The following is a 115,343-nucleotide window of genomic DNA, read 5'->3' as shown; positions in this document are numbered from 1 at the left end:
ACACGCCGTATAGCCAATTCCGCACCGGAACGTGGCGAAGCCAAATGGCTGCCCGGCTGGCGCAATCGTTTGAATACGTATCGCGCCCAATCCCTGTTAAGCGGCTACTGATAAGACGCGTAACAAGTCGAGCGTGACGTAGGTATGAGTGCCTGCGTCACCGCTCAACACCTTGAATGGCGCATCCGCCTCGCCAAACTGATCAACAACTAACACGGCTTTGCTGAAATCGTGGTCACGCGTGTAATCGTTTACTGTAACGATTGTTTTCAGATTGGCGGCGGTGGACGAACGAATACCGTTATCGGAATCTTCAAACGCCAAACATTCGTCTGGCTGCACCCCCATCATTTCCATCGCATACAGGTAAATATCCGGTGCAGGCTTTTTCTTCGGCACAATATCCCCCGCCGCAATGCACTCGAACCAAGCAATGGATTCTTCACCCAATGTGGATCTCAACAAATACGTCACGTTTTCGGGCGTGGTCGTGGTCGCAATCCCCAAACGCAATCCAGCAGCACGCGCCTCGCGAATCAAACGCTCCGCCCCCACCCGCAACGGAATTTCACCCGCTTGTAGCATCTCCAGATAAAAATGCGTTTTGCGCTTGTGCATCCGAGCCGCAAATTCAGCTAAACCTTCAGTCGGAGCAAAATCAGGCAGGTATTTTTCGACAAAGTAACGAATACGCTCCTTACCCCCCGTGACCGTGAGCAAATCGGCGTAAAGTTCAACCGTCCAATCCCAATCCAAGCCCGCTTCTTGGAAGGCTTTGTTGAAGGCGGGGCGGTGTCCGTCGCGTTCGGTGTCAGCCAGTGTGCCGTCTACGTCGAAAAGCAGTGTGGTAAGCTGTGGCATGTGAAACTCCTCATTTTTGATTGAGGGCAGATTCTAACTGTCCAACAACGTCAACTGCAATTTCTCCACATCCATGCTCTGAATATCCACCAAACTGGGCAAATCATCTAAAGATTTCAGGTTGAAATAATCCAAAAAGTGCCGCGTAGTGCCGAGCATTTCGGGGCGACCGGGCAATTCTTTATGCCCAAGCACGCGCACCCAATCGCGCTCCAGCAAGGTTTTAATGACGTTGGCATTGACCGCGACACCACGCACTTCTTCGATTTCCGCTCGCGTGATGGGTTGCCGCCACGCAATCAGCGCCAGCGTTTCCAAAAACGCCCGGGAATATTTTTGCGGACGAATGTCTTCGTGACGCTGCACCCACGCTTGGAACTCGGCACGGGTTTGCAAGCGGAAACCACTCGCAGTTTCTTTCAACTCGAAACTTTGGGATTCGCAAGCAACCGACAATGACTGTAATGCACTGCGGATGGCGGAACGGGGGATGCCTTCTTCGGGGGGAAAATAGCCTTCGAGTTGGTCGAGGGACAAGGGTTTGTCTGCTGTCAGCAGGATGGCTTGTAGGATAGTTTCAAGCTGCATTATTTTTCCTTATAAACACTCCGAATCCGAGCAAATTCGTGATCATCTCGCACGATAGGTAAGTCTGTCACTTACCTAACCGCTTCAATGCATCTTTTGCATAATCATTACCCTGTGCCGCAGCCTTCTTGTACCACTTTAGGGCAGATGTAGCGGATTTCTTAACCCCTTTGCCTGTCTCATACATCACACCCAGATTAAATTGCCCCTGCGCATTGCCTTGGTCGGCGGCTTTCTGATACCACTTCACCGCTTCGGCACTGTCCTGCTTCACCCCGTTGCCAGTCTCATACATATAGCCCAGCTTAACTTGACCATTAGCATTGCCTTGGTCGGCAGATTTCTGGAACCACTTCACCGCTTCGACGTTGTCCTGCTTCATCCCTTTACCGCTCTTATACAACATATAGCCCAGATTGACTTGACCCTGTGCATTGCCTTGGTCAGCAGCTTTCTGATACCACTTCACCGCTTCGGCGTTGTCCTGCTTGACCCCTTTGCCATTCTCATACATCACACCCAGATTAAATTGCCCCTGCGCATTGCCTTGGTCGGCGGCTTTCTGATACCACTTCACCGCTTCGGCACTGTCCTGCTTCACCCCGTTGCCAGTCTCATACATATAGCCCAGCTTAACTTGACCATTAGCATTGCCTTGGTCGGCAGATTTCTGGAACCACTTCACCGCTTCGACGTTGTCCTGCTTCATCCCTTTACCGCTCTTATACAACATATAGCCCAGATTGACTTGACCCTGTGCATTGCCTTGGTCAGCAGCTTTCTGATACCACTTCACCGCTTCGGCGTTGTCCTGCTTGACCCCTTTGCCATTCTCGTACATCACACCCAGATTTTTTTGCCCCTGCGCATCGCCTTGGTCGGCAGCTTTCTGATACCACTTCACCGCTTCGGCGTTGTCCTGCTTCACCCCTTTGCCATTCTCATACATCGTACCCAGATTGGTTTGCCCCAGTGCATCGCCTTGGTCGGCAGCTTTCTGATACCACTTCACCGCTTCGGTACTGTCTTGCTTCACCCCTTTGCCTGCCTCGTACATCCAGCCCAGCTCGACTTGCCCATCCGCATTGCCTTGATCAGCGGCTTTCTGATACCACTTCACCGCTTCGGCACTGTCCTGTTTCACTCCTTTCCCATCCCGATACATCACACCCAGATTAAATTGCCCCAGTGCATTGCTTTGGTCGGCAGCTTTCTGATACCACTTCACCGCTTCGGTACTATCTTGCGTCACCCCTTTGCCTGCCTCGTACATCCAGCCCAGATTGGCTTGCCCGTCCGCATCACCTTGATCGGCGGCTTTCTGAAACCATTTCACCGCTTCGGCACTGTCCTGTTTCACCCCTTTCCCATCCCGATACATCACACCCAGATTAAATTGCCCCAGTGCATTGCTTTGGTCGGCAGCTTTCTGATACCACTTCACCGCTTCGGCATTGTCCTGCTTCACCCCGTTGCCAGTCTCATACATATAACCCAGACTGACTTGCCCCTTCGCATTGCCTTGGTCGGCAGCTTTCTGATACCACTTAACCGCTTCGGCACTGTCCTGCTTCACCCCGTTGCCAGTCTCATACATATAACCCAGACTGACTTGCCCCTTCGCATTGCCTTGGTCGGCAGCTTTCTGATACCACTTAACCGCTTCGGCACTGTCCTGCTTGACTCCTTTGCCACCCTTATACATCGCCCCCAGACTGAATTGCCCCAGCGCATTACCTTGATCGGCAGCTTTCTGAAACCATATCACCGCTTCGGCACTGTCCTGCTTCACCCCTTTGCCTATCTCGTACATCCAGCCAAGATCGTATTGGGCTTCTGATATTCCGCGTTCTGCATCTGCTTGGAGTAACGGAGCGGCTTTGTTGAACCAATCCATCGCGGTGGTTTCGTTTTTCTCTACGCCTTTACCGATTAAATACATGCGGGCAAGATAAAACTGTGCCGTACCATTATTTTGTTCTGCCAACGGGCGAATTTGCTGTACAGCAAGCGCGAAATCATTTTTATAGGCAGCGGAAATACCAGCCATCAAGGAATCGTTCTCTTGGGCTTCTTGTTGTATTTGCGCTTGCAGCTTTTCTTCTATGGTTTCACTATAAGCCGAGAGACTCAGCAGTAGCCCTCCAGTAAGCAGCCAGCCCACAAATCCGGCAGAGAAACCTTGGCGTTTAATGACATTTTGGTAAGTTTTCATACGTTTCCTTGGCTTTAGTGTCACCGGCATCAGCGGCTTGTTTATACAACTGGCACCCCTTTTGTTGATCTTTATCAACCCCCTGACCCACGTAATAGCTAGCCCCCAATACTTGCATGGCAGCAGTATCACCGGATGCTATTAAGGTGGTCAAACGGGCAACAGCATCAGACCATGCGGTTTTATCGTCTGATTCTAACGCAGCTTTGGCTTGTGCCAGATCTCCAGTTTGTTGCCAATAATAACCACCACCACCAAAGGCTGCGGCAGACATTAAGAGGGCTGGAATCAAGGGAAATTTCTTAACAGGAGGCTTTTGGTTCTGAGAACTCATTTTATCAGCTTCGGCTTGCCGTTCTGCTTCTTTGCGAGCGTGTTCCTCAGCGGCTGCTTTCTCTTTTCTTAGCTGTTCTTGTTGGGCTTTTTTCTGACGCTCAATCTCTTCATGCTCTTCACGAACTTTTTGTTCTTCAGCACGTTCTTGCTCCCGCTTTTTTTGCTTGGCTGCCTCCTCTGCCACAAGACGAGCTTGAGCCTCATCTAGCCACCGCTGATGTGATGCTGCTTCATGTTCAGCCAATGCTTTTTCTTTTGCCAATCTTTTCTGTTCAGCCGCTTCTTCTGCTAAACGCTGCTGTTGTTCCGCATCCTCGCGAGCCTGTTGCTCAGCGGCTGCTTTTTCCCGTACAAGCCGCTCTTGCTCTGCGGCTTCTTCTGCTAAACGACGTTGTTGTTCCGCTTGATCGCGTGCTTGTTGCTCTACGGCTGCTTTTTCCTGCGCAAGCCGCTCTTGCTCAGCGGTTTCTGCTGCTTCACGCTTGGCTTGTTCAGCATCATGCTGCTCCACCAATTCCCCGATTTTTTCAGCCAGCCGGATAAACTGCGGATCGTTGACATCAGCCTTCCAACTAACGAAATCCCCCGTCTGACGCATGGTAAAACCTACCGGAATATCCACTGAGTCAATTTGAATAGGCAGCAACACATTGCGCTGTTTAGCGACATTTGCCTCTTCCAACACCCACTCAGAATCAACAGATGCCGTTGACCACACTACCACCACACACTTGCTGGTACGGATGGCATGGTTAATCTTTTTGCTCCAATGATCCCCAATATTAATAGTGCGGTGATCCCAAAACACTGACCAGCCTTGCCGTTCCAATGCTTGAAACAGCGGCTGCAAACGCTCGCGGTCTTTTGTCGAATAACTGAGAAAAATGTCGTGCATACTGATAACTGATAGTGAAGCCCCGATAAACGGATAGTAACCGATATTTTGTGGGATTTCTGCCTTATCAGTAACACCTGCTAGACAAATTCCTACTCAGGTGGATGCCAACCCACTTCAACCCATAAAGCACGGGTACAGACACGAAATTCAGTGTTCAGGGACAAAGCCGAAACGGTTGCCCTGCCCGTCGGAGTCAATCCAGTAACATTCGTGCCATCATCAGACCAGATAAAATGTTCTCCCCAATGTTGCCGACGGGGATTAAACAGCGGGGCAGGCTCGCCAGTTTCAGGATCAACGGCATCAGTCAAAATCCCTTTGGCTTCATTGCAAAGGCGGCAGGATAACCAAAGATTTTCCTCTTCATTACCACCACCCTTAGCGCGTGGTAACAAGTGTTCGATGGTAAGCGGTACACCGCTGACCAGTTCCTGCGTCAAGCAATACCCGCAACGGAATAGCGCCTGTTGCGCAAGGCGTTTGCGCGTTGCCTGAGAAATAGCACTCATGCGCTTTGCAGCTCCCCACGAGGCGGGGTGAGTCGATAGCCACGCCGCTTCAAAAGCACGGCGGCATAACTACGCCGGAACGTCAACACATCTGCCTCGCGTCTCAACGCTTGTAATGCCTGCTCGTCATCAGAAAGAAGTTGCCCTAGTTTTTTCTGTTCCAGTAGGGATTCGTAGCTCTGCCAATGCTCTGACGGAAAAACCCGGCGAGATTCCTGAAGCAATTCTTGATCATTCATTGCCAATAAAGGAAAAACATCATTTTGATACCCAACGGGAATATCCTCAAAAATAGGCGGGAGGGTATGCCGCAGGCTATCAAGGATAATGGCTTCCGTCGGCTGCTGGAACAAGGAAGCCGCTTGATACAACTGCTGGTAGAGTGCATCCGATACATTGATAGTAATAGCGTGCGTCATATTTCACCTTCTGGCATTTACCAACCTAACTCACAACAAGATTACACCATACAATTTATCCGTGACCATGAGAAGGGATATGCTATGTTTACGACTAGTGCAATGAAAAATCAGGAGCATGAACAATGGGTGCAGCAGAACAGTTACAGCAATATTTCACCTACGCCGACTACGCCAAGTGGCCGGAAGATGAGCGTTGGGAACTGATTGAGGGTATCGCGTATGCAATGGCTGCTCCATCACGGCAACATCAACGGGTCAGTTTCGAGGTAGGTTTCCAGATACGCTCGCATTTAACGGACAAGCGTTGCAGCATCTATTCCGCACCGTTCGATATACGTCTGCCCAACCACGACGAAGCCGACGATGATATAGACACCACCGTCCAACCCGATCTTGCCGTCATCTGCGATAAAAACAAGTTGGACGACAAAGGCTGTCGGGGTGCGCCTGACTGGGCTATCGAAGTGCTTTCGCCGTCTACTGCCCTCAAGGACATGGACAAAAAACGCTGGTTATACGAACGCCACGGCGTGAAAGAATATTGGATTATTCACCCAACCGATCGCTGGGTAATGGTGTATACGCTCAAAGACGACGGGCAATACGGCTTGCCACAAATGTTTGGCATGGATGAGCCGACCGCTGGCAATTTGTTCAGTGACTTACACATCGACTGGACATTCATGCAGGAAACCTGAAGAGGCAGCGCGAATATACAACGGCGCATACGCCTCATCGCCTTGCACGACATCAATCAAATGCGCTTTGAGCAATTCCAACACCGCCATCAACGACACCACCACGCCGCGCCGCCCTTCTTCCACCCGAAACAGGTTTTCAAACGGTACAAACGGGTGTGCTTGCAACAGGGCTAATACATGCGTCATGCGCTCGCGAATCGACAAATGTTCGCGCCGAATCTGATGAGAAGTGAACATATCGGCACGTTTCAACACATCCTGAAACGCTAGCAGCAATTCGCGCAGCCCGACTTCCGGTTGTGGACGCGGTGCTTTGGGGAAATCCGCAGTCGTTTGCACCGCCCAATGCTCGCGCTCCAAACGCGGCAAGGTATCCAAATCAGCAGCCGCTTGCCTGCACTGCTCGTATTCCTGCAACTGACGCATTAATTGCGCACGCGGATCGTCTTCTTCGACCACTTCAATATAACGCGGCAACAACATTCGCGATTTGATTTCCGCCAGCATCGCCGCCATCAACAAGTATTCCGCTGCCAAATCCAGCTTGAAATCTTTCATCAGCTCGACATAAGCCACGTATTGCTCGGTAATCTGTGCAATCGGAATGTCGCAAATATCGAAATTTTGCCGCCGGATCAGGTATAACAACAAATCCAGCGGCCCTTCAAAGGCTTCCAAAAAGACTTCCAGCGCATCGGGCGGGATGTACAAATCCTCCGGCATGGCGATGACTTGCTCACCCCGCACCACTGCCCACGGCATCCCCTTCAGGGAAACACTCATCGCTGATGATGAGTAAAGCGCATCGCTTCCATCACATCCGCCAGCGTTTCGCGTGCCACTTGCCGTGCGGCTTCCGCACCTTCACGCAAAATAGCCCGTACCCGCCCACGGTCTTCCTCAAACTCCGCCGCACGGTGTTGGATCGGCGCAAGTTCAGCCTGTACCGCCGCAATCACTGGCTGCTTGCATTCGAGGCAACCAATTCCCGCGCTGCGACAACCTTCCTGCACCCACTGCTTAGTGGTGTCGTTAGAATAGATTTCGTGGAATTGCCATACCGGACACTTTGCCGGATCACCGGGATCAGTGCGCCGTCCACGCGCTGGATCCGTCGGCATGGTGCGGATTTTCTTGTCCACACTCTCCGGTGCTTCCCGTAAGGCGATGGTATTGTTGTAGGACTTGGACATCTTTTGCCCATCCAACCCCGGCATTTTCGAGGCTTTGGTCAGTGCCGCTTGCGGCTCTGGCAGAATAATCTTACCCGACCCTTCCAAATAACCAAACAAGCGTTCACGATCGCCAATCGACAGGTTTTGCTGTGATTCCAGCAAGGCACGCCCCACGCTCAAGGCTTCGGCATCACCTTGCTCTTGGTATTGACGGCGCAAATCACGGTACATTTTCGCCTGTTTCTTGCCCATCTTAGTCGCGGCTTGTTCGGCTTTTTGCTCGAAATCTGGCTCACGCCCGTACAAATGGTTGAAACGTCGCGCCACTTCACGGGTTAACTCAATATGCGCCACTTGATCTTCACCGACAGGCACACGATCCGCTTTGTAGATCAAAATATCTGCCGATTGCAGCAACGGGTAGCCGAGAAAACCGTAAGTCGCAAGGTCACGCTCTTTGAGTTTTTCCTGCTGATCTTTATAGGTCGGCACGCGCTCCAACCACCCCAGCGGCGTAATCATTGACAGCAATAGGTGCAATTCAGCGTGTTCCGGTACATGCGACTGCGTAAAAATCGTCGCGGAACTGGGGCTAATCCCCGCAGCCAGCCAGTCAATTGCCATGTCTTCGACGTGCTGGGAAATGCCACCCGGCGTTTCGTAATGCGTCGTCAAGGCGTGCCAGTCGGCAACAAAGAAAAAGCACTCGTAATTGAGCTGCATTTCTACCCAGTTTTTCAACACACCGTGATAATGACCGAGGTGTAACAATCCGGTTGGGCGCATCCCTGAAACGACACGCTGATTATGCGAAGGCGTAGTACTCACGCGGCAAATACCTTTATTCGTTATGAATGTCATGCAAAAGCTAGAGGAACAGGCTGGCTAACATATCCGCCAAGATGTTCACGATGGGGGCAACAATCTGATTTAGCACACCAAAATACAGTAAACCGAACACAATAAACATCCCATACGGCTCGATCACGTCAAGATAACGCGAGAGCGAGACGGGCAATAAGCCAGAGAGCACCCGCCCGCCGTCCAAGGGTGGAATCGGTAACAGGTTGAAAACCAACAGCACCAGATTAATCATAATCCCATTTTGGCTCATATCCATAAACCCACGGGCGATATTTTCATCGGGAATCGTCTGGGCAAACAACACCAATAAGATAATCCACAGCACCGCCATGAACAGGTTTGCAGCAGGCCCCGCAGCGGCGACCATCACCATATCGCTGCGGTAATTTTTCAGGTTGCGGAAATTCACCGGAACAGGTTTCGCCCACCCAAACAAAAAAGGTGAACCAATCAGCAATAACACGGCAGGCACAGCGATTGTGCCCATCGGATCAACGTGCTTGATCGGATTCAACGACAAACGCCCCAGCATTTTCGCGGTGCTATCGCCCAGTTTGTTGGCTACCCAACCGTGTGCTACTTCATGCAGGGTAATCGCAAACAACACCGGAATTGCCCACGTTGCCAGCCCGTACAAAAAGGTATTAAGGTCAAAATCCATCGAGATCAATGCTCCACTAGCCAGTCAGTATTGCCTTTGCCTTCGCGCAAAATGACCGGACGTGCTTCCATTAAATCCACCACTGTGGTGGGTTCATGCCCGCAAAAACCGCCATCAATAATCAGATCGACCTGATGTTCCAACGACAAACGAATTTGGTAAGGGTCAACCATCGGCAGATCTTCCCCCGGTAAAATCAGCGTGCTGGACATCAACGGCTCACCCAACTCTTGTAGCAAGGCTTGCGTGACCACATGATCCGGCAAACGCACCCCAATGGTTTTGCGCTTAGGGTTTTGCAAGCGGCGCGGCACTTCACGGGTCGCCTGTAGAATGAAGGTGTATGGCCCCGGTGTCAAAGATTTGATCAAGCGGTAATTCATATTATCCACTTGCCCGTAGAGAGAAATCTCCGACAAATCACGGCACACAAGCGTGAAATTATGCTTAGTATCGACTTTACGGATACGCTGGATACGCTCCATCGCCGCCTTGTCGCCCACATGGCAACCAATCGCATAACTGGAATCGGTCGGAAAAACGACCACACCGCCCTCACGAATAATCGTGACCGCCTGACGAATCAAGCGAATCTGGGGGTTTTCTGGGTGAATTTGAAAATACTGACTCATTGCACAATTATCGTTTAGAATGTTTAACTTTAACCAATTATACCCATACGTATGAAGTTCCTGTTTGACTTTTTCCCGGTTGCACTGTTCTTTATGGTGTACAAATTTTTCGGGGCGCTGCCACCTGAATGGATTGCAGCCGCCAACCAGTTTCCATTAATGGCACTTAACCAGAATGAACCGAAAGATGCCATCCTGATGGCGACATTGGTCATCATTTTAGCGACTATCGTGCAAAATGCGCTGTATTTCGCGCTACACCGCCGGTTTGAGAAGATGCACTTAATCACACTCGCCATTTTGATCGTGTTCGGCACACTCACCCTGTTCTTGAAAGACCCGATTTTCATCAAATGGAAAGTCAGCATCATCAACTGGGGATTTGCGCTCGCCTTCATTATCAGCCAATACGTTGGAGCGCGTAAGACCCTAACAGAACGCATGATGTCGAACGCGGTTCAAGTGCCAGCGGCTATCTGGTTGCAAGTCAATTGGCTGTGGGCAGGCTTTTTCGTCTTCATCGGCGTGCTGAATCTGGTGATTGCGTACAACTTCAGTGAAGAAGTGTGGGTAGACTTTAAACTGTTCGGTGTATTGGGCTTGACCTTTGCCTTTATCATTGCGCAAGTGTTCTACCTGCAAAAACATGCGCTCGACACCCCCGACACCCCCACTAAATAGTTACAAAACGTTAAGGACACTATCTCTATGTTATATGTCATTATTGGCGAAGATGTTGAAAACAGTCTGGCACAACGGCTTGCTACCCGCCCCGCTCACGTAGAGCGTCTGCTGGCATTACGCGATGCAGGTCGTTTGTTTGTTGCAGGCCCTAACCCATTGATTGATAGCGAAGATCCGGGTGAAGCAGGCTTCAGCGGCAGTGTCATCATTGCTGAATTCGACTCCTTGGAAGCGGCGCAACGCTGGGCAGAAGCTGACCCCTACAAAGCAGCCGGTGTTTACCAGCGTGTGACCGTCAAACCGTTCAAAAAAGTTTTACCATAATCATTACAGAGGAAAAAGCTAACCATGCGTTTCAACACTAACAATATTATCGCAACCGGGCTGGTTGGGTTAACGCTGATGGCAACTAGCCTGTACGCTGAAGATAAAGTCGTTGTCGCCACCGTCAATGGCACAGAAATCACTCAGGAAACCCTGAACAATGTCATGGGCATGGTCGGCGGAATGCCGGGTGCGCAAGTGGATAAAAAATCTGTTCTCGACGACCTGATCATTACTGAGTTGGCACGCCAAGAAGCCAACAAAGCGGGCTTGACCGAACGTCAAGAAATCAAAGACAAGATTAAAGATGCGACTGACCGTCTGGTATTGAATACATGGACGCAAGAAAAAGCCGCTGCCTTCAAACCGACTGACGAAGAGCTGAAAAAAGCCTACGAAGAACGCACCAGCGGCGAAAAAGTTGAATACAAAGCGCGTCATATCCTGATGAAAACCAAAGCCGAAGCCGAAGGTATCATCAAAGAACTGGACAATAAGGTAGATTTCGCTGACTTGGCTAAGAAATCTTCCGATGGCCCATCCGCTGGTCAAGGTGGCGATTTGGGTTGGTTCAAACCCAGCACAATGGTTAAGCCTTTCGCGGAAGCCGTCGCTAAAATGGAAGCTGGCACGTATACCAAAGAACCCGTTCAAACCGAATTCGGTTTCCACGTCATCAAGCTGGAAGAACGCCGTGACGTCAAACCACCGGAAATGGAAACGCTCAAGCCACAACTGGAACGTGAATACCAGCAGAAAAAAATGCTGGCGTACATGGATGAGCTGAAAACCAAAGCAGACATTAAAGTCACCTTGCCAGCAGAAGCAGCCAAACCCGCCGCCGAAGCAGCACCAGCGGCGGCAGCGCCTGCTCCAGCAGCAGTACCTGCGCCAGCCGCGACGGAAGAAAAGAAATAAGTGCTTTTCAGGGGCGAACACTGTTTCGCCCCCTTTCCACCCACTCAGGAAGTCATGATGAAAACAGAATGGAAAACCTTCCTCATTGATCACGGCGCAGAATTCAGCGGTGACTCACTCGTTTCTTTTGGCAACCCCGAACGCGAACGCCGCATTCCCCCACAAGGTGCGATCCTCTGCGACTTAGCCCATTTTGGTCTGATCAGCGTCAGTGGTGCAGATGCCACGACTTTCTTGCAAGGTCAGCTAACCAACGATATTAACCAAGTTTCCGACACGCAATCGCAACTCAGCGCGTATTGCACCCCCAAAGGTCGCACGCTCGCCACCTTCTTCATCACCAAGCGCCAAGGCGTTTACTACCTGAGCGTGGCTCGCGATTTACTTGAGCCTATATTGAAACGCTTACGCATGTACGTCATGCGCTCCAAAGTTGCGCTAGAAGATGCCAGTGCCAGCCTCGTGCATTTCGGTTATGCCGCACCGGATGGCGATGTACGTCTGCAAGCCATTCTCGGCAAAGCACCCGCGAATGCCTACGACACCCTGCAAAGCGGTGGTTTGACGATTATGCGTCAGCCTGCGCCAATTCCGCGTTTCAAGATTCTGGGTGAACTCGATGAAGCCCGCAAACTGTGGGAACGCCTTAACGTCAATGCCGCGTGTGTCGGGCGCAGCAGTTGGGAATATTTCAACGTCCTGTCCGGCGTACCGATGGTCACGCAAGCCAGCTCGGAAGCATGGGTACCACAAATGCTGAACATGCACCTGATCAACGGTGTGAGTTTCACCAAAGGCTGCTTCCCTGGTCAGGAAATCGTGGCTCGCTTGAAATATTTGGGCAAGAGCAAACGCCAGATGTACCGCGTTGGCATTCCCCATTGTGTGGCTGTGCCTGCGGTCGGCACGAACATCGCCAGCACAAATGACGCTGAAGCAGGTACGATTCTCAACGCCACCTTGAACCCCGATGGCTACGTGGAAGCGCTGGCGGTCATGAAAATTGCCGAAGTCACTCAACCGCTGCGCTTCGGTGAATATGCCGTGAAGGTATTGGAGCTGCCTTACGTGCTGGAAGCGGAGTAAAGTTCATCCTGCAATAAGTGGCGATAGGTGTTGACCACAGCATCCAAACTGTAACGCGCTGCCACCCGTTGTTTAGCCTGTTCGCCCAATGCCTGCCGTTGGGCAACGCTTTGTTGCAGCAGATTCGACCACGCTTGCGCTAGAGCGGGCGCATCACCTGCTGGCACAATCAAACCCGTTTCTGCCACGAATTCCGCAATATCGCCCACATCCGTTGCCACACACGGCACACCTTCCGCCATCGCTTCCGCCAAAAATAACGGGAACGCCTCGCGTTGCGACGACAGCGTGGCTATATCCAACGCCGCAATCAGTCGCGCCGCATCGGTACGCACACCCAACAAATGTACATTGGACTGATCAAGAAGTGTCGAGAGCAAAGGTTGCAACGCAGGATTGCTAGCCTCCATCCCCTCGCCTGCCAGCAAGAAATGTACCGCTTGCCCGCCCTCCTGCATCAAGCGAATCGCCGTTAGCAGGTTGGGAATATCTTTTTCTGGCACGTAACGGGTAAGGCTGCCGATCAGCAGCGCGTGCGCTGGTATACCCAATTCTTCGCGCACACTGACGTAATATTCCGCACGACGACTGGTTTTACCCAGCGGAATACCGTTTGCCACCACTTGCGCGTGTTGGGTGGCGTAACCCAATTCAGCATGACGCTGCATACTGCGCCGCGACACATACACAATGCGCTGCGGAAACCGTGACAACCACCGCCCTGCTTTCAATACAAAGGCATGTTGCGCACGTTCCAACGTCGCTTTTTCCGGCGTGTGATGCATTCCCCACAACAATAGTGGGCGACGACTGGCAAACAACCATGCCAGTGTTGCAAACAAATTGCCGTGGTGCATCCAGCCGTGAATCACGGTCGGCTGAATCTCGCGTACCAAACGCCATAAACGCGGCAATAACCACGGTAATGCTTTCACCCGATTCAAACCGAGGACATGCACAGGAATGCCAGTTTCGGCAAACTGCTGCTGCACGCCATTCACCTCTACTAATGAGATGACATAAGGTTTGTAATCATCACTGAATGCAGACGTGGCTAGATTTAACAGGGCTTTTTGTGCGCCGCCAACACTTAGCGAGGTAATGATATAGAGAATGTTGCCCATTTTAACTCCAAGTATTTGTTTATATTAAATAAGCCTTGGCGGTATAATTACTGATACCGTAACAAGTACCGAAAACACCCCAAAAACCACCGTTAGTTGCGTATTTTCAACGCACTCGGCCAATGTTGATGTTAGGTCTAATGTGATAGCCATCACAGCGTTTTTCGGATATACGGCGGAACACTTCAGAATTGCCACACCGAATTGGAGACACAATGAATTACCTGTCAATAATCGCCAGCCATCTTGAGCAACACATGCAGTCAGGCATTGAACCCCGCCTGTGGAACTGGGGACGCTGGTGGTTTAAGTACAACACCGTGGAGATCGGGAGAGCCACCGGGCAAATCACCCGTTCACCATCCGCATCACTCATGCAGTTCGCGCCGAAGCCTGCCAAGGGTGGATACACAGAACATGACGACCCTGTTGATGAGGATGATGCAGAGGCAATGCACGGGGAAATCATGGAACGCTGTACCTACAGACAGCAGGAAGCGTTGAAAGCGTATTACGCCTACCGCAGCCATTCCATCACCAACACTGAGAAGAAGGCTAGGAAACGCGCAAGGCAGGCATTGGTGGGCATCAAAGTTCAAGTGAAATCTAGTACAGAGTCTATACAGTGTTGTTTTTAATAGATAAATTTTTTGCGATAGATTGACTGATGTACCCCTAATCAGTACACTTATCGCTAATCTCAAAATAATCCCTGAACTTAGTTTTCCTGCAAATTGATAAGACACTTCAAAGGCCAGCCGTAACAAGCTGGCCTTTTGCGTTTCTGGTGGAACCAATGATTGACCGCAAAGCCTTTTACAATGCCTTACGGTATAAGCGCCTGTTCCTGCGTGGAATTCCTCAAGCGGCTGTTGATGGGGTGAATGCCATTCTGAATGAGTGGGAGACTGGCGAATACGGGGATGACCTACAACACCTTTCCTATGCTCTTGCCGTCACGTACCACGAGACTGACGGCAGGATGGAACCCATTGAGGAGTATGGCAGGGGCGCGGGAAAGCCTTATGGTAACGCCTACGGTCGTGCGTTCGTACAGATTACGTGGCATACCAACTACGCGAAGTTCGGGCGCATCCTAAACATCCCGCTCGCCACCAATTACAGCCTTGCGCTGAACCCCGTGTACGCCGCCAAGATACTCCTGATCGGTATGCGCGATGGCCTGTTTCGCAAGCACAAACTGTCTGACTTCGATTTCACCAGCGCCAAGGGTGTATTCGATGCCCGCAACATCATCAATGGTGACAAGACCTACAGTGACAAGAAAACCACGGCGGCTGGCGTTGCCAATCGCGGTGAACTGGTGGCCGGGTACTACGCCACCTTCTTTGATGCACTGACCAACGCCTATGTGAGTGAGCCAATCATGCCAAACCATCCTCCCCTGCAAGGCGCTTCTGATGAACCCGTGGTTATCACTGAGCCTGACTTCTCAAATCACCCCAAGTACAGCGTCAATGACGACCTGCCAGAACTCCCGGCTGAATACTATGCGTGGGTAGCAGAGAAGCGTAAAGAGCGCCAAGCAGAAGCCTACAAGGAGCTTAACCAGAAGCCGCTGGTGAAATCGTCCGTAACGGGCTTTGTCGCCGCTGGGTTCGTGTCTGTGATCGCCACCTCAGTATCACAGCACTTCGGCATTGAAATCCCCTCAGAGGCAAAGGACTGGCTATACGGCGGCATCATCGCGGTGATGGGCGGGGGTGCATTGTGGGGACGCGCCAAGGCAACAACATTCATCAATGGCTTCATCAGGTAGGGACACTCAATGACACTTTTACAAGAATTCGCGGGTCAGCAGGCAGGACTGTTGAAGTCAGAAATTGATACCCGCTTTGCTGGACTCATGAAGGAAGCTGAAGACCAGTTCACCCAAATCCAAGACCTGCACCAGCAGAGGATGGATGCTTACGCTGCTGAACGCGATGCGCTGAAGGCGGTTATTGATGATGCTTTTGGTGTCTCAGGGGACACCGGGTAAGGAGGCATCGTTGTGAATACAAAGAAGATAAACACGATGGATAACGATGAAAGAAGTCTTTACACCCTTATTGGTATTGCCTTCATGGGGACGGTTATTGGTTTTCTACTGGAGCTATCAGCTAAGGAATCAACCCGCAGCCTGAGACAGATCGCAGCCGCTGCGCTGTTGAATGGTGCATTCACCGTTGGTGCGTTCTCTGCATTGCGCTGGTTTGTGCCGGATATAACCTTAGAGATCGCAGTCGGTATATCAGCCCTGCTGTCCAGTATCGGTCGTGGCGCTATTATCCACCTCGTTAGCAAGTGGATGGATCGGTAATGTTAAGAGCTGTGATGAGCTTGCTGACAGTTGCCTTGCTGTCAGTAGGATGCACAACCCAAGGCAAGCCATTCATTCAAGCAGATGGGAATTTGCAGCATGGCATTGCGGAGGCATCTGATTGGGTTTTCCGTGCTGGTAGCAAGACGTACCAAGATGTGGGTCAGGTGACTGTATCTGCCGGGTACGATTGGAAGCCTTGCTATGCCTACGCTGGTGTCTCGCACTTGAGCCTTGCTCGTTACGGCCATGATATTGGGCTTAACTCCGTGATGGCCGGAGTGGGATGCCGTTACTATTTTCATTGACCCCTTCATTGAATAAAGGGGAGGTGTTTCATGTCTGGATTCACAGACAAACAGGCCGCATTCGTCCGTGAATATCTGGTAGACCTTAACGCAACACAGGCCGCAATCCGTGCCGGGTACAGCGCAAGGACTGCAAATAAGACAGCTTCGCGTTTACTGGTAAATGTAGATATTCAGGCCGCTGTTTCAGCAGCCAAGCAGAAACGCGCTGAGCAGGTTGGATATACAGCCCAACGTGTGCTGCAACGTCACGCTGAAATTGATGAAATGGACGTTGCTGACATCCTTAATGACTCTGGTGATCTGCTGCCTATCAAGTCATGGCCCAAAGTCTGGCGGAAGACTATCTCTGGCATTGAGATCACAACAGTCGGCAGTGGTGACAACATTGCCATCCTGAAGAAGGTTAAGTGGCCTGACAAACTTAGAAACCTTGAACTGCTTGGGCGACATGTTGATGTACAGGCTTATGGTGAACCGAAAGGCTCCACCAGTGATCTGGCTGATGTGCTTGGGCAACTGATCGGGGGGATGCCTGATTGAGCCTGCCAGCAAACATCCCGATGAAGTTGCGCCGTGAGCGGGAACGCTGGTATGACCTAATCCCACTTCCCGTGCAATTGCGTCTTATCCGTGCTGTTCATAGTGGTATCCGGTTTCCCGTTGTTCCTGCTGGTCGTCGCTCTGGTAAAACCGAACGGTTCAAACGGTTTCTGGTGAAAGAATCAATGCGTGTGCCGGGAATGTACTTCGCTGGCGCTCCTACCTATCAGCAAGCCAAGAAAATATTCTGGTCAGACCTCAAGTTGATGTCGTTTTCCAGTACCCATGCCCGCAAGCCGTCCGAGTCGGAACTGCAAATCTACCTACCCAATGGGTCAGAGATTCATGTGCTGGGTTTGGACAAGCCAGAACGTATTGAAGGTATCCCGTGGAAGGGTGGCGGCATTGATGAGTTTGCTGACATCAAGGCAGATGCGTGGAAGCTGAATATCCTTCCTGCGCTCAACACAGTAGACCCGCGTGATCCTGATTACCGGGCATGGTGTTGGCTGCTGGGTGTACCGGAAGGGCTAAACCATTACTACGACATTGCCCAGTACGCCAAGTCCGGGCAAGACCCTGATTATGGCTTGTACCACTGGAAATCAGCCGAGATTCTGCCAGATGACGTGATTGCCGCCGCCAAGCGCACCATGTCATCCAAGGAGTTCCGGCAGGAATACGAGGCCAGCTTTGAAACCACATCGGGTCGCATCTACGAGGACTACGGTTCTGCCAACCACACCGGGGAATACTTCCTGCCCCATGAGCAACTGCATTGGTCACACGACCAAAACTTTACACCGTTGTCATCCTGCGTATCCATTGTCCGTGACGAGAAGATGTACATCGTTGATGAGATCGTGCTGACCAGTGCTGTATCCAAACAGTCGGCACAGGAGTTCGTGGAGAAATTCAAAACCCACCAGAACAAGCATGTATTCCTATACGGCGACCCAGCAGGACGGGCGGGTGAAAAGCATGGTCACGCCTCCGACTATGACCAAATTGAACAAGTGCTGCGGGCGAACCATTGGAAGGTGGAGCGTCGTGTAGCACTGGCGCACCCCAGCATCAAGAACAGGCAGAACGCTGTACGTGCCAAGATTCTTGCCGCTGACGGGGCGGTTAGCCTGTTTGTGAATCCTGCTACAGCGCCTTGGTGTGACAAGGGGCTTTCAACAGTGCAGGTGAAGGAAGGTTCCACATTTCAGGAAGACCAGAGCAACAAGTACCAGCACATCACCACAGCCATTGGTTATCAGGTTTCTAGGTTGTGGCCCCGTATCGAAAACAATGCTGAGGAGATGAACATGCCACTCAAATATGAGAATTCCGCGTATGCCTAAGACCATGAAGACAGATGCCCAGATCAAGGCCATCATCGACCGGGAGCTGGAACATGCTATCGGGGTGGATGGCAGTGAGCTAACCACCAACCGCGCTGAGGCGATGAAATACTACCTGTGCGAACCCCGTGGTGACGAACTCAAGGGTCGGTCGCAGGTCATTTCTGCTGACGTGGCGGATGTTATTGAGTGGCTGAAACCACAGGTTATTCAGACCTTCCTGACATCAGACAAGATCGTGCGCTTCGACCCTGTAGGGGAGGAGGACGTAGCTCAAGCTGAGCAAGAGTCTGATTACTGCAATCACGCTGTCATGAAGGACAATGATTCGTTTGTTGTCTTCACCAGCCTGATCTCTGACTGCCTCCTACAGAAGAACGGCTACGTGAAGGTGTACTGGCAGGATGCAAAGCCAGAGCGGGAAGAGTATGAAGGGCTAACCACAGATGACTTGGTGAAGCTGCTGGATGACCCTGCCGTTGAAATCACCGAACTGACTGAACGCCTTGATGTGAACCTCGGCATCACGGTGGCGGATGTCGTGGTCATGCGGGAAGCTGTACCCGGTAAAGTCCAGATCGACCCTGTACCACCTGAAGAATTGCGTATTGCCCGTGGGCATAAATCTGTCAGCTTGGCAGACTGCCGGTTCGTTGCCCATGTCCGTGATGTGCCTGCCAGCGACCTGATCGCGCAAGGCTACGACAAGGCCATTGTTGATGGGCTACCGACAACCGAAGTAGTCGCCACCACTGAACAGAATTCACGGGAACCTCTTGACCCTTGGCTGGATTCGGCTGATATGGGCGATGCGTCCATGCGCCTTATCCGGGTACATGAGTGCTACATCTTGATGGATTGCGATGGTGACGGCATTGCTGAACTTCGTCAGATCATCTACGCAGGTGACGCTATCCTGTCCAACGATGCAGTAGACAGTATCCCGTTCGCAGCAGCCACGGCTATCTTCCAACCTCACGTCCACAACGGGCTGTCATTCTTCGACCGTATCAGACAGATTCAGGACGAAAAGACTGCCCTGAAACGTCAGTTGCTGGATAACCTCTACCTGCTGAACAACCAGCGTACCTACGTTAACACAGCAGCCGGTGTCAACCTCCGTGACCTGATGACGAATAGACCGGGCGGTATTGTACGCGGGCAAACTACCTACGGGGAGGCGATGTCACCCATCCCTACCTCAGCCCTTCCACCACAGTCCTTCCAGATGCTGTCGTACCTTGACCAAGAGCGTGAAGAGCGGTCTGGTGTTGGCCCCGGTACAGCCTCGCAGATGATGAACGTCGCTAATGATACGGCTCATGCGATGGAGCGGGTAATGTCCGCCAAGGAACTGCTGGTTGGCATGGTCATCCGCACGATTGCTGAAACCGGGGTGAAAGAGATGATCCTGCTGGTGCGTGAGCTGCTGATGAAGCATCAGGACAAGCAGAAGGTCGTGAAACTCCGGGGTAAGTGGGTTCCTGTAAACCCGTCAGACTGGAAGACCCGCATTAACACCACCGTTAAAGTCGGGTTGGGTGCAGGCGACCGGATGCGCAAGCAAGTCAGCATCCAACAAGTCATGGCGTTGCAAGAGAAGCTGTTGGCTGGTGGCAAAGCAAACATCTTGGTGGATGACAAAACCCTGTACAAAACCATCGAAGACTTTGCCCGGTACAGCGACGTGTCAGCCGACAAATACTTCCTGAACCCTGAATCACCACAGGTCGTTGCATACCAGCAGAAGCTGGCAGAGCAACCGCCGCAGCCCGATCCACAGATGGAAGCGATCAAGGCGCAACGGCAAATTGAGCAGATGCGTACCCAGCTACAGATGCAGAAGAACGCAGCAGACAACCAGCTTAAACAGGCTGAATTGAAGCTACGGGCGCAGGAGCTGCAACTGAAGCTACGAGAGCAGGCCATTGATGACCGTCAGATCAGCAGCCGTGAGGCTATTGAGATTGCCAAAATGGAAGTCGATGCACTCACCAAAGGATTCGTTATCGACCTCGGACAACCGGGTATGGGTAGTGAGTTGAATAACAATATGCAGGAGTTCTATCAATGAGTGACACATCCGCGTTGTACGAAGAGGCAGCGCAAGGCAGCTACGCGCAAAGCATCCTGACCAACCCAGCGTGGAAAGCTGCCTGTGCGCAATGGGAAGATGACCTCACCCGCCAGTTACGGACACTGGCCTCAGACCCCACTGCCTGCCAGCAAATTGCATTCCTACTGCTGGCTGGTGACAAGTTCCGCCAATACCTTGAAACCGTTGCCCAGACCGGGCAAATGGCGACCATTCAACTTGACCAACTATCTGGAAATGTATAAGTTATGACTATCGACGCTACCCCATCAGCGGGCGCTGAAAGTATCGAATCCCGTATCGAATCCCGACTTTCAGGTGATGCCCAATCAACCAGTTCCACGCCGCCAGCAGAGGCCACGCCGCCAGAAGCTGACCAAGCAAGCCCACTGGACACACAAGACCCACCTGAACCCGACCAACCAGACGAATCCACCGATGCCGATGCTGAACAGGTCGAGCTTGATGCCGAAACCCTAGCCTCTATGTTTGGCCTTGATTCTTCCAGTGTGCTGATCAGCGATGACGGCAAGCTGGCATTCAAGACCAAGATCGACGGGCAGGAAGGCCAAACAAGCCTCGCAGACCTGCTTAAAAGCTACCAGCTAGAAGGCCACGTCAACAAACGGTCAATGGAACTGGCAGAGCAGCGCAAAGCCTTTGAACAAGAGGCAGCAGCAGCCAAACAGTTACTGACGGAACGCACCCAACAAGCTGAGGCTGTGGTAGGTCTACTGAGTAAGCAACTCAATGACGAATACCAAAGCATCAACTGGAACGCGCTACGGCAGGGCAACCCGGCTGAGTACGCAGCTCTCCAGTACGATTTTCAACAACGCGGACAAGCGATTGATGGAATTACTGCCAACCTGCAAGTAATGGTTCAGCAACAGCAAGCCCAAGCAAAGGCTGAGTCTGATGCGAACTACGGTAAGCGATTGGTTGGTGAGTTTCAGGCGCTTGTTGACAAGATTCCTACATGGAAAGACCCAAAAGTTGCCCAAGCTGAATCCTCGGAACTTATGGGTTTCCTGAAGGAATCCGGGTTCAACGATGCAGAGGTGAATGACCTCATCGACCACCGGCATATCCTGCTAGTCCGTGACGCGATGGCCTACCGCAAATCTTCTGCGGCGGCTTCCACTGTTACGGACAAGATCAAGAAAAAGCTGACAACCCCCGTATTGAAACCCGGCAGCCGCCAGACGAACGCTGACAAACAACGCCTAACGACCCTCGCAGCTAAGAAAGCATTGCGTGCTTCAGGCGGAAGTGTGGATGCCGCCGCATCCCTGTTATTTGACCGAATGTAAGGAACCAAGACAATGGCACAAGCAGTTGGTGCATTGAGCACATACGACACCGTGAATCGCGAAGACCTCTCTGACCTGATCTTTGACGTTTCACCCACCGAAACCCTTTTCCTGAATGCTATCCGCAAGGACATCAAGGCGAAGGCGGTAAATCACGAATGGACGGTTGATGCGCTGGCAGCAGCCGTCGCAGACAACGCCGCTATCGAGGGTGCAGATGCCTCTCCCGTAGCGGGCAGTGGCTTGACCCGTATGGGCAACTACACCCAAATCCTGACCAAACACGCGGTTGTCACTGGTACACAGGAAAACGGTGTGCAGACTGTCAGCGGCAAGAAGGAACTGGCACGCCAAGTAGCCAAGAAAATGGCTGAGATCAAGCGTGACCTTGAGGAATCCTGCATTGGTGGTGCAGCGGTGGGTATCGCGAAAGTGGGTGGTGATGATTCCACTGCACGGCGCTTCGGCAGCATCTACACCTACCTGACCAGCAACGTGTCAGTCGGTGCAGGCGGTGCTGTGGCGGCTGGTAATGGTGCTGGCCTGATGACTGCGGGTACAGACCGTGACCTGACAGAAGCCCTCGTTAAGACTGTTGCTCAGTCCTGCTATGACAACGGCGGCGACCCATCCCTGATGTTCGTGTCCTCTACCAACAAGATTGCTGTCTCTGGGTTCGCTGGCGCTGGAACGCGCTTCACCACCGTGGACAAGGGCAAGTTGGATGAGTCTGTTGACGTGTACAAGCACGACTTCGGGACTCTGGCAGTAACAATGTCCCGCAACATCGTGGGGGACAACGTGCTGTTGATTGACCCGGAATACGTTGGCCTCGCTGAGCTGCGCCCACTGTTTGCCGAAGACCTGGGTAAAACAGGTGACAGCTTCAAGAAGCAGTTGATCTGGGAAGCCACACTGCAAGTCTCCAACGAAAAGGCGCATGGGCTGATTGCCGATACAAATGGGTAAACCCTCCATGCCCTTTATTCAGTAAAGGGTTCACCACGCCCCTCCCAGCGAGGGGCAACTGAGATACCAAGATGACCGACATGACTGAAACCAACCCTGCCGATGAAACCAACCCACCGAAACCTGCTAAGGCGAAACGCATTGATGTGATCGTCCTGCGCGGCATTGGCGGTGAAGATGGCAACATGATCTTCCCCAGTAATCCACCTGTTCCGGTATCCCTGCCCATCGCAATGGCGAAACGCTTGCAGGACGCGGGAGCTGTCAAAGTCCATATCGAGGATTAATTATGCAACGGCAATTCCTGTATGACGAGGGGTCAGAGAAGTGGGGCATCCGTGCGGTACAGGATGTACAGCCGATCCTTGACGCAAACAAAGCGGCATTCGACCACGACAACCGTGGCTGGAAGGGCGATGGGATGCACCATGTAGCCCGCATTCCACTGGTGGTTATTGAGAAGTTCAAAGTAGAGCAAGGTATTGACCTGCTGACTGACCAAGCAGCAATGCGCCAGTTCCTGAATGACCCAGATAACCGCTACTTCCGTACCAAACCGGGGCAAATCTGATGGCACTATCTACCAGCGCACAACTCAAAGCGGCAATTGCTGATTGGCTCCACCGGGATGACCTTACCTCTACTATCCCTACGTTTATCGCGCTGGCAGAAGCGGACATTCAGGCGACACTGTGCAACAGCCCATCCCTATATCAGTGGGGTGACGCTACTTGTGCAGTAGGCTCCCAAACCATTGCTGTAACGGGTATGTACAAGCTGGTGAGTGTGTCTTACCAAGGTACACCATTACGAATTGTACAATCCGGTTCAATTCGCCCGAATAACGGCACTTCTGGTTGCCCAAAATTCGTGGCGCTGGAAGGCTATGGCTCACTGCGCCTCTACCCTACCCCGGACGCCACGTATGCGTTGGATGTGCAGTACGTCCCGGTTATCAGCCCATCGCTTGCTGGTGGTGAGCCTGATGATGATGCAGACAACTGGTTGCTGCAACTGTCTCCGGGGCTGTACCTGTTCGGTTCACTGATCGCGGCTGAAGGCTATCTTCAAGATGATGCCCGTATCCAGACATGGGTGAGCTTGTACACAAAAGCATTGAATTCCCTGATTAACTCCAAGCGTGAAGGCGATCTGGTAGACAGTCCAGACCCGCTGTACATCGGTATGTTCCCCGACACAGGAGTATTGGTATGAGTGGTTTGTGGTCTTCCGGCGCATCCGCCCCTGCGGACACCGGGGATACCTTATGGGAGTCTGGCAGCACAGCCCCGGCTGATGCCAGCGATACGGTGTGGGGTGAGAACCCGCACAAAGGGGAGAAAGGTGAGCAAGGTGCAACCGGAGCTACTGGTGCTACCGGCGCGAAAGGCGATAAACCTGAACATGACTGGGATTCCACACAGCTACGCTTTCAAAATCCAGATGGTACTTGGGGCGAATACACTGATCTGAAAGGTGCAACCGGCGCAACTGGGGCTACCGGAGCAACCGGCGCTACTGGCGCAACTGGGGCTACTGGTGGGGTTGGGGCAACTGGCGCAACTGGCGCAACTGGCGCAACTGGTGGGGTTGGGGCAACTGGTGCTACAGGAGCTACAGGAGCTACAGGAGCGACTGGTGCTAAGGGCGATATGCCTGCCCACGGGTGGAATACCACACAGTTACGTTTTCAAAACCCGGATGGGAGCTGGGGAACGTACACTGATCTGAAGGGTGCTACAGGAGCTACAGGAGCTACAGGAGCTACAGGAGCAACTGGTGCAACTGGTGCAACTGGGTCAATGCCCACCTTATACGCCTTCTCAGTTCTAAGAACAGGGGATGCTGTCAACCCAGTGACAGGCACTGTTGCCAATTACAACAGTACGTATATGAACGATGGGCAGCTTAATGTCACGACGGGCATCTACACCGTGCCAGTCGCAGGGTTATACAGGTTCGACTTCAGCGGCATCAAGCACAACAACAACACAGCTACTGAGGTTCGGTTCTACCTGAACGGGTCAGCCACATCTTCGCGTTGCTACGCGAATTCAACTAACAGTACCGAGTATGTCCCAGTGGCGATGATGCTACAGGCACAGTTCAACGCTGGCGACCAAGTGAAAGTGGTGGTCACAGCAGGTGGTGTCCACGGTAACGAAAGCTGCTACTTCAGCGGCTACAGAATGCGGTAATAGATCATGCCAAAACTACTTGGATTCGCCCCAGACCTTGATGCCGCCACACCGGGGGCTATCACCGCAGCGACAAACATCCTGCCTACTCTTCGTGGCGTGGTAGGCAGCCCATCTGCTGTTGACATGGGGCAGCCCCCGATTGACTACACCAGCAAAGGCTGTGCGACGGTAGCCCTGTTGGATGGCAGCGCACGCACGTTCGTAGGCGGGTACTCCTACCTGCTGGAACTGACCTCTGAAGGGTTTGACTTGATAGGTACTGGCTTCACTACGGACGTAGGGGCGCGTTTCATGTTCACCAGTTTCGGTAATGCAGTTCTGGCGAGCAACGGGGTTAACAGGATTGTGCAGTCAACGGGAGACAATTTCACCAGTATCGCCTCAGCCCCGGCTGCGAAGATTATTGAATCGGTTGGTCTGTTCGTGATGGCGTTCAACTGCAATGATGGCACAGATTCCCTTCCCGATCAGTGGTGGAGTTCTGCGTTAGGCGACCACACAGACTGGACACCTTCTATCACCACACAGTCCGCCAACGGACGCTTCCTTGATACTCCGGGCGGTGTTACCGCTGCCAAACGTATTGGTGACGGCATCATCGCTTACAAGCGTCGTGGTGTGTACTACGGGCAGTACGTAGGCGGTGAGATCATCTGGTCGTGGTCGCAGGTATCCAGTACAGCAGGGTGCGTCGGGCAAGATGCTGTGGTTGATGCAGCCGGGGTGCATGTGCTGATCGGCAGTGATGACATCTGGATGTTTGATGGTACTCGCCCGCAGAGTATTGGCAGCAGCATCAAGCAATGGTTCTTCGCTGATGCAGACGCAGCAAACCTCTACAAGACCCAAGGACGCTACGACCGCAAGAACAGCCATGTCTGGTTCTTCTACCCGTCTCGCCGCAGTAATGGCGCGTTGGATAGTGCCATCGTTTTCAACCTAACCACCGGGCAATGGGGTCGTGTTCTTCAAACTGTAACCGATACGATGGCGTATGTCTCAGTCGGCACACCCTACAGCGCAGACACCGGCACATTCGACAGCGATCCCGGAACAGCTTACGACTCCCCCGGTCTGCGGGGTGCGAGTGAGTACATTGTGGTCGTTGGTACAGACACAAAGCTGTATTCCATGACTGGCATCTGCCAAGCGTCCTCGCTGACTGCATGGAGCATGGGTGAAGATGACCGCTACAGCACACTGAAGATGGTTCGCCCTCGCTTCAACAAAGCCCCGGCTACTGCGACCATGACCCATGCACACAAATCAGGGAGTGGTATTGACTGGACAGAGGGGCGCACGGCTACCCTGTATGACCACAAGTGCGACTTCCTGCAATCCGCTCGTTATCATCGGATTACGCTCAATACTACAGGTGATTTTGAGCTTACAGACCTGACAGTGGAGGTCGCTCCGAATGGCAGACGTTAAGCAAATCCCTCTACCTACTGACCCGCTGCTCCCGATGGTAGGAAGCCAAAATTATGACCAGCAACTGAACCGCAGGCTGTATGACCTCCTACGGGTACTGATTGCCAAGGTCAACCAACTCGAACAACGCATCCGCACATTGGAGACACCATAATGCCTGTACCTTCCAGCTTATCCTCAGTATCCATCACCGCAGGAAGCAACAGCCCCGGCGGATCAGAAGACCGCACCACCGCAGACGATTATCTGCGTGCTTATGCTGCGCTGTTGAAGCAGGGTGTCACTCAAGGGGCTGACATCGCAGCGGGGGCTTCGTTAGTCATCCCGTCCGATGGGTTGCTGCACCACATCACTGGGGGCAGTACAGCTATCACAGGGGCTATTGGCGGGTACGTTGGGCGGTTAGTTATCCTGACTACCGCCAATCGGCAAACCCTCACCCACAGTGGCGCAATAGTATGCCCCGGTGGGGTTAGCACTTACCTAGATGCGGGGGATGTAGCGATCTGCACTATGGGCGAATCCTCTGTGTTGACGGTACGGGCGATCACCAGACGCTCCGCTCTCGCGTTCAAGTCCACGATGCTGACCATGCCATACACGGACACCTCGCTGGTGGTGACACACAATCTGGGCTATAGCCCGTCGCCTGCTGAGATCAACATTACAATGGTACTGCTGTCTGCCAATGCGCTGTACAACCAGTTGTACGTTCATGCCGTCACCAGTACCACAATCGACATTCGCCGCGTTGCAACAGCATCAGGGGCAGAAATCCGTTTCTATGTAGGAGTAACTGCACCATGACTGATACACGCCTGCAACGTATTCCCCCTGCGATGGTAGATAAAGCATGGGCTGAGGGGGCTATGCGTCTGGAAGATGCTATGCACCGTGCGGCTAGCGAATGCACAGGGTCGCAATTGAAGCTGCTACTGATGCGTGGCGAGATGATTCTGGTGCAATCAGGGGCTTTGTGGGCAGCTATACACCCTATTGACCACCCGAACAAACGGGTACTGCATGTCTACGCTGTTGCAGGTTCTGGCATCAATGATGATGTTGTGCTGGAACTGTGGCAGTTCGCCCAAGCCATCGGCTGTACAGCCATCACCGCAGCCGCTGACGATGCTACCGGGCGGCTATACCAGCGAATGGCGTTCCGCCCCGTCTATCAAATGATGGAATTCACCCCAATCAATAAGGAGCCAATGCCATGAGCGGTGGATCAAAAACACAGACCACATCAACTAAAGTGGATTTACCGCCTGAAGTGCAGGCGATGATGGATAAATACTTCGGGGAAGTCGGGAATCTGTATGACAGCGGCTACACCCCGACAGCAGGTATTAACACCCAACAGAACTACGCGCTGGATAGTGCCATGTCAGGGCAACAGAACCTTGCATCGGACGTTAACCAGTCCCGTGGACTGTTGACGAAGACCGTGGCAGGCGACTTCCTGAATGCCAACCCGTACTTCGACCAGACGGTGAGTAGGGCACTTGGCGGTATTACCGACGCATATCAAACAGCCACAGCTCCTCAGACAGACGCGAACTTCGCACGAGCTAATGCTTTCGGCGGCTCTGCATGGCGCGGAGCAGTTGACCGTAACGAGCGCAACTTAGCAGAGGCACTGGGTTCCACTGAGAACCAGATGCGCTCTGGCAACTTCCAACAAGAGCGAGCAGCGCAGATGCAAGCGGCTGGAATGCTCCCAAGTCTCGACACTACCCAGTTGCAAGGTGCGCAGGGCTTGTTGGGTATGGGAACAGCAATGCAAGACTTAACCACCAAACAGAACAACGCTCCGCTTGACCGTATCGGACTACTACAACAAGCATTGGCAGCAGGGATGGGGACTGCTGGGCAGTCACAGACAGGCGCTAACCCTAATTACCGCAGCCCATTGCAGACTGCTTTGAGCCTTGGTGCTCTGTTCGTGTAAGGAGAATTTATTATGGGATTGTTAGACCTACTGAACAAGAAAGTCTCTACCATTGGCACGAACCCGTTAGCGATGGGGCTGCTCACCTACGGGATGACCGGACAGGGCAGTGATCCGTTGGGTTCTGGGATGCAAGCAATGGTTGCGACCGCACAGAACAAAGCCAAGGCTGATGAGATGGCAAAGCTGAAAGCCCAACAGCAAGCCTTGCAGCAAGCGGTAATCGGTGGGTTCAGCCGTGGCTCTGTAGACCCTGCACTACTGGCACAGTACGCCACAATGGGCGGTGAAGGCGCAAGCAACTTGATCGACATGAACAAGTTCAACAACACCCCGCAACAGATCACACCGGGGAGTATGGTACGTGACCCCACCACGGGCAAGCTGTCTATGCCTGCACCGAAGCTGGGTGAAGGTATGTTGTACGGGGCGAATGGCGTGGTGAACGCGGCTGGGTACACGGATGCACTCAACGCAACAGAATCAGCCAAAGCGTGGGCTGGCGTTGATCCTGCTATTGCGAAGTATGGCGCTGAACAAGGCATTGGATTTCAGTACGACCTTGGTCGGATGGGACAGCAGAACCAGTACGATGTTGGCAAAATGCAAACGCAATCTGATCTGGGGCGCGGCGACTTTTCCTACCAGCAAGGTGTTAAGGATTCTAGCGACTACATGCAGGTCTATAACCCGCAGACTGGCAACATGGATTACGTCAGCAAGGCAGGTGTTAAAGCAGGCGCTGAAGCAGGTCTGGGAAATGCCATTGCGTCACGCTCTGCAACAGATTCGGCGATGTCTATGGAGCAAGCCAAGTACAACGAAACCCAACGTCAAGCGATTGTCACGGGCGGCGCTACTGCTGCGAAACAACTTGCGAAGCTGAACCAGCTTGATGGGATGGCGCAGGAAGGGTTGAAAGTTGGTGGGCTTGCTCCAGTGTACCAACAAGTGGGTAGTATTGCTGCTGACCTTGGCATCAAGGTTGAAGGGCTTTCAGGGCTGGAACAGGCACAAAAAACAATCCTGCAATTGGCACAGGACATCCCACTCCCACCGGGGGCTGCGTCTAATAAAGACGTAGAGCAGCGGCTGCAACAGCTTCCACAACTAACCGACACGCCAGAAGCCTTCGCTAGTAGCGTGAAAGCGATGCAAGACCTAGCTGAACTTAACATCACCGTGGGTGACTACGTGCAGCAGTACGGTTACACACCAGAAGTTCAGCAGCAAGTCAACGCGATGTACGCCCAATGGGGCAAGGGGAACTAAATGAACAATGGTATCGCACGCGGCATTGTGGACACAGCACAGTCTTTGGGTATGCGTCCACTGGACTTGGCAACAATCGTGTCCTACGAAACAGCCGGAACATTCGACCCACGAAAGAAAGGCCCGACTACCCAGTGGGGGCAACACGAAGGGTTGATCCAGTTCGGGAAGCCACAAGCCAAGCAATTCGGTGTGAACTGGAACGACCCGGTGAACAGCCAATTGGGTGCGAATGGTGCGGTTGCCAAGTATTTCCGCGCCAGTGGTTGGAAGCCCGGTATGGATTTGCTGAATGCGTATTCCATCGTGAATGCAGGTGCGCCCGGAAAGTTCAACGCCTCCGATGCAGGCAACGGGGGTGCTCCCGGTACTGTCCGTGACAAAGTGCAGAACCAGATGGGCGACCACATGCGCAAGGCAAGCAAGCTACTCAGTGCAGCGTTCCCATCGAGTGGTGTGCAGTACGCCAGCAACCAATATGCTGGTACACAGGCTGATATTCCCCCACAAGATACACCGCCATCACTGGCAGAATTCGCAGCAAAGCGTAGGCAGCCAGCCAATACGAGCCAAACCCCTTCAATGGCAGACTTCGCGGCAAGCCGTAAGCAACCGGGAACACAAGAGGGTGATGCACCGCCATCACTGGCGGAATTCGCTGCACAACGGCGCAATCCTTCCACTACACAATCTGAATCAGTGGGTTACAACATGAACCCCACTACTAAGCGCCCTACCTTGACTCCTGCTGATGCGCCAAAAGTGGATGCCGCCACCGCTTTAGGTGCTGGGGTTGTGCGTGGGCTGAAAGACTTACCCGGTGGATTAGCTGAGATCGCTGGTAAGGTGCATGAGTCTGGAGGTATTCGTGGGATGTTCGATTTCATCCCCACGCCTGACTTCGTTAAGGACATCAAGGATCGGAATCGCCAATGGGAGGGTGAGATTATCCAGTCTGTGAAGGATTGGAATGCAGCGGATGAAGCTGATTATCAGGCTAAGTTCGGTGACTCAGGTACTGCGCAACTGGGGCGGGTTGGTGGTAACGTGGCTACCGCATTTATCCCCGGTACAGGCCAAGTGAAGGCTATGCAAGGCATTGGTAATATGGTCAAAGCTGGGAAGACCGCACAGGCTATGGGTGCTGGCGCAGGATTAGGGATGGCTCAGTCTGCTGCGCTATCCGGTGGCGAACCCGCTGACATGGTACTAGGGGCAACCCTTGGTGGATTGCTTCCGGGCATTGCCAGAATGTCACCCATGATGCCGGATGCTCAAGCAGGACGTTACATCAGCCAAGGTGTTACTAAAGTTCCAAATGGTCTTTAGGGGCTTCCACGGGCAGCGTTGGCTACCGTTACCCACGGCGCTAGCGAAGGTAAACGCTTGATTGACGATTTGATAAAGGCGCGTGTGCAATCCAAGCTGGATGCCGCCGAGACCGATCCGCAAGTGATGTGGGACTTACTATCAGCCTACAGCAAGTCGTCGACGAAACGCGGGAATGCAGTCAGGAACGGCTTGGCTTTAGCGCCTGCCCTTCAGGGGGTTCGGGAGTGAACGCGTCGGTGACGTGGTTTGGGGTACTCCTCGCGGTAGTGATCGTCTTGATGGCATTGCTTCAGGGATGCGCCATGCAGGGATGCGAGTATCGTGACGCTCCCGGCGAATGGATTGGCTCCTGCAAACCCTGATCAGTTTGCCGGGGTTGGCAAGATGAAAACCTGACCATACCGAGGAATCCACCGATATGGTCAGTTGTAAACCAGTGCTTTACTGCTGGGATGCCAGCTTTAGTTCCAGTTGGTCGATGTAGTTGGTGAGCTGCTGATTAATGTCGCTCTCGGCATTGATGGCATCCTGACCAATCAGATTGAAGTCCCGCGTCAGCCGCTCCATGCTCTCATTCAGCAGCGAGATTCTGCGCTCCTGTGAGCTTGCTAACGTGTACAGGGCATTCGTCTGCCTTAGTAGACCATCATAGGTGGGCGATGGGTTGAAGGGCTTCATGGTGTTTTCTCCCGTGTGTTGATAATCAATGGTCGCTCTGCCTCTAGAACTGACCCGGAATCTGACAAGCGCGTTGGATTTCATTTCACAACCTCCAAGGCTGGCGGTGTCAACTCGATACGCTCAACAGTTCCCCGCTTACCGGCAAATACCGCCGCTTGCCCCTCACTCCCGAAGTGACAGGACTCATCACCACGAAACGCCTTCCAGACGATGATCGGGAGTTCATCAACCATGAGCGCCCGCGCCTGAGCCGCCTCACGTTCCATGCGAGTCAGTTCGACCTCACTGGGAGTGCGCCGTTTCCAAGCCCATTCACCAATCAGTTCGTCGGTGTTTTCAATCAGGGATTCCAGCAGATCACTGGGAATCAGTATGTGTTTCTGGTTCATCGTGTTTTCCTCAAGACCTTTATTCAATAAAGGGGGTCGATTTGAAATCTGACTCCTGACGTTCACTCCCTGCATGGCGCTCTTAAAACAGACTTGCCTGAACTCCCTCCACCAGCATCCGTGCGCTTCCAGTAGTCGCCTGACCGAATTGGATGTCATCCATCCTGCCCTGCAACATCACCAGTCCCTTTGCCGTCACACAGGTTTTGGATGCTGTACGTGTGTAACCATTGGCATCCTGAAACTCGTACAACACGACTTCAAACATGCCACGGTCAAGCCAGCGCTGGCGTGGGCTATTGCCGTACATCAGGTAATCGTTATCACGCAACCACTTGAACAACCTGTTACGACCAGTCCCAAGGATTTTCGCCGCTTCCTCAATGCTCAACAAATCGTCTGACTGAGCCACGCGGTTAGCGAACTCGACCTTCGGCATGTCCTGAACCCGCTGATGCTCCAATCGGGCGATGGTTTCAGCCTGATCTGCTGCCAACCTCAATGCCTCCGCGAAGTTGGTGGGCAATGCTGGCTGACTGCCATAGCTGCCATGCTTGCGGATAGTTGGCAACAAATCCCGCGTCACCCAGCCTTTGAACTTTTTTGCCTCACTTTTCCGCGATGTCATCGTCAGGCTGTACAAACCTGATTCTGAAATCACGTTGAACTCAACACGTCCCGACAAGTACGTTCCGGTTTCATCTGAATCCAGCCGCTTTAATGCGTTTGTTGTGTTGCCAATATCCAATGCAGAACACACGTCAGCCGCAAAAAACCAGATTTCACCGTCGTCAGTATTCACGCAGCGAATATCAATATCCAACCAACGATGCGTTGATAATGCACCAGTGATTTCAGTTTCTGTCTGCCACGCATTATCAGTGACCATTGCTAATTGATTGTTCATACTGTCAACTCCTCAATCTCAGATACCAACCCGCGAATAAAATCCGCGCTCCAATAACTGCTCAATCCGATTTTAGTGGGTGATGGTAATTCACCATCCCTGACCATCAAATACAGTTTGGATTTTGACACGCCCAGAAATGCGCCAACCTGTTTTGCCGTAACTCGCCCGTCAATTGGGAATGTGCTGGCTAATAACTGGCGCTCAATTAATTTCCGGCGGGTTTGAATTAACTTACTCATGCGAATTCCTCCACAAAACATTCCTGAATCAGTTCTGATGCTGGGATTTTATAATCACCATCCAGAATCAAGCGGAATTGCTGCTCAGGTGTCATCTGAGCAATATCCAGCATCACAGCCCGTTTGCGGTGTTCAGCCAGACCAATCAGGAACTCAACGTCATCCCGTGTTTTACCCGGCTGGCAGGCAGCAAGGACGGAATTCAGGTTATCAACAACGGAATCCCAAGAGCGTGTGGTATCCCATTCAATTGCGCGTTTCCAGATAATCTCTGCCAAATACTCTGTTGAATAACAATTCAGTTTCATTTCAAAATCTCCGTAAGTTGTTTTGCCCTATGTGGAGATTTTCTCAGGTTATTTTGAGGCGCGTATCAAAACCCAACAATTGCAAGGCACTTTTTAATCACTGAGTAAAAGACGCGCTAGGCAGGAAGGAAATAATTTGAAACCCGCCGCTGAATCCAACACTTTCCAATATGGAAACAATCAATCCGAGTTGGTCACTCATTTGTTACCGAGGGCTTTATTCAATGAAGGGCTACAAAGAAAACCCCGGACTTGCCGGGGCTTCAATGGTTAGCTATTAACTATCGCACAACTGCAAGCTGCGGACGACCTGCCGGTACTGGAGGGCTTGGCGTTGCTACTGGGACAGATTCAGCAGCAATATTCGCCACGTCACCACCAACCGCCTTCCTTGCCGTCAGCGCATCTACCCACATTTTGCGTGAGGTACTGGATGCCTCAATCAAGCCAATGGCAATCAATGCCGGGATCAGGGAATCACGGCAGAAGTCCTCTGTGACGTATGGGCTGACATCACCAATCTCCCTCTCCTGCCAAGCCCCATGTGTACTGGCGGTTGGCAGATTGAATGCTGCATTGATCCTTGCTGGCAAGCCACGGACGGACACCTTGCCGCCAGCCTCGTACAAGCTCAATGCGCGTTGCAGGTTCATGGCTGTGCCTGCTATGCAAGGAGCGATGTGGAATGAGGGCGCTGGTCGTGGTGCTGGTGCTTGGGGGTTGTGCTGCCCCTCAGTATCACGATTCACCCGGAGAGTGGCTTGGGCAGTCCCCAAAAAATCTACACTTGCCAAAGGATACCCATCACCATGTAAGCGATGAACAACATATTTGACGAAATATATAAATTGCTATAAATTCGCACGCTTTACTTAACTTAGGGGGGGCTAACATAATGGATCCTGTTCTCGACTTCCGTCTTTCACTAGATGCACTAATTGATGAAGAAGTCAAAGCTGCGTATGAAGATGTAATCCAAACATGTAATAAAATAATATATCATTCAAACACATACGGATTTCAATTCATGCACATGCCTGACCCCAATGTCCATCAGATGTCAAGAACGCTTGACGAGATGGTTGTGCCGATTATTGATATGTTAGTAGCACGTGGGAACTTCTCTCCTGAAAGCGGTCTAAAAATGGTCAACATCAAACAGTATGTGTTACACATCAGAGAACTAACATTAGCTTTAGACAATCAAGATAAAGCAGCCTTTGATCGTGTAGTCTCTGTACTAAAGCAAGAAGCTATGCTAATTTAGTACCATCTAATCTAGGGAAAACATCTTAATTAGATACTGCATCAACCAAACAAGGAGCTACATCAATGATGACTAAACAAGATACGCTGCGGGAAGTGCGTGCTCTCAGAGATGCTCTAAAGCAATACAATAAGTCGCTAGACAAGTTGATTGCGCAGAGTACAGAAAAGAAGGCCGCATGAATCTTAGCGTGAGCAGCTATATAAAAGCCTGCCAAAGTGCAGGCTTTTTTTGTGCGTATGATACGCAAAACCTAGCAGATGTCGCGTCCCGCATGGTTATATCCCATCAAGGATTTTCACCATTTTTGAGTTGCCCCTCAGCCCGTAGTTGTAGCTCCCACATCCGCTGATATTGCCCATGCAATGCCAGCAATTCCGCATGAGTCCCCAGCTCCATTCTCCGTCTCGCTCAAACACCACACAGTCTTTCAAATCGCCGCTTAGTGCTGATTTCCAATTCCCAGCTTTCGATACCCACCAGTCCAGTGCCGTTGGCGTTTCAAGCTGCCGGGTATACTCCACTGCGATTTCAGACTTCTTGAGTGCATCTGCTACCGCACGGGCGGCAGTTCTACTGCGGCGGCTGCTTTATGTAATGGCATGTGCAATCCCCTGTTTAAGTTAATTTAATTATTAACGAGTTTGTCAAGTTATTAGGCTGCTAAAAGCCCCACCATTAGGCAGGGCTTCCAGTTCAAACAACCATCGTTTCCATCATGGATTTAGTGATCAGCGCACCGTGTACACGCACCTTCTCACCACCAAGCAACTTCACGTATGAATCACCCTTACTCAGCAGCAATTCGCAGCCCTCCTCATCCATGATGACCTTTGACTGTGCAGCGGTTTTGGCTGTCAGACCAATCACGCTAGGTACGGTTGCCCGAAACGCCTGACCAAAGATTTCACTGTTCGGAGACTGAGTAGCGAGAATCATGATGATGCTCACTGCCCGTGCGCGTTGGCTGATACGAGCAAGCATGGCGTTGAAGGCTTTCACTGCACCTTTCTCACCGCTCAACTCCAATGCAGCAATGATGTCAGCAACTTCGTCAACGACCCAGATGATAGGTGTCAGGTCGAGTTCAACACCGTCATAACGGGCATCCATTTCATCAACCAGCCATTTCAACTGGGTCAGCATGTCATCGTACTTGGTAGCAATTCCCTCCACACCAGCTACATTCAGCAGGTGTTTGCTGTTGCCATAGTACGGGGCGAAGTCACCACGAACGCTCTTACCATCCGCAATTGCCAACCGGAAATCAGCACCAGATGCCATCAATGACAGCAACATGGCGTTGACGTAGACGGATTTACCAGCGCCAGTCGTGCCAGCGGTGAACAAATGCACCGCTTCTTTCAGACTGAACGGGTATGCCTTGCCATCCACGCCTACACCCGGACATACCGGAAGCTCCATGCCACTGCTTAGCGCCTTCTTCCATTCAGGGGACTTCAGGCAGGCATCAAAGCTCACAGCCAAACGGGTCTTCTGTGGCACATCCAGTGCAATCAAGCCACCGCTTACGTTGGTGATGGCGATTGACGCTACATGCAGGTCACGCGCAAGGTCAGCAGCAGGGATTTTGTTTACCCGTGTACCGTTTGGCAGCTTAACCAGATGACGGGCGATAACAGGGCCGGGTAAAACACCCTTCTCAACAGCGCCAACGATACCAAAGGCTTCCAGTGCAGCGACAAGGCCAGTAGCGGCTTGTGGTGCGTCAGCAGGTGCTTCAGTTACTGGAACATGGCGGCGGCTGGTGATGGATGGCTCGAATCCCTGCGCGTAGTTCATGGCACGGACGGCGTTAATTACCCATGCCAGACCCCTGACGATTGGTAGCTGTGCCAGCACAGCCAAAGCAGCCACTGCGGATGCCATGATGCTCATTGCGATGAACAGTCCCCACTGCAATCCTAGAACGCGCATGGCAGAACTGGAAAGTACGCCACCAATCAAGTCGCCTACACCACCGCCAAGCCCCGGATACACCAGACTCAGAGACGTTGGGACAGCGATCATAAGCCCCGCCACTGCCTTCCAGACGGCTTGAAGGTACACTTCGTTGCCCAACACTTGGTACACGGTCACAGCGAGAATCAGTAGGTTCAGGAACAGTCCACCGATACCAACCATTTTCGTGAGTTCAGGAAAAAGGTCTGTTATTGCCAGCGTCATGACGGCGGTGACGATACCCAGCATTGTGTAGTAGGACAGGATGCGGATTGCCGTTCCACTGAAGTAGTTCTTAAGAATCCCTGATAGGTCTTTGCTGAAGTCCCGCTTTTTGGCGGTTGGTTTTGCCCTATATGTGGCGTTCTCAATGCTCATTTTCGATCTCCTGTTTAGTCTGTTCCAACCGCGCCCGTTCAACTAGATGGTCAATTAACCAACTTATACTGCGGTCTAATTTAATTGCTTCATCCGCCAGCCATTCATGATTTTCCTGCTTTAATCTGGCATGAACGGTGACTGATGCCGCTTTCTGTTTTTCGGTCTTCAATGTTGTGTAATCCTGTTTGATATGATGCGAGTAGTATACTGCACCGCTAAAGTGGATACAATCATCTACAGATGGATACAGTGATAATTCATGCGATCATCCCAGACACCAGCAACCCGTGTCCGGGCAGAATCAGTGCTGTGTCTGGGCAAACCAAGTACATGTCCGACTTCATGTCCGGGTTGCGTCCGGGGTGCGTCCGGCCTTGTCTGGGCAGAATCAGGGGTTTTTGGGCTGTTCTCGGCAAAAATCAGCCTGTTTTTGCTGGCGTTTTGCTCTCTTGTCCGGGCAAAATGGCATCCATGTCTGGTCAGACGTGCTAAATGTCTGGGCAAGTGAGGTTCACGTCTGACTTGGCTTGTTGTCCGGGTTGCCATGTCTGTGCAGAATAATTTACGTCTGCCCTGCCCTGTTCCAACGATCCAGACACAAAAAAGCCCCACCATCACTGGCAGGGCTTGTGGTTTCCGACTTGGCTACTGCTTAACGCTTGCCTCCTTCAATTACTCGCAGACCTTTTGGTTGCGCTGATTTATCGGATTTAATTGCTGGTTCAGGATTCACATCAACCTTGCTTGGCGCTTCTTGCTCTACACCAAGCGCAACCCACATGCCAGCTTCGCTCACCCACTGATAGGATTTGCCGACCTTCTCCACGAACCCGGCAGCTTCCATTGCTGGTAGGATCAGGGTAGACAGCTTGTGCTTGGAACAGGTGAACTCTACTGGCTTGCCATCCACATCAACTGTAGTGGTCAGTTGCGCATACATGGGGGTGTTGCCGTTCTGGACAATCGCTCCACCAGCCTCAAACAACTTCACCGCAGCATGGAGAGTGACGCGCAAGGCGAACTTGTCAACCTTCTCACCTGCGCTGAACCCGGCCTTATCAATCAGCTTGCCAACTTCCACATCAGTCAGGTGGGCGATGTGAGACTTGATGTCACGCTTCACTACCGCCACTTCCTTTGCCAGTTCAGTCTTGGCCTTCACCAGCGCCTTGAACTCAGGCTTGGCACGGGCGGCCTCCTTGCCTTCGGCTGCTGCCTTCACCAGTGCTGATCTCAGGGCGCGTTCCTTGTGATCCGCGTACAATTGGCCTACAACTGGCAGCGCCTCAAGCACAGTCTTCTCAGGTGTAGCAACCTCAACCGGGTTGAACTCTAATGCGAACACACGGAAAGAATGGCTTGTACCCATTTCAACAATGGCAGCGTACATCACAACAATCAGCATCATCATGAAGTCAGCACCTACGCCAAAGGTTGCGCTGATGAAGCCTGACTTTGCCGCCGTGGTGGTGGATGCAACCTTGCTTGTGGTCAGGTCGGCAATCGCCACATCAACCGCCGCCATGTCAGTACGAATGGTATTGGCCTTGGTTCCCGCGACACGGGCAACTTCGTCATTCAGTGCGGCCTGCGCTTGTGCAATCACTGAACAGTTCTTGGGATGTCCGCCCAAGGTGCAACCAGCGGTAATGTCCCACACCAACCGACCCTTGGAAGTCACCGCCTTGGCAGAGGAAAGCTGACCACGCAATGCCTGAATCCGTCCACCCATCACAGTATTGGCAAGACCATCCAGTTCCGCTTGTTTCGCAGCTTTGATGCTTTGTTGTGCAGCAATCTGTACATCAATGGCAGCAGCGTTACCTGTTGCGCTAGAAGTTGTCACTTCGGCTGTGTACATGAAGTTGCTGGCAGCAATCACCATTAGGAGGCCACTGAACCAGTGAAACAGCAGGCGCTTTTTCTTGTCGCTATGCGTGACGTATGTGGCGAACAATGCAGCAGTAACCAGCACCAGCATCAGGCCAAGGACTACAGGAGTAGCCCCACTAAAGCCGATGTCAGTAGCGATGGAATAACCGCCGTGGAAGTTGCCCACCGCTACCCATGCCGCAGCAAACAGCGCGTAGATAGATACCCAAAATTTGTTCATATCGTAATCTCCCTGTTTAGTTGTTAGGCCGTGACTGGCACAGCCTGCTTTTTAGTCGCCCGCCATACAGACGGGTGGATTGGGTTTTTGTCATTAAACAAGCCTCTGCCAGCATCACGGGCTTCAGTGTGTGCCACCAGATAACTTGCAGGGGGCATGTATTGCGGATCAGCAGGCCAAGCCAAGCCTTCCTTAATCATCATCAGGCCGACATCGACACCATCACCCAGAACGGTGGCGACACCACGTCCATAGCTGTTGCCTTTGCCGGGGATGTAGGCCAGTTGACCGCTGGTGCAGATTTCATACAGGCGTTGTTTTGCCTGTGCGCCGTATGGCTGGTCAGTCTCTGGTGCGTCAATGGCGTATACCCGGATGTCGATCTCTGCACCTGCGTGGTCAGCAACAATCGTGTCACCGTCCTTGCAGCGGATGAATGCGATAGGCAATGGAAGACCATCAACACCGCTTGTAGCCACACGTACTGCACGCAGCACCAGCGCGGCTAGGATAGGCAGGCCGAATGCAACCGTGCGGCTGACTGGCTCCTGCATATCCATGAAGCCTTGGTAGTGGTACAAGCCCAAAACACCTGCCACTGCTGCTGCGCTGATTGATGGATTCACTGTGGTCTACTCCGGTAAATGACCCGCTTGAAGGTCGGCTTAGGTTCTTCGATCAATGCGTCCTCTGCGTGATGGCAGTGAGTGCATAGGCCAATCTGGTTTTCCACCCAGCCCAGCAGTAAGTCACCGCACCCTGCACAAACAGGCGTACCCATCTGCCACAGTGCGAGATCACGCTTCCAGATGGCTCCGTTAGCTGCTAGTTGCGCAGTAGTTTGGGGTTGATGGATCATGGCTTGATCACTCCGTAAAGCAGGCGAACCAGATATGCGATTCCAGCCACCAGAACACCAGCGACCAGCACCGTTGCTGTACCCGCTTGGGTCAGGTCAGTGGCGATCTCTGCGACCTTCTCGAAGATGAGAACTGCCAGTGTGATAAACCCAAACACCAGACCTACGACTAGGACGGCTGTACCACTGTTTGATTGGGTAGGCTGTTCGTAATCGGAGTAATCGTATTCAGCGTGAACTACGGGCGCTTCAGTCTTGCGGTAAATGACTGAACGGACTTCCACCTCATTAAACCCGGCTGGGATGTTGGTGGTGTCTGTGTATTTAGTGACTTGATTCATGTTATTCCCCTGTTGGTGCAATAATCGGCGGCTCTGATTGGAAAGCCGCCTGTTTTTGCATCATTACTTGCAAGTGATATGGCATGTAGGTTCTGGCAGCTTCACAGCCTTGATCTGGCGCTTGAAGTGGAGCGCCAATCCTAACCAGACAAAACCGAGTGCCAGCGAAGTGGTTACAAACGCCAGCGTTTCAAATGCAGGATTCAGAATGGCTGCGTAGATAACTGCTGTCAGTGCGATGATTGCAATTGCGCTGCCTACACCAATGGCGGTGATTTTCAATGCGGTGATGGCGTTGGTTTTCAGGTTTGCGATTTTCATTTGCGTGTTCCCTTGTCTAAAGTTTTCAGTGCTAATTCGTATTGATGTAAAAAGTTCTTCTTGGTGGCTAGTGGCTGGTTTCTCAGGTCAGCCGCCTTGCCGTTGGTCTTAATGCGATTGGCTGTTTGCTGATTCATCGGCTTGCTCCTGCTTAATTACCTTGCGAACCGCGTAGATCAACTGACGGTTCATGCTGCGCTCGTTTGCTGCTGCCTCCCGTGCTAACCACACATGTACATCTGGTGGGAAGCGTGAAGTGATGCGAATAGCCTCTGGTTCGTTGGTTGCTGTCATGTCATGTTCTCCTTGTGTCGTAATAACCATAAGTGGTGTCATAGTGCTATTCTAGTGGTGCTAAATGGTGGTGTCAAGCGTTTGGTTGCGTATAACTACTTTTTTGGTGTCATGGGTGATAAAGTTATGCAAGGCAAAACAAACAGGAGAAAAAACATGGCAGTTGAGCCAGTACGGATCACCATCAGGATTCCACCAGACCTACATGCGGCGATCACCACCCAAGCAGGCAAGAGCAAGAACAGCATTAACCAACAGATCGTTGACAGCCTGTACGCGGGGCTAGGAGTTGAGCCACTGCCGCCACAAGCAGAAGACTTGACAAGGGTTATTGCAGTGACGCTGGAGCGGGCGGGTGTTGATATTGACGTGCTTGCAGCATTGACGGCGGCGATGACCGAAGACCCGGAACGGAATGTTCTGTCAGAGGCAGAGTTAAACGACATGGTTGACAAGCGGCTGTTCCACCACGGAATCGCACGGCTACGCGAACCAACCTAACCACAAACCACCCGCCAGCGTCCTGTTGGCGGGAACCAACACCTTCCTTCTGTGCCAACGGCATCCAGCATCTGCATATCAAATACCAGTAATTAGTTTGTATGGGACAGCCTGACGGCTGATGCCTTCGGCGTGGGTGTATTCGCACTGTGTCGCCTTGTGCGGCTGTCTGTTGGTATGCCAGCTATGGTTAGGTAGTTGGTGTCGCTTCGCTCCGTGAGGCTTGCGGTAAGCCTGAGAGTATTGCGCTTATGCAGGGTTCAGGTGATTCAGGCTTTATCGTGCGGCTTGCGCCGTGATCCTTCAGCGGTAGCGTTGAGACTGTCGCGCTTTAGCAGGAAGTGAATGTTCAGGGTGTGGTGGGTATCGCTTCGCTCTGTGGCGATGGTTGGGGTTTATTCAATAAAGGTCATTCCGCGATAGCGGCGAGAGATAGTTGAACTTGCCTTTCCTGCATGGCGCTCTTTTCAGTCTTTCAATTTACTGCTTTCTATAACCCGCGATAGCGGCTGAAGAGTATGTGGTTTTGGAGCTTTATTTTTTTATTATATATATAGGGGATTTTGACGCTCTGTAACCCGCGCCCAGCTTAGGTTTCAGCAAAAAGCTGGAGTTGGGTTTTCAACTCCCGGAGTCCGCTTTTCTGCATAGCTTCTGTACCAAAAAATGGTGTGCTGTTGGCCTGCCATAATGCCGTCATTTCAATCAAAGCAATCCTCTTCCTGTGATCAACTTGCCGCCATCCCGCAAAACCAAACCATCGTGGTGACACCATCTTAGTGCCACCATCATCTTTTGGTCAAACAAGTCCGCATCCGTCCAAATTGGACAATCCACCACCAAACCACTCCCTGTACACACTCTGCACAATAAAATCAATAACTTGAAGGTTCGTATTTTGTTCGTATACTATGTTCCTTATGCCTCATTAGTTGCTTTAAATCTGTCACCAAATAATGTAACCACTCTATTGACACCAAACAGTGATACATGACACCATAATGCCTGACACTACTGATAGTGACATTATCTGAGGTGCGACATGACAGATGCACAGAGAATCCAGCAAGTAGCCGCAGAGATCCAGCGGAGAAAGCAGCAGGCACAGCCAGCCAACCCACGGGCATTCGTAGCAAGTATGTGGGTGAAGTGGTTAACGCGGGAGATAGAAGGCCGGAAGGTTTTCAGGTAGCCCAAATGAGTAACCCCAAAGACGGACCAACGACTTTGGGGTTGAATGAGAACTTACGATGTGAGGTACATTTTATGTCCTTTCCTATCTCAAATCAAGATACTAAAAGCCTTTCCTTAGCTGGAAATGTGAAATTCCACGAAAACCACGCTGATTTACCGGGTCTTTTCGCTGACTTCAGCCAGATGCTTGCCACTGGTGTTTCACTTGTAGATCTTCCTGACGAAATCACAATCAACCAACGGTATATTGGCGTTTTGCTGCGCGACCTAGTTTCTGACGGTCACAAGGCAATTATGCTGAAGTCTCACGAAGGTTCCGGCAAGACTGAAGCAATTCGTGATCTTGTTGCCAACCTTCCTGAAGGTCAGTACATCCTACTCGTATCCCACCTGACCAAGTTGGCACTCTCCAGTGCATCAGCTATGAACACCGACCGTGATGGCAGCGCTATTGCTGCCCCATTCGCCGTAGACTACAAGGTGTTGCTCGCCAGTAAGCGCAGCCGTGCTGGATATGATGTTATTTCTTCCACTGCCCATAGCGTAGAAGCGGTACGGCTTGCGATGGAATCTACTGGGAAGACACTGTTTGCTGTGGTCTTCGATGAAAGCGAGAGCGTTGCAGGGACTATCGCCAGCCCGATTATGAATGGCTCATTCAATGCCTTCCGTGACTTCGTGAAGCTCGTGGATGCCTCCGGTGTGCCAGTCATCATGATGGATGCCAACATGGATAGTCGCACATCACTGATGACGCAGACATTCTTCCCGTCCCGCGCCTTCACCCGTGTTGTGAACACATTCAAGCGTTGGGATGGCATCAAGGCTGTCTTCGTCAAAGGGTTTGAGCAGGGGGTTGAGGCTATTGCTGACGCTCTCCGTAAGGGTCAAAAGCCAGCTATCAGTGTTACTTCACGCTCACTGGCTGTTAAGTTGGCTGACATCCTTGCTGCTGACCCCATGACTGACGGGTTGCGTATCTTGCTGGTGGCAACTGAGGACGATGGTGCTGATTCCGCTGAAGCAGCCGCTATCCGCAACAACATCAGCTTGGTTTACGGTTATGACATTTTCATCTACACCCCAGCGATGGGTACTGGCATCAGTCTTGACCAGCCGCATTTTGATACAACCATCCTATTTGCTGTGCATGACCCAGACTGCCCCGACTACACCACTGCATTGCAGATGCTGTTCCGGGTGCGTAATCCGTTGAGTAAGACGGTCACTGTGGTTGAGGTTGATCAATCAAGCCGTGGTCGCCCTATCTACGCATCTGAGCTTCGCCACAGCCTGCAAGACCTGATTAGCCTGAAGGATGTTATCGCCAAGGAACACGTCACTGATGAATTGCGCTACGCAGTAATTATGAATAGCTTCACCAACTACGCTGGCTATCAGGTAGGGCAGTCAATCATCACAGAGCAGCGTTACAGGGATTACTTTGGTCTGCTCCGTGCGGCTCTCATTGAGAAGGGTCTGACCATTGAAGAATGTGATGAACGTGAGGGTACTGTTGACCTTGATGCTGCCAAGGTTGCCAAAGAGCTTCGCGAGGCGGTCAAGTCCGACCTTATTGCAAACAGCCCGCTCATTGACGACGCAACCGCTGCCGACATTTCCCGCCGTAAGGCAGGCAAGGGTTCTGGTGAGCCTGTTACCGCTGAAGAGATTCACGCCAAGAAAAAGTATGACTTGGTTCGCGGGTATCATGACCCTGAACTTGGTGAGGCAACTGTAGAGCAGATCAAGGAATACATTGAGGCAGACGACGCGGGTGTTGCAATGGGGCGCAACAATCTGGCTAAAGCCTTATTGAGCTACACAGACATTCGCTCCCTGATTTCAGCCAAGGTGAATGATGGTGAAGGTGATGGTGAATCCGACTCAAGTAGCTCTGATGATGTTGCCATCAAGGTAAAGTGGAAGTTGTTCCGCGCCCTTGCAGGGGTTGCCAGTGTCGTTACTGATGATAACTGGGAGAACGCCCGTATCGAGGCTGACTTTGAAATCACCGTGGCTGCCCTTACTGATAAGTCAGCAGGTTTTTGCGGTCAGTCTTTCGTGTATCACATCCGCGATGCCATCGCTGGCTGGAATGCAGCACACCTGATTGACCGTAACAAGCGTATCAGCCGTAAGGACTTTGATGCTGACCCAGTAAAGGCTACCCGTAAGCTGATCGAATCCCACTTGAAGCTGAAAACCAAGGCCAATGGCAAGGGTTCATTCATCATCCATGCTGAACAGGCAGTGATTGACAACTTCAATATGCGCCGCAAGTCTGGTCTGTTTGGTGATCTTGGTAAGTTGGCTCGCGTTCAGGCAAAGCAAGCTCTTGGTGATAATGGGGCATTGAATGAGGCTGTACAGAAGGAATTGGGGCTTGACCTTGACGTAGTGAACTTTGTCCATGCTCAGTTGAAGTCTGTGCAGCCACGTCGTCAGGCTGAGGTGATCACCAACTACATCCGCCTTGCACGCAAGCCGCGTATTGCTGGCGACAACTTCTCACCTGTCTACTACGCAAACACCTATCTCCGTGAGTACGTGGAAGCGAATGCACGGGTGATTGTGAAAGATCACTGCTAACACAGCGAGGCTCGGTAAATCCGGGCTTCTGCTTTTGTGTGATAGCCGTCATTCTTTTGCTGGCGTTAGTCGTGGTAAATTCTGACCAATAATAATCTGCTGATCTGGTTAATCAATATGCAATCTACCGACGACCGAAACGAACAAAATTACGAACTTCTGCATGAGAAATTACAAAGGCTAGAAAAGAAATTAGATCGCCTTGATCTTGACGTTGATGTCCGTTTTCATGATATTAGGCAGAAACACGAGCGCCTGAAGGAAGCCTTTTGGACTGTTGTGGTGGTCTTCATCATAGTTTTTCTGTTATCCAAGTACCTGTAATGGCATTTGGCGCATCATCAGTTTTTTACGGGAGTGACAGTCATGGAACTGAAGAAAATCCTTGGGCGGATGGTGGTGAGAGAAGGTGGTAAGAAACAAGTCGACATCGACTACCTGAACATTTCGGTGGTTGTCAGGGTCGTCAATGGTGAGGCAGAGGTTGAGGTTTGGAGCACTAAGCAGTCATGGATGCAGATCGTGTTCAGCATTTTCTGGTGGGGTTCTGCCGCTGTAGCTGGCTTGGCTTTGCTCTATGTGACCGAGGGCTTCATTCAATAAAGCCCCCATAAGCAGCAGAGCGAAGCGATACCCACCACACCCTGAACATTCCTTTCCTGCTAGGCGGTCTTCCTTCGGAACGGCACGACATCGCCACCGAGTCGCAGACTGTCCAGATAATCAGCCCAAGCCTGAAGCATTTCCCGGCGTTCATCTAGGTACGTGCCGTGATTATATGAGCGTCGCACGGTATTCCGCTCAACGTGTGCCAGTTGCCGTTCAATGGCATCCGGGTTCCAAGCCATTTCATTCAGCAGCGTACTTGCCATGCTACGAAACCCATGCGGGGTGAGTTCGTCACCTGAAATACCTATACGCAGCAAGGCTCCTCCAATGGTGTTGCTTGACATGAACGACCGTGGGTTTCTCTGGTTAGGGAAGCAATGCTCAAACATCCCGCTGATCTCATGCAACTGACGGAATATGGCAATCGCCTGTGTTGACAGCGGCACGACATGTCTATCCTGTTCACGGTTTGCTTCTTTCAGGTGAACCCTGAGTTTCATCCGCATGGCAGGGATCGTTAATGTCTTGGCCTCCCAGTCGATTTCATCCCACCTTGTCGACCTCAGCTCACCCTGTCTCAACATCAGCAGCGGCATCAGTTGCAGTGCATAACGTGTCGCTGCATGTCCGTGGTATCCATCAATCTTGCGTAACAGCTCGCCTATCCTTGCTGGCTCTGTGATGGTTGGATGGTGCTGCTTAACGTGTGGCTTTATCAAGGCGACCAAATCCAAGTCAGCAGGGTTCCTGTCGGCAGCCCCTGTCGCCATCGCATACCGGAATACCGATCCGATGATTGAGATGGTTTCACGCGCAGCCACCGGATAGCCAAGGCCGTCTACCTTTCTGAGAATACTGACCACATCTTTAGGGATAACTTCCTGAACCGCCTTGCTGCCTATTGATGGGTACACGTAGCGTTCAAGCTTGCTGGTAATGGCGTCATGCCTTTCGGGGCCAACACCTCCGTCCTTGCGTGCCAGCCATTCTTCAGCCAGCGACTTGAATGTGTCAGGCGATACTTTCTGTGCCTTTGCTGCCTCACGCTCGACTGACGGGTTAATGCCTTTCGACAGGTTAAGCTTTGCTTCCAGTAGCCGTTCCCTTGCTGCCGTAATTGATACAAGCGGGAACGTTCCCAGTGATAGCGTTTTGCGCTTGCCTGCATATTGGAAGTCAAAACGCCAGTACAGCCCAACCCCGCCTTTGCTTAATTGCTTCACCAGCAGGTACAGCCCGTTTTTGTCGGTGAGCTTTGTTTTGTCTGGAACAACTTCACCGGCTAGAACTTGTCTCAGGTATCTGTCTTTCAGTGCTGCCACGGTATCTGTTTCCTGCTGTCAAATTAGTACCGTTAAAGATACCGTGTCCGCACCGGTATTTTCAAGACAAAACTGTACAGATGCTGTACTAATTCATTGTTTTTCAGTGCAATTAAGACGCCTACGCACCCAAAGTGACGACATAGAGAATCTTAGCCATCCTAGCCTCCCTTTTAAGCGTTGACGCACATTACCAATATTCAACAACCAAACCAGTACAGCGTAAGACACGCCGCCCACCAACATTTTCAACAATAAGGTGGCAATAGGCTGTGGCAAGCTGGGTGTCTGGTGCATCAACGCATACATCAGCAATGCTGCCAACCCAATTTTAGCGATGTCTACCCACGGCAAGGCTACCCGAAAATCACCTTTACCCCGAAAATACCCGTACACCACACACGCAAAATACGTCAGGATGGCAGTAATCGCTGCCCCCATCAAACCGTAGAGCGGCAATAACAGCACATTCAACACCACACTCACCACCGCCCCTAAGAAAATCACCTGAATTTCTTTGATCGTCTGTTTATTGATTTGAAAAAATAACGAAATATAGAACAGATAAAATGCATGAAAGGTAACAGCCAATACGACCCACGGTAAGAACTGCAATGCCGCTTCCACAAATTCAGCGCCAATCAAAATAGGCAGAAATACATCAGCAATACCCATAAATCCGAAGGCACACGCCGCAAATACGCCAACATAAAACACGGTATAATCACGCATTTTATTCGCCGCCTGTTCCGCCCCTTCATTTTCTAACGCATGAATAATCAAAGGATAAGCTGCCATATTTAATGCACCCGCAATCATAAACAATATTTGGCGCGGCGGATTATAAGCAGCGGCGTATTTACCCACCAATTCGTAACCACTAAACCAACCAATCAAGGTACGTTCAGAAATTTGAATCACGCCAAAGAGAATCGCGGATAAGCTCATCGGAATGCCGTACACTAAAATCTTTTTCAACACAGCCTGATCAAGCGTGGCAAATTGCGGTTTCAGCAATGTCCAGAAGCTAGAAGAAAAGAGCAACACAATGAGGTTACTGAGAACCACACCTAATGCCGCCCCCATCCATGAAAATCCCCAGTGCACCAGCAATAACCCGATACTCACGATCATCACCGCCCGCGCAATTTCAGCGATCAGATAATGATTCGTCTGAAACGTAATCGAATTAATGCGTTGCCACGCCTCATATAACGCCGTAGCGACAAATAACAACGCCAAAACCCAAGCCACATGAAACTCGCCCGATACCAACGCAAACAGCAATAAAGCAATGGCGACCAGTATCGACGTTACCAATACCGCCGTAGCAATCAAATCGCGGATCGCTTCGACTGAAACCAACTTATCGCTCCAAAAGCGCATGATCCCCGCTTGTAGCCAACCCAACATAATGCTGTTAATACTTGATCCGACCATCAATACCGTGGTGTAAATGCCGTATTCGGCAGTATTCATCCAGCGCGTATAGAATGCCACCGCAATAAAGCTCGATAATGCTGGGGCTAACATCGACAGAAAATAGACAATGCCGTGCTTAAGAAACATGGGCACTCCCTGAAACAACCGCGAGAGTGTGAGCCACCAACTGATCAGGTTTTAAATAGTGCTGATAGTAAGCATGATTATTTTGCATAAGCTGCGTTCTTAACGCCGTATCTTGCATTAAACGCGCCACAACTTCAACGCATTCTTGAGCTGTTGAAAACGCTAAATAATGGCTACCCTGCTGAAAACCATGCGGCACTTCAAACGCTAATTGCTCCGATACAATCGCCCGCGAAAACGCCACGTATTCTGCAAACTTCCAACCAATCGAACCGTGCAAACCGGTGGTGGCAATGCAAATAGCATGATTTTTCAAAAGCTCCAAATACTTTGCTTTACCGGCTAACTGATTATCCGGCAATAACGCATCGGGGTAATGTTTAAGCGCATATTCACTGTGTGCAAAGCCACCGTAAAAACGTTCCCCAAACGCTTGCCGCAACACGCTGACACACTCGGCACGCATTGCATTCACATGACGTCGATCAGCGCGGGTCGCTTCAGGCAAATCAGCAATCTCATCAGGGTCCCAAGCGTGCATCATAAACAAAATGCGTGGTTCACTGGATACATCCGGCATCGCCTGTACCCGACTCAAGGTAGGTACAAATAAGAACGGATACCCCGTCAACTGCGTGGCTATTTGCGCCGCACTGCGTAGAAAATACTTCGATAAACGCGGCTGACTCATCCATTTGCGAATATCCGCAACACTGGGTTTGTCGGGGTAAATTTCGTAATTTAACCCTAACGGCATCACTTTATTGGAATATTGCGCAGGCGTATCCGCACGCGAATAACTGCGTTTGAAATAGAAGTCGGCAACATCTAACGCTTCTGCATCAAAATCAGCACCATCGCGGACATCGTAATACACCACATGCCCATCATTCAGTTGCACATAAAGCCCACCTAACGGCGGCGCGTGCTGACGCAAGGCTTTACCGCGAAGCTGACAATCGCCCAATTCATAGTGCAATTTGAGCGCCCCCGCCTGTTGTAACAACCTGAAACCGGTATACACCTGCGACAAATGCGGGCTGTCACTGTGTGCAATGATTTTGCAGTGGGGGACGGCACTCATGCTGCCAACCACGCATCCGCTACTGCGGCAATATCATTGCCGCGCACCGATTCTTGCGCCTGCTGACGCATCGTCTCACGCATTTCAGCATCAAAAAACAACGCGTCAATACCGCCCGCAATCGCCATAATATTGCCTTTCTCGACCAGTAAACCGTTCTCACCGTGCCGAATAATCTCGCGTGGCCCCGTCGGACAATCGGTCGAAACAATCGGACATCCCAGCGACAATGCCTCAATTAACACCAGCGGATAGCCTTCGTAATCACTGCTCATCACTTGAAAATCTGCTTTCGCCATGTATTTGTAAGGGTTAGGATCAAAACCCACCAGTATTACCTGTTCCTCCAACCCCAAGCGCTGAATACCTTGCTCAAGGGCTTCTTGTTGACTGCCGCGCCCCACGATCACTAATTTGCACTCTTGCCGTGCTTGGCTGTGTGCAAAGGCTTCCAGCAATAAATCAAAGCGTTTCTGTTTTTCTAAACGCCCCACCGCCAGAATGAAACGCCCGTCAATGTCGATGGATGCTTGCGCTTTTTCACGAATCAAACGGGTATTCACGGGGTTGTAGATGCAATTCACATTCTTTAAATGCGCCTGCTTTTCCAGCAAGTCTTGCATCTGGCGCGATACCGCAATCACCCGTTTAGCACGCGGATACAGCCAACGAAATGCCAGCCATTCGCTGCGCGTCATGGTGCTGGGGTCAAGGTGGATAGACAGCACTGAATCCGCACACGCCAGCGCACACGGCACATTCGCGGCTTCCAGAAACGAAAAAATATGATCAAATTGCTCACGTTGGAACAACTTACGAAATTGCCACGCACGCTGTAACAAGATAGACACTTGGGTCAATAAACCACCCGGTCGCTCAGGAATGTCCAAATTGATCATGCGTACCGGAATATCATGGCGCGTAATACCCGGTGGTAATCGCGCAAATTTCACGACTGTCACCTCGTAATCACGCTGGCGAAACTCCTCGGCGAGATCCACTGCGACTTTTTCTGCACCACCCGGTGCAGCCAATTCGGCAATGACAATGGCGATCTTTTTCATACGTTAATGCGAACCTTATTGACGTTTTCAGCAGTTAATGCGTTATTTTTAATATAAAGATTCAAAACGGTCAGCGCGTAGGCAAACCAAATATACATACGGTCTTGCAATGTCAGGGACATCTGCCCAATCATCACAATCAATAACATCAGTAACATCAACCAACGATCATCACCGGGCAAGCGCCACGCAGCAGCCAATGCCAGCGTGATCACCGTTAAGTACAACATTGTGCCAATAATGCCCTGCTCAGCAGTGATCGCGACAAAACTGTTATGTGCGGTGTAATCCACATGATACGGATTAATAATGCGGCGGAAAGAACCTAACCCATGACCATAAAACGGGCTTTCCTCCCACTCTTCATACGCATTCGCCCATATTACGCTGCGTTCGTTCAATGTGCCGCTGGAGATTTCCTTTCCGGTCGTAAAAATACGCTCAATGGTTTTTTGCGGGATCACATTGGCAATCGCAATCAGCGCTACCACCACGACCAATACACTAGCAATCTTACCCATTACCCCAGAGCGTAACACCGTAGGAACAAAGCCTGCCAATCCCAATACCATAATCACCGCCCCAGTCCGCGAACCGGTAATCAAAATGGTAAAGGCAGCGGCGGGAATATACGCCAGCCCCAATAAACGCCACCACCATTCTCGCGTATGCGTCAGCAAATAAATCGCCAAGGGAATTACCATCGCCAATTTAACCGACACCTCATTCGCATCGAATTGCTTGATTTCATGCCGCACCGTATTCGCGGAAATTTGATAATCTTTCACCATCAAATACACCAGCCAAAACGAACCCAACACAAACGCAATGTACAATTTATGCAAATCTTGCTGGGTATTCGCCAACTGAAACAACAGCAAACTAATCATTAAAATATACAGATTGCTTTTCAACGATTGTTCGCTACTGACTGCCTGCGCGGTTTCATACGGTACTGGCATTTCCGACCACGTATACGACAACACCACCCAAGCCACATACAGCAATACACCCGTGTGAAAACTCGACACGGCATGGACACTATTGCCCATCATCATTAACACAGCCGTCAGCCCAAACGCCATCAAACCCGCAATTTTTACCAAAGACATGCCCGCAATTTCGACAGCACCATCGGTTGGCAACGCAAATACCAACAGCATCACGAAAAACATCGCGATATTGCGCAGAGTATTCATAGGCTTGCCAAGCGTTCGCCTAACGCCTGCCGTACTTGCATTAATAAGGTCGGGTTGTTATCCCAATCACCGAAATGGCGAGCAATACGCCCCAGTTGCTGGTTCACAAAGTCGGTTTCACCCGCCTGCAACAGCAAGTCGATGTACATGTAATCTTCCACCGACGCACGAATCCATTTCAGCCGTAACGAAGCCAGCGGCGCATCGAAACCTATCTGTGCATGTTTCGCAGGATAAACCAACAAACCATCGCCATTAAACACCACACTCGACGGATTATCGCTGATAAAACTTGCCGCATCGTGCCAAATATCCGTGCCTGCTGACCATGCCAACGTATCCCAATAGCCCAAGCCCGTTACGCCATAACGATGAAATAACCACGTTGGCACACGGTAATTAATCGCCGGAAAATCCAATTGCCAAACGGGCGGATAGTTACCTGCTAAAGCATCAGCGCGAGGATTATTTTTACGGTATTCGGCAAAATCCAACACTAACGCGGTATACGCCCAGACTTCCTCACCCGCCGCCAAACGTTGCTCCACCACCTTTTTACCGAGATGATCGACATCGCGCCAAAGATCGTAGAATTTCGGAATCCACACATCCACAGCGCCCGCTAAATTGCCTAATTCCGGCTGTTCATTGAGTGGCGGCTCACTGACTTGAAAGTGAATTTTTTCACCTTTTGGCAGGCGTACTTCGTCAAAAAACGTTCCCCAACGCTGTACCGCTTGATACGCCTCGCGGGTATCCGGCTCATCCACAAACGACGGATCGGTATAACACCGTTCCGCACCTGCGTTTGCCGCACACCATCCGGCGTATTCACGTATAAATTGCTGCGCCTTCTTGCGATCTTTACCCAACGGATCAGCAAACGGATAACTATCCGCAAACACATAAGTGTAAGCCGAGGCGTGTTTATCCTGCATGTAGTGACGCATGTTTTCCGTCACCGTCCCCAACCCCGCCAAGGTACGCTGGAAATGGGGTTTACCAGTGGCATCCGCTTCGGGCGACGCATCCCATAGGCTCTCCGGTGTCAAATAATGATCCAGCATGAAATCGTTATAAGCACGAATCAGGCGATTGTCTTGCACCGACTCGCCCGTGCGCTCAAAGTCATAAATCTCCGCCACACGGAAGCCATTCGTACCAAATACCGTGCGCAATGGCGAACGCTCCGGCAACGTAAACGTCCACACCGTCAGGGTAATCGGCAATGACACGGTAGCTTGCCCATCCGCCGTCACCAGCACCTCCCCCGTATACACACCGGGTTTCGTGACAGCAGGAACATGCACATCCACCCACACGGGCAAATTTTCACCCGCCACAAGATTTTGCGGAAAAGCACGATACGCCGCTGCCGTGATGGCGGATGTTTTGCCAGCAGGCAATAAAATATCCGGCCATGCTTGCGGCGGATACGGTGAATGCGGGGAGGGCTTGCTCACCTGCACATAACGCTCACGAAACACCTCAATACCGGCAATACTATCACCCGCAGCATTGCGTAACGGGGAAATACGCACTTGCACATTTGCTGCGCCACGACCTCCCGCCGTAATCACAAATTGAAAACCTTCATACTCATTCCGCGCCGCAAACAGCGCAATTTCCGCACTACCACCGACAGGTTCAAAGGGGGCAAAGCGGTCTAACACGCCAATCGCTTTCACTTGCAAACCCGTGCCAGAAGGCTCAGGTGTACAGCCGCCCAACCCCAACAGCACTAAACAGACACAGCACCAGCGAATTAGAGCGCGAGCCATTGTTCCGCCACCTTTTCGATGTCTAAATACTCGACCGACGGAATCGCATTCTCTTGAAAATGGGCGTGCAATACGTCATCCAAACACACTCGATCCAACGCATCGGTCAATGCTGCCACATCGTGCGTCGGCACTAATAAACCGTTTTCACCTTGCACAATGATTTCACGCGGCCCTGTTTCACAATCCGTCGAAATCACCGGACGCCCCAACCCCAGTGCTTCAATCAAAATAACCGGAAAACCTTCGTGTAAGCTGGACAGCACTAAACACCGCGATTTGTGGATATACGGGTAAGGATTGCGCATAAAACCGGGTAAAATCACCCGCTGCTCCAAGCCCTTATCTTTAATATGTTGTTCCAAAGTGGCGCGTTCGGAGCCTTCGCCTAGAATCAATAGTTTGAAGGATTCTCGCGCCTGTGATTGCGCATACGCATCCAACAAGCTGGTGAAGTTTTTTTCAGGGCTAAGCCGCCCTGCCGCCACAATATACGGCTCATCAAGGGTTACAGCGGGGCGCTCTTGCGCTAATTGCCGAATACGGTACAAATTAACGGGGTTATACAAGCAATCCAAATTTTTCAGGTTTAAATGCTGCTGAAAAATCCGCATTCCCTCACGGGAAACCGCGACAACCTTTTTAGCACGCGGATAGAGCCACCGCGCAAACAACCAATCAAAGCGCGAAAAATTCCGCTCAGGGTTGCAATGATTCGCTGCAATCGTCAAACGGCTCGCCAAAATCGACGGAAAATTCGCATGTTCCATCACGCTAATAATCGTGTCGAAACGTTTGATTTTAAAAATACGCCGTAATTGATTGGCACGATCCAGAAAGTTAAACACCTTAGCCAGAAAACCGTGTTTGGAGGGGCAGTGAATATCAATCAACTCACCCGCATAGGGGTAATACATGCGGCTGCCATCGAACAAGATGAGCGTTACATCATGTTGTTTAGCAAACTGAAAGGACAAATCGGACACGACTTTCTCCGCGCCCCCCATGCCTAGCGAGTAAACCACCAAAGCGATTTTTCTGCGTAATGTCATAACCTTATATCACATATCAAGCCATAAAAATGTCAGGGGTAGCACCATCAATACATAGCAATGCTTCCACACCAACTGATCAATAAAACCACTGAGCTTCCCTATCCAGTGATCCAAACGTCCTAAACGGCGGTGGATATACACCGCATCCGATACCGATAAGCCGCGCCCGATACCCAAGGTGTGCATCCCATTCATGTCGAAATCGCCATCAGGCAAATAGCTACTGACGACCTCTTCGCGGTAGCACTCCTGATCCAATTGCGTAATGCGATTGAGGTTCAAACCGCGTCCATACACACCCGCGCAATTCTGCGAAGGGCGGTAAAGTTGCTCCGCATCCGTAAACATACGTCCAGCAGGACGTGCCTGTGCTGCACTTGCCACCACGGGATTCTGCGGATGTGCTTGCCATTGCGTGCTCAACGGATCATCGGCATGAAATAAATACAGTGCCTCATTCGGTGAACAGCTTTGGTGGCTGCGCATACTGACAAACATCCACCAACGCCCGTCGTATTCCTGCAACGTCGCGTCATAGGCTTCCACACTCTCCATCAGATTCTTCTCGAAGACCCAACGGTGTGGAAACTCCTCACAACGGTACACTTCAACGGTATGATTACCCGCCGTTTCAGGGATGAGGTAATACTGCCCTTGATGTTTAAAAACAAAGGGATACGACAAGTGATACGGCTTTTCGAGAATCTTGACGGGTTCAGTATGCGAACCGTCAGGCTGCAAACGCACACAAGCCAAATGCCCAATACCGCGTGCGTAAATCAGCTCCTCAAAAAAGATGTACTGTTCACCGGCCTGTTCAACCACAAACGGATCAGCCCAGAAACGATCACGCGGCGGAATCCATTTATGGAAATTTTCCAATAAGCCAAGCTCAGTAACGTTGCCATGCGAGGTGGTCAACAATATCCATTGCTCTTGACGAAACAAAAACTTATAGAGTTTTCGCAAAAAATTACTGGGGTAACGCAAAGCAATGCGACAAGTTGTGATTAAGCCCGGTGCTACCGCATCCTGTGATGATAACGGTCGTGCGAGCACACGTTCACGCATATTCCGCTGAAACAGCGCCTCACCCACCGTCGCCAATTCATGCAAACGCTGCGGAATAAAATCAGCCATTTTCCACAAGGTACGTTCCACCCCACGGTTAATCGACACTTTGTCGGTGCTGGTCGTCGCATAAAATACGCAATCCGCTGCCGCTTGCCCTGCCATGTAACGCACCACCCCAGAGACAATTTCATCTTGCCGCCGCGCGTATTCACGAATATTCGTGTAATCATCCCACCAGTGCACAGGATTACCATAAAAATGCCGCCACACACCGTGAGTAGTACTAGCAACCATTTCCGGCAATACGGCTTGTCCTGTTAACTCAATCGCCACATCCACGCGTTGAGTGCTAACAAAGGTTTGATAACGTTTACTGCCGTGCGCATAGCACCCTACGTCACCGAGCAGCGGCAAAAAACTGGTGGGTGTCTGGGCCGTGGGTTTACAGCTAAAAAAGCGACCATCCAAAGCGTGCAAAACTTTGAGCAAAACGGCATTGAGGCGCTGTGATAGCGTTGTAGCAACAGACTGACGAAAAATAACCACAACCAACACGGCATGAGGGGACGCGAGCAAGCGCTCCAGCATCAAATACTGCCAAGCAGAAATATATTCGCCATCAACAATCAGGGCGATCCTGAAAGGGCTAACCGACATAAATAACGCTCGCTTAATAATTGTTAGTCATTGTTATCGTTAGGTTATTGACCGCCTTGCACATAAGCGGCTGCGCTAGCATACGCAGCTTTCAAAGCGGTTTTATCCTGAATTCCCGGAATAATAACCTTGCATTTGTGTTCCACTAATTCCGCCACAAACGCTTGCAAACGCTGGATTTTTGCGGGGTCAATGCGTACTAACACCGGCTTTACCGCTTGCACAAAGCGTAAGGCTTGCGCTTCATCTGGCAAGCCATCAATGGCTAACCGCACCCCCACCGCTTTACACAACTTCACCACTTTACTGAATGGCTGAAGTTGTTCCATGCAATCGCGGTAGTGGAGCGCCAACACAATACGCTTAGCAGCTGCTGGAGCAGTATTCAGCAACTCAATCATGCGCTTCAGGTCAGTTTCATTATTCAGAATAGACCCGCCAACTGACACAAAAACCAGATAACTGGGCTTTTCACTGCCCTGAGCTGACAGTTTCAAAACAACTTGCCCTAAATTCCAGTAATCCAAACGAAAGCGACTCGCGGGCGTGACCAACTGTTTTACCAATGCCGCATAATCCAAGGTTTGGGATTTTTGCCGAAATTCCGGTTCTGCCACATAAAGCGTGGGCAACTGTTCACTCACGCGCTGTAACTTGTGGAAAGCCATTTTCATACCGCTGCCGGAAGCAGTGTCAGCCGTGTTAGCGACAGCCACAGCAGGAGCGGCAGGTTGCATTGGCGGAGGCGGTGCAGATGCCGTTTGCAGACGCAATTCACTGGCTTCCCACGGATTATCTTGCTTACGTAGCGACACACCTTTCAGTATATTGCGTTCCAATGGGCGTACATGCAGTTGCGTGCAACGTTTACCTTTCAATACAGCAGGAATGAAGCGGATTTCTGCCCGCATCCGTTCCCCTTCCAAAGTGCGCAAGGTAATGAGTAAACGGTTAGAAGGTTTATTGCCCACATCCGCTGCTTTGCTCATGGCTTCAAACGCCTTGCGTTCGGCGGCTTCGGCTAATTGCACCACGGGCATAGAGCGTACTTCAGCCATACTTTCAAACCCAAACAGGGTCACGTAGGCATTGTTGGCGTACAAGTGCATTCCTTGGGAAATGTACGCAATGGCTTCCCACGAATAATCCACCAGCCAATGGCAACGTAACTCCGCCACCCCTAGCAAGTGCTTACAATTGCGAAAATCTTGTTTAATGGTTGAATAACGCAGCAGAAAATCAATGTACTGCCCAAAATAATCCACGTCATTCAGCGGCAGAATGCAGGACTCCACGCCCATCAGCCAAGTGGTTAAGCCCTGCCATTCATCACGGGAAATCCACACCAACAAGGTGTCGGGCGAATAGCGTTGCAGGGTTTCTAACAGCTCCAACGACGGTGCTGATTTTTCATGCGGGCAAAACAATAGGTGGGGCTGAAGCTCCTGCAACACGGGGATCAGTTGCGCAAGCGATGCCACCTGCTTCAACTCCAACAATACGTTGGAACGGCGCAAGGCAGCATCCAGCAATGCGGTCACTTCCACATCCTGATCAATGACAATACACTGTATCTTCTGCTTTTTCATAACACAGAAGATACGCATCAGGGTGCAACAAACCTACATAAAGACCGATTATCGAGTCAGACTAGGGGATGAACTGCTTAAAGCGATTGCCACAACGAGGTAAAGTCATCCTCGTCTTCCTCCAACGACTTTTCTGCCAGCGTGGTGAAGCGGAAATACGCAAACGCCCCCAAACATTCATCCAGCAACACCAGCCGCACGCGCTCTTGACGTTCCGCAAATTCCAACCGGATTTCATCGCTCGCCTGAAAAATATACGCAGGCAAAATCAACGCAGGGTCAGGGCGAATTCCCTCAATACTCGGCAACATCAAGCCATCAACCGGCATTTTTTGTGTCAATGTCCGGTTGATCACATGCTGTACTGACACCACCATGATTTTGGTAGAAAGCAATTCAACCCCACAGCATAAACCTTTGCCTGACACAAACTCCATCCACTTGATCACCCCAATCATCCAAATGGCACTAGGATCAGCCATATCACGCAGCGCCACAATTTCGCCCACACGCGCCCCCGATGTCTCCTTACCCTCCCAACACAAACCGTAACCGCCCACGCTGGTATTCAGCACTTTCCACGTTTGGATACGAGCGCTCTCTTCTTCGGCGACCCGATGAATCACGGCTTTTTTTGCCTTATCGTCATCCTCATAACTATCGCTCGACATAAAAACATTGAAGAGCATGTCTTCTGCTTCCGCATCCTCGCTGGCTTCGGTTTTTTGCGCATCGCGAATCACGGTTAACACATCGGGAAAACGGGTCACCATGCCAATCTGTTCTTTCTTCGGGAAACGGTTATAGCTGCGATTGCGCACCGCTGACAGATGATAAATCACCCGTTTGGCGAGGTTACGGCTCAAACCTTCCTGAAGCATCATCGCGGGTACGCCCTTGACCTCCAGCTCGCGAATATGCGCATCGATGCGCCCTACCAACGCATTCAGGTTTAATACCCGCACCGTCGGCGAATGCGGCAAGTCACTCAACAACATCATTACCGCTGGCTCATCGCTATTGAGCATCACCGCATGGACATAATCCCCCGTCTGCTGCCCTTCCGCGTCTCGCGTAATCGTCACCAACGCAGTATTCAACACAAAATACTGCACCAAGCGCGTCACTTCACCTTGGCGTAAGCAATACGGCTTCACCAACGCCAGCAAGTTCATTTGCACATAACGCGTTTCAATCGTCGGTGCACCGGGCGACGCATCGCGTAACACCACTTTTTCCACGCCATTCTCAACCGCCAGCAAGTACAGGTGGTGAATGTCATGCCACAAGGTTTCACGAGTACGCACGTACACCGAATACGTCAGCAAGAGTACCTTGCCCATCAAATCCAACGCACGGTAAATGGCTAATTGCAGGGCTTTTTTATTGCCTTCCTTTTTGGTCATCATATCCAGCGTTGCCACCTGATACGAACCCGCAAATTCCAGCATTAATGATTGGGTCAACTCAAAATCTTCTGACTTTTCGGGGTAAGCGGAAAAGCACGCGCCTCCAGATGACGCTGCAAGGCTTCCAATGCCACATCGACGGCTGGGCGCAACATCTCACTGATTTGCAAGCGATTCATCGCAGGCAAGGCACGCCGATTCAAATCCACCAACCCGTGGAACAGTCGCCGTGTGGTTTCGCCGGGGTCAGTTAACGGCAACGCCGCTATCCAGTCACGCGCTTTGCTGGTCGAAAGGGGAATAAAACGATGGTTGCTAATTTGCGCTTCGTCTGTCGCCATGATCACTGCATCCGCTATTATTTTTTATGTATTCCCCAGTATAACAGCATCCACGGCAGCAAACGAACCCTACGCGACAATCGCGCTACTACCACCTTTTCCCTCAACTTTTCAGCAACGACAACGGCAATACCTGCAACAACCCGCGCAAATTCCAATAGCCTGCCACGCCCACCAACACACTACCAATCAAACTGCTCACCACTAACGGCACAATATTCAGGCTAATACCCAAATCGAACAGGTAATACGCCAGCACATTGCCTGCGGTCAACGCCAGCAAACCCGCCAACGCCCCCGCCAATGCACCCAATAACAAGAATTCACTCCAAATACGCCGCTGAAGCAACGCTCGACCCGCTCCCAACGATTTGAGGATAGCCAACTCACGCCGCCGTTCCGCTTTTTGCGACTGCAACGCCGCAATCAATACCACCACCCCCGCAATCAGCGTAAACACGAAAATGCCCTGCACAGCAAAGCTCACCTGCTCCACCAATGAGCGAATTTGTGTCACCACCGCCCCCACATCAATCGCCGTAATACTGGGGAATTGCTGAATCAGCTCCGTCACCAGCGCCTTTTTCTCACCAAAATGGACACTAGTAATCAAGGTTTGCGGCATCTGTGTCATGCTATTGGGCGCGGCAATCACAAAGAAATTCGGCTGCATACTGTCCCAGCGGACTTCGCGCACACTGGTCACGGTATCGCTGAAACGTTGCCCCGCCACATCGAAGGTCAGCTTATCGCCCATCCCAAACTGGAGCATTGCACCAATCTCTTGCTCAATCGACAAACCTTGCGTTGCCCCCGCAAACCACTGGCCTTCCAACAACACATTGCTGACAGGAAATTCCGCAAAGGATGACAAATTAAACTCGCGTTCCAGCAAGCGTTGCGCCCGTGGATTTTCATAATCATCCACCCTCACCGGCTTGCCGTTGATTTCCACCAAACGCCCGCGAATCATCGGATACAGGTTAAGTTCCACCCCATGCGGTTTAAAAAACGCCTGAAGCGGGGCAGCTTCCGCAGGCTGGATATTAATCAGGAAATGATCCGGCGCATCCGCAGGCAAGGTTTCCGCCCAGCGATTCAGCAAATCAGTACGCACCGTCGTCAGCAACAGCAACGCAAACAAGCCTGTCGCAAACACCACCACCAGCAACACCGCCCGCCGCGAACGTCCCAACGATGGCAACCAACCGCCACCGACGCGTTTACTCAAAGCTTGCACTAAACGTAATGCTGCCGTTGCCAAGCCCCAAAACAACACCGTCCCCACAATCAGCCCCAACAACAACATGCCTGCCAATTGCCAATCCCGCGCTTGCAGCCACAACAACCCAAACACCGCCAGCAACAAACTCGCGCCTACCCACAACAACGACTGCTGCGGACGTTGCAACGCCCCCTGCAAAATCTGCATCGGCGAGGTATTCACCAAGCGCAATAATTGCGGCAACGCAAACCCCAACAGCAAGACCACCGCTGTCAGCACGCCACTCAGCAACGGCAACAAACTAGGCGCAGGCAATGCCTTCCCCACCAACTGGCTCAACCATTCCGCTAACGCAAACTGCAACACAAACCCGACCGCCACGCCAATTGCCGCCGCCAGCAACGCCGTCAACAGCAAGGAAAACGCATGATCCAGCAACACCTGCCGCCGCGACATCCCCATTGCTTTCAGCACTGCCACCGCTGGCAATTCACGCCGCATCAAACTGGCCGAGGTTAATACCACCGCAGCGCCTGCCAGCACCACACTCAGCAATGCCGCCAGTCCCAGAAAGCGCGTCGCCCGTTGTAAGGTTTCCTGTACCGACGCTAAATCTTCATCCAAAGTACGCACGCGTTCCGTCGGTTTCAATTGCGGTTCAATGGCTTTTTGAAATTGCTGAATCACCGCCGCCTTGCCTGCAAACAACTGATTAAAGCGGGCGCGGCTGGCGGGTGACAGCAATTCTGTCGCTTGCAGATCGTCCATATTCATCAAAACCACGGGCGCAAGCTGGAACATATTACTGCTGCGGTCGGGTTCTTCAGTCAACACACGAGCCAATGTGAACGTGCTGCGCCCCAAGTTCACCGCATCGCCAACCTTGGCAGCGAGTTCGGTAAACAAACGCGCTTCCGCCCAGATTTCGCCACGCGCCGGAAATTGCCCATTCGCCAATAATGACGGCGCATCCGGTGTTGCTGCCGTTTTCAAATCGCCGCGCAACGGGTATGTGTTGGAGGCTGCTTTGAGCTGGGTCAATTGCAATTTATCACCCCGCGAAGCCATGCTCGGAAAACTAATGGTTTCCGCCGTTTCCAGCCCCAAGGCTTTGGCACGTTGCAAGTAAGTGGCATCCAACGGGCGTGCCGAAGTCAACACCAAATCCCCGCCAAGTAGCTGACGTGCTTGCGCTTGCATGGCGTTTTCGACACGACTGGTGAAAAAGCCCACGGCAGTCACAACGCTGACAGAGACAATCAACGCCAGCAATAACAGGCGCAGTTCTGGCATCCGCCAGCGTTGTTGCCAGTGTTTAAACAGCAAATTCATGCCAACGCTCCTTCGACCAAGCGGTAATGCGTTTGGCAACGGGCGGCGAGCGTCTCATCGTGCGTCACCAATACCAGCGTGGTCTGCAATTTTTCTTGCAAGGCAAACAGCAACGCGATGATTTCATTGCCGGTGGCACGGTCGAGATTGCCGGTCGGCTCATCTGCAAACAAGATTTGTGGGCGAGTGACAAATGCCCGTGCTAAGGCAACGCGTTGCTGTTCACCGCCGGAAAGCTGGTTGGGGAAATGCCCCAAACGTTCCGCCAGCCCGACTCGTTGCAAGGCTTGCGTGGCAAGTACGGTGTAATCACCCGTTTGCGTGCCCAATTCCAGCGGCAGCATGACATTTTCCAGCGCCGTCAGGTTTTCCAGCAAATGGAAGGATTGGAACACGAAGCCGACCCGCCCCAAGCGCAAGGCTGCGCGTTGGTCTTCATCCAAACCGTCCAAGGCTTGCCCAAAAAGTTTGACTGAACCGCTGGTGGGCAAATCCAACCCCGCCAGCAAGCCCAGTAAGGTGCTTTTGCCAGAACCGGATAAGCCGGTAATCGCGACCGATTCACCGCTGTCAATCGTGAGGCTTACGCCACGGAGAATTTGCAATTCACGCCCTGCTTGGGGGATAGTTTTCACTAAGTTGTCGGTCTGAATGGCTGTGTTATTCATTTATTAAGGAATCCGCTGAATGGTGCGTGTACTTTACCTGATCTTTGCCCTACTGGGGTTTTTACCGTCTACGACTGTGGTTATGGCTGCCGAAGTGCCACCAACCGTATTGGTGTGGGGCGACAGCCTGAGCGCCGCGTATGGCATTCCGGTCGAAAAAGGCTGGGTTAATTTATTGCAAACCAAGCTGGGCGATCAATATAAAGTGGTCAATGCCAGTATTAGTGGCGAAACCTCTGCCGGTGGTTTGACACGCTTGCCGGATGCGCTCAGAGAACATAAACCTGCCTATCTGCTACTGGAATTGGGCGCGAATGACGGGTTGCGTGGTATCGACCTGCCCACCATGCGCAGCAATTTGGAACAGATGGTGAAACTGGCGCAGGCAGCCAAGGCGAAAGTCGTGCTGATTGGCATCAAGCTACCGCCAAATTACGGCGCGACTTTCACCGACAAATTTGAAGCCACGTATAGCGAACTGGCAAAGCAATATGACACACCGCTCGTTCCCTTCCTGCTCGATGGCGTGGCGGATAATTGGGATTTGATGCAGGCGGATGGCTTGCACCCGACTGCTGAGGCAGAGCCGAAGGTGTTGGAGAATGTTTGGAAGGTGTTGGAGGGCGTGTTACTGCCCTCAGAGACACGCTGAAATCTGCTAAACTCACAAGGTGATTGTTTACGTAGACTACTGCCATGCTACAAAGCCTCCCTGTTGGTATCCAAACTTTTGACAAGTTGCGTCAAGATAACTACTTGTATGTAGACAAAACACAAGCTATCCATAATTTGCTGACGGGCAAAGCAGGCTATTTTTTCCTATCGCGCCCACGACGTTTCGGTAAATCGTTGCTGCTTTCCACCATCAAAGAAATCTACCAAGGCAATCGTGCGTTGTTCGATGGACTGTGGATCGCGGATCAGTGGGATTGGAGCAAGACACACCCGGTCATTCACCTATCTATCAACAAACTCGACTATCAGGGATTGGGTTTAGAAACGGCATTACAACAAACTCTTGAAGCAATTGCGGCACAACACGGCCTTACTTTAGTGAGCACGACGCTGAAAAACGTGTTTGCCGAACTGCTGGAAAAACTAGCCAAACAACAGGGCAATGTGGTGTTGCTGATCGACGAATACGACAAGCCGTTGATTGACTACCTTGATGACATTCCGCAAGCCAAAGCCAATCAACAAACCATGAAAACCTTCTATTCGGTGCTGAAAGACAGTGATCCGTATTTGGAGTTTTTGCTGATTACCGGCGTGTCGAAGTTTAGCCGCGTGTCGATTTTCTCGGATTTGAATAACCTGTTTGACCTGACGTTTGACCGCAGTGCCAGTACGCTATTGGGGTACACACAGACGGAGTTGGAATACTATTTCACGCCCTATATGCCGGAAACTGAAAGCTATCTTGGGTTAAGTCGTGAGGCGTTGCAGGCAAAAATCCGCGAATGGTATAACGGTTACAGTTGGGATTTGCGTACCCGCGTTTACAATCCGTATTCGATCTTGAGCTTTTTTCAGGCGCAGGCATTCCGCAATTTCTGGTTTGAATCAGGCACGCCGACGTTTTTGCCGAAGTTGATGCTTCGTAAGAAAGTGTATCGACTGGATAAATTGCGGGTGGATGAATTGGCTTTGGGCAATTACGATCTTGAAGAATTGGAGCTTGTCCCCGTAATGTTCCAGACAGGCTATTTGACCCTGAAAGACCAAGATAAACGTGGCATGTATTGGTTGGATTACCCGAACCGTGAAGTACGTGCATCAATGATGATGTTTTTGATGGCGGAATGGGCGCATGTTGAGCCTGCAAAAACAACGCCGATGGTGGTACATCTGAGTGAAGCCGTTGACGATAATGATTTGCCTGAGGTGATTGAAATCATCAAAACGGTCTTCAAGAAAATTCCGTATCAGATTTTCCTGCAAGACCGTGAGGCGTATTACCACAGTTTGATTTACTTGACGTTTTTCTATCTGGGGCAGTACAGCGAAGCAGAAGTGAATGAGAGCAATGGGCGGGTGGATTGCGTGGTGAAGACGGCAACGCATATTTATATTCTGGAGTTCAAGCTGGATAAAACGGCGCAGGCAGCAATGGCCCAGATTAAAGAGCGCAATTACGCGGGGGCATTTCGGGATGACCCGCGCCCGAAGGTGTTAGTGGGTATTAATTTTAGCAGTGAGCTGAAGAGTGTGGATGATTGGGTGATGGAGGGTTAACCAAGCCAGCATATCGGGTTACACATTCACGCCCCCCGCCGATTACTGCTAAACTCACTGGCTTGATTACGCAGCCCCGACGAGCCATGAGCAAAGAACAGCAACACACTCCCATGATGCAGCAGTATTTCCGAATCAAAGCGGAATACCCCGACATTCTCCTGTTTTACCGCATGGGGGATTTCTACGAACTGTTCATGGACGATGCCAAAAAAGCCGCCGCGCTGCTCGACATCACCCTCACGGCACGCGGTTCATCGGCAGGCGACCCCATCCCAATGGCTGGCGTTCCCTACCACGCCGTCGAACAATACCTCGCCAAACTCCTCAAAGTCGGCGAATCCGTCGCCATTTGCGAACAAATCGGCGACCCCGCAAAATCCAAAGGCCCGGTCGAACGCAAAATCACCCGCCTACTCACCCCCGGCACAGTCACCGACGACTACCTCCTCGACGACCGCCGCGACAACCTTTTGGTAGCGATTCACCGCTCTTCACTCCCTGCCCCCCTTGCGGGGGAAGGGCTGGGGAAGGGGGGGTCTTCTTACGGCATCGCCGCCATCGACCTCAGCACCGGACGCTTCACCGTACAAGAAGCCGATTCCGACACCACCCTGCACAACGAAATCGAACGCCTGCAACCCGCTGAAATCCTGCACGACGAAGACTGGAAACCCGCCTTCGCCCGCAACCGCATTTCCACCCCGCGCCCGCAATGGCACTTCGACCTCGACACCGCCAAGCGCCTACTGCTACGTCAATTCGGGGTACACGATCTCGACGGTTTCGGCTGCAACCACCTGCCACTGGCGATTGCCGCTGCGGGCGCATTGCTCAATTACGTGCAAGAAACCCAGCGCACCGCCCTGCCCCACATCAACAGCCTCACGGTAGAACTCAGCGACGAAGGCATCATTCTCGACGCTGCCAGCCGCCGCAATCTGGAACTCGAATACAGCATCAGCGGTGAACACAAAAACACCCTGATTTCAGTCATCGACAAAACCGCCACCAGCATGGGCAGCCGCCTGCTACGCCGCTGGCTCAACAAACCGTTACGTGACCGTTTCACCCTACGCAACCGTCACCAAGCCGTCGGCGCATTGCTCGACCAATACCGCTACGAAACCCTGCTGGAAACCTTACGCGGCATCGGCGACATCGAACGCATTGCCAGCCGCATCGCCCTCGGCTCGGCACGCCCGCGTGACCTATCCACATTGCGTAGTTCCTTGCACGTCATCCCGCGCATCCACAGCCTCGTTGCCGCACTCGACAACCCGCACATTCAGCAATTACAAGGCAACATCGACCAACACGATGCACTACGCCATTTGCTCGATAGCGCCATCATCGACAATCCGCCCGTCGTCATCCGCGACGGCGGCGTGATTGCCACCGGTTTCGATGCCGAACTGGATGAACTGCGCAATCTCAGCGAAAACGCCGACCAATACCTGTTGGATCTCGAAGCCCGCGAAAAAGTCCGCACCGGCATCAACAATCTCAAAGTTGCCTACAACCGCATTCACGGCTACTACGTGGAAATCCCGCAAAGCCAATTGAGCCGCATCCCCGCCGATTACATCCGCCGCCAAACGCTTAAAGGCGTAGAACGCTTCATTCTGCCCGAACTGAAAAAGTTTGAAGACAAGGTGCTCTCCGCCCGCGAACGCGCCCTTGCCCGCGAAAAAGCCATTTACGACAACCTGTTAGGCGACTTGCTGGAACACCTCAATCCCATCCGCAACAGTGCGCAAGCCATCGCCGAATTGGATGTGTTAAGCAATTTTGCCGAACGCGCCAATACCCTGAATTACAACTGTCCCTCTCTCGTAGACGGCGCAGGCATTCAAATCGAAGGCGGACGGCATCCGGTTGTGGAACGCACCCTCGACAACCCCTTCGTGCCGAATGACCTGTACATGGATTCGCGCCGCCGCATGTTAATGATCACCGGCCCCAACATGGGCGGCAAATCCACCTACATGCGCCAAATTGCCCTGATCGTGTTACTGGCACACATCGGCAGCTACGTGCCTGCTCAAACCGCCCGTCTCGGCAATATTGACCGCATTTTCACCCGCATCGGCGCACACGACGACCTCAGCACCGGGCGTTCGACCTTCATGGTGGAAATGACCGAAGCCGCCAATATCCTCAATAACGCCACTACGCACAGTTTGGTGTTGATGGATGAAATCGGACGCGGCACTAGCACTTTCGACGGTTTATCACTGGCATGGGCATTCGCCGAATTCCTCGCCCGCGAACGCAAGGCATTCACCCTGTTCGCCACCCACTACTTCGAGCTAACGGTATTGCCGGAACAAATCAGCACCATCGTCAATGTCCACATTGATGCGATTGAGCACGGCGATAAGATCGTGTTTTTACACGCGGTAAAAGACGGCCCCGCTAACCAAAGCTACGGCTTACAAGTCGCGCAACTAGCCGGTGTTCCCAAAAGCATTATCGCGCAAGCCAAAAAGAAACTGGTATCGCTGGAAAAGCACAGCCAGCAAGCCCCACGCGCAGGACAAACCCTACCGCTGATGTTTGCAACACCCGCAGCCGCCGCGCCGAAAGATGAAAGTGCTGAAAAAGTGAAAGCGGCATTAACCGCCGTAGACCCGGATGAACTCACCCCACGCCAAGCGCTGGATGAACTCTATCGGTTGAGGAAACTGCTGAAATAACAGCTATAACTCCCTTCACCCCTTGCGGGGGAAGGGTTGGGGATGTGGGGTTCTCCCGCCTTACTTCGCCGCTTTCGCCTTAGCATCGTCCAACATTTTGACCAAATCAGCCGCCGGACGGAATCCCGGAATCATGGTGCCATCAGTCGTCAGCAACGCAGGTGTACCATTCACACCCAATTTTTGCCCCAGTTCAAATTGGTCGGCGACAGGGTTGGCGCATTCTTTAGAGGTGACTTCTTTACCCTCGTTTTTCACTTGGTTCATCGCCGCCGCTTTGTCATCCGCACACCAGATGTTCACCATCTTTTTGTACGCCGGAGAACCCACGCCCGCACGCGGATACGCCAAGTAACGCACGGTCACACCTTTTTCATTCAGAGCAGGCACTTCTTTATGCAGTTTCACACAGAAAGGGCAATCCACGTCGGTAAACGCATACAGTACGTGCTTTTCTTCGCCTTTAGCTTTGAATTCGATGCTTTTAGTCGCATCAATGGTTTTCACCAAACCGATGCGATCCGCCGAACGTGAGGCTTCGGTTAAGCTGGATTTAGTTTGTGCATCAATCAATTCGCCCGCAAATACATAACGCGCATCACCGCTCACATAAATGATTTCGCCGCCAAATTTGGCTTCAAACATATTCGCAATCGGAGTGGCTTTCAGAGAATCAGGGGCTTTACCACCAAACATAGGCTTTAATTTTTCGCCTAAATCAGCGGGTACAGCGTCAGCCATTACCGCAGTTGTGGCTAATACAGCAGCCATAATAGTGCCCAACATCATCTTTTTGTACATGGTTTCTCTAGTCCTGAATGAAAATCGAAAGGTAAAAAATGCTTATTGTTTAATCACATAATGGATAATACCTTAGCATGGCTGACTGTAGCGTGTATACGTTTCCCCACTTTTCAGCGGCTTAACCGCGTGGGTGATGTTCACGATGCAAATCCTGCAAACGTGCTTGCGCCACATGCGTATAAATCTGGGTCGTCGACAAATCGCTATGCCCCAGTAACATCTGTACGACACGCAAATCCGCCCCGTGGTTCAATAAATGGGTCGCGAACGCGTGGCGCAAGGTATGCGGGGAAATATGACGCACGATACCGCCCTCGAACGCATAACGTTGAATCATCACCCAGAACATTTGCCGCGTCATGCCGCTGCCACGCGTGGTCACAAAAACGTGTTCTGCAATGTCTTTACCCTGCATCAAGGTCGGACGTGCATCGCGTAAATAGGTTTGAATCCAGTCATGTGCTTCCTCCCCCATCGGCACAAGGCGTTCTTTGTTACCCTTGCCGGTAATGCGAATCACGCCGTGTGACAGCGACAATTCACTCAAACGAATCCCTACCAATTCGGAGACACGCAAACCCGTCGCATACAACAATTCTAACATCGCTCGATCTCGCAAGCCGTGAGCATTGCTGGTATCGGGTGCTTGCAATAACGCTTCCACTTCCTCTTCCGATAACGTATTCGGCAAATGCCGCCCCTGTTTGGGCGCTTCGATTTGCGCGGTGGGATCATCTTTGCGCATGTTTTCGCGCACCTGCCAGCGGTAAAAACGGCGCACGCTGGAAAGCAAACGGGCGGTAGTGGCAGCTTTTGCCCCATCACGTACTCGAACTGCTAAATATTCCAACAATTCAGCTCGTGTTGCCTGTTCCATTGATACGCCGTGTTCGTCCAACCAATGGCACAACAAGCGTAAATCACGGTCGTAACTGGCGAGGGTATTCCGGCTTACCCCGCGTTCTGACCAAAAAGCGTCTAAAAAACGATCAATTAACGCCTGATTCAGGCAATTTGTACGAATCATAGGGGCAGGGGATTTTTTTTCAGGTTTCATTGTCTTACTACGTGAAGATGGAAATTTGAATAATTTCTGCGTGTATCCATGGGGCTAACAATAATGACTAATACCGAATACGAAACACTGGCGATGAGCCATCACATGCTGCGTGAGTTACAAGCGCAACGCAAGCAAGAAGAAGCAACGTCTGAAGCACAGGCGAATAGAAAACCCGATTACCAACAATTTGAGGGTGAAGTACTGGCGTATCCTATTTTTTCCAATCATGCGTGCGGTAATCACGATGCCAAAGAATTGCTAAAAGTAGGTTCAGAAGAAGCCTATTGCGAACGCTGGAGCTTTTTTTATGCGCCTGATCCGTGGAAACTACCGCAAATTGAATACCAAAAACAGATGGAAGCGCACTTGGAAACGTTGCGTCAACGCTTACTGAATTTGAATTCACCGCGCTTGATTCTGTTCGTAGCAACGTTTTTCACCATTATCTTGCTGGTAGCACGGGGGCACTTCTTATTGCCGCTATTGCCTATCCTCGGTTTGACATATTACTGGTACAGGTCTGGCAAGAAAATCCAGCAAACGCAGCAAGCACTCGACGAGCATCTGGACAAAATGCACACGCTGGAAACGCAACAGCGCATCATGGCACACCAATTGGACAGCTTGCCACCTCCGGCTGGCTTAGGACAACTTAACCGCCAATATCAGCAAGCCGTTGAAACCCTATTCCGCAATACGCTGCTACACCACCTGAATCCGGTAGAATTAGGCGACCTTGCACAAACCCTGAAAAAGCAGCGTTGGGAAGGCTTTATTACGGAAAGCTGGGGCAATCTGCAATTGCCGCTACCCTCTTATACGCAGACCGATTTGCAGCGGCGACTGCTCGCAGAAGCCAATATCCCGCTCAGTGCGATGCAAGACGACCCATTCGAACGCAAAGGTCACAGCTTGTTCCGGCTGCAATATTTGCACGTATGGATTGTAACGCAGCAAGGACTGCTGATGGGACGGGGTTATTTTGACCGCGTAGCCAATCAGTTTTTGTACGAGCAACATGAGTTCTACCCTTACGCGCAATTAGCGCATATTGAACTCACCGAGCAAGTGTTGCCTGAACTGCCCATTCTGAAAGAACGGTTGCCGGAAACGATCTACCAGCGCTTTTTCCAACAGCCCGTTACACTGCTGTCAGTTGGAACGCATGGCGGGAAAACGTATGAATGTGCAACATTGCCGATCAGCGAACGACCTTTCCGGCAAACTGAGTGGAAAGATCGCTACGGGCTGGACAGTGATATGCAGCGCTTGAACCGCTGCTTGCATCAGCGGCTGTATGAGGTGGCGAAAGCGTCTTGATTACGATGCCATCAGCGCCGCAATTTTCTCGGCAGTGGGGTTTTCAATCACGCCTTTTTCGGTAACGAGTGCATCCACTAAGGAGGCAGGGGTTACGTCAAAGGCGGGATTCCACGCTTGCGTATGGTACGCAGCAATACGTTGATTGCTGACGTTCAGCACTTCATCTTGCGGACGTTCTTCGATGGGAATGTCATTACCACACAAGGTCGCAAGGTCGATGGTGCTGGTTGGCGCAACTACCATAAACTTCACACCGTGGTAACGCGCATTCACTGCCAAACTGTATGTGCCAATTTTATTGGCTACATCACCATTGGCGGCAATGCGGTCAGAACCGACAATGACCCACGACACTTTGCCCAGTTTCATCAGATGCGCGGCAGCACTGTCACACAGCAAATGTGCGGGAATTTTGTCTTTCACCAATTCCCACGCGGTTAGGCGTGAACCTTGCCACCACGGGCGCGTTTCATCGGCGTAAACGTGTTCGATGATGCCTTTGCTATAGGCGCTGCGAATCACACCAAGTGCTGTGCCGTAACCACCCGTTGCCAATGAACCGGTGTTGCAATGGGTTAATACACCGTGTGAGGGAGCAATCAACGCACTGCCCAATTCACCCATGCGGTAATTGGCATCAATGTCGTCTTGGTGGATTTTTTTCGCCAGCTCTAACAGCGGGTATTCGGGGTCGCCCTGAATATCATCGGCGGCTTCACACATGCGATTCAGTGCCCACATGAGATTGACAGCGGTCGGGCGGGAATTTTTCAGCATCTCGATTTCTGCCAGCAAACGTTGCCGCCAGTCTTGGGGATACTGCTTATAGCTTTTGCGTGCTGCCATGACCACCGCATACGCCGCCGCGATACCGATAGCTGGCGCACCGCGCACGACCATATTGCGGATGGCTTCAGCCGTATCGTCGGCACTGTATAAAGCGATAAATTGCTCGTTATGCGGCAATTTACGCTGGTCAAGCAGCACTAGATGATTGTCTTTCCATTCTACTGCACGGATCGAATCGTGTTGACTCATGATGATTTTCGGCATAAATAGGTTGCTTTACAGTGGCAATCTTACAACACCCAATGGAAATTGAATTACTCATCATCCCTGAATGGATTATTACGGTCGATTCAGCGAATCAAGTTTTGCGACACCACGCCATAGCGGTCGATGATAACAGGATTGTGGGCATTATGCCCACTTCTGAGGCAGAAAAACGCTACACCCCCCGACAAACTGTCGTATTAGCGCAACAGGCTGTACTCCCCGGTTTTGTCAATGCGCATACGCATGTGGCGATGGCACTCCTCAAAGGCTTGGCAGACGATCTACCGCTCATGGACTGGTTGCAAGGGCATATTTGGCCTGCGGAAGCACGTTGGGCGGATGCAAGCTTCGTCTATGACGGCGCACAACTGGCAATTGCCGAAATGATTCGTTCTGGCACGACTTGCTTTAACGATATGTATTTCTTCCCCGAAGCTACCGCACAAGCTGCCGAGGAAGCGGGCATTCGTGCCTGCATCGGTTTGATCATGATCGACTTCCCAACGCGCTGGGGCAACAACCCTGACGACTACTTGCAAAAAGGCTTGGCCCTGCATGATCGCTTACAAGCCAATCCGCTGTTAACGACGGCATTCGCACCGCACGCACCGTACACCGTTTCCGACGATCCGCTGCATAAAGTGCTGCATCTGGCGTGTGAACTCGCTATTCCCATCCACATGCACGTCCACGAAACCGCGTTTGAAGTCCAGCAAGCGGTCGAACAAACGGGAATGCGTCCTCTCGCACGCTTGGAAAAACTTGGTCTGCTCGACAAACCTTTCCTCGCGGTTCACATGACACAATTAACCGATGCAGACATTGCATTACTGGCGCAAAAAGGCACGAACGTTATCCATTGCCCAGAATCCAACTTAAAACTGGCCAGCGGCTTCTGCCCTGTCGCCAAACTGACTGCCGCTGGAGTCAATGTTGCCTTGGGTACGGACGGCAATGCCAGCAATAACGATCTCGATATGCTCGGTGAAATGCGCACCGCCGCACTGCTTGGCAAAGCCGTGGCGCAAGATGCCAGCGCGATTCCCGCCATACAAGCCTTACGCATGGCAACCATCAATGGTGCACAAGCGCTGGGGCTGGAGGCGGACATCGGCTCGCTGGAAGTCGGCAAATTTGCTGATATGATTGCCGTCGACCTTGGTACACTGGAAGCCAGCCCCTTGTACGACCCTGTATCGCATCTGGTGTATTGCACCAGCCGCGACCAAGTGACGCATACGTGGGTCGCAGGCAAAGCATTAATGGCAAACCGCCAACTGACCACGCTGGATATTCCAGCCCTGCTTGCCAAAGCCCGTGCTTGGCAACAAAAAATTGGAGAAACCCCATGACCACCATAAACGCAACCGCGACACCCAATGTTGACCCCAACGAAATCCGCAAGTTTGAAGACCTTGCGTGGCGCTGGTGGGATCGTGATAGCGAATTCAAACCTCTGCACGACATCAACCCGTTACGCCTGAATTACATTGACGACTACGCCACCATCAAGGGGAAAAACGTCATCGACATCGGTTGCGGCGGCGGCATTCTCGCCGAAAGCATGGCGCAACGCGGCGCGAATGTGACTGGCATCGACATGGGCGCAACCCCGCTGGAAGTTGCCGAATTACACGCACTCGAATCCCAAGTCGAGGTGACTTACCGCCAGATCAGCGCCGAAGCCATCGCTGCTGAAGCCCCGGAACAATTTGACGTTGTTACCTGCATGGAAATGTTGGAACACGTTCCCGACCCTGCCTCGGTCATTGCAGCTTGCGCACGCTTGGTCAAACCGGGTGGCGACGTATTTTTTTCCACCATCAACCGCAATCCTAAAGCCTTCGCTTTGGCAATACTCGGTGCGGAATACGTGATGCAGATGCTTCCCAAGGGGACGCACGAATACAGCAAATTCATCAAACCTTCCGAATTGGAACGTTGGGCGCGGTCTGTCGGGTTGGAGCTGCGCAATATTGCGGGTATGACCTACAATCCGCTGTTCCAGAGTTACCGTCTGGGAAAGGATGTTGATGTCAACTACCTGATGTATTTTAAAAAGGAAATCTGATTAATGCTTGATGTTAAACGACTAATCGGTTTGTTATTAGTCTTTTTCACGGTCAGCGGTTGTGCTGTCCATTACGATAACGTGACGCTGGCGAAAGATGGCAATCCGCGTCTGCAAAATCTGACACCGCAGATGAAACAGCGTATCGACGAATTGGCAGTCGCGCTGATTGCGCTTGACCCCGCCATTATCGACCCCAGCGAAGCACGCTCAGTAGCGCACGATGCTTTCGTTTACCCAATGTATTTGGCGAATGATTGGGGGCTGGAATGGCCGCCTATTTTCCACAATACTCTCCGCAATTCCAAGCAACGTAAGGCGGGGTTATGCGTCGACTGGGCACGGGCGATGCGGGCGAAAATGCGCAGCAAAAACCTGCGCACTTTCGATCTGTATTGGGGGGTGGCTTACAAGGGTAATCCGTGGCGCGAACATAGCACGCTGATCGTTACCGCCAAAGGCAAGCCATTCAAAACCGGCATTTTGCTTGACCCGTGGCGCAATTCCGGCGATTTGTATTGGAATACCATCGAGAAGGATCTGCAATACCCGTGGAAATACTTTGAAGGTCCTGGTTAAACCCGACTAAGCCTTGTGAAAAGTCAGCACCAGCACATCTCGCCATGCGGGTTGTGCTGTGTCTGCTGGGCTAATCTCCGTAACCCCGTGGTACACCGCATGGTCATTCACCAGCACCAAATCCCCCGCCTGTTCTAGCGTGCCCTCGCCTAAGGGCTGCATGGTATTGTCGTAAATACGGCTCACCCCACCTTGAATATTGTGCCGATCCATCATCATGATCAGGATATATTCCGCGCCGTCTTTGTGAACACCTTCCGGCGTGGGTTTACCAAACTGCCCATCGCTGGCAATGATGCGAAATTGGTGCGCCTGAATCCGCCACAATTCCGCAGGGCTGCGTGAAAACTGCTGTGTTGACCAACGAATAATTTCCGTCAGTACCGGATTTTGCAATGTTGTGGGCAACCACGCCCGAAAATGACGATTAAAGCCACCGTGGACATGATTATAATGGCTACTTTGGTAATGCGGCTCGTGAGGCAGTATTTCCAGTGCATTGTTTTTCCAATGAAAAACAGAATAACGTCGATAGCGGTATTGACCACCATCGCGCAAATACGGGTCGAGCAACAACCCGCCCCAGCTTTGGCGGAAGCGTTTGTATGCCTGCCCCATGCGGCGAGCAAGTTGTTGGTGCAAGCGATTGGTTTCCCCCATCGCGAACATAAACCCTGGTTTTTGCAATAGTGTATCCACTTGGCTCACTTTTATTTCAATGCTTAATCATATTGTAATTTAGTGATATTGCCTTGACCAGATCACGCAGGGGTATTAGCTATAAGCGTGGCACGCAGCGGGGCAGGATAACCTTCGATGGTACGGCTGCTATCGCTGGGATCAAGGAAATCCGCCAATGATTCGCCTTTGCTCCATTCCGTACAACGTTGTTCCTGCGTACTGGTTACGGTCACATCAACCACACGAATATGGGTGAATCCAAGGCGTTTCAACCACAATTCCAACAGGGCGACCGAAGGTATGAACCACACATTACGCATTTTGGCGTAACGGTCATGCGGCATCAGCGTGGTGTGCGCGTCACCCTCTACCACCAACGTTTCCAATACCAATTCACCACCCGCTTTTAAAGCTCTGCGCAATTCCTGCAAATGCCCGAGCGGATCGCGACGGTGATACAACACGCCCATCGAAAACACTGTATCGAAACCTTTCTGACGAAAATCAGGCAAATCTTCACTTTTCAGCGGCAACATCCACACGGGTTGTTCACCTGCGTAGCGTTTTATCAACTGGAATTGGGTCAAAAACAGCAACGTTGGATCAATGCCGATCACCGCTTGCGCCCCTGCTCCCAACATGCGCCACATGTGGTAGCCGCTGCCACAACCGACATCCAGCACCAAACGCCCCTCCAATGGGCTGAGGTGCGGCAACACGCGTTCCCATTTCCAATCGGAACGCCATTCGGTATCCACCTCGATACCAAATAGGTCGTAAGGGCCTTTGCGCCACGGAATTAAGGCTTGCAAGGCTACCAGCAATGGCGCACGGGTAGCGTCATCGACTTCAGTCGCCACGCCCACTTGAACCGCAGAACTGTTGAAGTCGGTATGCGTAGTATGCAAATCGGGGGCGGACGCGAGCGCGGTTTGCCATTCCTGCCACTTGCCGTGCGAACTTTGCAGCGCGGTATCCAGTTGCGTAGGCAAGGTATCCAACCACGGTGCAAGGCGTGACTCGCCAAGAAAACGGTACAGGGAATCAGTGTCCATCACGCTTTCACCGCCAATAACGACGCAAAGTTAAAGCCCTGAAACCAGTTTACCACTTGTGCAAATCCGGCGACTTGCAATCGTGCTTGATGCTGCTCAAACGTATCAGGAATCATGACATTTTCCAGTGCGGAACGTTTCTGGCTGATTTCGAGTTCGCTGTAACCGTTGGCACGCTTGAATTCCAGATGCAGATCGTTGATTAACGTCTGTTCGGCTGCATCCGCGAATTGCAGTTTTTCCGACAAAATCAGCACGCCACCGGGCAACAAGCCAGCATGAATCTTGTGCAACATCGCCAAACGATCCGCCGGTTTGAGGAATTGCAGGGTGAAATTCAGCACCACCACCGACGCATTTTCCAGCGGAATCGCCTCAATATCGGCGCATTGCACTTCAAACTGACCCGCAGGCAAATGCCGTTGCAAAATTTGCTCACAACGCCGCGTCATGGCTGTCGAGTTATCCACACACACAAAACGCACATCATCCGCCCGCATTTGCGCCGCCATCGACAACGTGGACGCACCCAACGAACAACCAAGATCGTAAATCCGGCTATGCGGCTGGGCATAACGCCGCGCAATCACGCCCAGCAAGCCGATGATGGTTTCATACCCTGGCACAGAACGGCGAATCATGTCAGGAAACACATCCGCGACCGCTTCGTTGAAAGCGAAATCGACTACCTGCTCTTGCGGCAGTGCGTAGATAGCATCACGTTGCATTATGCTGCACTGGCCTCGCCCGCCCAACGGGCATCGGCGGGTTGACGCGCAAACACGGCATGTTCACCCGTGCGCTTGCCCGCATCTGCACCTAGATAGAATAAATACGGCGCGACCAAGGCTTCAGGACGTGCCACGCTATTGGGATTTTCACCGGGGAAATTCAGGGTACGCATACCCGTGCGGATCGCATTGGTATCCACCGTATTCACGCGCAAAAAATGCGATGGCTCATCGTGTTCCGCCGCCAGAATGTCGCAAAACGCTTCCATACCGGCTTTCGCCACACCGAATGCGCCGTAATAGGCTTTGTTGGATTCATGACTAGCGTACACAATAGCGGGGTCAGCTGCTTCCAATAAAAACGGCAAACAGGCACGCGTCAGCAAGAAATTAGCGTGCAAATTCACCATTATCATCTTCGACCACAATTCAGTGTCGTAGTGGTTGATTGGCGTGAATGAACCCAACCATGCTGCATTCAGCATCACGCCATCCAAACGCCCTAATTGCGCGTGGATATTTTCAGCCAGATCGTAATAATCTTTGGCGGTCGCACCCTGCATATCCAGCGGGTAAATCGCGGGTTGCGGGTAGCCTGCATTCACGATTGCATCGTAAGTTTCTTCAGCGCGACGCACTTCCTTGTCGAGCATCACGACCGTCGCACCGTATTGCGCACAAGCCGTTGCAATCGCTTTGCCCATGCCTGCGGCTGCGCCGGTTACCAAAATCACCCGCCCTTGTAAGGCGTTTTCGGATGGCACATACGCCAGTAAATCTTCCTGCATTCCTGTCTCCGCTGGGGTCAAGCTGAAAAGAAGCCGAGTTTAACGCTTATCCGTGTGCGGTTGTAGGGTGCAGGTCAAGTTTCACGGGTTTACTAGGTTACTGCTGCTGAGTAGGCGCTACTTGCGCAGCAGGTTGTTGCGCCATCAGCCTGTCTTGCTGCATCCGCGACAGCGCCGAAGCAACCCCCATCAACACAATCAACACCGATACCACGAAGGTGTAAATCAAGGCGCTATCACGCTTACCTAACCGCCCCGATAAGGCGACTAAACTGGCAACCATGAATAAACCGCAGCCTAACCATACCAATGGATGACTCATGATGTACGTGAATAGACTTATTTCCGGCATTGCTTCGTCCTTTCCAAGAGGGATAAAAGGCTGAAGTGTAGCAGAGATACTCGTATCAGCACCTATTCCGTGCATAGCAGCAAACCGTTACAATGTGGCGTTTTTCACCCCCTGAGATTCCACACGATGACAACTGCTTCTAACCTGCCCGTCACTCGCGCTTTGTTGAGCGTTTCTGACAAATCCGGCGTGCTCGACTTTGCGCGTTTTCTGCATAGCCAAGGGGTGCATCTCCTCTCCACGGGCGGTACTGCCAAATTGCTGGCAGATAACGGCGTACCTGTAACGGAAGTCTCTGATCATACGGGCTTTCCTGAAATGATGGATGGGCGCGTGAAGACCTTACACCCGAAAATCCACGGCGGCATTTTGGCGCGACGCGGGCAAGATGATGCGATCATGGCAGAACACGGTATCGGGCGCATCGACTTGATTGTGGTCAATCTCTACCCGTTTGAAGCGACCGTTTCCAAGCCCGGGTGCACGTTTGAAGATGCAGTGGAAAACATCGACATCGGCGGTCCCACGATGGTTCGCGCCAGCGCCAAGAACCACGCACACGTTACCATTGTGACCGAACCCGGCGATTACGCCCGCATTCAAGCAGAAATGGAAGCCAGCGCAGGCTGCATCACGCCTGCCACCCGTTTTGACCTTGCAATCAAAGCGTTTGAACACACCGCGCGTTACGACGGCATGATTGCTAACTACTTCGGCGCACGCGTCGGCGAAGCCAGCCATGCAGCACCGGCAACCTTCCCACGCACTTTCAGCCTGCAAGTCGAGAAGAAGCAAGATTGCCGCTACGGTGAAAACAGTCACCAAGCTGGCGCGTTCTACGCCGAATACAACGCACCGCAAGGCAGCATTGCAACCGCCACCCAGATTCAGGGCAAGGAACTGTCTTACAACAATATCGCTGACACTGATGCGGCGCTGGAATGTGTGAAGCAATTTGACGGCGCACCGGCTTGCGTCATTGTCAAACATGCCAACCCGTGCGGCGTTGCAGTCGGTGCTAACTTGCTGGAAGCCTACAACCGCGCTTATAGCACTGACCCTGAATCAGCGTTTGGCGGCATTATCGCGTTCAACCAGCCGTTGGATGGCGAAACGGCAAAAGTCATCGTCGACCGCCAGTTTGTGGAAGTGATTATCGCACCGGGGGTTTCACCTGAAGCAGTTGCAGTCGTGGCGGCGAAGAAAAACGTGCGCTTATTGACCGTGGATATGTGGAGCGGTGAAGTGCCGAATCGCTTGGACTTCAAACGCGTCAATGGTGGCTTGCTGGTGCAAACCGCTGACCTTGCGTTACTGGATGAGCTGAAAGTCGTATCAACGCGTCAACCTTCTGAGGCTGAATTGCTGGATCTGCAATTTGCGTGGAAGGTTGCCAAATTCGTTAAGTCCAACGCGATTGTGTACGCGAAAGGCAATATGACGATTGGCGTAGGGGCGGGTCAAATGAGCCGTATCAATTCTGCGCGGATTGCGGGCATCAAGGCGGAACATGCTGGGTTGGTTGTACCGGGGTCAGTGATGGCATCGGATGCGTTCTTCCCCTTCCGCGACGGTATCGACAGCGCGGCAGCAGCGGGTATCAAAGCAGTGATTCAGCCAGGTGGTTCCATGCGTGACGAAGAAGTCATTGCAGCGGCGAATGAGCATGGCATGGCGATGGTGTTTACGGGGATGAGACATTTCCGCCATTGATGGCTAACCGATAGCCACCACAAAAAGGGCGCACCCGTTGCGCCCTTTTTTAGAAGGGAACGTGGAACAATTGGCGAATGCCTTTTTTCATACGATTGCTAGCCGTTTCGGATTGGTGTTGTGTCGCCGCAAATACTTCGCGTGGCGTATAGCCAAACGTTTCATTGAACATGGAAAAATCAATGCGGAAACTTTCGCCTTCCACGTAATACGACAGCAATTCGACCAAGGGCATTTCGCGATCATTGTGCGGTTTAACGGTTTTGATAAAGCCCTGACGGCTTAATTCCGTGGTTGCTTTGATCAAGCGCTCGCGCTTATTTTCATCGACCACATGCCAAACGATTACGCCACTTTCTGGGGTAGCCTGATCATGGTCAATGGCATTCAGGGTAAATGTCTTAATCATCGTTGTCTTCCCGTGACCCACCAATAGCAGCAAGTTATCATAAAATTTATGAATGATACATAGATTCTATGAACAGGAAATGAATGTTTAGCGACTATTCGACACTAACTTGACCCAACGACCGTTGATCAAGCCTTCAATTGGCTGAAAGCGCGTTTTGTAACGCATTTTCGGGGATTCCGCGATCCAATAACCGGGGTAAACATAAGGCAAATCCAATTGGCGGGCTTGCTCGATTTGCCACAATACCGCAAATGTACCGATGCCACGCTGCTCGCCCGCGTCGGGGTCAAAGAACGTATACACCGATGATAAGCCTGTATTCATCTCATCAACTGCTGCAACAGCAAGCAAACGCTCGTTATCCCAAAACTCCACCAATGCCGTTTTACACCAACGTGTCACCAGAAAACCGGCGAAAGTTGCCACGCTATCAGTATCCATGCCGCCCCCCGCATGGCGTTCACGAATATAATGCCGATAAACATCGTTATACAACGGCTTAAAACCAGCGTGATTCACCACGACGTGCAAATCCTGATTGCGCTGCCAATTGCGCCGTTGCGAACGATCCGGTTTAAAATCGGCGACGGGAATACGGCTGGAAACACAGGCACTACACCCTTTGCAATGCGGGCGATACACATCCGTACCGCTGCGCCGGAAACCGCTTTCCAACAAACGCCCGTACAAATCAGCGGTCATCTTGTAACAAGGGTCGACCAACAGATTCATTGCCTGCTGCTCAGGCAAATACGGGCAGGGATGCACAGCGGTGATATACAAATTCAAGTTTGCTTCCGCCGCCATCCGATTCATTTAGCAACTCCCGCTGGAACACACCGCTTTACGCAACCCCTCGACATTTTCAAGCTGAATACTGCCGCGTTGCTCGTTGATAAACCCCTGACGTTTCCAATCTGACAGGAAACGGCTCACGGTTTCAATCGTTAACCCTAACAGCTCACCCACTTCAGCACGGGACAGTGGCAACGCCACCCAACCCCCGTTATTATTTTCACACCAACGAATGAGGAAAGACGCAAGCCGTTCTGCCGCTTTTTTCGCGCCCAATTCTAACATCATGTCTTCGGCTTCACGCAAATGCTGAATCCAACGTTTCATCATGGTGTTTTCAATTTCGGGATTTTGCTTTTTGAGTTCCGTTAATTCCTGTAAAGGCAAACGGCATACTTCAATTTCACTCAGCGGAATCGCAGTATGATTATAGGATTCCCCCGCAAAACCATCAAAACCAAACAAATCCCCAGTACGCAAGACGCGCACAATTTGGGTACGCCCATTCGGTAAGGTTTTGATGAGTTTGACTAAACCTTTGCGCAAGGTAAACGCATTAAGAGAAGCATCGCCTTGATGGTAGATGGTTTCATCCGCAGCAAAAACGACCACAGACGGCTGGAAAGCCTGTATTTCCACCAGTCGATTCACCGGCAATTGTGCAAAAATACTCAAATGCCGAATTTGACAGGCTTGGCAGTGTCCCCTGCCTTTAAGATGTGACATACCCTCTCCTTAGTTACGCTTCCGCCAATAACGAAGACTAAGTGTAAGGAGAAGGTATAGCAAGAGGCCCGTGTTACTGCACGAGATTTTTCACAACAACAAATGCACCGCGCAAGTCGCCTTCTTTGTATCCCACCGCTTTATCGTTCGGGTATAGCTCGGACAATTTCGCGGTCACGGCTGGACTAAGATCCGTGCCGTGGCAGTTTAAGCAAACCGCTGCGGTCGGAATGGCTTTCATGAAACGAAACTCGCTACCAACTACTTCCGCATGAACCAGCGTCGCAGGATCTTCACCAGCCGCTTTTTTGGTTTCAAAGTCATTCAGAACCTTGGTTTGCCATTCGTTGGCAACACCCATGTCAGGGTTACGATTTTTCAGACTGACGCGGCTAACTTGCAAACCTTTTTCGGTAGAAACGGCTTTGGCAATTTCGGGGGCTTTGGTGTGGCAAATACCCATCGCCTCAACAGGGCCACCCGCTTTCATGGCGGCTTCCAATTCGCCTTTGAGTGTACTGCCTAGGGCTTGTACGGCAGCTTTGGCTTCTTCTGCCAGTACCGCTTTATCCACCGCAAGTGCTGCTGCTTGTTGAGCAGGGGCAGTGGCTTGTTCTGCTGCCTTCGGTGCTTCTGCTGGAGCTTCCGCTACCTTTTCGGTTTTTTCGCCGCACGCACTCAGCAATACCGCCAAGCCAATCATGAGTAAAGATTTGTTCATCATCGTACCTTTTACACTAGAACCTAAAACACAGCGGGCAAACTGCCTAAAGCTTCGTATGCCTGCATTAAAAAAAATCAAAAATTATCCAATACATCAGCTTCATCCTTGATGAACGGAATAAGCAATAGGGCTTTGCAGTTTCTCAATGCACTTACCCTGTTAACCCAGTACGTTGCTCGGTCATTAGCATTCATCAGGAACAACTTGCACATGGCACACACAGAGATTAACCACGGGCGACGTCGCCTATTGATTGCTGCCACGTCCGTGGTTGGCGCGTCAGGTACGGCAGCTATCGCCGCCCCCTTCCTATCGTCTTGGCAACCCAGTGCGCGAGCATTAGCCGCTGGCGCTCCCGTCGAGGTGAATATTAGCAAAGTGGAAGCGGGGCAATTATTACGGGTTATTTGGCGGGGAAAACCCGTATGGATCGTGAATCGTACCGAGGCAATGCTGACTGACTTGCCAAAAAATGATACAAACTTACGTGACCCAGCCTCAGAAATCCTATCCCAGCAACCTGCGTATGCCCAAAACGCCCACCGTTCACGAAACCCTCACTATTTGGTATTGATCGGGATTTGTACGCATTTAGGCTGCTCGCCGACTTACCGCCCGGAAGTTGCGCCGGAAGACTTGGGCGCGGATTGGAAAGGCGGCTGGTATTGCCCCTGCCACGGTTCGCGCTTTGACTTGGCTGGACGGGTATACAAAAACGTACCGGCTGCCACTAATCTGGTCGTACCGCCGTATTACTTTAAGGATGACAACACCATCCTGATCGGCGAAGACGGTAACGTTGCTTAATAACGAGGAGTTCCCCCATGAAAGTTGGTTCTTTGAAAATTGGTGTCAGCAGCCAGAATTTCCGTACCATTACCGGACATGCCGGTAAGGGGCGGCGTTTTATGGTGTACGAAACGTATGATGGCAACGAAATACAGGAACTTGAGCGGCTGGATTTGCCCAAGGAAATGGCGTTGCACGAATGGAACGGTCAGGGCGAACACCCGTTGTTTGAACTGGACTATTTAATCACCAGCGGCTGCGGCGAAGGTTTCATGCGTAAAATGGGCAGCCGGGGTGTGATGGTGCGGGCAACGGCGGAAACGGATCCGGTGACGGCGGTGAAAGCGTTATTGTCGAATACACTGCCACCGGCAGCGCCGCATGAACACGATCATGATCACCACGATCACGAGCATCACCACCACTAATTCACATCCCCCACACACCAATATCCCGTTCTTGCCAGCTTTCTTGGCGTTGCCAGATTTTGGCATCCCACGGGGTGTTGGGGTTACGGTCGAAAATGATCAGGTACATTTCCTGCGCACCGCACTGATCGGCATAACCGGCGGTTTGCTCCAGACCTTCAGTAAGGGTAGCGGCTAAACCTTTATGCAAGAGCTTGAGTTCCAACACAATACGCTGGACTTCACCGTGGAAACCTTGCTGCTCATCTACAGGCCATTCAATGTACAGGTCGGTACGTTTGCGCCCTAAGCCGTATTCGCGGTTGATGCGCCCACCACCGTTGATAATCCGCTGCAAAAAGGCTTGCAGCAGCAATTGTGGCCCGGCTTCCTTGTAGTCAAAGCGTTCCAGCCAGCTTTCGGCATGTTCGCGGAAAAATTGCTGGAATGCATTTAACAACTTGGGCATATCGACCCGCCGCTGCGGGGTCAGATACCACGCTTGGCTTTGGGTAATCGCCATTTGGCTGCCCCACGACAATTCACGCGGAATCACTTCCTGATAAATGCGGTTGCTGATGCGGATAGCACCGTTACTGGCGCGTTCGATCAAGCCCAAATCACGCACGTATTCCACTGCGTCTGGGTTAAGCGACTGGTCACTGTCTGCGCCTTTGAGGATTGGCTCGATGACCGAACGTACCCGTGCTTCCTTGAGTTTGTCAGCCAGTTGTTCGAGATGCGTGGCACGAGATTGAATCAGGCGTTCGCGAGCAACACGGTAACGTTCCAGTGTAATGGGCGTGCTGCGGTCACGGGCGGTTTTGTCTTCCCAAATCAATTCATGCCCCAAGGCATTGACCAGCCAAGGCTGCCCGTGGGTATCTTCCCAAAGTTCCGGGAAAATTTCTGGGGAAAACACTTGCCCGGTTTCGGCGGTATGTTGTGCGTACAAGGTTTCGACTTCGGCACGGCTAAAGCTGCCCATTACCAAGGATTTAGCCTTGACGTTGAAAGCACTGCCGCCGGTAATGATTTCATGGTGCGAGGTATGGATACGGTAATCACGCACATCCCGAACGCCACAGAGGATGACGCTTTGCACAAACGGTACGCCGGGGCGACCGATGTAGCCTTCGCGCAATTGGCGTAACAGCGAAATCAGCGTGTCACCGACGAGGGCATCCACTTCGTCGATCATGAGCACAATCGGCAAGGCGGATGCTTGCGCCCAGCGGTTGAGGATGGCTTTGAGCGCCCCGGTTGCGCCGTGTTTTTGCCATATTTCTTCCAGCCATTGATTCAGGCGGTCGTCTTGCAGGCGGTAATACGCGCCATCGGCGAGTGTGCCGAGAATCGTCTTCATCCCCAGTGCCACATCATTACGCGCAGCTTGGGCGGCTTCCACATTGATGTAGAGCGCGGTGTATTCGCCGGACTGGTTGAGGGTATCCATCATTGCCAGCAAGGTGCTGGTTTTGCCGGTTTGGCGCGGGGCGTGCAGGACAAAGAACTTTTTGTCGGCAATCAGTGAGTGAATTTCAGTCCAATCCATACGCTGCATGGGGTCGATGCAGTAATGCTCACTGGGAATGACCGGGCCGGTGGTGTTGAAATGTTTGGGCATGTGGGAGTGTCTGTGGCTGTTGGTTGGGGTTAGTGTAGCAGAAGCGCCGCAGGCTGGCTGCCCGCCTGCTCTACCTGTTTGGCTGCTTCGCCACGCTTGAACTCAGATGTCATAGGGCAAGGCGGCAACCATCGATGTCGAAACGGTCGTCGGGCGCGTGCCTGTAGCGGTAGGCGGATCGGCAGTACCTGCCTACGCTGCTCCACGAGCCGCCGCGCACCACGCGCCGCCCCTGCTCCCCCTCCGGGGGTTCCCTCACCCCACCCCCTCTCCCTAAGGTAGAGGGGCTAAGAGTAACTGACTCCGAACCGAGGTGTTCTTGCCATTCATCCTGACACCATTCCCAAACGTTGCCGTGCATGTCGTACAAGCCCCACGAGTTTGGAAGATAGCTTTTGACGGGAGTGGTTTTTTTTAAGGCATCTTTTCCCCATTCCTTATCATTTTCATAACTCTTGATGTCCTTCACCTCCCATACGCCCCGGTAATTGGCTTTACTGGCATCAATTTCATCGCCGAAATGGAAGGCGGTAGTCGTTCCGGCACGGCAGGCGTATTCCCATTCTGCTTCCCACGGCAGGCGCACGGTTAAATCAGGGTGAAGTTGGTTAAGTTTTTGGATGAATGCCTGTACGTCATCCCAACTGACGTTTTCTACTGGCAGTGAATCATCGTCTTTGAAATAGCTGGGGTTGTCGCCGTTCACTGCCTGCCAGAATGCCTGTGTAACAGGTATATCTGCCAACCAGAAACCTTCTTCCAAAGTGACTTTGTGCTGATCTTCCCAATTTGCCCGCCCTTTTTCTGCTGGTTCGTCTTTTTTTGAACCATCTGGCGAACCCATCATGAATGTGCCGGGGATAATCCAGCGGAAAGTGAGGCTTGCGCCCTGATAGGTGAGCGTCATCCACAAGCCGTGGCAGTCTTCGCCCCAAGCGGATGCCCATGTGGTGGGGAATTGGGGTGGTGAGAGGTGGTTGCGGTAGTCCATGAGTGTCAATCAGTAGATAAAGTGAAGTACATGATGTTCGGTGCAAAAGTGGTTTAACTCCGCTTCGGCTTGGTCGGGAGACATCTTGGGGATGTGATAGAACTTGTATCTCATTACTTACCTGTCAATTTGTTGAATGCCGATTTTAGCCACTGCCCTGCCCGCCCCACCGCAGTCTGGCTGCCATCACGGTCTGGCGCTACTCCGTAACGCGCCTGCCCGTGCTTGCTGCCAGCCTGCTCCTGACCTGAGCTCGGATGACCTAGGGCAAGCCGGAAACCCAGGTTGAAGCGACGGTCGTCGGGCATGAATCTGCGACGGTAGGCAGATCGGCAGAGCTTGCCCGCGTAGCCCCACGAACCGCCACGCAACACTCTCTGCCGCTGCTGCCCCTTCGGGGGTTCCCTCACCTCAATCCCTATTCCTGATGGAAAGGGGCTAAGAGTGACAGACTCCGAACCAAGATCCCCCTGCCATTCATCCTGACACCATTCCCAGATGTTCCCGTGCATTTCGTATAGTCCCCACCCATTGGGTGAATAGCTTTTTACGGGTTTGGTTTCACCTTTTCTTTCATTATCCTGTTCATTCCACTTACCAAAATAATTGACCTTCTCGGTGTTCAAATCATCTTTGCCACCGAATGAAAACGCGCTGGTTGTCCCTGCGCGGCAAGCGCATTCCCATTCGGCTTCCAGCGGCAAACGCACGTCGAGCAACTGCCAATGTTGTTGCAGTTTTTGGAGAAAGACTTGGGTGTCGTCCCAACTGATTTTTTCGACCGGGCGTTGTGAGCCTTGGAAATGGCTAGGGTTCACACCCATGACGGCTGCCCAGAAGGCTTGAGTCACGGTAGTGTCAGCCAGCCAGTAGCCTAGGGTGAGAGTGACTTTGTGTTGGGTTTCATATAAATAACTCCCCGGTTCACTGAATGGCGAACCCATCAAGAAGGTTTGTGGCGGGATGTAGCGGAAGCGTTGAGTGAGGTGTTCCCTTCGGCTTCGCTCAGGGAACGGTTGGGGTAGCACTAAATCAAAATACACGCCATATTCGTCTTCGCCAGTAGGCTGAATCGCCGGTTTCTCCCAGCCATTTGCGCTACAACTGAAGCCCCCCGCCCACTCAGGTCGGGTCAGTGCTTCAACCACCAACCGCTGCCCGCCAATGTGCAAAATCCGTGATTTGCCCGTGACCGCCCATTGCAGATAGCCGTCATTGCTTAGGTAATGATCGGTTGTTTCACCTTCATACTCAGCAATCACCAAATCCTGATCAGTCTCGACTTCCGCCAAGACATAAGGCTGGAAAGCGAAACCGGGTACTTGCAGGCTTTGCAGGGCTTTGGGTGTCCCCAGATAAAAACGCTCGCCATACTGGATGAGTTGCACCCGCTTAAGGTCAATGGGGTGCGTCAGAAACGCATTGGCTGCCCCGTGATCAAGCCAATCAGGGCGCGGCGCATTGTTGCCAAGCCGCTGCTGGGTGATTGCCCACAGCGATGAAAAGTAATCGTTGTGCCGACGGCTGCGGTTTCCCTGCCGCTCCAGCAACAACTGCCCATTGAACAACAGCCCCCGATGCTGTGCCTGCTGGTGGGTGGCGAGGATGTATTGCTTCAGGTAACGCTCGGCTGCTTCCAATCGCTCATCAGCGTTGATACCCGCCAACGCCCCCAGAAAACACAGCGCATCAGCGTAATCCAGCGTGAAGGTATGCGCCAATTGCTGCCGGACGTGCCAATACAAGGGCACTGCCAGTTCCGGTTGCCGGGTCAGCAGCGTTGCCAAGTGATCACGGTAATGCTGTTGTGCCTCTGCATCCAACACCACCGCGTTACTGCCATATTCAACAGCGGCATGATTCCAAATCAGTAATTCATGCCCAATATCCCACGGCTTGCCGAGAGTGAACTGATAGCGCAGGCTACGCAGGAATGCCGGTTCAATTTCCGTGGCAGCAATCGCCAGCGCCAGCAGCTCACCAGCGTGATGCTGATCTTCCGCCATTCGCTGTTGCACGGTTTCTCGCGTAGTGGCAGTCGGGCTAACGGGTATCAGCTTGCTGTAACGATCCCAACTGATGCACTGAAAACACTGGGTCAGTTCCTCGGATAAATAGCGCACGGGTGCAGGGACTAGCGCAAATGCCTGACAACCCGCCCGCCGCAGACTCTGCCCAAAGCGCAACCATTGACGGGTGATTTGCCCGCTATGCTCATAAATCCCCAAATCGCTAAGGATCAAGATGGGCGTTTCTGGCGTGGGCGGATGCCAAGTTTTACGCTCATCCCCCAACAACATGCTGCGGGTCGGCAAATCCAGTACAAACCAGCTTTCCACCCCAACCTCACCGCGCTGCTTACCCAATTGTGCTTGCAGCATCACGTAATCCCGGTTCAAACCATCCAGCCGGGGTGGACGGTCTACCAAGATCACGACTTTAGCCGTCCAGTTCAGCCGCTGCTGTTGGGGGATGCGGCGCAATTGCTCGGCTTTGGCAACCTGTTTCACCAGCTTGGGAATATCCGGGCGTTTGTGGATCTGTTGTTGGCTGAGTAACTTACGCAATAAAGGCCACAAAGTTGACCAAGCCACCAAGGGCTGATGGGGTGGCGGTTGGCTGGCGTAACGGCGTTTGCCTGCCTCCAAATCCAGTGCTTGGTGCTGGATACTATTTACCCAGTCGGGAACATCCGGCTGACCGGGTTGTTTGGGGGCGGGTAACAGGCTGCTGGCTTCCTGCCCTTGCACAACATAAAACACTTCGGGGGGCAGTGCCGAGGGTGCTAAACCATTATCACGATCAAGCAATGGCTTGCGCCGTTCCGGTGTGGGGAACACCTCTTGATCATCACCGCCAAGGTTCAACGGATGTTGCACTGGCACACGCTGGTAGCCAAAGCAATCCAGAATGTTATCCAATTCCCCGCTATCCTGCTGCTCCAGAAACAGCAACAGGTCGGCGCGGCTTACCCGTGAACTCACGCGGCATCCTCGCCTGCATCACCAACGTCGGTATCCATGCGCTGCTTCATGCCGGGGTGTTTTTTCAGGGCAAAATCCTGAATCTGTTCCAGCTTTTTCAGTTGCTTTGCTTCATCCAGTTCCAGCCGTGCCAACACCCGCAATATATCCAGAAACTCTGCCTGACCGGGCGGTTTGAAACCAAGGGTTGCCGCTTCAAGCCTGTCCTGATGCAATTGTTTGGCAGCGGTTTCCATCACTTTGCGGCTGAACAAAGGCTGATTTTTTGCGTCACTGAAATGTTCACCGCCACGCTTCACCAGATGATCCACCAAAGCGGATTCTTTCTCTGGTAACTCAAGGTTCAGCACCAGACAACGGCGCACAAACGCGGCGGGCAATTGGCGGTCTTCATTGGTGGTGATGACGACCAGCGGTCGGATAGCCTTGTCATCATCAGCACGATAGCCAATGCTTTCATTCACCCACGGAATGCGGAAACGCGCATTATCCAACGTTTCCAGCAGGCTATTGGGCAAATCGGCATCCGCCTTGTCGATTTCATCAATCAGCAAGACAACGCCCTTGGGTAAGGTTTTGTCTTCCTCATTGGCAGGATTGGGGTGGTACAACCTGAAATCACTGGCGATGTAATAGTCCTGTGCCGTTTGCCAGTCATACGCCCACCACAACGCGCCCGGACTCAGGAACTTGCGCGGGTCAAGCTCGGTTTTCAACGTTTCCGGGGTAAACCTGCTGCCAATCGCACTCAGTAATTGCGCCTGCCCCAAACGGCTGACCGCATCAAAGCGATACCACAAATCCTGAATTTCCGTGTGTGCGCTGACCACTTCCGACACCAGTTGCCAGCCCAACGCGACGGCGGCGGCACGCGCTAACTGGCTTTTGCCTGTACCGGGGTCGCCGCGTACCAGTAATGGGCGTTCCGAAAGCCATGCCGCCGTCAGCGCATTCGTGGTGCGCTCGTCGAAGACATGGACGCTGGGCTTCCATGTGCCGTAGGCGGGCAAGGTGTATTTTTTATGCGGGGTGATGGGGAGGATCATCAGGTCTATCCTTTTTCACCGTGGATACGGCGGTAAAACTTGTTGATGGCTGCCTGCAAATCGGCTTCCTTGATAAAAAACAGGTTGCTGTCGCAGCCGTCTTCACCGTACTGGATAACGGTCATCTGGTTAAGTTTACTGAGAAAATGCCGATAAACGTCAGCCACGTAGGCAGTCATTTCAACCTGATCATAGGCACTGGCTTTGAACGGTATGTAGTAATGTTCCGGCTGGGAATCATCACGACGTGCTGCCAGTTCCGAGTTCAATCGCTCCCAGTCTTCCGGTTTTGGGTCATAATGCCGATTATCCAACTTGCGACTGGGAAAAACCTTGTTCCAGACTTCAATGAAAATGAGTCTAGCACTTTCCTTTTCGTCCCATTTCAAACAACCTGTGGGTGGTGCAATCAAATGGCGGCTTTTCTGTTCCGGGCCAGTTTGATGCTCAAATTGTGATGGGCGATTAAAACGCCGTGCCATGACAATTTCCACGCCTGTCAGGGATTTCACGGCGAGGGTGAAGAACAGCGAATCATGTTGGATACAATGCGGCAAAACAGCATCTAACTGTTTTTCATCAAAACTGCCCAGCACCAACCAACCCAGAACCTGTTGCGCAGTTGCCTTGACCTCATCAATAGAATCGGTTTCCTTGTAACGCATACCGCCCGGCACAACGCAATCAGCAGTAGCGGTGGCAAGCACATCAATTGCTTTACTTATCTTCCGTTCAACCAGTGCCTTGGCAAGCGTCTTAGGTTCACTGCCCTCATCCTCCATATCCAATGCTTCGGACAATTGTTCACGCAAACGCGGGGTATCCTGATCACGTTTTTTCAGTTCCCGCGTAATTTTTTTGGTCAGGTACGTTTTGAATTCATCGCCGGTTTGGACTGTTGGCAATAACTGGCTTGCTTGTGACTGCCAGACAGCCTGCCGAAACTTTTCACACTTACCAACACGCAGCAGATAGGGAATGGATGCTGCCACCAAACGGTTCTCAAACACTGCTTCAACCGTTGTTTCGCTACGTCTATCAGCATACTCAACTACCTTGTCATATTGATTGGGTGTGCGAATCAGAATGCCCAATAACTTACCCGTTGGACAATGAAATAGAGGAGCACCAGACATACCTTTCCACAGCTTAGCTTCCTCTGCATCACCTTTGGATTCTAATTGCTGGATGTAATGGTCTGGATCGGGCGTGAAGTAAGTACCACCCGCTGGAATTTTCTTGCGTTGTCCTGCTTCTACTCCCGCTCTGGGGTATCCTACTGCTTCCCAAGGCTCGTTCGCTTTCGGAAAAACATCGCTCAACACCGATAACGGCAGCGTCAATTTGGAAGTATCACACCTGACCACCGCCACATCGAAGTTTTCATCTTCAAACACGATGTCAGCCTGCGTCACTTCTGCCGTATGGTAAGGCGCATCTTCATCTGAAAGCCGCCAACTGAAGATGCGCTTTTGTTCAGGGTTGATCTTATCGTGGTACAGCACATGCCGCGCTGTCAGCACCAGCCCATCCCGTATCGGATAAGCAGTGCCAACCGCTTTTTTAAACTGCCCATCGTCTCCCTTGAGTGTTGTGGGTACTTCAACCAGTGCCACTAACTCAGACTTCAGCATGGCTCATGCTCCCTCAATCGAGGTCAGACATGTCGACACCCTTGTAACTCTGGGATTTTTCATCCCAACGCTTGGGCTTCAGTTTCAAACGAATGGTATGCGTATCTTCCTTGCTGTAGCTCCCATTGGCTTCAGCCCCTGCACTACCTACATCGAAACCCAAAATCTTGAACTCAACCCCACCGTTAATTTTCAAATCCCCGGTTTTAGTAATTTGAGTGTGCAACTCGACCTCAATCTCCTCAAGGTTAAACTTGACGCTTTTACCGATACCTTCAGCAATCGCCTCTTCAATATCACTGCGCAACGCTGCTACTACGTCAACTAACTGCCGTTTACCTACACTCATGCAAAGCCCCTTAATTCAGATGGATAAAACAGACCTACGTTTACCGTATACGCCCCAAATGATCATACAATGTGTTGGACAAATTAAGAACAGAGTTTTTTCACATCGGAGAGATTCAGCCCCCACCGCGTACTTTGTGATTTTTCAATGCCATTTTTGCTATGACTGACTAATCTGCTGGGAAAAATGCCCATCACCACCACTAATTCAGGACTTGTTTACATGGATGTATTAACCCGCTCAGCAACCCTCGCCTGCCTAAGCTTCGCCAGCATCGCACCTGCCCATGCGCTGGAATTGCGCTACGGCAGCGGCGATTTCGACATGGGCGCAGCCGCCAAGCCATTTGTCAGCATGGATCCGTCACTGGAAGTGGACACTTGGACGCTGGCAGAACCGCACCGCAATATCAACGATTCACCGCTGTATTACCAATTTCGCGCCGATTATTTCGACTCGGACACCGTGAACCAGATGACCGACCTTGCCAGTGTGTCGATGACCAGCAACCTGCCTGTGATCGGTAGCAGCGTCACGGATTTGATTGCGGACAATACCGCGATTCCCGTCCCCGCCGATTACCGCATCCACGGCGTAAACTTTGATGTAGGCGTGGGTTACGATGTGCTGAAAACTGCGCGGGGACATGTGGGTGTTGGCGTGAATACCGGTGTCAGCACGCCATTCATAAAAGTGCGCAATGTCCTGCCCGCCGCCAATCTCGCCTTGGATATGCTGGATACCTTTGATACCGAAGTCACCACTTACAAAGCCGGTGTCGCGGTGCAAGGCAGCTATCAGGCAACCCCTTGGTTGGAAGTGGCTGGCAATGCCTCCCTCAATCACCAAACCGGTGAAATGGATAACGGCTGGGTGGGTTCAGGCATCGACATGGATGGCACGTACCGCACGCTGGAAGTTGAAGCCAAGCTCAAACCCGCCAAATTGCTGAATCAGCCACAACTGAAGAATGCATTCGTCAGCATCGGGCATAGCCGCAGCGACTGGAATTACGACAGTGCCGCGATTAACACCCCCATCGGCAGCGCCAGTGTTCCGGGTATGTTTGATGCGGATTTTACGCATGACAGTACGTGGATCGGGGCAGGCTACGACTTTTGACACTGGCATTGCTGATCATTGCGGGAATTATTGTCGCAGCAATTGCGCTGTTCATGCTCGGCATCCACTGGGGTTTTCGTGCGCCACGCCAAGTAGAGAAAGGCACGCCGCAAGATTTAGGCTTTGCTTTTGAACAAGTGTGGATTCCCAGCGTTGCCAACAAACGCTTATTCGGCTGGTTTTTACCCGCTGGCAATGCCACACAAACGCTGGTCATCTTGCACGGCTGGGGCAGTAATGCGGAACTGATGTTGCCCATCGCCGCGCCCTTTCGACAGGCAGGCTTGAATGTGCTGCTCTTCGATGCCCGCAATCATGGGCAAAGTGACACCCACAGCTTTTCCTCCCTACCGCGTTTTGCCGAGGATTTGGACAGTGCGCTGGCGTGGTTGCACGCCAATCATCCGACGGCTTGCGAGAAACTGGTGTTGCTGGGGCATTCGGTCGGCGCGGGTGCGGTATTGCTGGCAGCGTCACGACGCACTGACATTGCTGCGGTGATCAGTGTTTCAGCATTTGCTCACCCTGAATGGGTGATGCGCCGTTACCTGCAAACGGTACACTTACCCAACATTTTGATTCGCGTCATCAACCGTTACGTGCAATGGGTGATCGGGCATCGCTTTGCGGCGATTGCGCCAATGCATAGCGTGTGCCGCATCACTTGCCCGATTTTGCTGGTGCATGGCACGGCAGATACGGTTGTGCCGCTAAAAGATGCACACGCGATTTTGGCGCACTGCCCGCGCCCGCATCTCAGCTTGCTGGAAGTGGTAGATGCAGGTCACGCCTCCGTCGATAAAATCGAGGAACACGCGCCCGCATTACTGGCTTTTTTACAGGAAAAAGCTGACTTCAAACCTTCCCCTCACGCTCCAACTCCGCATACCACAACGGATTATGGTGCTTGATAAACGCAACTTCCGCCTCGCCCGACTTCATGGTTTCCAGCGATTCCGGCTCTTCCACCACCGCGAAATAGATATGCGCCACCAAGCCCAACAATACCAGCAACACCGCTGCCAAATGAATCACCAACGCCCAGCGGAACACGCCCCCCAAGACCCCCGCTGATGCGGCAAAATCCAGAAGCATCGGGCTGAGGAACAAATATATCCCCGTCACCGCAATCGCCAACGAACACGCAATAATCATCGTCCCCAGCAAACGTTGCGCCCCGTTGTAACGCCCTTGCGGTGGCACGCTTTTGTGTTTCAGCAAGCCAAATAAATGCGCCAGCGTGATCACCATCGAACTCATATCCGCTATCGCTGCCTTAGGCGTTAACACCAGCACATTTTTCAGAAACGGCAACACCACCCGCTTGAAATTCAACAGCGCGTACACGCCAATCACCCCTGCCCACACCATGCCACCGATGCCGTGCAGCAACACCAAATTGGCATTGCCCCCCAGCAAATTTTGCAGGAATGTCGGCCAGAATGCCGGAGCAAGGCGCACAAAATCGCCGGAAATAATGCCAAAGCCAGTCAATACCAGCGTCAGCCAGAAAAAAGCGTTGAACCAGTGGATCGCAATCACATCCTTGGTGCGTACCTTAATGGTGGGTTTAGTGCTGCTCATGGCTGCCCTCCTTGTTGCTCACGTCTTGACGACGGTCGATCAATTTTTTAATACCTGCACCGAGGAATACCGCCATCATCCCGCCGATACCCAGTGTTCCCAGCGGATTAACGATGTTTTCCATCAGCGTGCCGGACAAATGCCGCTCATTCAGCTTCGGCATCACCGAGTCAGGAATCGCTTTGCCCGCCGTGTAGTAATAATGGTTGGGGCCAATATTGACCTCATCCGTCACCAGTTTTTGCCATTCTTTGGCTTTCAGCAATTGGGAAACCGCAGAATTCGGGTCATTGGCATCGCCAAAAATCAGCGCACGCCCCACACACGTCTCCACGCACGCAGGCTGTAAGCCCTTGTCGATACGCGGCTGGCAGAACGTGCATTTGCTAATGGTATTCGTCACCGGATTCAGCCATCGCGCTTCATACGGACAAGCCGGAACGCACAATTCGCAACCGGAACAAATCGCATGATCGACCAGCACAATGCCGTCCTCACGCTTCCAGGACGCACCGGAGGGGCAAACTTCCACGCACGGTGGATCGTCGCAATGCTGGCAACGACCGGGGAATAATTGCACTTCCGGCAAACCCTTGGCATTGACGTATTCGACTTCCTTCACCCAGTCACGCGAGTAACCCAGCGGGGTATCCCATTCCGCACGGCAAGCGACTTCGCACGCCTTGCAGTTAATGCAGCGGGTGGTATCCGCCAACATCACGTATTTTGCAACCATGTTATTCGCCTCCTCAGACTTTAGTCACAGTGACCATGTTCATACCCATCGAAATACTGCCAATGTGTTTTTCACGGGTATCCGATGCCAGCAACGAATCCGACAAGCCTTTGCCGACCGCCGTGGTCATGCGCGTATCCCAATGCCCAAAACCGTGTACCGTGAACACCGTATCCGGGCGGATACGCGGCGTGACTTTGGCAGCAATCTTGCCACCACGTCCTTTGGCATCCTTGACCTCCACCGTCTCACCATCGCTAATGCCGAGCTTGACGGCAGCGTCCGGGTGTATCCACAGCAAGTTTTCCGGCATGAAATAGTTCAACCAGATATTGTCTTGAGTACGCGCATGGGTATGGAAACCCACCCGCCCAAAGGTGAAATGGAATTCACCATCCTTGGGGCGTGGCTGCTCTGCCCACTCAATCGCATCCGCCATCCCTAACGCTTGTAACTGGCTGGGAATCAGCTCGATCTTGCCGCTGGGGGTCGGGAATACTGACTTACCGCCGTGTTCACGCGGGAAATTGATCTTGGGGTCGGCGGGAATTTTGATGACACCCTTTTCCTTCAATTCTGCCAGTGACAAACCCGCTTTTTTCAGGCGATCCTCCAGCAATGCTTCAATGGAATCGTGTGGGAACCACGCCTCTAAGCCCATGCGTTGTGACAATGCTTTACAGATGTCCCACGAGCCTTTGGTATCATGCAACGGCTGCATCGCCGGTTCGCGCAACGCCACAAACCCTTCCTGCATCCCACCGGTTTGCAAGTCGTCGTAACGCTCCAGATAGCTCGCTTCCGGCAACAAGATGTCGGCGTAACTGTTCATTTCGTTGGGTATAACATCGGCAGCGACGTAAAAATCCATATTCAGCAAGGCTTTACGGATAGTGTCGTAATCGGTGCTATTGCTGAAGCCATTACCCCCCGCCGTCAACAAGGCTTTGAGCGGGTAAGGATCTTGTTCCGCCATTGCCCGCCACATTTCATTGGTTAAACCGTACTGGGCATTCGCCAGCGGCCAACGTCCGACCACACCTGCGCCATCCGCCCGCTGGATTTTACCTTCCGCATCGGTAGCAAAGGGCTTTTGGGCGAAATCGAAATCACCGCCGGTTTCACCGCGTGTCACATGCGCGTGCGGAAATTCCGGCAAGGTGATTTCAGGGATTTTGAAGGTTTGTGGCGTAAAAATTCCGCCGTTACGATCCCACACACCGAATAGCGAGTTGAGGATCGAAATGCTCATGCCCGTCCCTAAATCATTGGAACTGCGCGTCAGGCGGCGCGGGCTGTAGACCAAAACGGCAGGGGCTTTCTGTGCCATTTCGAGCGCAATGCGGCGCACCGTGTCCGCTGGAATCGTGGTAATTTCCTCCTGCCATTCGGGGGTGTATTGCTCGACTTTGGCAGCCAATTCATCCAAGCCGGTGACGTATTCGGCGACAAACTGCGTGTCGTACAGGCCGCCTTTAATCACCACATGGATCAGTGCCAGCAGGAAGGCGTGGTCAGTGAGCGGGCGAATCGACAGCCACTCATCGGCTTTGGAGGCCGTGATGGTGTAACGCGGATCCACATAAGTCACTTTCGCGCCATTCGCTACGCCGTCAATCCAGCCGAGGGTTTCGCCGTTGTGCAGGGATTCGGTGACATTACGCCCCATCATCAGAAAATATTTGCAGTTTTCCAGATCCAGCGTTTCATTGCCGCCCAGTTCGCGCCCCGCTACCAACATATTGGCAACACCGCGTGGCCCGCAGCATAGACCAAAAACCGGACTGGTGGTGTTGGGTGTACCGAAAGCGTGGGCAAGGCGGTGGTAGGGCTTTTCCCACGTGCCGTGACCAATCATGACCAATGCTTGCGGGCCGTATTTTTCCTTCACCTTATTGAGTTCGTGCGCTACTTTGTCGAGTGCTTCATCCCACGGCATCGGTCGCCATTTATTGTCGCCGCGTGCGCCGGTACGTTCCATTGGCTGTTTCAAACGGTTGGGTGCAAACGCCACCTGAATGCCGGAATTGCCTTTGCCACAGACCACACCGCGATTGAGCGGGTGTTCCGGGTTGCCGTCGATTTTGAAGGCTTTGCCGTCACGGCTGCGGACTTTCAAGCCACATCGCCAGTAACACATGTCGCAAAAACCCCAATGTTCTTCGTAATCCTTGAGGGTTTCCAACTCGTGGGGGGCATGGATACGCGCTTGCGCATCAAGGCTTAACGCAGCCGTTGAAGCGACGGCTGTTCCCATCATGCTTTTGAGAAAGGCGCGGCGCGATGCCTTGCCGGATTGATTAGATTCCTGCACGTTTGACTCCTACTAGCGCGATACAACGATGTTCATTGACATCTATTTATAAAGGATAGTCTGCGAGGCAGGGGCATGAAGCAACCTTGCTAAATCGCAAGATTTTGTTGAGTATTTATTGACTTACATCATGAGAACCCCGATTGCCGCGCAGCGATAAGCGGTGCAATACCTTAGTGCTTTAGTTTGCTATTTTTCAATGCCAAACCAGCCGCTAACCGCTAGCATCGCCCCTACTTTTAGCTCTCTGACTTTTCAGAGGGAACACCCATGAAACAAATGATGCTGCAAGAAAAAAAGCATTGGTCATCACCGACTGAGGATTGACATGATGGAACACACTCCTGCCCCACACGGGCGTTTAGCCTTTTTACCCATCTCGTTTTTTTCGGTGGTGATGGGCTTATCCGGTTTAACCATTGCATGGGAAAAAGCCCAGCATGTATTTCACCGCGATTTGGGTATCAATATCGGGATGTTGGCAGTGACTGTCAGTGTCTTCGCGCTGTTATTCCTGCTGTATGTGAGTAAAGCGTGGCGCTACCCGCAGAGTGTGGCGCAGGAGTTGGCGCATCCGGTCAAGCTCAGTTTTTTCCCGACGATTTCGATCAGTTTGTTGCTGATTGCGACGGCATTGTATGGGGTGAATGCTGAGCTTGCCCTGCCGGTCTGGGTGGCGGGAACGTTATTGCATTTGGTGTTTACACTGTATGTGATTAATAAATGGATGCACCACGAACATTTCCAAATTCAGCACATTAACCCCGCGTGGTTTATTCCGGCGGTGGGGAATGTGCTCGTACCCGTTATTGGTGTACCACTCGGTTTTGTGGATGTGTCGTGGTTTTTCTTCAGCATCGGCATGTTTTTCTGGCTGATTTTAATGACATTGGTGTTTAACCGCATGATGTTCCATCAGGCGATTGATGCGTTTTTGCTGCCAAGTTTGTTCATTTTGATTGCGCCGCCAGCCGTGGGGTTCATTGCCTATATGCGCTTGGAAAGTGAGCTGGATGCGTTTGCACGGGTGTTGTATTTCTTTGGTTTGTTCCTGACGCTGCTGTTGTTTAGTCAGTTCGGGCGGTTTGTGAAGTTGAAGTTTGGCTTGCCTTGGTGGGCGTATTCGTTCCCGTTGGCGGCGATTACCATTGCCAGCTTCATTATGTATGAACAATCGCAGGCGGCGGCGTATCTGTGGATTGCCAGCGGTTTGTTGGCGGTGCTGACCGTGTTGGTTGCGTTGCTGGTGACGTTGACACTACGCGCCGTGTTGCGTCACGACATCTGCAAACCGGGGCATTAAGCACCACAACGCAAATGGGTAAGCACCGCACTGGACAACGGCGGTGCTTAATAGTCTAATTCCTGCATTGCAATAATTGACAAGAACTACCCCCATGAGCGAAGAAATCAGCAAACCACTCAATTTTATTGAGCGTATCGTCAAGGAAGACGTAGAAAACGGCAAAGTCACCAGCGTGCGCACGCGCTTCCCCCCCGAACCCAACGGCTACCTGCACATTGGACACGCCAAATCCATCTGGCTGAACTTCGGGCTGGCACAGAAATTTGGCGGCAAGTGCAACCTGCGCATGGATGACACCAACCCCGAAAAAGAAGACGAAGAATACGTCGAATCCATCAAAGCGGATGTGCAATGGTTGGGTTATCAATGGGATGGCGATGTGCATTACGCCTCCGACTATTTCGACCAGTTGTACGACTGGGCGGTTTACCTCATTAAAGCGGGCAAAGCGTTTGTGTGCGATTTGACCGCAGAAGAAATGCGGGCATACCGTGGCAATTTGACCGAGGCCGGTAAAGAAAGCCCGTTCCGCACCCGTTCTATCGAAGAAAACCTCGAACTGTTCACCCAAATGCGTGACGGCGCATTCCCCGACGGCAGCCGTACTTTGCGCGTCAAAATTGATATGGCATCGTCCAATATCAATTTGCGTGACCCGGTGATTTACCGCATTAAACGCGCTACGCATCATCAAACAGGTGATAAATGGTGCATTTACCCGTCTTACGACTACGCCCACGGGCAAAGTGACGCGATTGAAGGCATTAGCCATTCGGTATGTACGCTGGAATTTGAAGTGCATCGCCCGTTGTATGACTGGTTTATCGACAATATTCCCGTACCTGCGCAACCGCACCAGTACGAATTTTCGCGCCTCAATATCAATTACACCGTCACTAGCAAGCGCAAGCTCAAGCAATTGGTGGATGAAAAGCACGTTGATGGCTGGAATGATCCGCGTATGCCGACCGTTTCCGGCTTGCGCCGTCGGGGTTTCACCCCTAAAGCCATTAATGATTTCTGCGAAATGGCGGGCGTGACCAAGGTCGAAGGCGTAGTGGACCTTGGCATGTTGGAATTTGCCATCCGCGAAGATTTGAACAACATTTCGCCGCGTGCCATGTGCGTATTGCGCCCGCTCAAAGTCATCTTGACCAACTATCCTGATGACCAAGTGGAAACCATGACTGCGCCCGTGCATCCGCAAAATGAGGCGATGGGGACACGCGCCATGCCGTTTTGCCGCGAAATTCTGATTGATCAGGACGATTTCCGCGAAGAAGCCAATAAGCAGTACAAGCGTTTGGTATTGGGCAAACGGGTACGCCTGCGTAACAGCTACGTGATCGAAGCCGATGAAGCTGTGAAAGATGCCGACGGCAACATTATCGAAGTGCGGGCGCGGGTGATCGAGGATACTGTCGGCAAAGATCCGGCGGATGGCGTGAAAGCCAAAGGCGTGATTCATTGGGTGTCAGCGCGTGATAACGTGGATTGCGAAGTGCGCTTGTATGACCGCTTGTTCAGCGACCCGGCACCGGATGCGGGCGGCAAAAACTTCTTGGAATTCATGAATCCAAACAGCTTGGAAATTCTCAACGGCTGCAAGGGCGAAATCGGGCTGGCGCAAGCCACGCTGGAAGACCGCTATCAGTTTGAGCGTGAGGGGTATTTTGTGCTGGACTCCAAGTATTCGGCTGCCGAAAAGCTCGTGTTTAATCGGGTGATTGGGTTGCGGGATACTTGGGAGAAAAAATAGGTAAAGGCTACGTTGGCGTGCTGCTAGAACTTGAATGACAGCAGCATTGCCGCGATAAAAACCGCCAAATACACCCACGGGAACGCTATTAAGTAAGTGATGAGTTGGGTTGCGCCTGCGGCATACGCCCACCATGCGCCAACGCCCGACATCGCAAACGCTAACGGCACGCCAAACGCGGCGATTAGTAGCGCACCCGCCCACGCGACCTGCATATTGGCGATGCTTATAACGCTGCCCATCGCCAAAAATGCGCCGAGAAGGACACCGATCACACTGACGAGGGTGTTGATCCAGAGTGTTGTCATTGGTGTTTCCCCCTGTATTGATTAGGCAACACGATAGCACACGCTTTCCCCTAATGCTCCCCATCCACGTAAAACCACTTCCCGCCTTCCTTCACAAACCGGCTAGTTTCATGCAACTCGCCGGTTTGCTCCCCATCGCGGAAACGCGCAATGAATTCAACAATACCCGCCGCGTAATTGATCACATCCCCACCCCTTGCGGTAAAGCGGGCAGGGCAAAGCCAGCGCGGGCAGCGGTAATAACACTGGCAAGATAAGCCAAGGCAGACTGTCCACGTTTGCGGCAAGTACCGATGATGCTGGCCAGCATGGCAAACGCACGGCTCCCCGTAGCACTCTTTGTGCCATGGTTGGTTTTGCGCAGGATCACCCAATGGCGCAACGCCCGCTCAGCCTCATTATTGGTCAAGGGAAGCCACGGGTGGTCAAGGATTCGGAAAATGGCATCCCAATCATTGATGAACTCTTTCGCCAGTGCCGCCGTCTTGTCATGGGCAGATACGGCATGGATCAAGCATAATGCCCTGAATTCCAGGAGTTTTGCCTGATGGCGTTGACGGATCACGTCGGTTTGCGTCCCCACCGTGCCGCCTGCTGCCCGCCAAGCGTAAATGTCGTCCTGTAATACCCTCAGCCAAGCGAGGGTGAAGTTGCCAAACGTCCGCCCGTCTTTGTCCAGTGATTCTGCCAGCCCACGGGCTTTGCGGATCAGGTGCGCCCAGCAACGCAAGCGTTTGGGGTGGTGGCGGTAAGCGGCATAGCCATCACTCATCAGCCAGCCCCCAAAGTGGGGGCTAATCACGTTGTCGAGCATTTCAATGGTGCGCTGCCCTACGTAGAAACAAACGCTGAGGGTGGTGACGAATGTCCATAGCCACAGGGCTTCGCCACGCTCTTTCCAAGAGGTTTCATCAATATACAGCACCCCGCCGTCAGCGGTGGCTTCTGCCAACAGCCCTTCCACCAAGGCATCTTCCAATGGAGAAGCACTCGCGGCTGCTTCCTCAAAACATTGCTGCAACACCCCGACACTTAGGGGAATGCCCAACACCTCCCGCAACAGTTCTTGTGTGCCACGCAGTGACAAGCGTGAGCGCAGCCGTAGGTGGACAATAAGTGCCGCCAGATTGCCCCCAATCAGCCGCCACTCGCCCACATCAACCTCCGGGTATAACGGGTCGGGAGCTTGGCGATGCGGGATATGGCGGCTCACATGACCGCAGGTGCATACGCTATCGTGAAGGTGGTGGCGGGTGGTGATGACGGTCAGTCCGGGGTTCCCATCCGTGCCAAACTGGATGTCCACACTGTCATAGGCGGTATAAATACGGGAGACAGCCGCATCCAGGGACCTGCCACAGGCTTCACATCGGCTGGGGTAATGGTGTTCGTCTGCATTGATGGGCGGATGCCATACCCGACCATAACCCGGTGCGCCGGGTTGTTTACCCGCTTTGCGTTTGGCTGGTTGGGCTGGCTTTGTGCCCGCCACAGCTTCTGGTTCCGGGGTTGGCTTTCCTCTGGCTGCACCCACCCCTTCTGTTTCGGGCAAAGCCACCGTTTTGGGTGACGTTTCCCACGGGAAACCGCTGCTGGGTGGTTTGGAGGAGTTGTTGGAGTTTTGGTTGATCTGTTCCCGCGCTTCTTTCAGGTCATGCAACAACTTGGTCGACAGGTGCAGCAGTTCCTCCGGCGTGAGCTTGGCAAGGTACTGGCTGTTAAGCTGTTTGAGGCTGTGGTCTTTCAGTTGTTGGGTCATCGGGGGAGTGTCGCAAATTTAGTGCGTTTGGGTAAGGGGGGACTGTTCAGTTACCCCGCCGCATCCTGTTCCCCACCCTGCTCAGTACGCACGATCTCCAACCCTAACCAATCCATCGGCGGTAATTGCAGCAAACCCTTCTTATTCGGGCGCGTACTGCCATGCCAACTGCGATGCAAGTACGCGCCATTGCGCATCACATACGCACTGTAACGCGAGCGCATCAGCGTTTCCGCCGTGGGGGCAGACTTGCCATCATGGTACTGACGGCAGCACTGGTTATAAGTCATTTCCGAACCACACGGGCAGTTATTCATCATTACTCCTGTTTGTTGTCAGCGGAGCGTATGCCACAATACGCCCTTCAATCACTGTAACGTTACCCTATCATGCCCATGCAAATCCAGAATCCTACCGCCACCACGCGCTGCAACGAACTCGACCTGATTGCCCAGCACTTACCACTGGACAATGCCACCGTGCTGGAACTCGGCTGCGGCAAAGCGCAAATGACGCGCCGTATCGCTGAGCGCTTCCCGACCGTGCGCATCATTGCCACCGAAGTCGATCAAATCCAACACGCCAACAACCTAGAAACACAACGTTCCCTGAACGAAGTCGAAGGGAATCCCCACCCCATTACCTTCAAACTAAGCGGCGCACAAGCCATCGACGCACCCGACAACAGCGTCGACGTGGTATTCATGTTCAAATCGCTGCACCACGTTCCCCGCGAACTCATGGCGCAATCCCTGCAAGAAATTGCCCGCGTGCTCAAACCCGGTGGGCTGGCGTGGATTTCCGAACCCGTGTATGCAGGCGATTTCAACGACATCTTGCGCCTGTTCCACGATGAAAAAGTGGTGCGTGAATTGGCGTTTCAGGCCGTGAGTGATGCGGTAGCTGCGGGAACGTTGGAACTGGTGGAACAAATCTTCTGCAATACCGAATCACGCTTTGCCGATTTCAACGAATTTGACCAGCGCATTATCCAAGTCACCCACACCAACCACCAATTGGATGACGCGCTGTATCAAACCGTCAAAACCCGTTTTAACGCCCACGTTGTCACAAACGGCGCAGCGTTCGAGAACCCCGCCCGTTTCGACGTGTTGCGTAAGCCTTATTGTGCTTTGTAAAGTCGTCGTGTAAAACTGCCCGTAACGGCAAATCACCCTAAGGATAATAACGCATGAATTACCATTTTGATTCCTCCGCCAACGCGGCAGAACTGCACACCGACTGCGTAGTCGTCGGCATTTACAAAAACGCGAAACTCTCCGCCGCTGCGACCCAAATCGACACTGCTAGCGAAGGCGCAATCCAAGCACACCTGGAATTCGGCGATTTCACGGGTGAAAAAGGGCGCACCAGCCTGCTGTATAAGCTCCCCAATATCAGTGCCAAACGCGTGCTGCTCGTCGGCATGGGCGACAAAGACAAGCTCACCCAAGAAGCTTTAGTGTCAATCACCCAAGCTGCTGTGAATGCCTTGAAAACAGGCAAGGTCATCAACGCCGTCAGTTTCCTCACCGACGAAACCGCCTCCGAATTCATCGCTGCCGCTGTGCGCCAATCGGTGATGGCGGTGAGCGACGCGCTCTACACCTTCGACACGCACAAGAGCAAAAAAGACGAATCCGCTCGCCCTGCTCTTGAAAGCTGGACAGTGGCGCACACCATCGCCGGTGATTTCAGCACTGCCCTCACCCAAGGCGCAGCGATTGCAGAAGGAATGCGCGTCAGCCGTGACCTCGCCAACAGCCCCGGCAACGTCTGCACCCCCACGTATTTGGCGGATATTGCGCAAGAACTCGCAAACTCTTCCAACAACGTTGACATCAACGTGCTCGAAGAAGCCGACATGGAAGCCCTCGGCATGGGTTCATTCCTCTCCGTCTCCAAAGGCAGTGCGCAAGATGGTAAAATGATCATCCTGCAATACCACGGTGGCACAGCAGGCGAAGCCCCGTTTGTCTTGGTCGGCAAAGGCATCACTTTCGACACCGGCGGCATCTCTCTCAAACCCGGTGGCGCAATGGATGAAATGAAATTCGACATGACGGGTGCTGCCAGCGTGCTCGGCACACTCACCGCGTGCGTGGCGATGCAATTGCCCATGAACGTGATTGGCGTGATTGCCGCTGCCGAAAACATGCCCAGCAGCAAAGCCAGCAAACCCGGCGACATCGTAACCAGCATGTCCGGCAAAACCATCGAAATCCTCAACACCGACGCGGAAGGACGCTTGGTATTGTGCGACGCGCTCACCTACGTGGAACGCTTCAACCCTGCCGCCGTCGTCGACATTGCCACCCTCACTGGCGCGTGCATCACCGCGTTGGGGCATCACATTTGCGCGTTATTGAGCAATAACGACGGGTTAGCCGACGAAGTGCTTGCTGCGGGCAAACAGTCCAACGACGAAGCGTGGCGGATGCCAATGGGTGAAAAATACCACGACCAGCTCAAAAGCAACTTTGCGGATATGGCAAACATCGGCGGCGCACCCGGTGGCACGATCACGGCAGCTTGCTTCCTGTCACGCTTTACCGAAAGCTACCCGTGGGCGCATCTCGACATCGCGGGTACAGCGTGGAAAAGCGGCGCAGCGAAAGGCGCAACGGGTCGCCCTGTGCCCTTGCTGTGCCAACTGTTAATTAACCGTGCGGGTGTTTAAACCGCGTAATGACCAAGATTGATTTTTACGTCGGAAAAACCAACAGCTTGCAGGCGCGTTTATTGCTCGCCTGCAAGGTGGTGCTGAAAGCGCATCAGCAACAATTGCACACCTACATCCACACCGATGGGGCGAACACCAGCCACAAGCTGGATGAATTGCTGTGGACATTCAATGAATTAGCGTTTATTCCGCACACGTTTGCGCCTGCCAAAGAACCGTATTCGCGCATTCTCATCGGGCATGATCACGAACCGATGGAAAATTGCGGCTTGCTGATTAACCTGTCCAACGACGTACCACCATTCTTCTCGCGTTTCGAGCGTTTAGCAGAAATGTTGGATCAGGAAGAACCCGTACTGCTCGCTGGTCGTAAACGCTACCAGTTTTATCGGGATCGCGGCTATAATCTGGACTACCATCAACTCAAGATCTAAATAAGCTGGGAAATAATGCGCCAAGGACAAGACTTCGACAAAACCATTCGCATTCCCGTCGTTACCGACTTGGTAAGGGCTGGCGATGCCGCCTTGGTTGAACAAGTTAGAAATCCCAATGCCCGCCAACAACGCCGCCAGATGTTTGAGCAACGTCTCAAAGAGCGTATCGACGAACTGAAAGCCGCCACGGGGCAAGACGAATATTCCGGTTTAGCCCGCGCCCACGCCATTCGTTCAGAAAACAATCAACAGGCTGCACCACTGGGCAACAACACCCGCATCGACCCTTCCGTGGAAAAGCACCTCGACCAAGCCCGCGACGAACTCATCCGCGAACTATCGGGGATGTTGAAGTGATTTTCCCCTAAGCAATAAACCCGCTATAATGCCGCTCTTTTCCGACTTCAAAAAAGCAGCGGCACATGGACAAGACCTACCAACCTCAAGACATCGAACAACGCTGGTATCAGCATTGGGAACAAAGCGGTTATTTCGCCCCGAAAGGCGATGGCAAGCCGTATTGCATCATGATCCCGCCGCCGAACGTCACCGGCACGCTGCACATGGGGCACGGTTTCAACCAGATGGTGATCGACACCCTGATCCGCTACCACCGCATGAAGGGCGACAAAACCCTCTATCAACCCGGCACTGACCACGCAGGCATCGCCACGCAAATGGTGGTGGAACGCCAATTGCTGGCGCAAGGTGTGACCCGCCACGATTTAGGCCGCGAAGCTTTCCTCGAAAAAGTCTGGGAGTGGAAAGGCCAATCCGGTGACACCATCAACCGCCAATTGCGCCGTTTGGGCACAACGCCTGACTGGTCACGCGAACGCTTTACGATGGACGAAGGCTTGTCGGAAGCGGTGCGTGAAGTGTTCGTGCGCCTGCATGAAGAAGGCTTGATCTATCGCGGCAAACGCTTGGTGAACTGGGATACCGTGCTGCACACCGCCGTTTCCGACCTTGAAGTCGTGTCTGAAGAAGAAAACGGCAATATGTGGCACTTCCGCTACCCGCTGGCGGATGCGGCAGGCAATGCCACCACCGAATTCCTGATCGTTGCCACCACGCGCCCGGAAACCATGCTGGGTGACTCCGCCGTTGCCGTGAACCCAAAAGACGAACGTTACCAGCATTTGATCGGCAAAAACGTGGTGTTGCCGCTGGTAGGACGCTTGATTCCGGTGGTGGGCGACGATTACGCTGACCCGGAAAAAGGCACGGGTTGCGTGAAGATTACCCCGGCGCACGATTTCAACGACTATCAAGTGGGCAAACGTCACAACCTGCCGCTGATCAATATTTTCACCATTGATGCCTGCATCAACGAGGTTTCACCCGAAAAGTATCAAGGGCTGGAACGCTTTGCGGCGCGTAAGCAAATCGTGGCGGATATGGATGCGCTCGGCTTGCTGGACAAAATCGAAGACCACAAGCTGATGGTTCCGCGTGGCGACCGTTCCGGCACGGTGATTGAACCGTACCTGACCGACCAGTGGTACGTGGATTTGACCCGCGAAACGCTGGATGACGGGCGACCCGGCGGCAAAACCGCGATTGCGCAACCCGCGATTGACGTGGTGGCAAACGGCGAAGTGCGCTTCATTCCGGGCAACTGGGTGAACACTTACAACCACTGGATGAACAACCTCGACGACTGGTGTATTTCACGCCAATTGTGGTGGGGACATCGCATTCCGGCGTGGTATGACGAGGCGGGCAATGTCTACGTGGCACGTTCCGAAGATGAGGTGCGCAGCAAATACAACCTGCCTGCTGATCTCGTGTTGCGTCAGGATGAGGACGTGCTGGATACGTGGTTCTCCTCCGCACTGTGGCCGTTTTCGACGCTCGGCTGGCCGAATGTGGATGATGAAGCGTTGAAAGCCTTTTACCCCACCCAAATGCTGATGACCGGCTTCGACATCATCTTCTTCTGGGTGGCGCGGATGATCATGTTCGGCAAGAAATTCATGGGCGACGTGCCGTTCCGCGACGTGTACATCCACGGGCTGGTGAAGGATGCGGACGGGCAGAAAATGTCCAAATCCAAGGGCAATGTGCTCGACCCGCTCGACATTATCGACAGCATCGACCTCGAAGCACTGGTTGCCAAACGCACCAGCGGCATGATGCAGCCGCAACTCGCTGCGAAAATCGACAAGGCGACGCGCAAGCAATTCCCGGATGGCATTACTCCGCACGGCACGGACGCGCTGCGCATGACCTTTGCCTCGTTCGCCACTGCGGGGCGCGACATCCGTTTCGACATGCAACGATTGGAAGGCTACCGCAATTTCTGCAACAAGCTGTGGAACGCGGCGCGTTACGTGCTGATGCAGTGCGAAGAGCAGGATACCGGGCTGGACGATGCTTTGCCGGTGGAATTGTCGGCGGCGGATCGCTGGATCATTTCCTTGCTGCAACAGACTGAGGCGGAAGTCGCTGACCACATCGACAACTACCGCTTCGACCTTGCCGCCAAAGCGATGTACGAATTTGCCTGGCACGAATACTGCGACTGGTATCTGGAGCTGACCAAGCCGATTTTGGGCAAAGCCAACGACAACCAAGCCGCCAAACGTGGCACGCGCCGTACTTTGGTGCGCGTGCTAGAAGCGGCGTTGCGCCTGATGCACCCAATCATGCCGTTCATTACCGAAGAAATTTGGCAGAACATCAAGGGCTTGGCTGGCGTATCCGGCGATTCCATCATGCTGCAACCCTACCCCGTCGCCGACACCGCGCTGATTGATCAAGCAGCACTGGCGGAAATCGAATGGGTGAAAGCCTTCATCATGGGCATCCGCCGCATCCGCTCCGAGATGGACATCAAGCCGGGGCAAGTGCTGGATGTGCTGCTGCAAAACTGGAGCGACACCGACAAGGCACTGTTCACCACCAGCGAAGCGTTTGCGCGGACGCTGGCAAAAGTCGGCAACGTGACGTGGCTGGAAGCGGGTGCGGATGCGCCGGAATCGGCTACGGCGCTGGTTGGCGAGATGCAAATCCTCATCCCGCTGGCGGGGCTGATCGACAAGGACGCGGAAATTGCGCGTCTGAGCAAGGAAATCGAGAAGCTGCAAAAGAACCTCGGCGGGCTGGAAGGTCGGCTGAATAATCCGGCGTTTGCGGACAAAGCGCCAGCGGCAGTGCTGGAGCAGACGCGCAAGCAGGCGGATGAGCAGCGGGCGGCGTTGGGGCAGTTGGTGGGGCAGTTGGAGAAGATAAGGGCGTTGTGATTACAAACCGTAATCGACTTTAAATCTTGAATGAAAGTGCATGAAACCCTTGTCCGTATTGGACTCGGGTTGATTGCTTAAAAACAATCCATTCCCTGCGGATTCTTTGGATGCCCACAAGGGTAATGCGCCTAAAATAGACAATCGGTAGCAACATGCGAATTAGAACCGACACCTTGTCAATATAACTTTTTTATTGATGGTGATTTGAGTAGACTATGACAGTGTAATTATAACAATTTTAGTGGAAAAGAAGCGTAGATGAATGCGACAGAGACAATCTATCATGTAGATGAAATTAAAAATCTTCCTGACCGTGAACTGTATCAGAGATTGTATGAAAGTTGGAATATAATTAATGGTGAAATTAAAATTTGGGGAAGACTCAAACTTAGGAATGATGGTCGGTGGGCTTCTATTGAAGAGGTAAGAACAACAACTGAAAACCGGGAAATTAACTATCCATTGGATGAATATATAAAACTAGATCCATATATTTATGTTGAGTATGCCAAACAGATATTAGGAGACAACCAAAGTATTTTTATAAAGTGCAATCTTAGTCTGTCCCCCGAAAGGGAGCGTATAAGGCATAATAATCCTTTTCAGATGGCAGTTAAAATAGGTTCAGTAGAGATTCTTGAATCAATACCCATCAATAAAAATGACATCTTAGAATCAGATTGTGAAAGTTACATTGCAAAAGCTATTTATAATTTTGAGTTATCAAAACTCACTAAAGATATAATTAAAAAAGAAAGTGCTTTACAAGAGAGTTTAAAATCACTTGAGGCAAAGAAGACTCAAGAAGGCATTGAAATAAATAAACTAGCCAAACAAAAATCTATACTTGAAGAAAATAGCTCTCAGTTAAAGTCAGATATTGATATTCAAAGTAAAAAGCTGATAACTGCGATTGATCAGCATGAAAAGGAAATGCAAAAAATGTCCAAGAAAATCGAAAAACTAAAATCATATATTGCAGAAAAAGCTATTTTTCTTAAAAAATTTGAGTTTATTGATGATGATGATTTTGATAAAATCTCTATTAGCATAGCATCAGAATTTAATAATATTGAGACACTAAGTTTTTCCAGTGATTTTAATTTAGATTATAAGCAGGCAGTTTCTTATATTCAATCATACTTAAAAAATATGGATATTCTTTATCCAAGACATATTATTGAGAATTACTTAACACTTATTCGCACAAATGATTTGATTATCCTGGCGGGTGACTCTGGTTCAGGTAAAACAAATTTAGTGCAATCTTTTGCAAAAGCTGTAGGTGGAGTTGCCAAAATCATTCCTGTAAAACCAAACTGGACTAGTTCTGAAGATCTATTGGGGTATTACAATCCACTTGAAAAAAAATATCTTGCCACTCCGTTCCTAGAAGCATTAATTGAAGCTCAGAATAATCCTGATATACCTTATTTTATTTGCCTAGATGAAATGAACTTGGCGAGAGTCGAATTTTATTTCGCCGACTTTTTATCAAAACTCGAATCAAGAGATTCTAATCCTGAAATTCAATTGTACTCAGATGATGAATCTGCGCATATTTTTTCAGAACTTAAAGCCGTTGTCACTGTCATTTCTGATGCAGAAAAAAAACATTCTCAAGATGGAATCATTGATTTTATCAAATTAGTACAAAACGAAAATATTAATTCAGAGATGAAACGTATTTTTGGATTTAGTGAAAAAGATTCAATAATTAAATATCATGGCGATATTAGGAGAATGTTATCAGGCGTTATTCGCACCCCTTCCAAAATAAAAATGCCAGCAAATGTTCGCATTATCGGCACAGTAAATATTGATGAAACAACACATTACCTATCACCTAAAATTCTTGATCGCGCCCATATTATGAAATTTAAAAGTCCTTTGCTAAGTAATTGGCAGAGTATTTCTTCTGAAATTGAAAGTTATGGCTTTGAAAATGTGAGCAAATCACTTCATTTTGATGTTAATGACTTAGGTATAAGAGAAGCGTACCCTCGATTTGATAATGAAGATAAATTCTGTCAAATATTTATTGATTTAAATAAAGAATTTTTCTCCCCTTTAGGTGTTGAGTTTGGCATGAGAACCATTCGCCAAGGTCTAAATTATTTGAAATTATTTTCTGATTTAAACGAAAGCAACGAACAAGCAATTAATAATTTCATAATCCACAAAATACTACCAAAATTTACTTTTGATGGAAACAAACAGTCTGGTAATCAAAACAAACTAGACTTAATAGATAAAGTAATGCTTCCAAAACTTGAAAATATCATAAAAATTCATAACTTGATTACAGATGAATTTTCAAGTGTAGTTGCACTTAAAAATATTATTGCAAATGCTAAAGCAAATGATGGTGTTGTAAATTACTGGGCGTAAATATGCAAGCAATATTTGAAATAACGTATCTTGATGTCAGTTGGTATAATGAAGATACGATCCTTAGCATTAAGGAATCTTCTAGTTTATTGAATGTAGAGTTTGATGACAAACTTCAACAGTTTCTTTGCTATACCGTGATATACCCAAAAGCAGATGGCATTAGACATGGACAATTAGCTTTTCGATATTTAAAAAACAATTTGTTTTCCCCTTATATTAAGGGGGCAGATGGCACTAAAATTCCACTTAAAAAAATCACTGACAAAGACACAGGTAAAGAATGGTGGATTGAAGCTAATTTCTGGATAGCAAAAGATAAACGTTGGGAAAGCAAAACCTACAGAACTGCTGGAAAACTAACGGTTGTTTTACAAAACCAAATATGTCAAGTAAATATTGGATCGTCAGAGTTCACAGCAAAACAATTAAATCGCTACTTATCGGATTTTAAAAGTGATTTATGGGAATTAATCCTAGATGAACATAGTTATGTCACTGGAAAAGCGAAAACAACACAAAGTGGCGGCATAAATGAAGAAACCATTCATTTAATTAGTCATATAATATCTCACTCTCAACAAATATTAAAAAATCCTAAATCAGAATTACGTGAAAATCAAGAACTTAAACCAAGAAAAACGGTCAAGCCTATATCTCGAACATTCATGGAAATTGCTACAAAAGGCGACAGTAATCTTTTAACTAGCAGAGCAACCAATCCAGTTTATAATGTGCCGGAAAATAGATATATATTATTTGCCTTAGAAAGAATTTATAAAATTGTACGGCAGTTATTAGTAATATCTCAAAGCAAAAAAAATCGCTTTGAATCAGCAATCGAAAAATTAAATGAACGATACTATTCTTTTGGCAATACGAGACAAATTGATAAAAACTTGGTGCGCAAAGATTTAGAAGCCATTAAGAAGTCATATAATATTGAACATATAAACAATGCATTAAATAAAAAACTAAAAAATCTGATTAATGATAAAGATCAATTCACGGAATTAAACAAGTGGTATTTACAAATCACAGGAAAAACAAGCGATGGTAAATCTTATTTTGTGGGTGTGAAGCGGCAGTTAAATGATGTCTGGTTTGAACGAGTGGCAGGAGAAAGAAACGTTTTCTTAAATCTTGGAAACGAACATTATCAAAACTTATTAGAAGAAGGCTTTGAATATAAAACAGATGCTCGACTTGATTATAGCACTGGCGTGTCAAAAAATGATGTGCGCTGGCATAATTACAAGCTAATTAAATTAAAAAATATTGAAGTAATTAGGGTGGTTAATTTTGAAAAAAGAAAAAACGAATTCATAAAAATGAGGGGGTTGGCTATAGACCTCGATACTAAAGGATGGATTAAAGAACTCAGCAAACAAGAACTGGATGAACAAGAAAAAGAAAAGTTCTCTATACAAAATCGACTAAAAATTCATGAGAGCGAACATAAAAAAGCAGAACAAGTATATGAATTTCTTGAACCGAAATTGAAAAAAATTAAAGTAATTCTAGATCAATTTAAGCAACTTAACATAAAGCCATCACCTACTTTTCCAAATTCTATGACTTTTGTACAGAATCCTCATTACCAAGTGATTCATTCTGGCTACAAAGCATTACGTGAGCTAACAAATTTAAGCGACGAGGATTTATTATTATCCTTAGAAAAAGTTGATGAAATCGGCTTGATCAATATGCCACTACTATATGAACGCTGGTGTTTATTGCAAATAATCAAGGTATTATTACAAAATTATCACTATAGCCCATCACATGATTGGAAACGTAAGCTTCTAAAAATAGCGTTAACAAACAACCGTAATGAAAGTCTAGATTTTACTAATAACAATGTAGGGCGGCATATAAAGCTATGGTATGAACCTAAACTCAGCAATGGAAAAACTCCTGATTTTGTTATGGATGTCACCTGTAATAAAAAGGATAAAAGCAAAGACTTAAAACAACGCTTTGTAATGGATGCAAAATTTTATTCTGATGATATTTTGCAAAGACGTGGTGGTATCTCTGCTGTGATCAGAGAGCTATATGAAAGTAAGGATTATAGTGAAGGTGGCAAGAATGCTGTATTCATTCTGCATCCTTCTCAAAATGCGATTCATGAAAAAATATCGCCACAAATATGGGCTGATAATAGTTATATTGGTGAATTAAAAATGTTTAATTGGGATGCCGATCTACGTAAAAAAAATTATCATAAGTACGGTGCAATCTGCGCTAATCCAGTGCTTAGAATTAGGTATCTAGATGAATTTCAGCGCCTAATAGGAATGTTCTTACAATATGGGGTTGAGAATAACAAACTTGACCGCTCTCAATCAGATGATGTAGAGTCCATTAATTTCTGTATAGCCTGTGGTTCTCATGACTTAAAATCAATTCCAGTAACCACTGGAAATATAAAAGCTTCTTGGTATGAATGTAATGATTGCAAACATTTTACCACTTACAACCATTGCCATCATTGTAATACGCGCCTTATTAAGAATGGGGATTATTGGTCTTATCACTCACAGATGCCAATGGAACCATTGAATATAAAATGCCCGGCGTGTGAAAGTTTGTTGTAATGTTTTTTCCAATATTTATTGCAAAAAAGAAATTAGCTGCATTAAGG

General features: G+C 51.4%; 118 protein-coding genes and 1 pseudogene (1 of these 119 only partly in view). 54 read left to right on the top strand and 65 right to left on the bottom strand.

Going from position 1 to position 115,343, the window contains the following annotated elements; all coding sequences use genetic code 11:
• Positions 1–111 carry the 3' end of a YajG family lipoprotein gene (locus J1836_RS02200; RefSeq protein WP_242632666.1) on the top strand. The gene continues 732 nt to the left of window position 1, outside the view, so 111 of the gene's 843 nt are visible here — the last part of the coding sequence; the start codon falls outside the window, past its left edge; it ends in the stop codon at positions 109–111.
• On the opposite strand, the gene J1836_RS02195 is transcribed toward J1836_RS02200, so the two are convergent.
• The 6 genes from J1836_RS02195 to J1836_RS02170 all read right to left on the bottom strand — a co-directional run bounded on the left by J1836_RS02195 (position 97) and on the right by J1836_RS02170 (position 5,826).
• On the bottom strand, positions 97–861 hold the full coding sequence (locus J1836_RS02195) for an HAD family hydrolase (protein WP_207249255.1): 765 nt from the start codon (positions 859–861) through the stop codon (positions 97–99). The two genes, J1836_RS02200 and J1836_RS02195, sit on opposite strands and share 15 nt — an antisense overlap.
• A 33-nt stretch (positions 862–894) precedes the next feature.
• Positions 895–1,449, bottom strand: a complete 555-nt coding sequence (gene scpB, locus J1836_RS02190; protein ID WP_207249254.1) for an SMC-Scp complex subunit ScpB — start codon at positions 1,447–1,449, stop codon at positions 895–897.
• Positions 1,450–1,516: 67 nt separating this feature from the next.
• Positions 1,517–3,664, bottom strand: a complete 2,148-nt coding sequence (locus J1836_RS02185; RefSeq protein ID WP_207249253.1) for an SEL1-like repeat protein — start codon at positions 3,662–3,664, stop codon at positions 1,517–1,519.
• Positions 3,639–4,895, bottom strand: coding sequence for a TIR domain-containing protein (locus J1836_RS02180; protein WP_207249252.1), 1,257 nt, complete (start codon positions 4,893–4,895; stop codon positions 3,639–3,641). Before J1836_RS02180 ends, J1836_RS02185 begins: the two co-directional genes overlap by 26 nt.
• A gap of 92 nt (positions 4,896–4,987) precedes the next feature.
• Positions 4,988–5,407, bottom strand: coding sequence for an HNH endonuclease (locus J1836_RS02175; protein ID WP_207249251.1), 420 nt, complete (start codon positions 5,405–5,407; stop codon positions 4,988–4,990).
• Positions 5,404–5,826 carry a hypothetical protein gene (locus tag J1836_RS02170; protein WP_207249250.1) on the bottom strand — a complete coding sequence of 141 codons (423 nt, stop codon included), beginning with the start codon at positions 5,824–5,826 and terminating at the stop codon, positions 5,404–5,406. Before J1836_RS02170 ends, J1836_RS02175 begins: the two co-directional genes overlap by 4 nt.
• Before the next feature lie 125 nt (positions 5,827–5,951).
• On the opposite strand from J1836_RS02170, the gene J1836_RS02165 reads away from it, so the two are divergent.
• A complete protein-coding gene (locus J1836_RS02165) occupies positions 5,952–6,527 on the top strand; it encodes a Uma2 family endonuclease (RefSeq protein ID WP_207249249.1) in 576 nt (191 codons plus the stop codon).
• On the opposite strand, the gene J1836_RS02160 is transcribed toward J1836_RS02165, so the two are convergent.
• From J1836_RS02160 to J1836_RS02145, 4 genes are all read right to left on the bottom strand, one after another.
• Positions 6,492–7,313, bottom strand: a complete 822-nt coding sequence (locus tag J1836_RS02160; RefSeq protein ID WP_207249248.1) for a segregation and condensation protein A — start codon at positions 7,311–7,313, stop codon at positions 6,492–6,494. The genes J1836_RS02165 and J1836_RS02160 overlap by 36 nt on opposite strands.
• Positions 7,310–8,491: a tryptophan--tRNA ligase gene (locus tag J1836_RS02155; RefSeq protein ID WP_242632703.1), complete on the bottom strand. Its 1,182-nt coding sequence runs from the start codon at positions 8,489–8,491 to the stop codon at positions 7,310–7,312. Before J1836_RS02155 ends, J1836_RS02160 begins: the two co-directional genes overlap by 4 nt.
• Positions 8,492–8,573: 82 nt before the next feature.
• On the bottom strand, positions 8,574–9,230 hold the full coding sequence (locus J1836_RS02150; protein WP_207249620.1) for a site-2 protease family protein: 657 nt from the start codon (positions 9,228–9,230) through the stop codon (positions 8,574–8,576).
• Positions 9,231–9,235: 5 nt separating this feature from the next.
• A complete protein-coding gene (locus tag J1836_RS02145; protein ID WP_207249619.1) occupies positions 9,236–9,862 on the bottom strand; it encodes an L-threonylcarbamoyladenylate synthase in 627 nt (208 codons plus the stop codon).
• Positions 9,863–9,913: 51 nt separating this feature from the next.
• Here J1836_RS02145 and J1836_RS02140 point away from each other — a divergent pair, with 51 nt between their 5' ends.
• The 4 genes from J1836_RS02140 to ygfZ are packed head-to-tail and all read left to right on the top strand — an operon-like array spanning position 9,914 to position 12,874.
• On the top strand, positions 9,914–10,543 hold the full coding sequence (locus J1836_RS02140) for a septation protein A (protein WP_207249618.1): 630 nt from the start codon (positions 9,914–9,916) through the stop codon (positions 10,541–10,543).
• Positions 10,544–10,570: 27 nt separating this feature from the next.
• Positions 10,571–10,870 carry a YciI family protein gene (locus tag J1836_RS02135; RefSeq protein WP_207249617.1) on the top strand — a complete coding sequence of 100 codons (300 nt, stop codon included), beginning with the start codon at positions 10,571–10,573 and terminating at the stop codon, positions 10,868–10,870.
• Positions 10,871–10,894: 24 nt separating this feature from the next.
• Positions 10,895–11,788, top strand: a complete 894-nt coding sequence (locus J1836_RS02130; protein ID WP_207249616.1) for a peptidylprolyl isomerase — start codon at positions 10,895–10,897, stop codon at positions 11,786–11,788.
• Between the two features lie 54 nt (positions 11,789–11,842).
• Positions 11,843–12,874, top strand: coding sequence for a CAF17-like 4Fe-4S cluster assembly/insertion protein YgfZ (gene ygfZ / locus J1836_RS02125; protein WP_242632700.1), 1,032 nt, complete (start codon positions 11,843–11,845; stop codon positions 12,872–12,874).
• Here the strand turns inward: ygfZ and J1836_RS02120 are convergent.
• Positions 12,853–13,998, bottom strand: coding sequence for a glycosyltransferase (locus J1836_RS02120; RefSeq protein ID WP_207249615.1), 1,146 nt, complete (start codon positions 13,996–13,998; stop codon positions 12,853–12,855). The genes ygfZ and J1836_RS02120 overlap by 22 nt on opposite strands.
• Positions 13,999–14,213: 215 nt before the next feature.
• On the opposite strand from J1836_RS02120, the gene J1836_RS02115 reads away from it, so the two are divergent.
• From J1836_RS02115 to J1836_RS02005, 23 genes are all read left to right on the top strand, one after another.
• Positions 14,214–14,636: a hypothetical protein gene (locus J1836_RS02115; RefSeq protein WP_207249614.1), complete on the top strand. Its 423-nt coding sequence runs from the start codon at positions 14,214–14,216 to the stop codon at positions 14,634–14,636.
• Between the two features lie 158 nt (positions 14,637–14,794).
• Entirely contained in the window at positions 14,795–15,778 is a 984-nt protein-coding gene (locus J1836_RS02110) for a hypothetical protein (protein ID WP_207249613.1), read from the top strand.
• Positions 15,779–15,787: 9 nt separating this feature from the next.
• Positions 15,788–16,000 (top strand): hypothetical protein, encoded by a 213-nt coding sequence (locus J1836_RS02105; RefSeq protein ID WP_207249612.1) that lies wholly within the window; start codon positions 15,788–15,790, stop codon positions 15,998–16,000.
• A 12-nt stretch (positions 16,001–16,012) separates the two neighbouring features.
• Positions 16,013–16,321: a hypothetical protein gene (locus J1836_RS02100; protein WP_207249611.1), complete on the top strand. Its 309-nt coding sequence runs from the start codon at positions 16,013–16,015 to the stop codon at positions 16,319–16,321.
• A complete protein-coding gene (locus J1836_RS02095) occupies positions 16,321–16,629 on the top strand; it encodes a hypothetical protein (RefSeq protein WP_207249610.1) in 309 nt (102 codons plus the stop codon). Before J1836_RS02100 ends, J1836_RS02095 begins: the two co-directional genes overlap by 1 nt.
• Before the next feature lie 30 nt (positions 16,630–16,659).
• Positions 16,660–17,172, top strand: a complete 513-nt coding sequence (locus J1836_RS02090) for a terminase small subunit (RefSeq protein WP_207249609.1) — start codon at positions 16,660–16,662, stop codon at positions 17,170–17,172.
• Positions 17,169–18,521, top strand: coding sequence for a terminase large subunit domain-containing protein (locus J1836_RS02085; RefSeq protein WP_207249608.1), 1,353 nt, complete (start codon positions 17,169–17,171; stop codon positions 18,519–18,521). Before J1836_RS02090 ends, J1836_RS02085 begins: the two co-directional genes overlap by 4 nt.
• A complete protein-coding gene (locus tag J1836_RS02080; protein WP_207249607.1) occupies positions 18,514–20,595 on the top strand; it encodes a portal protein in 2,082 nt (693 codons plus the stop codon). The genes J1836_RS02085 and J1836_RS02080 overlap by 8 nt, the downstream gene beginning before the upstream one ends.
• Entirely contained in the window at positions 20,592–20,861 is a 270-nt protein-coding gene (locus tag J1836_RS02075) for a hypothetical protein (RefSeq protein WP_207249606.1), read from the top strand. Before J1836_RS02080 ends, J1836_RS02075 begins: the two co-directional genes overlap by 4 nt.
• Before the next feature lie 3 nt (positions 20,862–20,864).
• Positions 20,865–21,929 carry a hypothetical protein gene (locus J1836_RS02070; protein WP_207249605.1) on the top strand — a complete coding sequence of 355 codons (1,065 nt, stop codon included), beginning with the start codon at positions 20,865–20,867 and terminating at the stop codon, positions 21,927–21,929.
• Between the two features lie 12 nt (positions 21,930–21,941).
• Positions 21,942–22,898 carry an SU10 major capsid protein gene (locus J1836_RS02065; protein ID WP_207249604.1) on the top strand — a complete coding sequence of 319 codons (957 nt, stop codon included), beginning with the start codon at positions 21,942–21,944 and terminating at the stop codon, positions 22,896–22,898.
• Positions 22,899–22,969: 71 nt separating this feature from the next.
• The gene (locus tag J1836_RS02060; protein ID WP_207249603.1) at positions 22,970–23,185 is read left to right on the top strand and encodes a hypothetical protein; all 216 of its coding nucleotides are present in this window, start codon (positions 22,970–22,972) and stop codon (positions 23,183–23,185) included.
• Positions 23,186–23,187: 2 nt separating this feature from the next.
• Entirely contained in the window at positions 23,188–23,469 is a 282-nt protein-coding gene (locus J1836_RS02055) for a hypothetical protein (RefSeq protein WP_207249602.1), read from the top strand.
• Positions 23,469–24,113 carry a phage adaptor protein gene (locus J1836_RS02050; RefSeq protein WP_207249601.1) on the top strand — a complete coding sequence of 215 codons (645 nt, stop codon included), beginning with the start codon at positions 23,469–23,471 and terminating at the stop codon, positions 24,111–24,113. The genes J1836_RS02055 and J1836_RS02050 overlap by 1 nt, the downstream gene beginning before the upstream one ends.
• Positions 24,110–25,096: a C1q-like domain-containing protein gene (locus tag J1836_RS02045; RefSeq protein ID WP_207249600.1), complete on the top strand. Its 987-nt coding sequence runs from the start codon at positions 24,110–24,112 to the stop codon at positions 25,094–25,096. The genes J1836_RS02050 and J1836_RS02045 overlap by 4 nt, the downstream gene beginning before the upstream one ends.
• A 6-nt stretch (positions 25,097–25,102) precedes the next feature.
• Complete coding sequence (locus J1836_RS02040; RefSeq protein ID WP_207249599.1) at positions 25,103–26,530, top strand: hypothetical protein; 1,428 nt, start codon at positions 25,103–25,105, stop codon at positions 26,528–26,530.
• Positions 26,517–26,684, top strand: a complete 168-nt coding sequence (locus J1836_RS02035) for a hypothetical protein (protein WP_207249598.1) — start codon at positions 26,517–26,519, stop codon at positions 26,682–26,684. The genes J1836_RS02040 and J1836_RS02035 overlap by 14 nt, the downstream gene beginning before the upstream one ends.
• Positions 26,684–27,337 (top strand): hypothetical protein, encoded by a 654-nt coding sequence (locus J1836_RS02030; protein ID WP_207249597.1) that lies wholly within the window; start codon positions 26,684–26,686, stop codon positions 27,335–27,337. The genes J1836_RS02035 and J1836_RS02030 overlap by 1 nt, the downstream gene beginning before the upstream one ends.
• A complete protein-coding gene (locus tag J1836_RS02025) occupies positions 27,334–27,750 on the top strand; it encodes a hypothetical protein (RefSeq protein ID WP_207249596.1) in 417 nt (138 codons plus the stop codon). The genes J1836_RS02030 and J1836_RS02025 overlap by 4 nt, the downstream gene beginning before the upstream one ends.
• Positions 27,747–28,481 carry a hypothetical protein gene (locus tag J1836_RS02020; protein WP_207249595.1) on the top strand — a complete coding sequence of 245 codons (735 nt, stop codon included), beginning with the start codon at positions 27,747–27,749 and terminating at the stop codon, positions 28,479–28,481. Before J1836_RS02025 ends, J1836_RS02020 begins: the two co-directional genes overlap by 4 nt.
• 12 nt (positions 28,482–28,493) lie before the next feature.
• Positions 28,494–29,753: a hypothetical protein gene (locus J1836_RS02015; protein ID WP_207249594.1), complete on the top strand. Its 1,260-nt coding sequence runs from the start codon at positions 28,494–28,496 to the stop codon at positions 29,751–29,753.
• Positions 29,754–31,082, top strand: a complete 1,329-nt coding sequence (locus J1836_RS02010) for a hypothetical protein (protein WP_207249593.1) — start codon at positions 29,754–29,756, stop codon at positions 31,080–31,082.
• Positions 31,083–31,100: 18 nt separating this feature from the next.
• Entirely contained in the window at positions 31,101–31,313 is a 213-nt protein-coding gene (locus J1836_RS02005) for a hypothetical protein (protein WP_207249592.1), read from the top strand.
• Between the two features lie 213 nt (positions 31,314–31,526).
• Here J1836_RS02005 and J1836_RS02000 read toward each other — a convergent pair whose 3' ends face one another.
• From J1836_RS02000 to J1836_RS01975, 6 genes are all read right to left on the bottom strand, one after another.
• Positions 31,527–31,763: a hypothetical protein gene (locus J1836_RS02000; protein WP_207249591.1), complete on the bottom strand. Its 237-nt coding sequence runs from the start codon at positions 31,761–31,763 to the stop codon at positions 31,527–31,529.
• Between the two features lie 80 nt (positions 31,764–31,843).
• The gene (locus J1836_RS01995) at positions 31,844–32,155 is read right to left on the bottom strand and encodes a hypothetical protein (RefSeq protein ID WP_207249590.1); all 312 of its coding nucleotides are present in this window, start codon (positions 32,153–32,155) and stop codon (positions 31,844–31,846) included.
• An 82-nt stretch (positions 32,156–32,237) separates the two neighbouring features.
• Positions 32,238–33,062: a phage antirepressor KilAC domain-containing protein gene (locus J1836_RS01990; protein ID WP_207249589.1), complete on the bottom strand. Its 825-nt coding sequence runs from the start codon at positions 33,060–33,062 to the stop codon at positions 32,238–32,240.
• Positions 33,059–33,304 carry a helix-turn-helix transcriptional regulator gene (locus J1836_RS01985; RefSeq protein WP_207249588.1) on the bottom strand — a complete coding sequence of 82 codons (246 nt, stop codon included), beginning with the start codon at positions 33,302–33,304 and terminating at the stop codon, positions 33,059–33,061. Before J1836_RS01985 ends, J1836_RS01990 begins: the two co-directional genes overlap by 4 nt.
• Positions 33,301–33,612 carry a hypothetical protein gene (locus tag J1836_RS01980; RefSeq protein ID WP_207249587.1) on the bottom strand — a complete coding sequence of 104 codons (312 nt, stop codon included), beginning with the start codon at positions 33,610–33,612 and terminating at the stop codon, positions 33,301–33,303. The genes J1836_RS01985 and J1836_RS01980 overlap by 4 nt, the downstream gene beginning before the upstream one ends.
• Positions 33,613–33,893: 281 nt before the next feature.
• Entirely contained in the window at positions 33,894–34,265 is a 372-nt protein-coding gene (locus J1836_RS01975) for a hypothetical protein (RefSeq protein ID WP_207249586.1), read from the bottom strand.
• Between the two features lie 242 nt (positions 34,266–34,507).
• Between J1836_RS01975 and J1836_RS01970 the strand changes: the two genes are divergently transcribed.
• Positions 34,508–34,879: a hypothetical protein gene (locus J1836_RS01970; protein ID WP_207249585.1), complete on the top strand. Its 372-nt coding sequence runs from the start codon at positions 34,508–34,510 to the stop codon at positions 34,877–34,879.
• Between the two features lie 696 nt (positions 34,880–35,575).
• Here the strand turns inward: J1836_RS01970 and J1836_RS01965 are convergent.
• From J1836_RS01965 to J1836_RS01925, 9 genes are all read right to left on the bottom strand, one after another.
• Positions 35,576–37,219, bottom strand: a complete 1,644-nt coding sequence (locus J1836_RS01965; RefSeq protein ID WP_207249584.1) for a DNA translocase FtsK — start codon at positions 37,217–37,219, stop codon at positions 35,576–35,578.
• Entirely contained in the window at positions 37,209–37,391 is a 183-nt protein-coding gene (locus J1836_RS01960) for a hypothetical protein (protein ID WP_207249583.1), read from the bottom strand. Before J1836_RS01960 ends, J1836_RS01965 begins: the two co-directional genes overlap by 11 nt.
• Before the next feature lie 483 nt (positions 37,392–37,874).
• Positions 37,875–39,335 (bottom strand): hypothetical protein, encoded by a 1,461-nt coding sequence (locus J1836_RS01955; RefSeq protein WP_207249582.1) that lies wholly within the window; start codon positions 39,333–39,335, stop codon positions 37,875–37,877.
• Positions 39,336–39,358: 23 nt separating this feature from the next.
• A complete protein-coding gene (locus J1836_RS01950; RefSeq protein WP_207249581.1) occupies positions 39,359–39,961 on the bottom strand; it encodes a thermonuclease family protein in 603 nt (200 codons plus the stop codon).
• Complete coding sequence (locus tag J1836_RS01945) at positions 39,958–40,194, bottom strand: hypothetical protein (RefSeq protein ID WP_207249580.1); 237 nt, start codon at positions 40,192–40,194, stop codon at positions 39,958–39,960. The genes J1836_RS01950 and J1836_RS01945 overlap by 4 nt, the downstream gene beginning before the upstream one ends.
• A complete protein-coding gene (locus tag J1836_RS01940) occupies positions 40,191–40,535 on the bottom strand; it encodes a hypothetical protein (protein WP_207249579.1) in 345 nt (114 codons plus the stop codon). Before J1836_RS01940 ends, J1836_RS01945 begins: the two co-directional genes overlap by 4 nt.
• Before the next feature lie 63 nt (positions 40,536–40,598).
• Positions 40,599–40,856: a hypothetical protein gene (locus tag J1836_RS01935; protein ID WP_207249578.1), complete on the bottom strand. Its 258-nt coding sequence runs from the start codon at positions 40,854–40,856 to the stop codon at positions 40,599–40,601.
• Positions 40,853–40,993: a hypothetical protein gene (locus tag J1836_RS01930; protein ID WP_207249577.1), complete on the bottom strand. Its 141-nt coding sequence runs from the start codon at positions 40,991–40,993 to the stop codon at positions 40,853–40,855. The genes J1836_RS01935 and J1836_RS01930 overlap by 4 nt, the downstream gene beginning before the upstream one ends.
• On the bottom strand, positions 40,965–41,150 hold the full coding sequence (locus tag J1836_RS01925) for a hypothetical protein (RefSeq protein WP_207249576.1): 186 nt from the start codon (positions 41,148–41,150) through the stop codon (positions 40,965–40,967). The genes J1836_RS01930 and J1836_RS01925 overlap by 29 nt, the downstream gene beginning before the upstream one ends.
• Before the next feature lie 156 nt (positions 41,151–41,306).
• Here J1836_RS01925 and J1836_RS01920 point away from each other — a divergent pair, with 156 nt between their 5' ends.
• The gene (locus J1836_RS01920; protein WP_207249575.1) at positions 41,307–41,651 is read left to right on the top strand and encodes a toxin-antitoxin system HicB family antitoxin; all 345 of its coding nucleotides are present in this window, start codon (positions 41,307–41,309) and stop codon (positions 41,649–41,651) included.
• A 589-nt stretch (positions 41,652–42,240) separates the two neighbouring features.
• On the opposite strand, the gene J1836_RS01915 is transcribed toward J1836_RS01920, so the two are convergent.
• On the bottom strand, positions 42,241–42,426 hold the full coding sequence (locus tag J1836_RS01915) for a hypothetical protein (protein WP_207249574.1): 186 nt from the start codon (positions 42,424–42,426) through the stop codon (positions 42,241–42,243).
• Positions 42,427–43,139: 713 nt separating this feature from the next.
• Here J1836_RS01915 and J1836_RS01910 point away from each other — a divergent pair.
• Positions 43,140–45,437: a hypothetical protein gene (locus J1836_RS01910; RefSeq protein ID WP_207249573.1), complete on the top strand. Its 2,298-nt coding sequence runs from the start codon at positions 43,140–43,142 to the stop codon at positions 45,435–45,437.
• Positions 45,438–45,803: 366 nt separating this feature from the next.
• The gene (locus J1836_RS01905; RefSeq protein ID WP_207249572.1) at positions 45,804–46,040 is read left to right on the top strand and encodes a hypothetical protein; all 237 of its coding nucleotides are present in this window, start codon (positions 45,804–45,806) and stop codon (positions 46,038–46,040) included.
• Positions 46,041–46,099: 59 nt separating this feature from the next.
• Here J1836_RS01905 and J1836_RS01900 read toward each other — a convergent pair whose 3' ends face one another.
• The 13 genes and pseudogenes from J1836_RS01900 to J1836_RS01845 all read right to left on the bottom strand — a co-directional run bounded on the left by J1836_RS01900 (position 46,100) and on the right by J1836_RS01845 (position 63,415).
• The gene (locus J1836_RS01900; protein WP_207249571.1) at positions 46,100–47,368 is read right to left on the bottom strand and encodes a tyrosine-type recombinase/integrase; all 1,269 of its coding nucleotides are present in this window, start codon (positions 47,366–47,368) and stop codon (positions 46,100–46,102) included.
• A 93-nt stretch (positions 47,369–47,461) separates the two neighbouring features.
• Positions 47,462–48,937, bottom strand: coding sequence for a lipopolysaccharide biosynthesis protein (locus tag J1836_RS01895; protein ID WP_207249570.1), 1,476 nt, complete (start codon positions 48,935–48,937; stop codon positions 47,462–47,464).
• Positions 48,927–50,021 (bottom strand): glycosyltransferase family protein, encoded by a 1,095-nt coding sequence (locus J1836_RS01890; protein ID WP_207249569.1) that lies wholly within the window; start codon positions 50,019–50,021, stop codon positions 48,927–48,929. Before J1836_RS01890 ends, J1836_RS01895 begins: the two co-directional genes overlap by 11 nt.
• On the bottom strand, positions 50,018–51,085 hold the full coding sequence (locus tag J1836_RS01885) for a glycosyltransferase (RefSeq protein WP_207249568.1): 1,068 nt from the start codon (positions 51,083–51,085) through the stop codon (positions 50,018–50,020). The genes J1836_RS01890 and J1836_RS01885 overlap by 4 nt, the downstream gene beginning before the upstream one ends.
• The gene (locus J1836_RS01880) at positions 51,082–52,284 is read right to left on the bottom strand and encodes an O-antigen ligase family protein (protein ID WP_207249567.1); all 1,203 of its coding nucleotides are present in this window, start codon (positions 52,282–52,284) and stop codon (positions 51,082–51,084) included. Before J1836_RS01880 ends, J1836_RS01885 begins: the two co-directional genes overlap by 4 nt.
• Positions 52,281–54,065, bottom strand: coding sequence for a DUF4091 domain-containing protein (locus tag J1836_RS01875; protein ID WP_207249566.1), 1,785 nt, complete (start codon positions 54,063–54,065; stop codon positions 52,281–52,283). Before J1836_RS01875 ends, J1836_RS01880 begins: the two co-directional genes overlap by 4 nt.
• On the bottom strand, positions 54,050–55,117 hold the full coding sequence (locus J1836_RS01870) for a glycosyltransferase (RefSeq protein ID WP_207249565.1): 1,068 nt from the start codon (positions 55,115–55,117) through the stop codon (positions 54,050–54,052). The genes J1836_RS01875 and J1836_RS01870 overlap by 16 nt, the downstream gene beginning before the upstream one ends.
• 9 nt (positions 55,118–55,126) lie before the next feature.
• Positions 55,127–56,851 (bottom strand): glucosamine inositolphosphorylceramide transferase family protein, encoded by a 1,725-nt coding sequence (locus J1836_RS01865; RefSeq protein WP_207249564.1) that lies wholly within the window; start codon positions 56,849–56,851, stop codon positions 55,127–55,129.
• A 44-nt stretch (positions 56,852–56,895) separates the two neighbouring features.
• Entirely contained in the window at positions 56,896–58,440 is a 1,545-nt protein-coding gene (locus J1836_RS01860) for an EAL domain-containing protein (protein ID WP_207249563.1), read from the bottom strand.
• A 77-nt stretch (positions 58,441–58,517) separates the two neighbouring features.
• The gene (locus tag J1836_RS22090) at positions 58,518–58,751 is read right to left on the bottom strand and encodes a cyclic-di-GMP receptor FimW-related protein (protein ID WP_504970733.1); all 234 of its coding nucleotides are present in this window, start codon (positions 58,749–58,751) and stop codon (positions 58,518–58,520) included.
• Positions 58,752–58,883: 132 nt separating this feature from the next.
• A pseudogene (locus J1836_RS01855) lies at positions 58,884–60,190 on the bottom strand (cyclic-di-GMP receptor FimW-related protein); the annotation flags it as partial.
• A gap of 103 nt (positions 60,191–60,293) precedes the next feature.
• On the bottom strand, positions 60,294–62,747 hold the full coding sequence (locus J1836_RS01850) for an ABC transporter permease (protein ID WP_207249562.1): 2,454 nt from the start codon (positions 62,745–62,747) through the stop codon (positions 60,294–60,296).
• A complete protein-coding gene (locus J1836_RS01845) occupies positions 62,744–63,415 on the bottom strand; it encodes an ABC transporter ATP-binding protein (protein ID WP_207249561.1) in 672 nt (223 codons plus the stop codon). The genes J1836_RS01850 and J1836_RS01845 overlap by 4 nt, the downstream gene beginning before the upstream one ends.
• A 19-nt stretch (positions 63,416–63,434) precedes the next feature.
• On the opposite strand from J1836_RS01845, the gene J1836_RS01840 reads away from it, so the two are divergent.
• The 3 genes from J1836_RS01840 to mutS all read left to right on the top strand — a co-directional run bounded on the left by J1836_RS01840 (position 63,435) and on the right by mutS (position 68,349).
• On the top strand, positions 63,435–64,067 hold the full coding sequence (locus tag J1836_RS01840) for an arylesterase (RefSeq protein ID WP_207249560.1): 633 nt from the start codon (positions 63,435–63,437) through the stop codon (positions 64,065–64,067).
• A 44-nt stretch (positions 64,068–64,111) separates the two neighbouring features.
• Positions 64,112–65,650 carry a PD-(D/E)XK nuclease domain-containing ATP-binding protein gene (locus J1836_RS01835; protein WP_207249559.1) on the top strand — a complete coding sequence of 513 codons (1,539 nt, stop codon included), beginning with the start codon at positions 64,112–64,114 and terminating at the stop codon, positions 65,648–65,650.
• 86 nt (positions 65,651–65,736) lie between these two features.
• Entirely contained in the window at positions 65,737–68,349 is a 2,613-nt protein-coding gene (mutS, locus tag J1836_RS01830) for a DNA mismatch repair protein MutS (RefSeq protein ID WP_207249558.1), read from the top strand.
• A gap of 60 nt (positions 68,350–68,409) precedes the next feature.
• On the opposite strand, the gene J1836_RS01825 is transcribed toward mutS, so the two are convergent.
• Complete coding sequence (locus J1836_RS01825; protein WP_242632697.1) at positions 68,410–69,090, bottom strand: DsbC family protein; 681 nt, start codon at positions 69,088–69,090, stop codon at positions 68,410–68,412.
• A gap of 181 nt (positions 69,091–69,271) precedes the next feature.
• Positions 69,272–70,180 carry a site-specific tyrosine recombinase XerD gene (gene xerD / locus J1836_RS01820; protein WP_242632696.1) on the bottom strand — a complete coding sequence of 303 codons (909 nt, stop codon included), beginning with the start codon at positions 70,178–70,180 and terminating at the stop codon, positions 69,272–69,274.
• A 93-nt stretch (positions 70,181–70,273) separates the two neighbouring features.
• Between xerD and J1836_RS01815 the strand changes: the two genes are divergently transcribed.
• A complete protein-coding gene (locus J1836_RS01815; protein WP_207249555.1) occupies positions 70,274–71,533 on the top strand; it encodes a hypothetical protein in 1,260 nt (419 codons plus the stop codon).
• On the opposite strand, the gene mtnA is transcribed toward J1836_RS01815, so the two are convergent.
• Positions 71,534–72,574 (bottom strand): S-methyl-5-thioribose-1-phosphate isomerase, encoded by a 1,041-nt coding sequence (mtnA, locus tag J1836_RS01810; RefSeq protein WP_242632695.1) that lies wholly within the window; start codon positions 72,572–72,574, stop codon positions 71,534–71,536.
• 53 nt (positions 72,575–72,627) lie between these two features.
• On the opposite strand from mtnA, the gene J1836_RS01805 reads away from it, so the two are divergent.
• From J1836_RS01805 to J1836_RS01795, 3 genes are read left to right on the top strand one after another with little or no spacing between them, the layout of a single operon-like run.
• The gene (locus J1836_RS01805) at positions 72,628–73,944 is read left to right on the top strand and encodes a TRZ/ATZ family hydrolase (protein WP_207249639.1); all 1,317 of its coding nucleotides are present in this window, start codon (positions 72,628–72,630) and stop codon (positions 73,942–73,944) included.
• Positions 73,941–74,663 carry a bifunctional 2-polyprenyl-6-hydroxyphenol methylase/3-demethylubiquinol 3-O-methyltransferase UbiG gene (gene ubiG, locus J1836_RS01800; RefSeq protein WP_207249553.1) on the top strand — a complete coding sequence of 241 codons (723 nt, stop codon included), beginning with the start codon at positions 73,941–73,943 and terminating at the stop codon, positions 74,661–74,663. The genes J1836_RS01805 and ubiG overlap by 4 nt, the downstream gene beginning before the upstream one ends.
• A gap of 3 nt (positions 74,664–74,666) precedes the next feature.
• Positions 74,667–75,242, top strand: coding sequence for a hypothetical protein (locus J1836_RS01795; RefSeq protein WP_207249552.1), 576 nt, complete (start codon positions 74,667–74,669; stop codon positions 75,240–75,242).
• A 6-nt stretch (positions 75,243–75,248) separates the two neighbouring features.
• Here J1836_RS01795 and J1836_RS01790 read toward each other — a convergent pair whose 3' ends face one another.
• The 5 genes from J1836_RS01790 to J1836_RS01770 all read right to left on the bottom strand — a co-directional run bounded on the left by J1836_RS01790 (position 75,249) and on the right by J1836_RS01770 (position 78,849).
• Positions 75,249–75,911 (bottom strand): 2OG-Fe dioxygenase family protein, encoded by a 663-nt coding sequence (locus tag J1836_RS01790; protein ID WP_207249551.1) that lies wholly within the window; start codon positions 75,909–75,911, stop codon positions 75,249–75,251.
• A gap of 92 nt (positions 75,912–76,003) precedes the next feature.
• Positions 76,004–76,981: a tRNA 5-methoxyuridine(34)/uridine 5-oxyacetic acid(34) synthase CmoB gene (gene cmoB / locus J1836_RS01785; protein WP_372447659.1), complete on the bottom strand. Its 978-nt coding sequence runs from the start codon at positions 76,979–76,981 to the stop codon at positions 76,004–76,006.
• A complete protein-coding gene (gene cmoA, locus J1836_RS01780; protein ID WP_207249549.1) occupies positions 76,978–77,706 on the bottom strand; it encodes a carboxy-S-adenosyl-L-methionine synthase CmoA in 729 nt (242 codons plus the stop codon). The genes cmoB and cmoA overlap by 4 nt, the downstream gene beginning before the upstream one ends.
• Positions 77,706–78,497 carry an SDR family NAD(P)-dependent oxidoreductase gene (locus tag J1836_RS01775; RefSeq protein ID WP_207249548.1) on the bottom strand — a complete coding sequence of 264 codons (792 nt, stop codon included), beginning with the start codon at positions 78,495–78,497 and terminating at the stop codon, positions 77,706–77,708. Before J1836_RS01775 ends, cmoA begins: the two co-directional genes overlap by 1 nt.
• Positions 78,498–78,594: 97 nt before the next feature.
• A complete protein-coding gene (locus tag J1836_RS01770; RefSeq protein ID WP_207249547.1) occupies positions 78,595–78,849 on the bottom strand; it encodes a hypothetical protein in 255 nt (84 codons plus the stop codon).
• A gap of 126 nt (positions 78,850–78,975) precedes the next feature.
• Here J1836_RS01770 and purH point away from each other — a divergent pair, with 126 nt between their 5' ends.
• Complete coding sequence (purH, locus tag J1836_RS01765; RefSeq protein WP_207249546.1) at positions 78,976–80,562, top strand: bifunctional phosphoribosylaminoimidazolecarboxamide formyltransferase/IMP cyclohydrolase; 1,587 nt, start codon at positions 78,976–78,978, stop codon at positions 80,560–80,562.
• 49 nt (positions 80,563–80,611) lie between these two features.
• On the opposite strand, the gene J1836_RS01760 is transcribed toward purH, so the two are convergent.
• The 4 genes from J1836_RS01760 to J1836_RS01745 all read right to left on the bottom strand — a co-directional run bounded on the left by J1836_RS01760 (position 80,612) and on the right by J1836_RS01745 (position 83,219).
• Positions 80,612–80,971, bottom strand: coding sequence for a hypothetical protein (locus J1836_RS01760; RefSeq protein ID WP_207249545.1), 360 nt, complete (start codon positions 80,969–80,971; stop codon positions 80,612–80,614).
• 87 nt (positions 80,972–81,058) lie between these two features.
• Positions 81,059–81,781 (bottom strand): arginyltransferase, encoded by a 723-nt coding sequence (locus tag J1836_RS01755; protein WP_242632701.1) that lies wholly within the window; start codon positions 81,779–81,781, stop codon positions 81,059–81,061.
• Between the two features lie 9 nt (positions 81,782–81,790).
• A complete protein-coding gene (locus tag J1836_RS01750; RefSeq protein WP_207249543.1) occupies positions 81,791–82,495 on the bottom strand; it encodes a Crp/Fnr family transcriptional regulator in 705 nt (234 codons plus the stop codon).
• Between the two features lie 73 nt (positions 82,496–82,568).
• Entirely contained in the window at positions 82,569–83,219 is a 651-nt protein-coding gene (locus J1836_RS01745; protein WP_242632694.1) for a Tll0287-like domain-containing protein, read from the bottom strand.
• Between the two features lie 210 nt (positions 83,220–83,429).
• Between J1836_RS01745 and petA the strand changes: the two genes are divergently transcribed.
• Positions 83,430–84,026, top strand: a complete 597-nt coding sequence (petA, locus tag J1836_RS01740) for a ubiquinol-cytochrome c reductase iron-sulfur subunit (RefSeq protein ID WP_207249542.1) — start codon at positions 83,430–83,432, stop codon at positions 84,024–84,026.
• 17 nt (positions 84,027–84,043) lie between these two features.
• Complete coding sequence (locus J1836_RS01735) at positions 84,044–84,436, top strand: NifB/NifX family molybdenum-iron cluster-binding protein (protein WP_242632693.1); 393 nt, start codon at positions 84,044–84,046, stop codon at positions 84,434–84,436.
• 1 nt (position 84,437) lies between these two features.
• Here the strand turns inward: J1836_RS01735 and J1836_RS01730 are convergent, their stop codons facing one another.
• The 6 genes from J1836_RS01730 to J1836_RS01705 form a co-directional block, all read right to left on the bottom strand.
• Complete coding sequence (locus J1836_RS01730) at positions 84,438–86,042, bottom strand: ATP-binding protein (protein WP_207249541.1); 1,605 nt, start codon at positions 86,040–86,042, stop codon at positions 84,438–84,440.
• A gap of 109 nt (positions 86,043–86,151) precedes the next feature.
• On the bottom strand, positions 86,152–87,033 hold the full coding sequence (locus J1836_RS01725; RefSeq protein WP_207249540.1) for a formylglycine-generating enzyme family protein: 882 nt from the start codon (positions 87,031–87,033) through the stop codon (positions 86,152–86,154).
• Between the two features lie 113 nt (positions 87,034–87,146).
• On the bottom strand, positions 87,147–90,017 hold the full coding sequence (locus J1836_RS01720) for a formylglycine-generating enzyme family protein (protein ID WP_242632692.1): 2,871 nt from the start codon (positions 90,015–90,017) through the stop codon (positions 87,147–87,149).
• Positions 90,014–91,063 (bottom strand): AAA family ATPase, encoded by a 1,050-nt coding sequence (locus J1836_RS01715; protein ID WP_207249539.1) that lies wholly within the window; start codon positions 91,061–91,063, stop codon positions 90,014–90,016. Before J1836_RS01715 ends, J1836_RS01720 begins: the two co-directional genes overlap by 4 nt.
• Before the next feature lie 5 nt (positions 91,064–91,068).
• Positions 91,069–92,697 (bottom strand): S1 family peptidase, encoded by a 1,629-nt coding sequence (locus J1836_RS01710; RefSeq protein WP_207249538.1) that lies wholly within the window; start codon positions 92,695–92,697, stop codon positions 91,069–91,071.
• A gap of 13 nt (positions 92,698–92,710) precedes the next feature.
• Positions 92,711–93,046, bottom strand: a complete 336-nt coding sequence (locus J1836_RS01705) for a trypco2 family protein (protein WP_207249537.1) — start codon at positions 93,044–93,046, stop codon at positions 92,711–92,713.
• Positions 93,047–93,268: 222 nt separating this feature from the next.
• Between J1836_RS01705 and J1836_RS01700 the strand changes: the two genes are divergently transcribed.
• Entirely contained in the window at positions 93,269–94,168 is a 900-nt protein-coding gene (locus J1836_RS01700) for a hypothetical protein (RefSeq protein WP_207249536.1), read from the top strand.
• Positions 94,165–95,079, top strand: coding sequence for an alpha/beta hydrolase (locus J1836_RS01695; RefSeq protein ID WP_242632691.1), 915 nt, complete (start codon positions 94,165–94,167; stop codon positions 95,077–95,079). Before J1836_RS01700 ends, J1836_RS01695 begins: the two co-directional genes overlap by 4 nt.
• Here J1836_RS01695 and J1836_RS01690 read toward each other — a convergent pair.
• Genes J1836_RS01690 through J1836_RS01680 form a run of 3 tightly spaced genes read right to left on the bottom strand, consistent with a single transcriptional unit; the run spans position 95,024 to position 98,802 of the window.
• Positions 95,024–95,752, bottom strand: a complete 729-nt coding sequence (locus tag J1836_RS01690) for a cytochrome b/b6 domain-containing protein (RefSeq protein WP_207249535.1) — start codon at positions 95,750–95,752, stop codon at positions 95,024–95,026. The genes J1836_RS01695 and J1836_RS01690 overlap by 56 nt on opposite strands.
• Positions 95,739–96,488, bottom strand: a complete 750-nt coding sequence (locus tag J1836_RS01685) for a 4Fe-4S dicluster domain-containing protein (protein WP_207249534.1) — start codon at positions 96,486–96,488, stop codon at positions 95,739–95,741. Before J1836_RS01685 ends, J1836_RS01690 begins: the two co-directional genes overlap by 14 nt.
• A 13-nt stretch (positions 96,489–96,501) precedes the next feature.
• Positions 96,502–98,802 carry a molybdopterin-containing oxidoreductase family protein gene (locus tag J1836_RS01680; protein WP_242632690.1) on the bottom strand — a complete coding sequence of 767 codons (2,301 nt, stop codon included), beginning with the start codon at positions 98,800–98,802 and terminating at the stop codon, positions 96,502–96,504.
• Positions 98,803–99,130: 328 nt separating this feature from the next.
• On the opposite strand from J1836_RS01680, the gene J1836_RS01675 reads away from it, so the two are divergent.
• Both J1836_RS01675 and J1836_RS01670 read left to right on the top strand, forming a co-directional pair.
• Positions 99,131–100,105, top strand: a complete 975-nt coding sequence (locus tag J1836_RS01675; RefSeq protein WP_307792569.1) for an SLAC1 anion channel family protein — start codon at positions 99,131–99,133, stop codon at positions 100,103–100,105.
• Between the two features lie 94 nt (positions 100,106–100,199).
• A complete protein-coding gene (locus J1836_RS01670; protein WP_207249533.1) occupies positions 100,200–101,867 on the top strand; it encodes a glutamine--tRNA ligase/YqeY domain fusion protein in 1,668 nt (555 codons plus the stop codon).
• Between the two features lie 23 nt (positions 101,868–101,890).
• On the opposite strand, the gene J1836_RS01665 is transcribed toward J1836_RS01670, so the two are convergent.
• From J1836_RS01665 to J1836_RS01650, 4 genes are read right to left on the bottom strand one after another with little or no spacing between them, the layout of a single operon-like run.
• Complete coding sequence (locus tag J1836_RS01665) at positions 101,891–102,175, bottom strand: hypothetical protein (protein WP_207249532.1); 285 nt, start codon at positions 102,173–102,175, stop codon at positions 101,891–101,893.
• 50 nt (positions 102,176–102,225) lie between these two features.
• On the bottom strand, positions 102,226–102,360 hold the full coding sequence (locus J1836_RS21380) for a YchJ family metal-binding protein (protein WP_372447658.1): 135 nt from the start codon (positions 102,358–102,360) through the stop codon (positions 102,226–102,228).
• Positions 102,357–103,934, bottom strand: coding sequence for an IS66 family transposase (tnpC, locus tag J1836_RS01655; RefSeq protein ID WP_242632653.1), 1,578 nt, complete (start codon positions 103,932–103,934; stop codon positions 102,357–102,359). The genes J1836_RS21380 and tnpC overlap by 4 nt, the downstream gene beginning before the upstream one ends.
• Before the next feature lie 50 nt (positions 103,935–103,984).
• Positions 103,985–104,254 carry a YchJ family protein gene (locus J1836_RS01650; protein WP_372447657.1) on the bottom strand — a complete coding sequence of 90 codons (270 nt, stop codon included), beginning with the start codon at positions 104,252–104,254 and terminating at the stop codon, positions 103,985–103,987.
• 69 nt (positions 104,255–104,323) lie between these two features.
• Here J1836_RS01650 and J1836_RS01645 point away from each other — a divergent pair, with 69 nt between their 5' ends.
• The 7 genes from J1836_RS01645 (at position 104,324) to J1836_RS01615 (ending at position 115,296) form a co-directional block, all read left to right on the top strand.
• On the top strand, positions 104,324–105,073 hold the full coding sequence (locus J1836_RS01645) for a class I SAM-dependent methyltransferase (RefSeq protein ID WP_443735670.1): 750 nt from the start codon (positions 104,324–104,326) through the stop codon (positions 105,071–105,073).
• 53 nt (positions 105,074–105,126) lie between these two features.
• Positions 105,127–106,614, top strand: coding sequence for a leucyl aminopeptidase (locus J1836_RS01640; protein WP_207249530.1), 1,488 nt, complete (start codon positions 105,127–105,129; stop codon positions 106,612–106,614).
• Between the two features lie 8 nt (positions 106,615–106,622).
• A complete protein-coding gene (locus J1836_RS01635) occupies positions 106,623–107,051 on the top strand; it encodes a DNA polymerase III subunit chi (protein WP_207249529.1) in 429 nt (142 codons plus the stop codon).
• Between the two features lie 15 nt (positions 107,052–107,066).
• Entirely contained in the window at positions 107,067–107,411 is a 345-nt protein-coding gene (locus J1836_RS01630) for a hypothetical protein (RefSeq protein ID WP_207249528.1), read from the top strand.
• A gap of 65 nt (positions 107,412–107,476) precedes the next feature.
• The gene (locus tag J1836_RS01625; protein ID WP_207249527.1) at positions 107,477–110,302 is read left to right on the top strand and encodes a valine--tRNA ligase; all 2,826 of its coding nucleotides are present in this window, start codon (positions 107,477–107,479) and stop codon (positions 110,300–110,302) included.
• A gap of 261 nt (positions 110,303–110,563) precedes the next feature.
• The gene (locus J1836_RS01620) at positions 110,564–112,696 is read left to right on the top strand and encodes a DUF8727 domain-containing protein (protein ID WP_207249526.1); all 2,133 of its coding nucleotides are present in this window, start codon (positions 110,564–110,566) and stop codon (positions 112,694–112,696) included.
• 2 nt (positions 112,697–112,698) lie between these two features.
• Complete coding sequence (locus tag J1836_RS01615; RefSeq protein ID WP_207249525.1) at positions 112,699–115,296, top strand: nuclease domain-containing protein; 2,598 nt, start codon at positions 112,699–112,701, stop codon at positions 115,294–115,296.
• Positions 115,297–115,343: the final 47 nt, after the last annotated feature.

The sequence above is a fragment of the Thiothrix fructosivorans genome (assembly GCF_017349355.1).
GTDB lineage: Bacteria > Pseudomonadota > Gammaproteobacteria > Thiotrichales > Thiotrichaceae > Thiothrix > Thiothrix fructosivorans.
The sequence above is the reverse complement of the archived record's forward strand: the minus strand, read 5'-3'. Positions and strand labels throughout refer to the sequence as shown.

Bases quoted from the DNA above. Each gene is read 5' to 3' on its own strand.
- J1836_RS01665 (WP_207249532.1), bottom strand. From the start codon at position 102,175: ATGACAACACTCTGGATCAACACCCTCGTCAGTGTGATCGGTGTCCTT.
- J1836_RS01905 (WP_207249572.1), top strand. From the start codon at position 45,804: ATGGAACTGAAGAAAATCCTTGGGCGGATGGTGGTGAGAGAAGGTGGT.
- J1836_RS02020 (WP_207249595.1), top strand. From the start codon at position 27,747: ATGAGCGGTGGATCAAAAACACAGACCACATCAACTAAAGTGGATTTA.
- J1836_RS02055 (WP_207249602.1), top strand. From the start codon at position 23,188: ATGCAACGGCAATTCCTGTATGACGAGGGGTCAGAGAAGTGGGGCATC.
- J1836_RS02120 (WP_207249615.1), bottom strand. From the start codon at position 13,998: ATGGGCAACATTCTCTATATCATTACCTCGCTAAGTGTTGGCGGCGCA.
- J1836_RS02015 (WP_207249594.1), top strand. From the start codon at position 28,494: ATGGGATTGTTAGACCTACTGAACAAGAAAGTCTCTACCATTGGCACG.
- scpB (WP_207249254.1), bottom strand. From the start codon at position 1,449: ATGCAGCTTGAAACTATCCTACAAGCCATCCTGCTGACAGCAGACAAA.
- J1836_RS02110 (WP_207249613.1), top strand. From the start codon at position 14,795: ATGATTGACCGCAAAGCCTTTTACAATGCCTTACGGTATAAGCGCCTG.
- J1836_RS02195 (WP_207249255.1), bottom strand. From the start codon at position 861: ATGCCACAGCTTACCACACTGCTTTTCGACGTAGACGGCACACTGGCT.
- J1836_RS01990 (WP_207249589.1), bottom strand. From the start codon at position 33,062: ATGAACAATCAATTAGCAATGGTCACTGATAATGCGTGGCAGACAGAA.
- J1836_RS01845 (WP_207249561.1), bottom strand. From the start codon at position 63,415: ATGAATAACACAGCCATTCAGACCGACAACTTAGTGAAAACTATCCCC.
- J1836_RS01955 (WP_207249582.1), bottom strand. From the start codon at position 39,335: ATGAACAAATTTTGGGTATCTATCTACGCGCTGTTTGCTGCGGCATGG.
- J1836_RS02090 (WP_207249609.1), top strand. From the start codon at position 16,660: ATGTCTGGATTCACAGACAAACAGGCCGCATTCGTCCGTGAATATCTG.
- J1836_RS01700 (WP_207249536.1), top strand. From the start codon at position 93,269: ATGGATGTATTAACCCGCTCAGCAACCCTCGCCTGCCTAAGCTTCGCC.
- J1836_RS02060 (WP_207249603.1), top strand. From the start codon at position 22,970: ATGACCGACATGACTGAAACCAACCCTGCCGATGAAACCAACCCACCG.
- J1836_RS02040 (WP_207249599.1), top strand. From the start codon at position 25,103: ATGCCAAAACTACTTGGATTCGCCCCAGACCTTGATGCCGCCACACCG.
- mtnA (WP_242632695.1), bottom strand. From the start codon at position 72,574: ATGAGTCAACACGATTCGATCCGTGCAGTAGAATGGAAAGACAATCAT.
- J1836_RS01645 (WP_443735670.1), top strand. From the start codon at position 104,324: ATGCCCATGCAAATCCAGAATCCTACCGCCACCACGCGCTGCAACGAA.
- J1836_RS02130 (WP_207249616.1), top strand. From the start codon at position 10,895: ATGCGTTTCAACACTAACAATATTATCGCAACCGGGCTGGTTGGGTTA.
- J1836_RS01925 (WP_207249576.1), bottom strand. From the start codon at position 41,150: ATGACAGCAACCAACGAACCAGAGGCTATTCGCATCACTTCACGCTTC.
- J1836_RS01865 (WP_207249564.1), bottom strand. From the start codon at position 56,851: ATGTCGGTTAGCCCTTTCAGGATCGCCCTGATTGTTGATGGCGAATAT.
- J1836_RS02030 (WP_207249597.1), top strand. From the start codon at position 26,684: ATGCCTGTACCTTCCAGCTTATCCTCAGTATCCATCACCGCAGGAAGC.
- J1836_RS01915 (WP_207249574.1), bottom strand. From the start codon at position 42,426: ATGGTGTCACCACGATGGTTTGGTTTTGCGGGATGGCGGCAAGTTGAT.
- J1836_RS02035 (WP_207249598.1), top strand. From the start codon at position 26,517: ATGGCAGACGTTAAGCAAATCCCTCTACCTACTGACCCGCTGCTCCCG.
- J1836_RS01775 (WP_207249548.1), bottom strand. From the start codon at position 78,497: ATGCAGGAAGATTTACTGGCGTATGTGCCATCCGAAAACGCCTTACAA.
- J1836_RS02150 (WP_207249620.1), bottom strand. From the start codon at position 9,230: ATGGATTTTGACCTTAATACCTTTTTGTACGGGCTGGCAACGTGGGCA.
- J1836_RS01980 (WP_207249587.1), bottom strand. From the start codon at position 33,612: ATGAAACTGAATTGTTATTCAACAGAGTATTTGGCAGAGATTATCTGG.
- J1836_RS01790 (WP_207249551.1), bottom strand. From the start codon at position 75,911: ATGTTCGCGATGGGGGAAACCAATCGCTTGCACCAACAACTTGCTCGC.
- J1836_RS02155 (WP_242632703.1), bottom strand. From the start codon at position 8,491: ATGCGCCCAACCGGATTGTTACACCTCGGTCATTATCACGGTGTGTTG.
- J1836_RS02070 (WP_207249605.1), top strand. From the start codon at position 20,865: ATGACTATCGACGCTACCCCATCAGCGGGCGCTGAAAGTATCGAATCC.
- J1836_RS01840 (WP_207249560.1), top strand. From the start codon at position 63,435: ATGGTGCGTGTACTTTACCTGATCTTTGCCCTACTGGGGTTTTTACCG.
- J1836_RS01895 (WP_207249570.1), bottom strand. From the start codon at position 48,937: ATGTTTCTTAAGCACGGCATTGTCTATTTTCTGTCGATGTTAGCCCCA.
- ubiG (WP_207249553.1), top strand. From the start codon at position 73,941: ATGACCACCATAAACGCAACCGCGACACCCAATGTTGACCCCAACGAA.
- J1836_RS01910 (WP_207249573.1), top strand. From the start codon at position 43,140: ATGCTGAAGTCTCACGAAGGTTCCGGCAAGACTGAAGCAATTCGTGAT.
- J1836_RS01730 (WP_207249541.1), bottom strand. From the start codon at position 86,042: ATGCCCAAACATTTCAACACCACCGGCCCGGTCATTCCCAGTGAGCAT.
- J1836_RS01975 (WP_207249586.1), bottom strand. From the start codon at position 34,265: ATGAACCTGCAACGCGCATTGAGCTTGTACGAGGCTGGCGGCAAGGTG.
- J1836_RS02160 (WP_207249248.1), bottom strand. From the start codon at position 7,313: ATGAGTGTTTCCCTGAAGGGGATGCCGTGGGCAGTGGTGCGGGGTGAG.
- J1836_RS02105 (WP_207249612.1), top strand. From the start codon at position 15,788: ATGACACTTTTACAAGAATTCGCGGGTCAGCAGGCAGGACTGTTGAAG.
- J1836_RS01750 (WP_207249543.1), bottom strand. From the start codon at position 82,495: ATGTCACATCTTAAAGGCAGGGGACACTGCCAAGCCTGTCAAATTCGG.
- J1836_RS01725 (WP_207249540.1), bottom strand. From the start codon at position 87,033: ATGGACTACCGCAACCACCTCTCACCACCCCAATTCCCCACCACATGG.
- mutS (WP_207249558.1), top strand. From the start codon at position 65,737: ATGAGCAAAGAACAGCAACACACTCCCATGATGCAGCAGTATTTCCGA.
- J1836_RS01705 (WP_207249537.1), bottom strand. From the start codon at position 93,046: ATGAGTGTAGGTAAACGGCAGTTAGTTGACGTAGTAGCAGCGTTGCGC.
- J1836_RS01675 (WP_307792569.1), top strand. From the start codon at position 99,131: ATGATGGAACACACTCCTGCCCCACACGGGCGTTTAGCCTTTTTACCC.
- J1836_RS01690 (WP_207249535.1), bottom strand. From the start codon at position 95,752: ATGAGCAGCACTAAACCCACCATTAAGGTACGCACCAAGGATGTGATT.
- J1836_RS01985 (WP_207249588.1), bottom strand. From the start codon at position 33,304: ATGAGTAAGTTAATTCAAACCCGCCGGAAATTAATTGAGCGCCAGTTA.
- J1836_RS02140 (WP_207249618.1), top strand. From the start codon at position 9,914: ATGAAGTTCCTGTTTGACTTTTTCCCGGTTGCACTGTTCTTTATGGTG.
- J1836_RS01890 (WP_207249569.1), bottom strand. From the start codon at position 50,021: ATGAGTGCCGTCCCCCACTGCAAAATCATTGCACACAGTGACAGCCCG.
- J1836_RS01880 (WP_207249567.1), bottom strand. From the start codon at position 52,284: ATGAATACTCTGCGCAATATCGCGATGTTTTTCGTGATGCTGTTGGTA.
- J1836_RS02000 (WP_207249591.1), bottom strand. From the start codon at position 31,763: ATGAAGCCCTTCAACCCATCGCCCACCTATGATGGTCTACTAAGGCAG.
- J1836_RS02075 (WP_207249606.1), top strand. From the start codon at position 20,592: ATGAGTGACACATCCGCGTTGTACGAAGAGGCAGCGCAAGGCAGCTAC.
- cmoA (WP_207249549.1), bottom strand. From the start codon at position 77,706: ATGCAACGTGATGCTATCTACGCACTGCCGCAAGAGCAGGTAGTCGAT.
- J1836_RS01815 (WP_207249555.1), top strand. From the start codon at position 70,274: ATGACTAATACCGAATACGAAACACTGGCGATGAGCCATCACATGCTG.
- J1836_RS01945 (WP_207249580.1), bottom strand. From the start codon at position 40,194: ATGATCCATCAACCCCAAACTACTGCGCAACTAGCAGCTAACGGAGCC.
- J1836_RS01935 (WP_207249578.1), bottom strand. From the start codon at position 40,856: ATGAAAATCGCAAACCTGAAAACCAACGCCATCACCGCATTGAAAATC.
- J1836_RS01710 (WP_207249538.1), bottom strand. From the start codon at position 92,697: ATGCTGAAGTCTGAGTTAGTGGCACTGGTTGAAGTACCCACAACACTC.
- J1836_RS22090 (WP_504970733.1), bottom strand. From the start codon at position 58,751: ATGTTGCCGAGTATTGAGGGAATTCGCCCTGACCCTGCGTTGATTTTG.
- J1836_RS02095 (WP_207249610.1), top strand. From the start codon at position 16,321: ATGTTAAGAGCTGTGATGAGCTTGCTGACAGTTGCCTTGCTGTCAGTA.
- J1836_RS01995 (WP_207249590.1), bottom strand. From the start codon at position 32,155: ATGAACCAGAAACACATACTGATTCCCAGTGATCTGCTGGAATCCCTG.
- J1836_RS01620 (WP_207249526.1), top strand. From the start codon at position 110,564: ATGAATGCGACAGAGACAATCTATCATGTAGATGAAATTAAAAATCTT.
- xerD (WP_242632696.1), bottom strand. From the start codon at position 70,180: ATGATTCGTACAAATTGCCTGAATCAGGCGTTAATTGATCGTTTTTTA.
- J1836_RS01640 (WP_207249530.1), top strand. From the start codon at position 105,127: ATGAATTACCATTTTGATTCCTCCGCCAACGCGGCAGAACTGCACACC.
- J1836_RS02135 (WP_207249617.1), top strand. From the start codon at position 10,571: ATGTTATATGTCATTATTGGCGAAGATGTTGAAAACAGTCTGGCACAA.
- J1836_RS01760 (WP_207249545.1), bottom strand. From the start codon at position 80,971: ATGATTAAGACATTTACCCTGAATGCCATTGACCATGATCAGGCTACC.
- J1836_RS01745 (WP_242632694.1), bottom strand. From the start codon at position 83,219: ATGATGAACAAATCTTTACTCATGATTGGCTTGGCGGTATTGCTGAGT.
- purH (WP_207249546.1), top strand. From the start codon at position 78,976: ATGACAACTGCTTCTAACCTGCCCGTCACTCGCGCTTTGTTGAGCGTT.
- ygfZ (WP_242632700.1), top strand. From the start codon at position 11,843: ATGATGAAAACAGAATGGAAAACCTTCCTCATTGATCACGGCGCAGAA.
- J1836_RS02065 (WP_207249604.1), top strand. From the start codon at position 21,942: ATGGCACAAGCAGTTGGTGCATTGAGCACATACGACACCGTGAATCGC.
- J1836_RS01970 (WP_207249585.1), top strand. From the start codon at position 34,508: ATGGATCCTGTTCTCGACTTCCGTCTTTCACTAGATGCACTAATTGAT.
- J1836_RS01885 (WP_207249568.1), bottom strand. From the start codon at position 51,085: ATGAAAAAGATCGCCATTGTCATTGCCGAATTGGCTGCACCGGGTGGT.
- J1836_RS02025 (WP_207249596.1), top strand. From the start codon at position 27,334: ATGACTGATACACGCCTGCAACGTATTCCCCCTGCGATGGTAGATAAA.
- J1836_RS01850 (WP_207249562.1), bottom strand. From the start codon at position 62,747: ATGAATTTGCTGTTTAAACACTGGCAACAACGCTGGCGGATGCCAGAA.
- J1836_RS01630 (WP_207249528.1), top strand. From the start codon at position 107,067: ATGCGCCAAGGACAAGACTTCGACAAAACCATTCGCATTCCCGTCGTT.
- J1836_RS02010 (WP_207249593.1), top strand. From the start codon at position 29,754: ATGAACAATGGTATCGCACGCGGCATTGTGGACACAGCACAGTCTTTG.
- J1836_RS01795 (WP_207249552.1), top strand. From the start codon at position 74,667: ATGCTTGATGTTAAACGACTAATCGGTTTGTTATTAGTCTTTTTCACG.
- J1836_RS01860 (WP_207249563.1), bottom strand. From the start codon at position 58,440: ATGAAAAAGCAGAAGATACAGTGTATTGTCATTGATCAGGATGTGGAA.
- J1836_RS02115 (WP_207249614.1), top strand. From the start codon at position 14,214: ATGAATTACCTGTCAATAATCGCCAGCCATCTTGAGCAACACATGCAG.
- J1836_RS01920 (WP_207249575.1), top strand. From the start codon at position 41,307: ATGGCAGTTGAGCCAGTACGGATCACCATCAGGATTCCACCAGACCTA.
- J1836_RS01670 (WP_207249533.1), top strand. From the start codon at position 100,200: ATGAGCGAAGAAATCAGCAAACCACTCAATTTTATTGAGCGTATCGTC.
- J1836_RS02170 (WP_207249250.1), bottom strand. From the start codon at position 5,826: ATGACGCACGCTATTACTATCAATGTATCGGATGCACTCTACCAGCAG.
- J1836_RS02050 (WP_207249601.1), top strand. From the start codon at position 23,469: ATGGCACTATCTACCAGCGCACAACTCAAAGCGGCAATTGCTGATTGG.
- J1836_RS01625 (WP_207249527.1), top strand. From the start codon at position 107,477: ATGGACAAGACCTACCAACCTCAAGACATCGAACAACGCTGGTATCAG.
- J1836_RS01770 (WP_207249547.1), bottom strand. From the start codon at position 78,849: ATGCCGGAAATAAGTCTATTCACGTACATCATGAGTCATCCATTGGTA.
- J1836_RS02185 (WP_207249253.1), bottom strand. From the start codon at position 3,664: ATGAAAACTTACCAAAATGTCATTAAACGCCAAGGTTTCTCTGCCGGA.
- J1836_RS01835 (WP_207249559.1), top strand. From the start codon at position 64,112: ATGCTACAAAGCCTCCCTGTTGGTATCCAAACTTTTGACAAGTTGCGT.
- J1836_RS01650 (WP_372447657.1), bottom strand. From the start codon at position 104,254: ATGATGAATAACTGCCCGTGTGGTTCGGAAATGACTTATAACCAGTGC.
- petA (WP_207249542.1), top strand. From the start codon at position 83,430: ATGGCACACACAGAGATTAACCACGGGCGACGTCGCCTATTGATTGCT.
- J1836_RS01965 (WP_207249584.1), bottom strand. From the start codon at position 37,219: ATGAGCATTGAGAACGCCACATATAGGGCAAAACCAACCGCCAAAAAG.
- J1836_RS01875 (WP_207249566.1), bottom strand. From the start codon at position 54,065: ATGGCTCGCGCTCTAATTCGCTGGTGCTGTGTCTGTTTAGTGCTGTTG.
- J1836_RS01870 (WP_207249565.1), bottom strand. From the start codon at position 55,117: ATGACATTACGCAGAAAAATCGCTTTGGTGGTTTACTCGCTAGGCATG.
- J1836_RS02045 (WP_207249600.1), top strand. From the start codon at position 24,110: ATGAGTGGTTTGTGGTCTTCCGGCGCATCCGCCCCTGCGGACACCGGG.
- J1836_RS01825 (WP_242632697.1), bottom strand. From the start codon at position 69,090: ATGGCTGACGCTGTACCCGCTGATTTAGGCGAAAAATTAAAGCCTATG.
- J1836_RS02145 (WP_207249619.1), bottom strand. From the start codon at position 9,862: ATGAGTCAGTATTTTCAAATTCACCCAGAAAACCCCCAGATTCGCTTG.
- J1836_RS01615 (WP_207249525.1), top strand. From the start codon at position 112,699: ATGCAAGCAATATTTGAAATAACGTATCTTGATGTCAGTTGGTATAAT.
- J1836_RS01715 (WP_207249539.1), bottom strand. From the start codon at position 91,063: ATGATCCTCCCCATCACCCCGCATAAAAAATACACCTTGCCCGCCTAC.
- J1836_RS02175 (WP_207249251.1), bottom strand. From the start codon at position 5,407: ATGAGTGCTATTTCTCAGGCAACGCGCAAACGCCTTGCGCAACAGGCG.
- J1836_RS01805 (WP_207249639.1), top strand. From the start codon at position 72,628: ATGGAAATTGAATTACTCATCATCCCTGAATGGATTATTACGGTCGAT.
- J1836_RS01685 (WP_207249534.1), bottom strand. From the start codon at position 96,488: ATGGTTGCAAAATACGTGATGTTGGCGGATACCACCCGCTGCATTAAC.
- J1836_RS01735 (WP_242632693.1), top strand. From the start codon at position 84,044: ATGAAAGTTGGTTCTTTGAAAATTGGTGTCAGCAGCCAGAATTTCCGT.
- J1836_RS02165 (WP_207249249.1), top strand. From the start codon at position 5,952: ATGGGTGCAGCAGAACAGTTACAGCAATATTTCACCTACGCCGACTAC.
- J1836_RS01940 (WP_207249579.1), bottom strand. From the start codon at position 40,535: ATGAATCAAGTCACTAAATACACAGACACCACCAACATCCCAGCCGGG.
- J1836_RS02080 (WP_207249607.1), top strand. From the start codon at position 18,514: ATGCCTAAGACCATGAAGACAGATGCCCAGATCAAGGCCATCATCGAC.
- J1836_RS01755 (WP_242632701.1), bottom strand. From the start codon at position 81,781: ATGGCGGCGGAAGCAAACTTGAATTTGTATATCACCGCTGTGCATCCC.
- J1836_RS02180 (WP_207249252.1), bottom strand. From the start codon at position 4,895: ATGCACGACATTTTTCTCAGTTATTCGACAAAAGACCGCGAGCGTTTG.
- tnpC (WP_242632653.1), bottom strand. From the start codon at position 103,934: ATGACCCAACAACTGAAAGACCACAGCCTCAAACAGCTTAACAGCCAG.
- J1836_RS01930 (WP_207249577.1), bottom strand. From the start codon at position 40,993: ATGAATCAGCAAACAGCCAATCGCATTAAGACCAACGGCAAGGCGGCT.
- J1836_RS01635 (WP_207249529.1), top strand. From the start codon at position 106,623: ATGACCAAGATTGATTTTTACGTCGGAAAAACCAACAGCTTGCAGGCG.